This window comes from Vibrio sp. RE88 (genome assembly GCF_013113835.1).
Classification (GTDB): domain Bacteria; phylum Pseudomonadota; class Gammaproteobacteria; order Enterobacterales; family Vibrionaceae; genus Vibrio.
The window spans coordinates 1-114,618 of sequence record NZ_VTYQ01000005.1 but is presented as its reverse complement, the minus strand read 5'-3'; the positions used below and the strand labels follow the sequence as shown (position 1 = coordinate 114,618).

General features: G+C 46.3%; 121 protein-coding genes, 12 tRNA genes and 1 riboswitch (1 of these 134 only partly in view). Of the genes, 70 read left to right on the top strand and 63 right to left on the bottom strand.

Translation table 11 applies throughout. From position 1 onward, the window contains the following. Together F0265_RS13060 and F0265_RS13055 are read right to left on the bottom strand one after the other, a co-directional pair. Positions 1–1,796, bottom strand: the 5' portion of a protein-coding gene (locus F0265_RS13060; RefSeq protein WP_171749212.1) for a DNA topoisomerase III. It extends 169 nt beyond the left edge of the window; 1,796 of the gene's 1,965 nt are visible here — the first part of the coding sequence; it begins with the start codon at positions 1,794–1,796; its stop codon lies beyond the left edge, outside the window. Between the two features lie 94 nt (positions 1,797–1,890). Then, the gene (locus F0265_RS13055) at positions 1,891–2,226 is read right to left on the bottom strand and encodes a Grx4 family monothiol glutaredoxin (protein WP_006962978.1); all 336 of its coding nucleotides are present in this window, start codon (positions 2,224–2,226) and stop codon (positions 1,891–1,893) included. Between the two features lie 255 nt (positions 2,227–2,481). On the opposite strand from F0265_RS13055, the gene sodB reads away from it, so the two are divergent. The 3 genes from sodB to F0265_RS13040 all read left to right on the top strand — a co-directional run bounded on the left by sodB (position 2,482) and on the right by F0265_RS13040 (position 4,569). Further along, positions 2,482–3,066, top strand: coding sequence for a superoxide dismutase [Fe] (gene sodB, locus F0265_RS13050; RefSeq protein WP_171749211.1), 585 nt, complete (start codon positions 2,482–2,484; stop codon positions 3,064–3,066). Between the two features lie 132 nt (positions 3,067–3,198). Continuing rightward, positions 3,199–3,708, top strand: a complete 510-nt coding sequence (locus F0265_RS13045; protein WP_021454914.1) for a VC2046/SO_2500 family protein — start codon at positions 3,199–3,201, stop codon at positions 3,706–3,708. Positions 3,709–3,906: 198 nt separating this feature from the next. Continuing rightward, complete coding sequence (locus tag F0265_RS13040) at positions 3,907–4,569, top strand: SDR family oxidoreductase (RefSeq protein ID WP_006962981.1); 663 nt, start codon at positions 3,907–3,909, stop codon at positions 4,567–4,569. A gap of 1 nt (position 4,570) precedes the next feature. Here F0265_RS13040 and F0265_RS13035 read toward each other — a convergent pair whose 3' ends face one another. Next, a complete protein-coding gene (locus F0265_RS13035) occupies positions 4,571–5,023 on the bottom strand; it encodes a low molecular weight protein-tyrosine-phosphatase (RefSeq protein ID WP_171749210.1) in 453 nt (150 codons plus the stop codon). A gap of 98 nt (positions 5,024–5,121) precedes the next feature. Between F0265_RS13035 and cobO the strand changes: the two genes are divergently transcribed. After that, positions 5,122–5,727, top strand: coding sequence for a cob(I)yrinic acid a,c-diamide adenosyltransferase (gene cobO, locus F0265_RS13030; RefSeq protein ID WP_171749209.1), 606 nt, complete (start codon positions 5,122–5,124; stop codon positions 5,725–5,727). A 56-nt stretch (positions 5,728–5,783) separates the two neighbouring features. On the opposite strand, the gene F0265_RS13025 is transcribed toward cobO, so the two are convergent. From F0265_RS13025 to apbC, 4 genes are all read right to left on the bottom strand, one after another. Continuing rightward, positions 5,784–6,557 carry a hypothetical protein gene (locus tag F0265_RS13025; RefSeq protein ID WP_171749208.1) on the bottom strand — a complete coding sequence of 258 codons (774 nt, stop codon included), beginning with the start codon at positions 6,555–6,557 and terminating at the stop codon, positions 5,784–5,786. Positions 6,558–6,695: 138 nt separating this feature from the next. Then, entirely contained in the window at positions 6,696–8,861 is a 2,166-nt protein-coding gene (locus F0265_RS13020) for an AsmA family protein (protein WP_171749207.1), read from the bottom strand. 157 nt (positions 8,862–9,018) lie between these two features. Continuing rightward, entirely contained in the window at positions 9,019–9,660 is a 642-nt protein-coding gene (gene udk / locus F0265_RS13015) for a uridine kinase (RefSeq protein ID WP_006962998.1), read from the bottom strand. Between the two features lie 235 nt (positions 9,661–9,895). Then, a complete protein-coding gene (gene apbC / locus F0265_RS13010) occupies positions 9,896–10,969 on the bottom strand; it encodes an iron-sulfur cluster carrier protein ApbC (RefSeq protein WP_171749206.1) in 1,074 nt (357 codons plus the stop codon). Positions 10,970–11,124: 155 nt separating this feature from the next. Between apbC and metG the strand changes: the two genes are divergently transcribed. The 4 genes from metG to F0265_RS12990 all read left to right on the top strand — a co-directional run bounded on the left by metG (position 11,125) and on the right by F0265_RS12990 (position 15,512). Then, positions 11,125–13,185 (top strand): methionine--tRNA ligase, encoded by a 2,061-nt coding sequence (gene metG / locus F0265_RS13005; RefSeq protein ID WP_171749479.1) that lies wholly within the window; start codon positions 11,125–11,127, stop codon positions 13,183–13,185. Positions 13,186–13,388: 203 nt separating this feature from the next. Beyond that, entirely contained in the window at positions 13,389–14,201 is an 813-nt protein-coding gene (locus tag F0265_RS13000; RefSeq protein WP_171749205.1) for a hypothetical protein, read from the top strand. Between the two features lie 127 nt (positions 14,202–14,328). Next, positions 14,329–15,045, top strand: coding sequence for a winged helix-turn-helix domain-containing protein (locus F0265_RS12995; RefSeq protein ID WP_171749204.1), 717 nt, complete (start codon positions 14,329–14,331; stop codon positions 15,043–15,045). Beyond that, complete coding sequence (locus tag F0265_RS12990; protein ID WP_216607881.1) at positions 15,045–15,512, top strand: hypothetical protein; 468 nt, start codon at positions 15,045–15,047, stop codon at positions 15,510–15,512. The genes F0265_RS12995 and F0265_RS12990 overlap by 1 nt, the downstream gene beginning before the upstream one ends. A gap of 34 nt (positions 15,513–15,546) precedes the next feature. Here the strand turns inward: F0265_RS12990 and F0265_RS12985 are convergent, their stop codons facing one another. The 6 genes from F0265_RS12985 to nrtS all read right to left on the bottom strand — a co-directional run bounded on the left by F0265_RS12985 (position 15,547) and on the right by nrtS (position 22,174). Then, positions 15,547–16,275, bottom strand: coding sequence for an outer membrane beta-barrel protein (locus tag F0265_RS12985; protein WP_171749203.1), 729 nt, complete (start codon positions 16,273–16,275; stop codon positions 15,547–15,549). A gap of 221 nt (positions 16,276–16,496) precedes the next feature. Next, the gene (gene udp, locus F0265_RS12980; RefSeq protein WP_006963005.1) at positions 16,497–17,255 is read right to left on the bottom strand and encodes a uridine phosphorylase; all 759 of its coding nucleotides are present in this window, start codon (positions 17,253–17,255) and stop codon (positions 16,497–16,499) included. A gap of 268 nt (positions 17,256–17,523) precedes the next feature. Beyond that, entirely contained in the window at positions 17,524–19,830 is a 2,307-nt protein-coding gene (locus F0265_RS12975; protein ID WP_171749202.1) for a zinc/cadmium/mercury/lead-transporting ATPase, read from the bottom strand. 57 nt (positions 19,831–19,887) lie between these two features. Further along, entirely contained in the window at positions 19,888–21,354 is a 1,467-nt protein-coding gene (locus F0265_RS12970) for an MATE family efflux transporter (protein WP_171749201.1), read from the bottom strand. Between the two features lie 79 nt (positions 21,355–21,433). Beyond that, entirely contained in the window at positions 21,434–21,850 is a 417-nt protein-coding gene (locus tag F0265_RS12965) for a CBS domain-containing protein (protein ID WP_006963008.1), read from the bottom strand. 114 nt (positions 21,851–21,964) lie between these two features. After that, positions 21,965–22,174 (bottom strand): nitrate/nitrite transporter NrtS, encoded by a 210-nt coding sequence (gene nrtS / locus F0265_RS12960; protein WP_095571785.1) that lies wholly within the window; start codon positions 22,172–22,174, stop codon positions 21,965–21,967. 85 nt (positions 22,175–22,259) lie between these two features. Between nrtS and F0265_RS12955 the strand changes: the two genes are divergently transcribed. Next, on the top strand, positions 22,260–23,213 hold the full coding sequence (locus tag F0265_RS12955) for a GGDEF domain-containing protein (protein WP_171749200.1): 954 nt from the start codon (positions 22,260–22,262) through the stop codon (positions 23,211–23,213). 41 nt (positions 23,214–23,254) lie between these two features. Here the strand turns inward: F0265_RS12955 and moaE are convergent, their stop codons facing one another. From moaE to moaA, 5 genes are all read right to left on the bottom strand, one after another. Next, positions 23,255–23,710, bottom strand: a complete 456-nt coding sequence (gene moaE, locus F0265_RS12950) for a molybdopterin synthase catalytic subunit MoaE (RefSeq protein WP_006963011.1) — start codon at positions 23,708–23,710, stop codon at positions 23,255–23,257. Then, entirely contained in the window at positions 23,710–23,955 is a 246-nt protein-coding gene (gene moaD, locus F0265_RS12945) for a molybdopterin synthase sulfur carrier subunit (protein ID WP_171749199.1), read from the bottom strand. Before moaD ends, moaE begins: the two co-directional genes overlap by 1 nt. Beyond that, the gene (moaC, locus tag F0265_RS12940) at positions 23,952–24,431 is read right to left on the bottom strand and encodes a cyclic pyranopterin monophosphate synthase MoaC (protein ID WP_006963013.1); all 480 of its coding nucleotides are present in this window, start codon (positions 24,429–24,431) and stop codon (positions 23,952–23,954) included. The genes moaD and moaC overlap by 4 nt, the downstream gene beginning before the upstream one ends. Before the next feature lie 12 nt (positions 24,432–24,443). Beyond that, positions 24,444–24,956 carry a molybdenum cofactor biosynthesis protein B gene (gene moaB / locus F0265_RS12935; RefSeq protein ID WP_006963014.1) on the bottom strand — a complete coding sequence of 171 codons (513 nt, stop codon included), beginning with the start codon at positions 24,954–24,956 and terminating at the stop codon, positions 24,444–24,446. Positions 24,957–25,044: 88 nt separating this feature from the next. Further along, positions 25,045–26,034 (bottom strand): GTP 3',8-cyclase MoaA, encoded by a 990-nt coding sequence (gene moaA, locus F0265_RS12930; protein WP_038510252.1) that lies wholly within the window; start codon positions 26,032–26,034, stop codon positions 25,045–25,047. Then, positions 26,023–26,160: riboswitch (molybdenum cofactor riboswitch) on the bottom strand. It overlaps the preceding gene by 12 nt. A 179-nt stretch (positions 26,161–26,339) precedes the next feature. On the opposite strand from moaA, the gene F0265_RS12925 reads away from it, so the two are divergent. Beyond that, positions 26,340–27,227 (top strand): YvcK family protein, encoded by an 888-nt coding sequence (locus F0265_RS12925; protein ID WP_019275535.1) that lies wholly within the window; start codon positions 26,340–26,342, stop codon positions 27,225–27,227. Here the strand turns inward: F0265_RS12925 and luxU are convergent. The 3 genes from luxU to uvrB all read right to left on the bottom strand — a co-directional run bounded on the left by luxU (position 27,213) and on the right by uvrB (position 31,249). Then, positions 27,213–27,557, bottom strand: coding sequence for a quorum-sensing phosphorelay protein LuxU (luxU, locus tag F0265_RS12920; RefSeq protein WP_171749477.1), 345 nt, complete (start codon positions 27,555–27,557; stop codon positions 27,213–27,215). The two genes, F0265_RS12925 and luxU, sit on opposite strands and share 15 nt — an antisense overlap. Positions 27,558–27,560: 3 nt before the next feature. Continuing rightward, a complete protein-coding gene (luxO, locus tag F0265_RS12915; RefSeq protein WP_019275536.1) occupies positions 27,561–28,955 on the bottom strand; it encodes a quorum-sensing sigma-54 dependent transcriptional regulator LuxO in 1,395 nt (464 codons plus the stop codon). A 263-nt stretch (positions 28,956–29,218) separates the two neighbouring features. Beyond that, complete coding sequence (gene uvrB / locus F0265_RS12910; protein ID WP_171749198.1) at positions 29,219–31,249, bottom strand: excinuclease ABC subunit UvrB; 2,031 nt, start codon at positions 31,247–31,249, stop codon at positions 29,219–29,221. A 551-nt stretch (positions 31,250–31,800) separates the two neighbouring features. On the opposite strand from uvrB, the gene F0265_RS12905 reads away from it, so the two are divergent. Continuing rightward, positions 31,801–31,876 (top strand) — tRNA-Asn (locus F0265_RS12905). Between the two features lie 406 nt (positions 31,877–32,282). Beyond that, on the top strand, positions 32,283–32,876 hold the full coding sequence (locus F0265_RS12900; RefSeq protein WP_171749197.1) for an outer membrane beta-barrel protein: 594 nt from the start codon (positions 32,283–32,285) through the stop codon (positions 32,874–32,876). A 73-nt stretch (positions 32,877–32,949) separates the two neighbouring features. Here the strand turns inward: F0265_RS12900 and F0265_RS12895 are convergent, their stop codons facing one another. The 4 genes from F0265_RS12895 to F0265_RS12880 form a co-directional block, all read right to left on the bottom strand. Beyond that, complete coding sequence (locus F0265_RS12895; RefSeq protein ID WP_171749196.1) at positions 32,950–33,597, bottom strand: response regulator; 648 nt, start codon at positions 33,595–33,597, stop codon at positions 32,950–32,952. Between the two features lie 4 nt (positions 33,598–33,601). Then, positions 33,602–34,807: a HAMP domain-containing sensor histidine kinase gene (locus F0265_RS12890; protein WP_171749195.1), complete on the bottom strand. Its 1,206-nt coding sequence runs from the start codon at positions 34,805–34,807 to the stop codon at positions 33,602–33,604. A 381-nt stretch (positions 34,808–35,188) separates the two neighbouring features. Beyond that, positions 35,189–35,644, bottom strand: coding sequence for a hypothetical protein (locus F0265_RS12885; protein WP_171749194.1), 456 nt, complete (start codon positions 35,642–35,644; stop codon positions 35,189–35,191). A 488-nt stretch (positions 35,645–36,132) separates the two neighbouring features. Continuing rightward, positions 36,133–36,645 (bottom strand): prepilin-type N-terminal cleavage/methylation domain-containing protein, encoded by a 513-nt coding sequence (locus F0265_RS12880; RefSeq protein ID WP_345775868.1) that lies wholly within the window; start codon positions 36,643–36,645, stop codon positions 36,133–36,135. Between the two features lie 229 nt (positions 36,646–36,874). Between F0265_RS12880 and F0265_RS12875 the strand changes: the two genes are divergently transcribed. Together F0265_RS12875 and F0265_RS12870 are read left to right on the top strand one after the other, a co-directional pair. Continuing rightward, on the top strand, positions 36,875–37,201 hold the full coding sequence (locus F0265_RS12875) for a hypothetical protein (protein ID WP_171749192.1): 327 nt from the start codon (positions 36,875–36,877) through the stop codon (positions 37,199–37,201). A gap of 10 nt (positions 37,202–37,211) precedes the next feature. After that, positions 37,212–37,391 carry a hypothetical protein gene (locus F0265_RS12870; RefSeq protein ID WP_171749191.1) on the top strand — a complete coding sequence of 60 codons (180 nt, stop codon included), beginning with the start codon at positions 37,212–37,214 and terminating at the stop codon, positions 37,389–37,391. A gap of 270 nt (positions 37,392–37,661) precedes the next feature. On the opposite strand, the gene F0265_RS12865 is transcribed toward F0265_RS12870, so the two are convergent. From F0265_RS12865 to F0265_RS12815, 11 genes are all read right to left on the bottom strand, one after another. Further along, on the bottom strand, positions 37,662–38,102 hold the full coding sequence (locus tag F0265_RS12865; RefSeq protein WP_129542192.1) for a polymer-forming cytoskeletal protein: 441 nt from the start codon (positions 38,100–38,102) through the stop codon (positions 37,662–37,664). Then, a complete protein-coding gene (locus tag F0265_RS12860; protein ID WP_021458195.1) occupies positions 37,988–38,956 on the bottom strand; it encodes a M23 family metallopeptidase in 969 nt (322 codons plus the stop codon). The genes F0265_RS12865 and F0265_RS12860 overlap by 115 nt, the downstream gene beginning before the upstream one ends. Before the next feature lie 179 nt (positions 38,957–39,135). Beyond that, the gene (locus F0265_RS12855; RefSeq protein WP_171749190.1) at positions 39,136–40,506 is read right to left on the bottom strand and encodes a hypothetical protein; all 1,371 of its coding nucleotides are present in this window, start codon (positions 40,504–40,506) and stop codon (positions 39,136–39,138) included. A gap of 77 nt (positions 40,507–40,583) precedes the next feature. Next, positions 40,584–41,024: a flagellar export protein FliJ gene (locus tag F0265_RS12850; protein ID WP_171749189.1), complete on the bottom strand. Its 441-nt coding sequence runs from the start codon at positions 41,022–41,024 to the stop codon at positions 40,584–40,586. A 10-nt stretch (positions 41,025–41,034) separates the two neighbouring features. Then, positions 41,035–42,381: a FliI/YscN family ATPase gene (locus F0265_RS12845; protein ID WP_171749188.1), complete on the bottom strand. Its 1,347-nt coding sequence runs from the start codon at positions 42,379–42,381 to the stop codon at positions 41,035–41,037. Continuing rightward, entirely contained in the window at positions 42,374–43,123 is a 750-nt protein-coding gene (gene fliH / locus F0265_RS12840) for a flagellar assembly protein FliH (protein WP_171749187.1), read from the bottom strand. The genes F0265_RS12845 and fliH overlap by 8 nt, the downstream gene beginning before the upstream one ends. Positions 43,124–43,126: 3 nt before the next feature. Continuing rightward, on the bottom strand, positions 43,127–44,146 hold the full coding sequence (locus F0265_RS12835) for a flagellar motor switch protein FliG (RefSeq protein WP_019275543.1): 1,020 nt from the start codon (positions 44,144–44,146) through the stop codon (positions 43,127–43,129). Then, positions 44,109–45,857, bottom strand: coding sequence for a flagellar basal-body MS-ring/collar protein FliF (gene fliF / locus F0265_RS12830; RefSeq protein WP_038156246.1), 1,749 nt, complete (start codon positions 45,855–45,857; stop codon positions 44,109–44,111). The genes F0265_RS12835 and fliF overlap by 38 nt, the downstream gene beginning before the upstream one ends. A 3-nt stretch (positions 45,858–45,860) precedes the next feature. After that, entirely contained in the window at positions 45,861–46,217 is a 357-nt protein-coding gene (gene fliE / locus F0265_RS12825) for a flagellar hook-basal body complex protein FliE (protein WP_171749186.1), read from the bottom strand. Between the two features lie 12 nt (positions 46,218–46,229). Next, positions 46,230–47,561, bottom strand: a complete 1,332-nt coding sequence (locus tag F0265_RS12820; protein WP_006963030.1) for a sigma-54 dependent transcriptional regulator — start codon at positions 47,559–47,561, stop codon at positions 46,230–46,232. A gap of 2 nt (positions 47,562–47,563) precedes the next feature. Further along, positions 47,564–48,475, bottom strand: coding sequence for an OmpA family protein (locus F0265_RS12815; protein WP_171749185.1), 912 nt, complete (start codon positions 48,473–48,475; stop codon positions 47,564–47,566). A 415-nt stretch (positions 48,476–48,890) separates the two neighbouring features. Between F0265_RS12815 and F0265_RS12810 the strand changes: the two genes are divergently transcribed. From F0265_RS12810 to F0265_RS12725, 18 genes are all read left to right on the top strand, one after another. After that, complete coding sequence (locus F0265_RS12810) at positions 48,891–49,706, top strand: FliM/FliN family flagellar motor C-terminal domain-containing protein (protein WP_171749184.1); 816 nt, start codon at positions 48,891–48,893, stop codon at positions 49,704–49,706. After that, positions 49,706–50,074, top strand: a complete 369-nt coding sequence (fliN, locus tag F0265_RS12805; protein WP_064487850.1) for a flagellar motor switch protein FliN — start codon at positions 49,706–49,708, stop codon at positions 50,072–50,074. Before F0265_RS12810 ends, fliN begins: the two co-directional genes overlap by 1 nt. Before the next feature lie 14 nt (positions 50,075–50,088). After that, a complete protein-coding gene (fliP, locus tag F0265_RS12800; protein WP_006963034.1) occupies positions 50,089–50,847 on the top strand; it encodes a flagellar type III secretion system pore protein FliP in 759 nt (252 codons plus the stop codon). A gap of 11 nt (positions 50,848–50,858) precedes the next feature. Beyond that, entirely contained in the window at positions 50,859–51,128 is a 270-nt protein-coding gene (gene fliQ / locus F0265_RS12795) for a flagellar biosynthesis protein FliQ (RefSeq protein ID WP_006963035.1), read from the top strand. Continuing rightward, positions 51,128–51,904 (top strand): flagellar biosynthetic protein FliR, encoded by a 777-nt coding sequence (fliR, locus tag F0265_RS12790; protein WP_165579541.1) that lies wholly within the window; start codon positions 51,128–51,130, stop codon positions 51,902–51,904. The genes fliQ and fliR overlap by 1 nt, the downstream gene beginning before the upstream one ends. Next, on the top strand, positions 51,901–53,028 hold the full coding sequence (gene flhB / locus F0265_RS12785) for a flagellar biosynthesis protein FlhB (RefSeq protein ID WP_171749183.1): 1,128 nt from the start codon (positions 51,901–51,903) through the stop codon (positions 53,026–53,028). Before fliR ends, flhB begins: the two co-directional genes overlap by 4 nt. 30 nt (positions 53,029–53,058) lie before the next feature. After that, positions 53,059–55,149 (top strand): flagellar biosynthesis protein FlhA, encoded by a 2,091-nt coding sequence (gene flhA / locus F0265_RS12780; protein WP_171749182.1) that lies wholly within the window; start codon positions 53,059–53,061, stop codon positions 55,147–55,149. Then, complete coding sequence (locus F0265_RS12775) at positions 55,142–55,948, top strand: diguanylate phosphodiesterase (protein WP_038156260.1); 807 nt, start codon at positions 55,142–55,144, stop codon at positions 55,946–55,948. Before flhA ends, F0265_RS12775 begins: the two co-directional genes overlap by 8 nt. Positions 55,949–56,139: 191 nt before the next feature. Continuing rightward, positions 56,140–56,967 (top strand): lateral flagellin LafA, encoded by an 828-nt coding sequence (gene lafA / locus F0265_RS12770; protein WP_065741358.1) that lies wholly within the window; start codon positions 56,140–56,142, stop codon positions 56,965–56,967. Positions 56,968–57,307: 340 nt separating this feature from the next. Continuing rightward, complete coding sequence (fliD, locus tag F0265_RS12765) at positions 57,308–58,645, top strand: flagellar filament capping protein FliD (RefSeq protein ID WP_171749181.1); 1,338 nt, start codon at positions 57,308–57,310, stop codon at positions 58,643–58,645. 21 nt (positions 58,646–58,666) lie between these two features. Then, the gene (gene fliS, locus F0265_RS12760) at positions 58,667–59,053 is read left to right on the top strand and encodes a flagellar export chaperone FliS (RefSeq protein ID WP_006963042.1); all 387 of its coding nucleotides are present in this window, start codon (positions 58,667–58,669) and stop codon (positions 59,051–59,053) included. Next, entirely contained in the window at positions 59,037–59,351 is a 315-nt protein-coding gene (locus F0265_RS12755; protein WP_019277547.1) for a hypothetical protein, read from the top strand. Before fliS ends, F0265_RS12755 begins: the two co-directional genes overlap by 17 nt. A 2-nt stretch (positions 59,352–59,353) precedes the next feature. Next, positions 59,354–60,361, top strand: a complete 1,008-nt coding sequence (locus F0265_RS12750) for a flagellar hook-length control protein FliK (RefSeq protein WP_171749180.1) — start codon at positions 59,354–59,356, stop codon at positions 60,359–60,361. Between the two features lie 14 nt (positions 60,362–60,375). Beyond that, the gene (locus F0265_RS12745; protein ID WP_019277545.1) at positions 60,376–60,873 is read left to right on the top strand and encodes a flagellar basal body-associated FliL family protein; all 498 of its coding nucleotides are present in this window, start codon (positions 60,376–60,378) and stop codon (positions 60,871–60,873) included. A 12-nt stretch (positions 60,874–60,885) separates the two neighbouring features. Continuing rightward, positions 60,886–61,614: a FliA/WhiG family RNA polymerase sigma factor gene (locus F0265_RS12740; RefSeq protein ID WP_006963046.1), complete on the top strand. Its 729-nt coding sequence runs from the start codon at positions 60,886–60,888 to the stop codon at positions 61,612–61,614. 9 nt (positions 61,615–61,623) lie between these two features. Continuing rightward, a complete protein-coding gene (gene motA / locus F0265_RS12735; protein WP_006963047.1) occupies positions 61,624–62,481 on the top strand; it encodes a flagellar motor stator protein MotA in 858 nt (285 codons plus the stop codon). Continuing rightward, on the top strand, positions 62,481–63,473 hold the full coding sequence (locus F0265_RS12730; protein WP_006963048.1) for a flagellar motor protein MotB: 993 nt from the start codon (positions 62,481–62,483) through the stop codon (positions 63,471–63,473). The genes motA and F0265_RS12730 overlap by 1 nt, the downstream gene beginning before the upstream one ends. 48 nt (positions 63,474–63,521) lie before the next feature. After that, on the top strand, positions 63,522–63,809 hold the full coding sequence (locus tag F0265_RS12725; protein WP_019277544.1) for a hypothetical protein: 288 nt from the start codon (positions 63,522–63,524) through the stop codon (positions 63,807–63,809). Between the two features lie 94 nt (positions 63,810–63,903). Here F0265_RS12725 and F0265_RS12720 read toward each other — a convergent pair whose 3' ends face one another. The 12 genes from F0265_RS12720 to flgB form a co-directional block, all read right to left on the bottom strand. Beyond that, on the bottom strand, positions 63,904–64,947 hold the full coding sequence (locus F0265_RS12720; RefSeq protein WP_006963050.1) for a hypothetical protein: 1,044 nt from the start codon (positions 64,945–64,947) through the stop codon (positions 63,904–63,906). A gap of 17 nt (positions 64,948–64,964) precedes the next feature. Further along, positions 64,965–65,861, bottom strand: coding sequence for a flagellar hook-associated protein FlgL (gene flgL / locus F0265_RS12715; protein WP_043008855.1), 897 nt, complete (start codon positions 65,859–65,861; stop codon positions 64,965–64,967). A 15-nt stretch (positions 65,862–65,876) separates the two neighbouring features. Beyond that, positions 65,877–67,250 (bottom strand): flagellar hook-associated protein FlgK, encoded by a 1,374-nt coding sequence (flgK, locus tag F0265_RS12710; protein ID WP_171749179.1) that lies wholly within the window; start codon positions 67,248–67,250, stop codon positions 65,877–65,879. Continuing rightward, positions 67,251–67,796, bottom strand: a complete 546-nt coding sequence (locus F0265_RS12705; RefSeq protein WP_171749178.1) for a rod-binding protein — start codon at positions 67,794–67,796, stop codon at positions 67,251–67,253. Between the two features lie 9 nt (positions 67,797–67,805). Then, positions 67,806–68,903 (bottom strand): flagellar basal body P-ring protein FlgI, encoded by a 1,098-nt coding sequence (locus F0265_RS12700; protein WP_301338234.1) that lies wholly within the window; start codon positions 68,901–68,903, stop codon positions 67,806–67,808. A gap of 104 nt (positions 68,904–69,007) precedes the next feature. Then, positions 69,008–69,679 carry a flagellar basal body L-ring protein FlgH gene (gene flgH, locus F0265_RS12695; RefSeq protein WP_006963055.1) on the bottom strand — a complete coding sequence of 224 codons (672 nt, stop codon included), beginning with the start codon at positions 69,677–69,679 and terminating at the stop codon, positions 69,008–69,010. Between the two features lie 25 nt (positions 69,680–69,704). Then, positions 69,705–70,490 (bottom strand): flagellar basal-body rod protein FlgG, encoded by a 786-nt coding sequence (gene flgG / locus F0265_RS12690; protein WP_006963056.1) that lies wholly within the window; start codon positions 70,488–70,490, stop codon positions 69,705–69,707. A gap of 21 nt (positions 70,491–70,511) precedes the next feature. Continuing rightward, a complete protein-coding gene (locus tag F0265_RS12685; RefSeq protein ID WP_171749176.1) occupies positions 70,512–71,243 on the bottom strand; it encodes a flagellar basal body rod protein FlgF in 732 nt (243 codons plus the stop codon). An 11-nt stretch (positions 71,244–71,254) separates the two neighbouring features. Further along, on the bottom strand, positions 71,255–72,451 hold the full coding sequence (flgE, locus tag F0265_RS12680; RefSeq protein ID WP_171749175.1) for a flagellar hook protein FlgE: 1,197 nt from the start codon (positions 72,449–72,451) through the stop codon (positions 71,255–71,257). Between the two features lie 25 nt (positions 72,452–72,476). Beyond that, positions 72,477–73,157 carry a flagellar hook assembly protein FlgD gene (gene flgD / locus F0265_RS12675; RefSeq protein ID WP_171749174.1) on the bottom strand — a complete coding sequence of 227 codons (681 nt, stop codon included), beginning with the start codon at positions 73,155–73,157 and terminating at the stop codon, positions 72,477–72,479. Continuing rightward, complete coding sequence (gene flgC / locus F0265_RS12670; RefSeq protein ID WP_006963060.1) at positions 73,157–73,591, bottom strand: flagellar basal body rod protein FlgC; 435 nt, start codon at positions 73,589–73,591, stop codon at positions 73,157–73,159. Before flgC ends, flgD begins: the two co-directional genes overlap by 1 nt. 2 nt (positions 73,592–73,593) lie before the next feature. After that, entirely contained in the window at positions 73,594–73,956 is a 363-nt protein-coding gene (flgB, locus tag F0265_RS12665) for a flagellar basal body rod protein FlgB (RefSeq protein ID WP_006963061.1), read from the bottom strand. A 78-nt stretch (positions 73,957–74,034) separates the two neighbouring features. On the opposite strand from flgB, the gene flgA reads away from it, so the two are divergent. From flgA to F0265_RS12600, 13 genes are all read left to right on the top strand, one after another. After that, the gene (flgA, locus tag F0265_RS12660; RefSeq protein ID WP_171749173.1) at positions 74,035–74,832 is read left to right on the top strand and encodes a flagellar basal body P-ring formation chaperone FlgA; all 798 of its coding nucleotides are present in this window, start codon (positions 74,035–74,037) and stop codon (positions 74,830–74,832) included. A 150-nt stretch (positions 74,833–74,982) separates the two neighbouring features. Next, positions 74,983–75,264 carry a flagellar biosynthesis anti-sigma factor FlgM gene (flgM, locus tag F0265_RS12655; RefSeq protein ID WP_171749172.1) on the top strand — a complete coding sequence of 94 codons (282 nt, stop codon included), beginning with the start codon at positions 74,983–74,985 and terminating at the stop codon, positions 75,262–75,264. Positions 75,265–75,282: 18 nt separating this feature from the next. Beyond that, the gene (locus F0265_RS12650) at positions 75,283–75,726 is read left to right on the top strand and encodes a flagellar protein FlgN (RefSeq protein WP_171749171.1); all 444 of its coding nucleotides are present in this window, start codon (positions 75,283–75,285) and stop codon (positions 75,724–75,726) included. A 35-nt stretch (positions 75,727–75,761) separates the two neighbouring features. After that, the gene (locus tag F0265_RS12645) at positions 75,762–76,415 is read left to right on the top strand and encodes a lytic transglycosylase domain-containing protein (protein WP_171749170.1); all 654 of its coding nucleotides are present in this window, start codon (positions 75,762–75,764) and stop codon (positions 76,413–76,415) included. A gap of 267 nt (positions 76,416–76,682) precedes the next feature. Beyond that, the gene (gene rsxA / locus F0265_RS12640; protein WP_006963066.1) at positions 76,683–77,264 is read left to right on the top strand and encodes an electron transport complex subunit RsxA; all 582 of its coding nucleotides are present in this window, start codon (positions 76,683–76,685) and stop codon (positions 77,262–77,264) included. Next, complete coding sequence (gene rsxB / locus F0265_RS12635; protein ID WP_064487865.1) at positions 77,264–77,848, top strand: electron transport complex subunit RsxB; 585 nt, start codon at positions 77,264–77,266, stop codon at positions 77,846–77,848. Before rsxA ends, rsxB begins: the two co-directional genes overlap by 1 nt. Before the next feature lie 8 nt (positions 77,849–77,856). Beyond that, positions 77,857–80,616, top strand: a complete 2,760-nt coding sequence (rsxC, locus tag F0265_RS12630) for an electron transport complex subunit RsxC (protein WP_171749169.1) — start codon at positions 77,857–77,859, stop codon at positions 80,614–80,616. Continuing rightward, positions 80,616–81,662, top strand: a complete 1,047-nt coding sequence (rsxD, locus tag F0265_RS12625; RefSeq protein ID WP_171749168.1) for an electron transport complex subunit RsxD — start codon at positions 80,616–80,618, stop codon at positions 81,660–81,662. The genes rsxC and rsxD overlap by 1 nt, the downstream gene beginning before the upstream one ends. Positions 81,663–81,670: 8 nt before the next feature. Continuing rightward, a complete protein-coding gene (gene rsxG, locus F0265_RS12620) occupies positions 81,671–82,306 on the top strand; it encodes an electron transport complex subunit RsxG (RefSeq protein ID WP_171749167.1) in 636 nt (211 codons plus the stop codon). Continuing rightward, positions 82,299–82,991 (top strand): electron transport complex subunit E, encoded by a 693-nt coding sequence (locus tag F0265_RS12615; protein WP_019277143.1) that lies wholly within the window; start codon positions 82,299–82,301, stop codon positions 82,989–82,991. Before rsxG ends, F0265_RS12615 begins: the two co-directional genes overlap by 8 nt. A gap of 33 nt (positions 82,992–83,024) precedes the next feature. Beyond that, positions 83,025–83,666 (top strand): endonuclease III, encoded by a 642-nt coding sequence (nth, locus tag F0265_RS12610; RefSeq protein ID WP_006963075.1) that lies wholly within the window; start codon positions 83,025–83,027, stop codon positions 83,664–83,666. Between the two features lie 12 nt (positions 83,667–83,678). Further along, entirely contained in the window at positions 83,679–84,095 is a 417-nt protein-coding gene (gene gloA, locus F0265_RS12605) for a lactoylglutathione lyase (RefSeq protein ID WP_021456879.1), read from the top strand. A gap of 116 nt (positions 84,096–84,211) precedes the next feature. Further along, entirely contained in the window at positions 84,212–84,649 is a 438-nt protein-coding gene (locus tag F0265_RS12600) for a DUF2753 domain-containing protein (protein ID WP_171749166.1), read from the top strand. Positions 84,650–84,696: 47 nt separating this feature from the next. Here the strand turns inward: F0265_RS12600 and F0265_RS12595 are convergent, their stop codons facing one another. Continuing rightward, on the bottom strand, positions 84,697–85,578 hold the full coding sequence (locus F0265_RS12595; RefSeq protein ID WP_171749165.1) for an OmpA family protein: 882 nt from the start codon (positions 85,576–85,578) through the stop codon (positions 84,697–84,699). Positions 85,579–85,782: 204 nt separating this feature from the next. Between F0265_RS12595 and rnt the strand changes: the two genes are divergently transcribed. Beyond that, entirely contained in the window at positions 85,783–86,442 is a 660-nt protein-coding gene (gene rnt / locus F0265_RS12590) for a ribonuclease T (protein ID WP_006963080.1), read from the top strand. A 28-nt stretch (positions 86,443–86,470) separates the two neighbouring features. Next, positions 86,471–87,796: a Na+/H+ antiporter family protein gene (locus tag F0265_RS12585; RefSeq protein ID WP_171749164.1), complete on the top strand. Its 1,326-nt coding sequence runs from the start codon at positions 86,471–86,473 to the stop codon at positions 87,794–87,796. A gap of 74 nt (positions 87,797–87,870) precedes the next feature. On the opposite strand, the gene bamC is transcribed toward F0265_RS12585, so the two are convergent. Both bamC and dapA read right to left on the bottom strand, forming a co-directional pair. Further along, a complete protein-coding gene (bamC, locus tag F0265_RS12580; protein WP_171749163.1) occupies positions 87,871–88,896 on the bottom strand; it encodes an outer membrane protein assembly factor BamC in 1,026 nt (341 codons plus the stop codon). Positions 88,897–88,951: 55 nt separating this feature from the next. Beyond that, on the bottom strand, positions 88,952–89,830 hold the full coding sequence (gene dapA / locus F0265_RS12575; protein WP_171749162.1) for a 4-hydroxy-tetrahydrodipicolinate synthase: 879 nt from the start codon (positions 89,828–89,830) through the stop codon (positions 88,952–88,954). Between the two features lie 300 nt (positions 89,831–90,130). On the opposite strand from dapA, the gene F0265_RS12570 reads away from it, so the two are divergent. Both F0265_RS12570 and bcp read left to right on the top strand, forming a co-directional pair. Beyond that, a complete protein-coding gene (locus F0265_RS12570; protein WP_006963084.1) occupies positions 90,131–90,673 on the top strand; it encodes a glycine cleavage system protein R in 543 nt (180 codons plus the stop codon). Positions 90,674–90,685: 12 nt separating this feature from the next. Next, a complete protein-coding gene (gene bcp, locus F0265_RS12565; RefSeq protein ID WP_006963085.1) occupies positions 90,686–91,156 on the top strand; it encodes a thioredoxin-dependent thiol peroxidase in 471 nt (156 codons plus the stop codon). Between the two features lie 54 nt (positions 91,157–91,210). Here bcp and F0265_RS12560 read toward each other — a convergent pair whose 3' ends face one another. The 3 genes from F0265_RS12560 to F0265_RS12550 form a co-directional block, all read right to left on the bottom strand. Then, positions 91,211–93,082 (bottom strand): methyl-accepting chemotaxis protein, encoded by a 1,872-nt coding sequence (locus F0265_RS12560; RefSeq protein WP_171749161.1) that lies wholly within the window; start codon positions 93,080–93,082, stop codon positions 91,211–91,213. Between the two features lie 213 nt (positions 93,083–93,295). Beyond that, positions 93,296–94,372, bottom strand: a complete 1,077-nt coding sequence (locus F0265_RS12555; RefSeq protein ID WP_171749160.1) for an AI-2E family transporter — start codon at positions 94,370–94,372, stop codon at positions 93,296–93,298. Beyond that, a complete protein-coding gene (locus F0265_RS12550) occupies positions 94,365–94,601 on the bottom strand; it encodes a sulfurtransferase TusA family protein (RefSeq protein WP_171749159.1) in 237 nt (78 codons plus the stop codon). The genes F0265_RS12555 and F0265_RS12550 overlap by 8 nt, the downstream gene beginning before the upstream one ends. Before the next feature lie 301 nt (positions 94,602–94,902). Between F0265_RS12550 and F0265_RS12545 the strand changes: the two genes are divergently transcribed. The 4 genes from F0265_RS12545 to F0265_RS12530 are packed head-to-tail and all read left to right on the top strand — an operon-like array spanning position 94,903 to position 97,737. Next, entirely contained in the window at positions 94,903–96,357 is a 1,455-nt protein-coding gene (locus tag F0265_RS12545; RefSeq protein WP_171749158.1) for a M48 family metallopeptidase, read from the top strand. 48 nt (positions 96,358–96,405) lie between these two features. Continuing rightward, entirely contained in the window at positions 96,406–96,750 is a 345-nt protein-coding gene (gene arsC / locus F0265_RS12540) for an arsenate reductase (glutaredoxin) (protein WP_171749157.1), read from the top strand. Next, positions 96,747–97,313, top strand: coding sequence for an NAD(P)H:quinone oxidoreductase (wrbA, locus tag F0265_RS12535; RefSeq protein WP_082314267.1), 567 nt, complete (start codon positions 96,747–96,749; stop codon positions 97,311–97,313). Before arsC ends, wrbA begins: the two co-directional genes overlap by 4 nt. 4 nt (positions 97,314–97,317) lie before the next feature. After that, positions 97,318–97,737 (top strand): DUF2069 domain-containing protein, encoded by a 420-nt coding sequence (locus tag F0265_RS12530; RefSeq protein WP_043008892.1) that lies wholly within the window; start codon positions 97,318–97,320, stop codon positions 97,735–97,737. Between the two features lie 31 nt (positions 97,738–97,768). On the opposite strand, the gene F0265_RS12525 is transcribed toward F0265_RS12530, so the two are convergent. Then, positions 97,769–98,989 carry a DUF2066 domain-containing protein gene (locus tag F0265_RS12525; RefSeq protein WP_171749156.1) on the bottom strand — a complete coding sequence of 407 codons (1,221 nt, stop codon included), beginning with the start codon at positions 98,987–98,989 and terminating at the stop codon, positions 97,769–97,771. Positions 98,990–99,238: 249 nt separating this feature from the next. Here F0265_RS12525 and F0265_RS12520 point away from each other — a divergent pair, with 249 nt between their 5' ends. Beyond that, positions 99,239–100,483: a uracil-xanthine permease family protein gene (locus F0265_RS12520; protein ID WP_171749155.1), complete on the top strand. Its 1,245-nt coding sequence runs from the start codon at positions 99,239–99,241 to the stop codon at positions 100,481–100,483. A 71-nt stretch (positions 100,484–100,554) separates the two neighbouring features. On the opposite strand, the gene ybaK is transcribed toward F0265_RS12520, so the two are convergent. The 8 genes from ybaK to hemA form a co-directional block, all read right to left on the bottom strand. Continuing rightward, positions 100,555–101,028 carry a Cys-tRNA(Pro) deacylase gene (gene ybaK / locus F0265_RS12515; protein ID WP_171749154.1) on the bottom strand — a complete coding sequence of 158 codons (474 nt, stop codon included), beginning with the start codon at positions 101,026–101,028 and terminating at the stop codon, positions 100,555–100,557. 85 nt (positions 101,029–101,113) lie between these two features. Further along, the gene (ushA, locus tag F0265_RS12510) at positions 101,114–102,775 is read right to left on the bottom strand and encodes a bifunctional UDP-sugar hydrolase/5'-nucleotidase UshA (RefSeq protein WP_171749153.1); all 1,662 of its coding nucleotides are present in this window, start codon (positions 102,773–102,775) and stop codon (positions 101,114–101,116) included. Between the two features lie 400 nt (positions 102,776–103,175). Further along, a complete protein-coding gene (kdsA, locus tag F0265_RS12505) occupies positions 103,176–104,027 on the bottom strand; it encodes a 3-deoxy-8-phosphooctulonate synthase (protein WP_006963097.1) in 852 nt (283 codons plus the stop codon). 44 nt (positions 104,028–104,071) lie between these two features. Beyond that, positions 104,072–104,881 carry a SirB1 family protein gene (locus F0265_RS12500; RefSeq protein WP_038510120.1) on the bottom strand — a complete coding sequence of 270 codons (810 nt, stop codon included), beginning with the start codon at positions 104,879–104,881 and terminating at the stop codon, positions 104,072–104,074. A gap of 19 nt (positions 104,882–104,900) precedes the next feature. After that, on the bottom strand, positions 104,901–105,284 hold the full coding sequence (locus F0265_RS12495) for a SirB2 family protein (RefSeq protein WP_006963099.1): 384 nt from the start codon (positions 105,282–105,284) through the stop codon (positions 104,901–104,903). A gap of 2 nt (positions 105,285–105,286) precedes the next feature. Further along, entirely contained in the window at positions 105,287–106,156 is an 870-nt protein-coding gene (prmC, locus tag F0265_RS12490; RefSeq protein WP_171749152.1) for a peptide chain release factor N(5)-glutamine methyltransferase, read from the bottom strand. A gap of 3 nt (positions 106,157–106,159) precedes the next feature. Next, the gene (gene prfA / locus F0265_RS12485; RefSeq protein WP_006963101.1) at positions 106,160–107,248 is read right to left on the bottom strand and encodes a peptide chain release factor 1; all 1,089 of its coding nucleotides are present in this window, start codon (positions 107,246–107,248) and stop codon (positions 106,160–106,162) included. A 52-nt stretch (positions 107,249–107,300) separates the two neighbouring features. After that, complete coding sequence (gene hemA / locus F0265_RS12480) at positions 107,301–108,557, bottom strand: glutamyl-tRNA reductase (protein ID WP_006963102.1); 1,257 nt, start codon at positions 108,555–108,557, stop codon at positions 107,301–107,303. A 162-nt stretch (positions 108,558–108,719) separates the two neighbouring features. Here hemA and lolB point away from each other — a divergent pair, with 162 nt between their 5' ends. The 16 genes from lolB (at position 108,720) to F0265_RS12400 (ending at position 114,583) form a co-directional block, all read left to right on the top strand. After that, positions 108,720–109,337 (top strand): lipoprotein insertase outer membrane protein LolB, encoded by a 618-nt coding sequence (gene lolB / locus F0265_RS12475; protein ID WP_171749151.1) that lies wholly within the window; start codon positions 108,720–108,722, stop codon positions 109,335–109,337. Further along, complete coding sequence (gene ispE / locus F0265_RS12470) at positions 109,334–110,206, top strand: 4-(cytidine 5'-diphospho)-2-C-methyl-D-erythritol kinase (RefSeq protein WP_171749150.1); 873 nt, start codon at positions 109,334–109,336, stop codon at positions 110,204–110,206. The genes lolB and ispE overlap by 4 nt, the downstream gene beginning before the upstream one ends. Before the next feature lie 29 nt (positions 110,207–110,235). Then, a complete protein-coding gene (locus F0265_RS12465; protein WP_006963105.1) occupies positions 110,236–111,180 on the top strand; it encodes a ribose-phosphate pyrophosphokinase in 945 nt (314 codons plus the stop codon). A 149-nt stretch (positions 111,181–111,329) separates the two neighbouring features. Beyond that, positions 111,330–111,920 (top strand): aminoacyl-tRNA hydrolase, encoded by a 591-nt coding sequence (gene pth, locus F0265_RS12460; protein WP_008075196.1) that lies wholly within the window; start codon positions 111,330–111,332, stop codon positions 111,918–111,920. Positions 111,921–111,930: 10 nt separating this feature from the next. After that, positions 111,931–113,022, top strand: coding sequence for a redox-regulated ATPase YchF (ychF, locus tag F0265_RS12455; protein ID WP_006963107.1), 1,092 nt, complete (start codon positions 111,931–111,933; stop codon positions 113,020–113,022). A gap of 268 nt (positions 113,023–113,290) precedes the next feature. After that, positions 113,291–113,367, top strand: a tRNA-Met gene (locus F0265_RS12450). Between the two features lie 37 nt (positions 113,368–113,404). Next, positions 113,405–113,489: transfer RNA gene (locus F0265_RS12445), tRNA-Leu, on the top strand. A gap of 28 nt (positions 113,490–113,517) precedes the next feature. Then, positions 113,518–113,592, top strand: a tRNA-Gln gene (locus tag F0265_RS12440). A gap of 79 nt (positions 113,593–113,671) precedes the next feature. Further along, positions 113,672–113,762, top strand: a tRNA-Met gene (locus F0265_RS12435). Positions 113,763–113,809: 47 nt separating this feature from the next. Further along, a tRNA-Leu gene (locus F0265_RS12430) sits at positions 113,810–113,894 on the top strand. Between the two features lie 29 nt (positions 113,895–113,923). After that, positions 113,924–114,008: transfer RNA gene (locus tag F0265_RS12425), tRNA-Leu, on the top strand. A gap of 30 nt (positions 114,009–114,038) precedes the next feature. Then, a tRNA-Gln gene (locus tag F0265_RS12420) sits at positions 114,039–114,113 on the top strand. Positions 114,114–114,166: 53 nt separating this feature from the next. Next, a tRNA-Leu gene (locus F0265_RS12415) sits at positions 114,167–114,251 on the top strand. A 30-nt stretch (positions 114,252–114,281) separates the two neighbouring features. Further along, positions 114,282–114,356, top strand: a tRNA-Gln gene (locus F0265_RS12410). A 52-nt stretch (positions 114,357–114,408) separates the two neighbouring features. Beyond that, a tRNA-Leu gene (locus tag F0265_RS12405) sits at positions 114,409–114,493 on the top strand. 13 nt (positions 114,494–114,506) lie between these two features. Then, positions 114,507–114,583, top strand: a tRNA-Met gene (locus F0265_RS12400). Positions 114,584–114,618: the final 35 nt, after the last annotated feature.

Below are 114,618 nucleotides of genomic sequence, written 5' to 3'. Positions count from 1 at the left end.
GCCTGCATAAATGGGCTGTAGGCTTGATTACGTTCAGCCATTCCTTGAAGCTGATGCTCCCAGTGTGCCGTCATATCGGGATAAGTCGACTCGGAAGGCAATGCATGCACTAGCCCTCTTCCCGCTGGTGAACTGAGGATTGTTTTGCCCTGCCGTTGCAGCAGTTGGCGCTTAAACAGCGTGTCCAAAATCCCTGCGCGAGTCGCTTCGGTACCTAGCCCATCGGTTTCTTTGAGGATCTTTTTCAGCTCTTTGTCTTCAACAAAACGGGCAATGCCTGTCATCGCTTGCAGTAAAGTCGCTTCAGTAAAGTGCTTAGGTGGCTCAGTCTTACGGTCTTTGATCTCGCCTTCACGACAAGTCAGTACTGTGCCCTCATCAAGCGGGGGAACCGCGTCAACGCCCGTGTCGTCATCATCCACTTTTCCCATCAACGCTTTCCAGCCAGCCGAAACAAGCTGGCGACCTTTGGCAATAAAAGTCCCGCCAGCGATGTCAAATACCAGTTTCGCCTCTGCATAAACCGCGGCTGGATAAAACTGCATTAGATACTGGCGAGCAATTTGCTGATAGATTTTCATCTCATTGCCTGACAGTGCATTTACGGAAGCCTTTTTAGGCGTGGGAATGATCGCGTGGTGCGCGTCCACTTTTTTATCATTCCATGCTTTGGATTTGAGACTTAAATCAGCGCCATGAACAGCCTGACCTAACTCATTACAGTTATTCGATATCGCATCGCAAACACTTTTGGCCTGTCCATAATGTTCCATCGGCAGGTATCGGCAATCCGACCTAGGGTAAGTGATGAGCTTGTGCTTTTCATACAAAGATTGGCAGGTATCCAGAACCTGTTGAGCACTCATGCCAAAACGCTTGGCAGCGTCAATCTGTAACGCAGAGAGAGAATAAGGTAACGGAGCCGATTGCTTGGTTTGCTTTTGCTCCGACTCGACAACCTTGGCAGGCTGATTCGTAATGCGATTGGCAACGTTCTCGACCAGTTTACGATTGAGAACCCGCCCTTCTTCGTCTTGCCAAGGCTTACACGCGTCGCTCGGTTTCCAACGGGCACGGATATCAAACGCGCTATTTCCGTCCTGATAAGGAATCAATGCATGCAAGGTAAAATAGTCTCCAGGGACGAAGTTCTCAATCTCTTCATCACGACGAACCACCAGCCCAAGCACGGGTGTCTGAACCCTGCCGACTGACAGCACCCCTTGATAGCCCGCTTTTTGCCCCAGTAGCGTATAAGCACGAGACATATTCATGCCATACAACCAGTCAGCTCGGGAGCGAGCAAGAGCGGAAACCGAAAGAGGAATAAACTCGCGGTTACTGCGCATCTGATTTAGCGCGCGTTTGACCGCTGGTAAGTTGAGGTCGCTAATCAATAAGCGCTGCGTGGCTTCTTTTTTCGTCTTGCTGACTTTGCAGTAATCCAACACTTCATCCACCAATAACTGGCCTTCACGATCCGGGTCGCCAGCGTGAATGATTTCAGACGCTTCTTTGAGTAACTTCTTAACTACAGTCAGCTGTTTAGACGCCGACTTGCGAGGACGTAGTTGCCAGTGTTCGGGAACGATTGGTAAATCAGCCAGATTCCATTTTTTGTATCTATCGTCGTAAGCATCCGGTTCTACCTGCTCAAGCAAGTGACCAATGCACCACGTCACCACGTCGCCATTGCCACAACGAATAAAACCCTGATCTTTCTTTTGCGGATTAGGCAACGCCGCAGCGATAGCTCGACCTAAGCTCGGTTTTTCAGCAATGAACAGACGTGACATAAAACTTAATCAGGCAGATACAATAAGGGCCACATTATCGAATGTGGCCCTTAAAAATCAAGAAAAACTGTAAATTTAAACAGTAGTTTCTCTATTATTCTTCGTCTGCACCAGCGCGTTCAGCTGCTTCTTTAATCAGTGGCTGAAGTTCACCTTTCTGGAACATCTCAATAATAATGTCGCAACCGCCAATCAGCTCACCTTCAACCCAAAGTTGTGGGAATGTTGGCCACTGTGCGTATGCAGGTAGCTCAGCACGGATATCCGGGTTTTGTAGGATATCTACATAAGCGAATTTTTCACCACACGCCATTAGCGCTTGTGAAGCCTGAGATGAGAAGCCGCAGCTAGGTAGCTTTGGAGAACCTTTCATGTAAAGAAGGATAGCGTTCTCTTCGATTTGCTGTTTGATTTTGTCGATGGTTTCCATTACTTCCTCTTCATGGAGTTACTGCAAGTTATTGACACATTTTAAACCATTGGCTGAGAATAAAAAGCCTATAATATCTATGGTTTTATAGAAGAAAGAAATTTGTCGAGGCGCTTTTATTAAAGTAAAAACTTGTTAGACTATAACGCAAGTCAGCAGAATGACATGGTTGGCCTGTGGCGAGCCATGAATAATAAATAACACTGGAAGCAATCGAGAGAGTTTAACTCTTTCATATCAATGGAGAATCGAGCAATGGCATTTGAACTACCAGCTCTTCCTTACGCGAAAGACGCGCTAGAACCACATATCTCAGCAGAGACTCTAGATTTCCACCACGGTAAGCACCACAACACTTACGTAGTTAAGCTAAACGGTCTTATCCCAGGTACTGAGTTCGAAGGCAAAACGCTAGAAGAAATCATCAAAACGTCTACTGGCGGCGTATTCAACAACGCAGCACAGATCTGGAACCACACGTTCTACTGGCACTGTCTAGCTCCAAACGCGGGCGGTGAACCAACAGGCGCAGTTGCTGACGCAATCAACGCTGCATTCGGTTCTTTCGAAGAGTTCAAAGCGAAGTTCACTGATTCAGCAATCAACAACTTCGGTTCTTCTTGGACTTGGCTAGTTAAGAAAGCTGACGGTTCTCTAGACATCGTTAACACTTCTAACGCAGCGACTCCTCTAACAGAAGGAGGTACAACTCCACTTCTTACTGTTGACCTATGGGAACACGCTTACTACATCGATTACCGTAACGTTCGCCCAGACTACATGAATGGTTTCTGGGCGCTAGTTAACTGGGACTTCGTAGCAGAAAACCTAGCTAAATAATCCTCCCCTATAGGATTTAAAATTTAGTCGCTTAAAAAGCCAGCACTTAGCTGGCTTTTTTCTTTTCTAGTCAGTCATTTCCCCTAAAGTTCACCTCGATGTTGCCGCTACATAGGCATCAAGCGAGGTAACATGCAAACTCAGATTCACACCTTAGATAAAGCGGGTATTATTAACGAACTTCAGTTCGGCAAGGGGATTAACCATGCTGTTCACGAAGGGCGTCGTGCCGACTTCGCTTTGATTCTGTCGATGTTTTCTGATGACGTTCGCGATAATACCCCCATCGAGAAGGTAAACGAGCAGGACGCAACTGAAGAAGCTTTGAGGCGCCGATTCGAACTGCAACCTCCCCAGCAAATTCGTTCTGATCAGGACTCCTACCCTATCTCGGCGATGCAAGCCGATATGTTTCATCGCGCAGGCTTACCAAGTGCCAAACTGACTCACTACCTTCACCCCGAAGTTCTGACATACATGCCAGAAGATACACACGACCTTCCTGAAGAGATTTACAATAATTTATCTGGCCATCAACGCCGTCAGTTAGGCGAAAAAGACGCCAAGGAACTGATACCTATCGATCTCTACAATCAGCTGATCAAAGCCCAGCGAACCTTCCAGATCCAAACGCAGGTTTAAAGATCAATCAAGATCACACTATCCTGTCTTTGATTCTCTTTTATATTCAATCAATCACTTATAAATGTGAATGAGTGCAAATTATTTACCCTAAGCACAAGATATGCACAAGTTATTTGAGCTTATTCACACTTAAGCAACAACTAATCTACCATGCTATGTGGACAACCTTTTTAGCTATGGACGGAGGCTCACTATATGGATATAAAAAGTGCCGTGATTTTAATCACTTCGGCAGGCTCACAGCTTGGTAGTACGCTCGCTACGCACTTTGCTTCACTGGGTGCCACCGTTGTTCTTTGCGATAAAAGCGCGGCTCAATTGAATGAAACTTTTGTCCGTTGCAAAGCCATTTCACCAGATATATATCAATACGCTTTGCCGGATCATTCAGTGGACTCTATCCACTCTCTTTTCGGATTTATTGATCAATCGGTTCATCAATCACCGGATGTCTTGATCAATGCCTTGACTAGTCAGGCTATGCCCAAGTTTTTTGATGATCGCGCGGGAGATGTCTTTACGCAGCATTTATCATTAATGGCCGCGACATTATTTAGTTTTGGCCAGGCTACAGCAGAAAAAATGCGTCAGGATAAGAAAAACGGCGTGATTGTGAATGTGATTGCTCACGCGGATTACCATGATTTATCCGGATTTGAAAATGCGACCTCTATGGTTGCCGGATTTACCCAGAGCTGGGCGAAAGAACTGACGCCGTTTAACATTCGAGTCGGTGGCGTGGTCCCTTGCTACGAACAAGAAGAAACCCACTGGGCTAAAATCCACGATGAGTTGATCCGCAATACGGAATACATTGTTTCAAACGATTATTTCAGCGGCCGAGTGATGGCCGCCTAAGCTAAAGAGATCGAAGAAGTTTTTCTGATGCTTCTTCGATCAAATCCAGCACCAACTCAAACCCCTTATCACCGCCGTAGTAGGGATCCGGAATTTCATCTTCACCCGCTTCTCCAAAGCTAAGAAAAAGCCTAATTTTATCTTGATATTGTGAAGGGCATTGCGCTTTTAAATCGGCTAAGTTGTCTCTATCAGCCGCTAAAATCAGGTCAAAGTGCTCAAAATCGCTATCCACAACTTTGCGGGAACGAATCCCTTTGAATGAATAACCTCGCTGCTCACCCGCGGCTTTAGAGCGAGGATCTGGTGGGTTACCTTGGTGGTAACCAATCGTACCTGCGGAATCGACTTCAACATCCACGCCCATTTGCTCTGCTTTCGCGCGTAGAATCGCTTCTCCCGTGGGAGAACGGCAAATGTTTCCCATACAGACAACTAATAGTTTCTTTGTCATGTCTCTTCCTAGCCTTTCCCTTTAAAACCAATGGTTTTTTGCACTGCGTTAGATGAGCTATCATAGACACAGTTTTATTAAATTAAAAAGGATTTACCGTGACCTCTGAGAGCCACAAAGAAGAACGCCATAAAGCGCGTCAGCAAAAAGTAAAAGAGCAAATCGACGCTAAAGTTGCTGCTGCTCAGGAAGAAAAAGGCCTACTACTGGTCATCACGGGTAACGGTAAAGGTAAATCCACTTCAGGATTTGGCACTATTGCCCGCGCCGTTGGCCACGGCTTCAAATGTTCAGTTGCCCAGTTCATTAAAGGGACATGGGACAACGGTGAGCGTAACTTGCTAGAAAAACTCGGGGTGGAATTCCAAGTTATGGCGACGGGTTTTACTTGGGAAACTCAGAATAAGTCCACCGACACCGAAGCCGCACAGAAAGTTTGGCAAGAATGTAAGCGCATGCTGAGCGATGAGTCTATCGATGTGATTCTGTTTGATGAGTTAACCTACATGGTCAGCTACGGCTACATTGAACTTGATGAAGTCGTTGAAGCATTGAACAACCGACCAAAGATGCAATCTGTGGTCATCACAGGCCGCGGGGCGCATCGTACGTTGATCGAGATGGCCGATACGGTATCAGAAGTGAAAAACGTCAAGCATGCGTTTGAGTCCGGGGTGAAAGCACTCAAGGGTGTTGATTGGTAACGGTTTGCTGATCAGTGGCGTAGTCACTCTACGCCACGCTTTCTTGTACAGTATCGCTATTCAATATGGATGTTGTTTTGATGCTTATAATGTCCATCAGGCCATATGTGATTGGGGTAGTGATAACGATCTGATTCCATGATGGCGACTGTACCAGGCAATTTATCGCTCAATGCTTTTCTCGTCTTAAGTCTCATCTCATCAGAAAACAAATCCGCCTGAGAGCCTGAATACGCAGCGGTTGCCAGATAGAAGAACTCGGTAACTTTACACGCATCATCGCAGGTCGGGTCATCATAAAAGTAGTAACCTTTCTGTTCTGCCGTTTGCCATTGGCGATACAGCTCACTCTGCTGCGAACTTTGATCGCTGAATACATTCGGAAACAGCCCCTGCCACCCTGCATTCAGGATCAAATGATGAATCTCTTCTTGGGAGGCATCTCGATCCGCATCTGGATTGGTTTCTTCCGCGGACAAGTCCTGCCCAACAATGCCATCGATGTCCATTTGTTCAAACGCTTGATCACTAAACCCTCTGGCACTCATGACCAAAGTTGCTCGATTACCCTGAAGCTCATTAACCATACCCGTTTGGTCAACCTGACCATCTTGATCGTTGTCCAGCCACTGTGCGGCAACATTCGCAGCGTGGCGCAGTTTATCAATCGGCACCTGGTTCGTCGCACAAATGGTAACGGCATTAAACACCGTTGCTTTTTGTGTAAAGAAATCAGCCGGGCAGCCTTGTTTAGCGTAGGGGCTAGGATCGAATTCCCCAGCCTGCGCTGGCACAACCATAAATGGTAAAAGATAAGTCAGTCGTTTCATGTTCCCTCCTTAGTCAGAGCTCCACTCTACTCACATTCACAATATGAATCTGTAAGCACTTGTAATGACTTTGTAAGTGGACCAAAAACAAAAAAAAAGCGAACCCTGGGGTGCGCTTTCAATTGATATCCATGTGGGTTAGTTGAATAGACCTTTCAGTAAGCTATTCACTGCTTCTTTGGTCTTTTCATCTTTGATCTTGTCACCCAGTTTCTCATCAAGCTTCTTCAGGCCGCGATCAATTTCTTTCTGCGCTTTTTGCTTCAGAACATCATCGAAAACAAGCTTGAATTTAGGCTGCTGCCAAGAGCCAGAGATGTTGATTGGAATCGTTACATCACGCAACTCATCAATGTCTTTACCACCCTGCCCTTCTAGCGAGCCAACGATTGAAGTACTAACCGTGAAGTCGACGGTTTGATTCAGGTAATTCGCACTACCATTGCCACGAATGCGCAGCAGTGGCGATTGCATCGTTAAATCGTTGGTCGACACATTGCCCTTGTTCAGTTTCAGCGTCGCCTTCATCGCACTAAAGTCTGTCTTTTGCGTCTCATTGCTAGACTCAACTTTCTGGCCTTTTATTTTGGCGTAGTTTTCACGAATCAATTGTGCAACGTTGATGCCGTTAACGGCACCATCGGTGAAGTTAATTCCAATAGTACCGACCAAGTTTTTCTGAATACCCGTTGGGGTTAGACTGCTGCCTTTAACGTCAACATCAATATTACCCGTCCCTTCCAGCATGTCATTATTTGCCACGTCTTTCAGTAACGGCTGAACTTTAACGCCTTTGATTTTCTTCTTCGCTGTGTAAGAAGCTGGGCTCTTACGTGCATCCAATTTAGCGGTTGCAGTAATTGAACCTTGGTACAAGTTTGACGAGAACGAAGTCAACTTTGCAATACCGCGATTGACATAGAAGCTCGCTTTGACGTTCTGCATTCTGGCGTTGCTGGCTTTGAACTTATCAATGGTAATGTCACCTTTGACGTCCAACGTCTTCAACGCTGACAAATCAGGTTCTACTTCGGCCTGTGGCTTACTTGCAGATGCAGAAGCGCTACTAGAGCTTGTCGAGCCTGTATTCTGCGTACCTGCTGTACCTGATGCTGAAGCATTCTCTGCTGGCTTATTCAGACCAAGAAACTCATCCAAGTCAATATTTGGACTGTGCAGAGCAAAGCGCACTTTTGGAATATCACCTAGCGTCACATCTGCCTTACCATCAAAAGCAAGTGCGTTGGCGGTTAATTTCTCTAACACAAAGCTCAAGTGGCTTTTTGTCAGATCAAACGTCAGATCGGACGCCATATCCACTTTCATTGGCGATTGAGGCAATGAGTCACCTTTGAATGTCGCATCCAAAGTCAGTTTGTTCATCACCACTTTAGAAATCGCCTTGTCGACCGTCAGTGCACCAGCGCCTTTCATATTGATGTCAAGGCCAGCCGCTTGGCCTGCAACGCTGTAAGTCAAAGCATTTGCTTTATCAAACTCAAACGTTTCCAACCCTAGCTTGATTGAATCCATCTTGGTTGCCTGGTCGCTAAAGCTCGCATTGAGATCAATATTACGCAGCGCATACTCAACAAAGCCTTTTGCTAGCTTAAATTCGGCACTACCTTGCGCCGTGAACTTTTGCTGGTTGTTTTCGCCTTTGGCGGCAAAATCAGCTTTAGTCCAAGTATCTACTGCAAACTCAGACAAGTTGAGCGACACATCGTAGAGCTTAGTGTACGAACCAGCCTGCTTATCCTGAATTTCAACCGCAGCATTAGAGACTGTGACTCCAGCAAGATTGATCGTCCAAGCAGAAGCTGGGCTTGGGCTTGACTCTGTCGGAGCAGAATCCGCAGGCGCTTCTGTGTTTTGCGTATCCGTTGTCGCGGCTTCCGTCTGCGTATTTTGAGCCTGAGTCAAAGCATCGATGTTCTTACGGCCATCTTTGAGCGTTTCGAGGTAAAACTCTGCGCCATCAAGAGTGATGTTGCCAATTTCAAGCTGCTGACTGAATAAAGGCATAACGGAGACATCAACGCCCACTGTTTCAACTTTGAACATGTTTGGCTGGCTAAAACCCTGCGGGTTACGCAGTTCCGTTTTGCCTAGCTCAAAGCCGATAGATGGGAAGAATTGCCAGCTGATATCGCCTTCAATCACTAGCTCAAGGCCAGTTTGTTTCTGCGCTTGCTCAACAATAAGAGGTTTAAATTGGTTTGGGTTAACCAAAAGTACCAGTGCCAATAGAGCACCGATAATGATTACTAGAGGAATCGCTATAAATAGGAACAGTTTCTTCATCAGCATTATCCTTGCTATTCGGGTATTGCCAGACGTGAGTGGACAAATATCCCAAGTATAAGTCTTGTCGGAAAACTTTTATGAGACATAAAAAGAAAGTGGCACTTAAAGTGCCACTTCTTACATAAAAAATAAAGCGCCTGAATGAGATAAGGGCTTAAGCTTTCAAAAGTTTTGCAATGTGAGCTTTTAGTACATCGATAGCAATACGGTTTTTACCGCCACGAGGAACGATGATGTCCGCGTATTGCTTTGAAGGTTCGATAAATTGCATAAACATAGGACGCACTGTTTCTTGGTACTGCTTCAGTACTGATTCCATTGTACGGCCGCGCTCTTCCACGTCGCGCTTCACACGGCGCAGCAAACAAATGTCGAGAGGAGTGTCCATAAAGACGGTCGCGTGCATCAAATCACGCAAACGTGGATCAGTCAGAAGAAGAATACCTTCCAGAATGATCACCTTCTTTGGTGTCATAGATGAGGTATTTTCTGTACGTGTGTGGTCTGTATAGCTGTATTCTGGTACTTCGACTGCTTCGCCACGAGTCAGCATTTCAAGATGCTCACACAGAAGGTCATGATCCAGCGCGCTCGGGTGGTCGTAGTTGGTCTTAACACGCTCTTCCATGCTCAGGTGACCCTGATCGTTGTAGTAGCAATCTTCCGTAATCACACCAATTTGATGATCGCCCACTTTCTCACGAAGCTCGTTGTAGATAGTGCTGGCGATTAAACTTTTTCCAGAAGCAGACGCGCCAGCAATACCGACGATGACGCATTGATTATTATCAGACATTATTCTTGCACCCGATGAATTGAATTGGTGTCATGTTCTAATACTAGCATTGTGCATAAAAGCACACATTGTGTATTAGTGTGTAATAGATAAACCGCCTGATTATAGGGAGTTCGGCTTGCAGTTACTAGTGAGGATTTAGCCCAAACCTACAAATGGATTAAATAAGCGCAACGCAAACGATTACAAGCCATAAGATGACGAAACGAGTGCTTAAAAAGCACTCGTTTTATCGTTACTCGACCATTGTAAATTGGATAGATGCCGGCTTTTCTTTGCCATGCCAGTACATTCGGGCACATACGGATTCAGCCAGTTGAATATACTGAGCTGCATGTTCAGAATCTGGACGCGCTGCTACCGTCGGACAACCGTTATCAATGTCTTCACGCATAGAGATGTGCAGAGGAATTTGAGCCAATAAGTCGAGGCTATACTCACTCGACATCTTCTCGGCGCCACCCGCTCCAAAGATGTGTTCTTTACCACCACAATGGCTACAAATGTGGTAACTCATGTTCTCGACTAACCCCACAACTGGAACTTGCACCTTCTCAAACATTGCCGCACCTTTGCGCGCGTCTGCTAATGCGAGATCTTGTGGTGTTGTCACTATCACAGCTCCGGTCACAGGAATTTGCTGCGCGAGTGTCAGTTGGATGTCTCCCGTCCCCGGCGGCATATCGATCACCAGATAATCCAGCTCTGGCCACTCTGTCTCATTTAGCAATTGAGCCAGCGCTTTAGACGCCATCGGCCCACGCCAGATGGCTGCTTCATCCTTCGATACCAGATACCCAATCGAATGTGTGTAAATGCCATGCGCAGCAATAGGCTGCATCCACTTATCATCGCGAACAACCGGTGTCGCATTTTGCTGACCAAGCATCATTGGTACGGACGGCCCATAAATATCCGCATCAAGTAACCCGACTTTTGCCCCAGATTGCGCCATGGCGAGCGCTAGGTTGACTGAAGTTGTGGATTTACCGACACCGCCTTTCGCAGATGTCACTGCGATGACATTTTTCACCCCTTTAACTTCATGGCCAACATGAGTTTCTAATGGTTTAGGTACCACGGTAATCTCGCACTCAAAAGCGGCAACCTCACCACCTTGTTGCTGAGACTGAACCCATTCAGACAACTCGTTAACGAGCGCTTTAGCAGCAAATGGAATGGCAATCTGGATAGCATTTGCTCCGACCGTGACAATATTGGCCACAGATGCCCATTGCGGAGCTAAGCTCGGGTGCTCAAATTGGTTTAACCAAGCACAAAAATCTTGCTTTGAAGTGAACTGACGCATAGGTCCTCCTTATGCATCTAATCGTAGCACTGAGCAGCGCAGGACTGAACCCCGAAAAAACTAAGGTAATCGCGCTGATGACTCCTTGGAGTCACTGGTGGGATAATGTAGTATTACTCTCTATTTTTATACACCTTAAGAAGCGATTATTAAGTATGGCAAACGATCCAAGAAAACTACTGGTCACTTGTGCCCTCCCGTACGCTAACGGTTCGATTCACCTAGGTCACATGCTTGAGCACATTCAAGCTGACATCTGGGTTCGCTACCAACGCCTACGTGGCAACACTGTAAACTTCATCTGTGCTGACGATGCTCACGGCACGCCAATCATGCTAAAAGCACAACAGATGGGTATTACGCCAGAAGAGATGATCGCTGCAGTAAGTGAAGAGCACCAGAAAGACTTCGCTGGCTTCGATATTAGCTTTGATAACTACCACAGCACACACTCTGAAGAGAACCGTGAGCTGGCTTCACACATCTACCTAGAGCTGAAAAAGAACGGCTTTATCTCTAGCCGCACTATCTCTCAGCTTTTCGATCCTGAAAAAGAGATGTTCCTACCGGACCGTTTCGTAAAAGGTACTTGTCCTAAGTGTAAGTCAGAAGACCAATACGGTGATAACTGTGATAACTGTGGTGAAACGTACAGCCCTACTGAACTGATTGATCCTAAGTCAGCAGTATCTGGCGCAACTCCAGTAATGAAAGACTCTGAGCACTTCTTCTTCGATCTACCTCAGTTTGAAAGCATGCTGCAAGAGTGGACTCGCTCTGGTTCTCTTCAAGCTGAAACAGCAAACAAGATGCAAGAGTGGTTTGAGTCAGGCCTTCAACAGTGGGACATCTCTCGTGATGCACCGTATTTCGGCTTTGAAATCCCAGGTGAGAAAGACAAGTTCTTCTATGTATGGCTGGATGCCCCTATCGGCTACATGGGTTCATTCAAAAACCTATGTGACAAGCGCGATGACCTAGATTTCGATGAGTACTGGAAGAAAGACAGCACAACTGAGCTTTACCACTTCATCGGTAAAGACATCGTGTACTTCCACTCGCTATTCTGGCCTGCAATGCTTGAAGGCAGTGGTTTCCGTAAGCCAAACAACGTATTTGTGCACGGCTACGTTACGGTAAACGGCGCTAAGATGTCTAAGTCGAAAGGCACATTCATCAAAGCCGCTACTTACTTAAACCACCTAGATCCAGAATGTTTGCGTTACTACTACGCCGCTAAACTAAACAGCCGTATCGATGATCTCGATCTTAACCTTGAAGACTTCACTCAGCGCGTTAACGCTGACGTGGTCAACAAGATTGTTAACCTAGCGTCTCGTAACGCAGGCTTCATCAGTAAGCGTTTCGAAGGCAAGCTGTCTGACAACTTCGCTGAGCCTGAGCTATACAACGAATTCGTTGCAGCTGCTGATCGTATCGCAGAGCTTTTTGAGACTCGTGAGTTTGGCCGTGCTATCCGTGAAATCACAGCACTGGCAGACAAAGCAAACCAATACGTTGATGAAAAAGCACCGTGGGTTGTAGCGAAAGAAGAAGGTAAAGACCAAGAGCTGCAAGACATCTGTTCTGTGGGTATTAACCTATTCCGCGTTCTGATGACTTACCTGAAACCAGTTATGCCAGAGCTTGCTGCACGAACTGAAGGCTTCCTAAACGAAGAACTGACTTGGGAGGGCATCGCTGTACCACTAACGGGGCACGAAATCACTAAGTTCAAAGCACTTTTCAACCGCATCGATCCTAAGAAGGTTGAAGCGATGGTTGAAGCTTCAAAAGAAGACGCAGCAGCAGAAGTGGCAGCAAAAGAAGCGGCAGAAGCAGCAAAGAACCAAGCAAGCCAGACTGAACTAGCTAAAGAGCCAATTGCGGACGAAATCGAATTCGACGCTTTCGCAGCAGTTGATATGCGTATTGCTCGCATCATCTCTTGTGAAGAAGTGCCAAAAGCAAACAAATTGCTTAAGTTCCAATTAGACATCGGCGGTGAAACTCGTCAGGTATTCTCTGGTATTAAGTCAGCGTACAAACCTGAAGAGCTAGAAGGCAAGCTAACAGTAATGGTAGCAAACCTTAAGCCTCGTAAGATGAAATTTGGTATGTCTGAAGGCATGATCCTAGCTGCTGGCCCAGGTGGCAGCGATCTTTGGATCCTAGAACCGCACGAAGGTGCCCAGCCAGGCATGCGCGTCATGTAAGTCAGCTGACTTTTAGTTACTCAAGCCCCGCTTTTATAGTGGGGCTTTTTTGTGTCCTATTTCACACTTTTGGTGAGTTCGTGCACCTTCTAGGAGCACACCAATACGCCTAATTAAAATAAACCATTGAAATATAATGGATAAAAACTTGGCACCAAAGCTGCTCTACCCATTAAGAGGTATCAAGCAACAAGGAGTCGGTCATGTTTGTACTCATTTCTATCATTATATCCATAGGCATTTTGTTGGCGCTGTTTCACTTTTCAAAACATCGTCAAACGACACTACAGAGAAAATTCGACATTCTCGTATTACTTAGGCAAGTTTTGCTGCTCAGTCGGCAGCACAGATCGCTCACTCATCAAGCCCTGTCTCAGCAAAATCAATTTCAGAACTTTCCTGAGTTAGAACGAGTCTATGACCAAATGATGGAGAAATCGGGTGAGCTGATTTCAGTTGCACAGTTTGAAAACAAGCCCATGTATCGAATTTTGCAATTGAAGCTCAAAGGGTTACATAAAGAGTGGTCGCATCGTTCTATCGCTCGTAATCAGGTTGTACACGGGCACGCCATCCGCCACTGTATGTTCTTAATGGATGAAGTCGCCATCGCTTGGTTGATCGAATCTGGGCGAGGAGAATTGAGCGATGAATACCACCTTAACTGGCAGCAAGTCCTCGATAGCATGGAAGTGCTGACTCAATTACGTGTTTCCATTCAGGAAGCTCATTACCCAGAAGGCATGCTGCGTGTGAAGTATTATTGTGATAAATCAAGGCGTAAGCTTAACCAGTTGTCATTGATTTGCCCGATGTCGCTTGCCTCACCACTAAGCTCAAAGTCGATGCATACACTGTCTGAAATCGGAGCATCCGATGAAATGGTGCTGTCTGTGGAAGAGCTCTACCAGCTGACGACAGATATCTCCCTGATCATTTCTCAGGTTTACGACCAGATGCTGTCAAACATCACTGAAAGTTTGTATTTACCCCTGCCTAAAGTTGCTTTTAACTAATGAGTAGCAGCGTCACATGATTTGTGGCGCTCTTAATTTGTAAAAATTCTATTAAATATCTTAATTCAAACTTTACAACTTAGTCTAAAATTATAGAATTGACTTAAAATCTTAATTCTATTTTTCTATGAGTAAAAACGATAGTATCGTTTATTATTGTGATGACTTAATCTTAGACAGAAAAGAAATGTCTATTCAAATAGATAGTCATGAAAACAAATTAAACTACAATGAACTAATGATTATTATCCATTTTATGGAAAATAATAATCAGGTCATATCAAAGAACCATCTTATCTCTGTAGGTTGGCCAGACAGTATTGTTACCGACTCCTCACTACACAAAGCTGTTTTTAATCTACGCTCAGCAATTAGTTATTCCAAAAGCGTCGAAATAAAAACTATTCCTAATAAAGGCTATATGTGGGTGTGCCATCATTTTGAAGCAAAGCGTATTGAGCAAAAAAGCGAGAATACGGCAGGCGTTGGACAAGTACCGCAAAAACTCCTCAAGGTAGGCATGGCTTCCCTTTCAGTGGTGTTGCTTAGCGCTGCACTGTGGTCCGTCAGTAACAGTTACTTTTTTAATATGACCTTTATCGATGACCAATACCACATTATGAAAATACAAACGAAGACGGTATTAAAACGCAAAGATCAGTCTTTACCTCAGGAGCTCATCGATAAAATAAAGGACATGCCTTGTGAGTGTTCCTATTTTTATTATAAGAACAAAGACACTTATGAATTATCAATATTTAGTTCAAAAAATAAAACCAGTAACAATTACTTTATTGATAAAGACGAATGGGGTGTATTTATAAAAGAGTGGGACAATAAATAATGAAGCGATACTATATTTTACTTACTATTAGTGTTTTGGCTTTTTTGGGTTCTATTGTTTTCGATAGTGATATTAATTTTAGAGGTGGTGTATTCAACAGCAATATTATTACTCACCCATATAAAGAAGAAAAATGGCAAGAAAACATCAATATATTGATCAATGAAGACGGTAGCTATCACGCAACGCTCATCCTAGAAGGGAATGAGCTGCCAAGAACGGAGGTTTTCTCTGTGTTTGGTCAACTCAATAAAGACACCGAATACGCCTATCAGATCGTTTCCAAAACCAAATCAATGCAAGAGACTTCGCTACCGGAGCTGATTTCTGAACCCTACACACAACTGTACTTTTCTGAGGATTTGACCTTAGTCGATTCATTCAACATTATCTATCGTGACAAAGATAAGCTGATAGTCGAAGCAAAAGAAGGCGAATTGAAAACGCTGATGATCACCAGAGAGTAGAGGCTGCCTCTTACCGAGAGGCAGCTAAATAGGTCTAGAAGGAGTACGTCGCCCCAATCTGAAAGATTTTGTCATTCGCCTTTTTTTCCAAATCAAAATCTGAAAATTTGAGTTCTCGATAGACAAAATTTGTGTTCAGCGCCCAATGACTCGAAAAGTAATAGTCATTATTTAAATGGACTTCGTGCTTGTAGATGTCCATCCCCTCCTCTTCAAAGTAACTGAGGTTATAAAAAACATTCAGCCTATCATTGTCACTTAGGTTAACGACGCTTCCCAACTCCAACGACATACCATCTTCAAACCGACTCACCTCATCAATAACAGCGACATAGTCTTGTGGGTTCAGAGGATCATGTTCTTCGTTCTTGAATGACCTTCGGCTCGTTTTGAAATCACTCCAACCAACAGCGGCATATGGCTTAAATCTTCCCAATGACAGAAAGTAGCCCAGACCAATGTATTGATTCGCGCTCGCGAAATGCTCTTTACCTGAGTACTGCGCAGACGCGTTGCTGGTCTGACGTTCTGCTCCCTCTAAGCTTGACTCATTGTAACGAGCCTGAATAAAAAGCTGATCATAGAAGTTCCAAGAAGCATCCAAATAGGCTCCTAAACCTTCTCTTGCATCCTCGTCTCCATACAGTCCCTCACCCGCATTGCTAATGTGCAGGCCAGCTGAAACGTGATCGAATGGGTTTTCTAGGGCATAACACTGACTGGTTAGAATGAGTGTGCTGATAGCGAAGAATATTTTTGACACGGATTTTCCCTCATAAAACTTGTGTAATTCCTAACGACAGGCTGTCGTTCAAAGCTGGCACAAGGTAAAGAAGCCAGGCTGAGATAGGAACGGAAGGTTTCTTACTGGTTCTGAAAAAGCTAAAACCGTGTTTTTAGCTTTTTTGAGGGCATAGGTGTTTTGAGTAAAATAAAAAGCCCCGCTCAGTGAGCAGGGCTTTAGAAAGGGAAAAGTTTGTTTGATTAAAGCATCTTACGTGCAGCTTCAACCACAACTTTGATTGAACGCGCTTCTGTTTCTTTCAGCGTTGAATGATCTGGGATCTCTTTCTGAGTACGGTTGATGATAACACCCGCCACACAGCCAGCTTTCAGGCCCGAGCTCGCACACATAGTGAGTAGTGTCGCAGACTCCATCTCAAAGTTCAGCACACCCATATCTTGCCATTCTTTCATTGAGCCTTGGAAACGCTTCACTACACGGCCTGAGAAAGTATCGTAACGTTCCTGACCTGGGTAGAAGGTATCACTAGATGCGGTTACACCCATGTGTACATCTGCACCAGACTCTTCAACTGCGGCTTTCATCGCTGTTGCTACTTCAAAATCAGCAACTGCTGGGAATTCCATCGGAGCAAAGTGCAGACTTGCACCATCTAGACGAACAGAACCTGTTGAAACAATCATGTCGCCAACATTAACGTGTGGCTGAATTGCGCCTGTTGTACCCACTCGTAGGAAAGTACGAACACCCAGTTGCGCCAACTCTTCAACTGCGATTGAAGTAGAAGGGCCGCCGATACCAGTCGAACAAACAACAACTGGCTTACCATCTAGCTCAGCACGGTAAAGCGTGTATTCGCGGTGGCTTGCCAAAAATACCGGATTCTCCATTTCTTCTGCGATCTTTTGAACGCGTGCAGGGTCACCTGGAATAATCGCTAATGTTGCACCTGCAAGATCAGCTTCAGTAACACCTAAGTGAAATACGGCTTGAGACATAGGGGGCTCCTTAGTTTGACGAAACTTGGTTCAACACACGAACCTGTTCGTTCTATAAATTTCATCGGGTACAGGATTACTTTATCTAACTCACGCCCACCAAAGAGTGATAAAACTCACAATGATGAGCGCAAATAATATTAGCATTGCACATAAAATCGGTTGGTATCACACTTTTATACAAATTGGCTGCTTGTGTTGCATAAAAAACAGCCTCTGTCCCTTGGATACAGAGGCTGAGCGTTTAATCAGAAACGTCCTTTTTGAACTAATCCTGCTGAGATTTGAATTTCAACAGTCGAAGCGCATTCAGTGTCACAATCGCTGTTGCCCCACTATCTGCTAAAACTGCGACCCAGAGACCCGTGATACCCAATAAACTGGTGACTAAGAACACGCCCTTCAGACCCAGAGCTAAGAAGATATTCTGGCGAATATTGCTTAGTGTCGCACGTGACAGCTCAATCATACCTGCCAGCTCCACCAAACGGTTGTGAGTGATTGCAGCATCTGCGGTTTCAAGAGCAACGTCCGTACCGCCGCCCATAGCAATACCGATGCTTGATGCTTTCATCGCAGGAGCATCATTGATGCCGTCACCAACCATAGCGACATTCGCGTTTGAGGACAGCTTCTCAACATAGGTTACTTTATCCTGAGGCAGCAGGCTGGCTTTGAAATCAATGTCGATCATCGAGCTGATCGCTTGCGCGCTGCGCGGGTTATCCCCCGTTAACATAATCGAATTGATACCTAAGCCTTTCAACGCTTTCACTGCTTGAGCGGAGTCTTCACGCAAGGTGTCTTGCCAAGCAATCAGGCCCATTACTGTGTTTTCGTTCTGCACGGCCACGACTACCGTTTTGCCCTGATCTTCCATCTGCTGGATACGAGATTCGATATCGCCGCTCAACTCAAACCCAAGCTTACTTGGTGCAATTGCCTGATACACAACCCCATTCACCACACCGCGAACACCACTACCAATCAATGCCTGTTTGTCCAAAGCTTCTGGTAAGTGAATACCTGCTGATTTGGCTTTGTTCACCAGTGAGACGGCCAACGGATGGCTTGAGCCAACTTCAATAGCCGCAATGTTCTCGAGCAGTTCGGACTCTTGTACATCACCAAGGGTAATGATGTCCGTTACTTCCGGTTTACCTTTGGTCAAAGTACCCGTCTTGTCGAAGGCGATGGTTTCAATCTTTCCAAGCTGTTCTAGCGCCGCACCACCTTTGATTAGAGCACCACGTTTTGCTGCCGCAGCCAACCCTGATGTAATAGCTGCTGGTGTGGAGATCACCAGAGCACAAGGACATGCAATCAACAGCAATGCTAGACCGCGGTATACCCAAGTTTCCCATGGCTGAGCAAAAAACATTGGTGGCACGATAATCACAAACAGTGACACCAGCATCATAAGTGGCGTGTACCAACGGCTAAATTTGTCTAAGAAACGTTCCAGAGGCGCTTTACGTGATTCTGCTTCTTCAATCAGATGAAGAATCCGATCAATGGCGTTCTCACCTTGTTTAGAGGTAATGGTGAAGCGCACCACTTTGTCCACCACAACGGCACCAGCCATGACAGATTCATTTTGGTAACGCTCGACTGGGATGGATTCACCTGTCAATGCACTTTCATCAAAACTGGCTACATCACCGACCAATTTGCCATCTGCAGGCAATCTTGCTCCGGGAGAGACCTCGATGATATCACCAGGTTGTAACTCACTGGCTGACACTTCAACACGCTGACCGTCAATAATTTTGGTCGCGGTTTCCGGCACCAGTTCCATCAAGGCTTGAACGCCGCTGCGGGCACGAGAAGCGGCAAAAGCCTCTAACTGCTCACCAATCAAAAACAGCAGTAATACCATGGCCGCTTCGACAGTCTCCCCCAGATAAAGAGCACCCAGTGCAGCCACACTCATTAGTGTTTCAATGGCAAAGGGCGTACCTGATTTGGCTAATACAATGGCTTTCTTACCGATAGGATACAAGCCAGCCAAACACGTTAGGATAAACATCCATTCGCTAACTAGAGGAAGAGCGGGTTTGAGCACTGCCGCAACCGCCATCGCCGATGCAATGGCGATAATCTGCGCGTTTTGCTTAAAGATATGTTTCCAGCCAGAAGCCGTTTTTTGATTAGAAGAAGAGTTGGGGCTGGCAAAGCTAAAGCCAGTATCTAGAATGGTTTGTTCTACCAGTTGCGCCACACCAGAGTGGTCTACTTTTACAACCAATTTTTCTGTCGCAAACAGAACTTTGGCTTCAACAACACCATCAACTTTGTTAACGGCAGTTTCAATTTTTCGCGCGCAGGATGGGCAGTCCATACCACCGATTTTCCAGCTTTGCGTCATTCGAGGGGCTTGTGACAGACCGGAGTCACTTTCCTCATCGGCTGGATCAGTGCCACTGCCACAACTGTCTGAGCTGCAGCAGCCAGAATCCGCCGTTTCTACGCCTGCTATCTTAATGGTTGAAATTTTTGGGCTGGCACAAGAGCCTGTATTTGAAGGATTAACCGCCACTTTGTCTGAACGACATGCTTGATGTTTGGTGCACATAAACTTATCTCCATTGAATGTACACCTTAATCATAAACCTTGGAGTCAACTCCAAGGTCAACTATTTTTTGCTTCCTGAGGCAAAATTTCTTTCTGACTGGCCACTTCATCAATCAAGACAGCGTCATGAGTACAAAACGGCTGAGAGTTGATACTGGTAATCGAGGGATCTTCCTCCACCAGCTCAGTGGTTTCACCTTTCATTAAGTCGGCCAAGTGCATGCGTAAAACAAAGGTCGCCAGGATGCCAAATACAATCGAGCCAAGCGCTTGACCATAAAGCACGCCCAGTGCCCCAAACCAACTCGAACCTAAATAAACAAACGGCAACGTCCCTAACGTCGCTTTACCTAAGTTTAATGCTGTTGAATAAAGCGGTTTACCAAGATTATTGAAAGAGGTGTTGGCGACAAATTGCGCCCCATTGAAAATGAAGCTCACAGCCACATAGGTACAAAAGGCGGAGACGATAACGGCGGCATCACCTTTCAAGCTGAACCCAGAAATCACCAACGATTGTGCGAAGTAGAGAGTGAAGCAAACCAGAATCGTGTAGGTGGTGGTCACTATTAGTGAGTTGTTTAACGTATCACGCACCCGATCAAATCGCTCTGCTCCGAAGTTTTGGCCTATGATTGGCCCGACCGCGCCTGACAGAGCAAATATCACCGCGAAACACACTGGAATTAGACGTCCGATAACCGCATAACCTGCGACAAAATCTTCGCCATATTGTGCAATTGACGTTGTTACGATTGCGTTGCCAATCGGGGTCGCGATATTGGTGATAATGGCTGGAATCGCAATAGTCAGAATCGCTTTGAGATTGTTACTCCACGCAGGCAGCGACAAGCGCGCAACCAAGTTATGAACACGAATCAGAGGATAGATAGAGAAAAACAGCACGGTAAATCGGGCAAAGACGGTAGCAATCGCGGCGCCTTCCACATTCCAGCCAAAACCGAAGATGAAAATTGGATCGAGGATAGCGTTAGCAATACCCCCCGCCAATGTCGCCCACATTGAGCGTTTCGCATCGCCAGCTGCTCTTAAGCCCGCGCCCGCGGACATGGCAATAGCAATCACAGGGCCACTCGGAATAAGGATTCTCAGATAAGCTTCGGCGCGTTCTGCCACGTACCCTTTAGCACCTATCGCGTGCAGCAATTCGGGAATATAGAAAAACATGACCGCACTGACCACGCTGCTGATGACAAAAGCGGTAGCAATAATGCTGCTGCTCAGTTGTCTGGCATGATCGCGCTGCTTAGCCCCTATCGCCTTAGAAACCAAAGCCCCCATTGCGATGGATGTACCAATAGAAATTGAAGTAGAGAAGAACACCAGTGTGCCAGCGAAACCGACCGCAGCAGCCAGCTCCACTTGCCCCAACATACTGATAAACAGCATATCCAGTAAATCGACAACAAACAGGGCCATTAAACCAACAGAACCTGCGCCTGACATCACCAAGATATGGCGCATGGTTGAACCTTCAACAAATTTAGCGCTCTGATTCTGCATGCTTCTCCCCGAACTTTACTGGTATCAATAACAACAAGAGGCGCATATTTGCGCCTCTTTTACAATTTGTAACACGTCACTATACCGGATGCTTAAAGCAATCGTCCAGATTCTTCGCCACCGCTCTGAGCACATCCCGGCGCGTAATAATGCCGACGAGCTTGCCGTTATCAATCACCGGATACACCTTTGGTTTACCCACTTGCATCATATCTGCCAGTTCAATAATCGAGGTATCTGGGCCAACCGAAATAACATCAGGGTGCATGCAATCCGACACAATGTGAGTATCCTGACAGTAGTAACTGACCTTAACCAGTTTATCTAGTAAGTCATGCCCTGAAAGAAAACCAATCACTTCTTCTTTTTCATTAATAACCGGTCCACCGAGATAACTCGACTTCATCACTTTTTCCAGCGCAGCACTTAGTGACATTTCAGGTTTGAACGTCACGGCTTGCAGTGTCATGTAATCTCTTACTTTCAATGATTCCATTTGTGTCTCCTTAACGAGCAAGTCACGCTTGCCATATTGTAATTGTTGTCTAATTTCTTGATTTTACTAAATTGAAAACAACAATTTTTCCAATAGGCGTTGCCTATCACAAAACTACTCGCCGGGGCAGTTAGCCTGAGCGTCACGTGCCGCCAACCAACTACTGAACATCGAGACACAAAATGGCACACAGTAGGTCAAAGACGCTTTGGCCCAATTGACAGAGCCTTCCCCCAGAATCGCATCATACTGATTGATTAGATTGAGTAAGGTGCCCACCACCGCCGCAATGATCAGCGCTCTTTTCGTCATTTGCACATTCATCTTATTGAGCCTTATGTTTGTATAAGTACTTTGTTCTCTGACTAAACTATAGTTAGAAGATGGAAAGCAGTTAAGGATGAGGCTCGTGAATTCGACATTTTCAGCGGCAGTCGCCAGTAACCCAGACCTCATGCATGCTGTTTTTGAATCACTGCCTGAACCGACCTTTCTGATCAATAAATCCGGTATCTATATCGAAGCTTGGGGGGGTACAGACACCAAGCGCCATCACAATCCAGCATCACTGATCGGGCTCAATCAATATCAGGTGCTTCCCGCAGACAAAGCGGTGTGGTTTAGTCAGGTTATCGTCGATGTCATCGATAACCAAAAACCCGCTGAACTCAGTTACTCGCTTGACCCGAAAGAGCTGACTTGTTTTGAAGGCGTTCAGGGACCGGTAGAAATCCAGCACTTCAGCGCTCTGGTGATCCCCTTACCCAATACAGAATATGTGCTTTGGACCGTACGCAACATTTCTGAATATCAACGCGCACTCGATAAGCTGGCAGAGCAACAAAATGAACTCGAACGGCTGACCTTAATCGAGCACCTGACCCAAGTCTATAACCGCTATGCCATGGATGCATTACTGCCGGATTCCATTGAATTGACAAGATTAAAAGACATGGGAGCCGCCGTGTTTATGATCGATATTGACTGCTTTAAAGAGTTCAATGATCACTATGGGCACATCAAAGGAGATGAAGCGTTAAAGGCGGTCGGTAGTGCAATCAAACAATGGGCGCACAACAACGATCTGTGCTTTCGTTATGGCGGCGATGAGTTTCTGGTGTTTGTTCCTGGCATATCGGAACATATGTGTATTCAGCACGCACAAGACCTGCTCGATGCTATCGCTCAAATTGCGCTAGAGCATGCGGCATCGCATGTTTCCCAATACCTGACAATCACCATTGGGATTCGTCATTGCGATCCAATTCCCGCAGATATGACCGCGGAAAAGTTTGTTGGAATTGCAGATAAGGCCTTGTTCTTTGCTAAAAAAAGCCAACGAGGCACCATCCACAAAATGTAAATCAAATAAAAAAACAGGCCCATCATCAAGAGGGCCTGTTTTTATGATTTCCAACGTTCAGCGGCTTTCGCATCCGACTCTCGGGATTCAACCCAGCGAGTTTCTTCCGTTGTGCGTTCCTTTTTCCAGAACGGTGCTTTAGTCTTTAGATAATCCATGATGAATTCGCAGGCTTCAAACGCCGCACCGCGGTGCGCACTAGACACACCAACAAATACGATTTGATCACCAATATCCAAATCACCGACACGATGAATAACGCGAACATCAAGCAAAGGCCAGCGCTGCTCTGCCTGCTGACAAATCTCGCCGAGTGCTTTTTCTGTCATCCCCGGATAATGCTCCAGAGAGAGCCCTGTAACATTGTCGCCAAGGTTCATGTCTCGTACTTTGCCAACAAATGTAACAACCGCGCCAGAGGCTGTGCCCTGTGCGAGAGCTTCGTACTCAGCGCCAACAGAAAAGTCTTCGAACTGAACAGACACACGTTCCATCATCAACCTCCTGTCACAGGAGGGAAGAAAGCCACTTCATCACCATCGTTCAAAGGGTGTTCCAGAGACACAATGGACTGGTTCACCGCTGCCAGTAGTTTACCGGGTTCCAGCGCTAAGTCCCATTTACCTTCACGGGTGGCGAGGTCTGCGCGCAGTGCTTCAACGGTTTCAAAACGAGGTTCCAGTTCAAGTTCATCGGTATCAACCAATTCACGGGTCTGAGCAAAGAACAGTACTTTAATCATGCATCCACCTTAAAATGACCTGACTTACCGCCGGTTTTCTCCAGTAGGCGAACCTGACCAATCACCATGTCTTTCTGCACCGCTTTACACATGTCGTAGATGGTTAACGCCGCCACTGACGCCGCGGTTAGGGCTTCCATCTCAACCCCAGTCTTACCTGCAAGTTTGCACACAGACTCAATACGAACCATGTTTTCAGATTCAATCGCTTCCAACTGAACTTCAACTTTTGAAAGAAGAAGCGGATGGCAAAGCGGGATCAGATCCCAAGTTTTCTTCGCTGCCTGAATACCCGCAATACGAGCGGTCGCAAACACGTCCCCTTTATGATGTTGACCCGAAACAATCAACTGCAAGGTTTCCGGTGCCATATGAACGAAAGCTTCAGCTCGCGCTTCACGCACAGTGTCATTTTTTGCCGATACATCGACCATATTGGCTTCACCGGAGGCATTAATGTGAGTGAACTGACTCATAGTGCTACCTGCTTATACAGAAAGGTGTGGCATGAAGTTACAAGGACGATGGCTGGCATCCAACTGCTGCTTAATGATTTTTGTCCAGCCAGTACGACAAGCACCTGTCGAACCCGGCATTGCAAAGATGACAGTATGGTTCGCAAACCCCGCAATCGCGCGAGACTGAATGGTCGATGTACCAATTTCTTCGTACGACACCTGACGGAACAGCTCACCAAAACCTTCGACTTCTTTGTCAAACAGAGGCTTAAGTGCTTCAGGTGTGCTATCGCGAGAGGTAAAGCCCGTACCACCGGTAATCATCACAGCTTGCACGCTTTCATCCGCAATCCACTGAGAAACAATTGCACGGATTTTGTACATATCGTCAATCACGATCTGCTTGTCCACAACGTTGTGACCCGCTTCTTTTGCGTTCTCAACCAGATACGCGCCAGAAGTATCATTCTCTTCTGTGCGTGTGTCAGAGACAGTTAGTACGGCAATGTTTGCTGGTTGAAATTTGCTTTCTGCGTGACCCATTTGTTCACCTACCTATTTCGATTTGTTCAGATTGCGCCAAGCTGAGGCTTAGCCCAACATAGTATGTTTGAGAATTGAGTATCAGCGTTTAGCCGCCAATCGACGCTAGATGCGGCGTCATGCCCGCATTGCCATCGTGGAGGAAGTGGCTCACTGATTTAGTCTGTAATTGATCCTGAATACGCTGAATTAACGCGGTTTCTTGCGAGTCTTGCTGCAATAAATCACGCAGCTCAACACCATGCTCACCAAACAGACACAGATGTAATTTGCCTTTGGCCGAAACACGTAAGCGGTTGCAGCTCTCACAGAAGTCTTTTTCATAAGGCATGATAAGACCAATTTCACCTTGATAATCAGGGTGGATAAACACCTGAGCAGGTCCATCGTTGTTTGCACGCGCTTTAAGTAACCAACCATTAGCAATCAGCTGATTGCGAATCGCTACACCTGAAACATGATGATTGTGGAAGAGCTGATCCATCTCACCGGTTTGCATCAGTTCAATAAAACGCAGCTGAATTGGGCGGTCTTTAATCCAATGTAGGAACGCTGGCAGCTCATGAGAATTGAGGTCCTTCATCAACACCACGTTCACTTTGACCTGTTCGTAACCCACTTCAAAGGCGCGATCGATACCAGCCATCACTTCGGTAAATTTATTTTCACCTGTGATCTGATAGAACATGCGCGGATCAAGGCTATCAACACTAACGTTAATATGCGTCAGACCAGCCTGCTTCCAGTCAGCAACCTGCTTCTCCATTCGGTAGCCATTAGTGGTCGTTGCCACTTTACCGATGCCTTTGGTCTCGGCCACGGTATGAATGATATCAGTGAAGTCTTTACGCAAGCTCGGTTCACCACCAGTAATACGGACTTTCGACGTACCACAGTCAGCAAACGCTCTAACCACACGTTTGATCTCAGGAAGCGTTAAAAAAGACGAGTTTTTCTGTCCCGAAGGTTTATAACCATCAGGCAGACAATATGTGCATTTAAAGTTACAGACATCTGTAACGGAGAGACGCAAGTAATAAAACTTGCGATGAAATCTATCTTCGAATTGTTGCGCCACGGAACACCTTTCCAAACACGGGAGGCGATAATCATTTCCAATTATGCCCTTGTGACAATTTGTCACTGGCTCAGCACGCTTATTCACTATGAACTTAGCCCGATGAGCTCGGAGTTATGGCAACTGCCTATTAAGACCAATACTTAAAAACAGTAGCTGACGATAAAATACTTAATAATTGTGCGTGTTTCTACCCTCAAGATAAAAAAATCACACCCAGCGCCCAAAATACCCCGTATTGAGTACTTTCAGCGGTTCGATTATTCTAGATTGTAGATGAATATAATCAAATAAGAACAAAATTAATGACTCTGTACTGCACGAAAAAAGTGGTCGCCGTTGGTGGTGGTCACGGCCTTGGACGCATGCTGGCGGCTTTGAAAGACTTTGGTGAGAATGCGACAGGCATTGTTGCCACTACAGATAACGGCGGTTCAACTGGCAGGATACGCAACTGTCAGGGTGGTATTGCCTGGGGTGACACCCGCAACTGCATTAACCAGTTGATTACGGAACCCTCCATCAGTTCGATGATGTTTGAATATCGCTTCAAAGGATCTGGCGAATTGGATGGTCACAACTTGGGTAACCTAATGCTGACCGGCCTCGATAACCTGTCAGTTCGACCTTTGGATGCCATCAACCTTATCCGCAACATGCTTAAAGTCGATGTGAATATCATCCCAATGACGGAGCACCCTGCTGACCTTAAAGCACTTGCCCCTAACGGTCAGTGGGTAACAGGGGAAACCAGTGTCGATGAAATGCCTGAAAAACTGGTCCGTCTCGATTTAGAACCTGAAGTTCCGGCGACCAGTGAAGGTGTGCTTGCAATAGAGCAAGCGGATGCGATCATTCTTGGTCCAGGCAGCTTTCTAACCAGCATTATGCCGCCATTGCTGTTACCTGAAATTGGCCGAGCAATCGAAAACAACCAAAAGGCCCAGCTTGTCTTCGTCGAGAACCTCTCTCCAGAATACGGTCCTGCGGGTAAGATGACTCTGAAAGAGAAATTGGAATGGTGCGAACGCGCCTGCCGTGGTCGAAAGATTGATGTGGTATTGGGCGAGGAACCTCACCCTGAGTTAAGCGATTGGAATTGCATAACAACGCCTCTCGCTTCACCGAATCGAGACTGGCGACACGACAGAAGCAAATTGCAGTCTGCCGTTGAGTCACTATTGTGCGAGTAACGCTTTATAGCGCTGTTGGGTTTCGCTCAGCAGCGCAACCATTTGTTGCTGCGTCGCTGAGATATCGAGCGTCTGACCTGATTTGGCTTTCGCATCCACTTCAACCGCGTACGCACACAGAGATTCAGCCCCAAAACTTGCCGCACTGCTTTTCAAGGCATGGCTGATCTCTTTGAGGTAAATATCTTTATCTAACCCTTCATCGGTACTGAGCTTTTCGATGTACTGCGCCAGCTCCCCAAGAAAGATATCAAGTAAAATCGGCACATTGTCCGCACCAATTTCACTTGCCAGTCGGTCTATTTTGGTTTGATTTAACACTTCCATGATCGATTACTGTGTTTCCTTCGTATTCCAGTTTTGCAGCTTGCGATAAAGCGTCGATGGGCTGACATCTAGATAACCCGCAGCTTTAGGGATATTCCCTTCACAGGCCTGAATCGCTTGCTCAATGGCTTTCTTCTCTGTTAACCACAGAGGGAAAATGTCATGTACAGAAAAACTGTCTTTGTCCTGCAGGTCGACTCTGATCTGATTTTCAACCGGCTGATTCAGTGGAGGCGGCAACATATCCATGGAGATGTTTTCACCATTGTTGAGTACCACGACGTTCCTCAGTACGTTTTGCAACTGACGAACATTACCCGGCCATTCGTATTGAGCGAACCGGCTCACGACTTCTGGTGCCAGTCGGACAAAGTCTTTTCCTTCCTCTTTAGACATAAAGCCTAGCAGAGAATAAGCAATTTCTATGACATCATCCCCACGCTCCCTTAAAGGAGGTAGGTGTAACGGAATCACGTATAAGCGATAATATAAGTCTTCACGGAAGCGACCTTCTTGCACCTCTTTCCAAGGGTCTCGGTTGGTTGCACAGACGAAACGCACATCGACACTCTTCATTTTCGAAGAGCCAACTTTCTGGAAAGTACCCGTCTGAATAAAGCGTAGCAGCTTAGTTTGCAGATCCAGATCCATCTCACACAGCTCGTCAAGGAACAGTGTGCCTCCATCAGCTAACTCAGCTGCGCCTTGTCGATCAGTGGCTGCGCCGGTAAACGCACCTTTCACGTGACCAAACAATTCACTTTCAATCAGATCTTTAGGAATAGCCGCACAGTTGATCGCGATGAAGGGCTTGTCACCACGTTTGCTTGCCGCATGAATGGCCTCTGCACACACCTCTTTACCCGTACCACTTTCACCAGTGATGAAAATACTGGCTTTACTGGATGCGGCGGAGTCGATGGTACGATACACCGCCTGCATAGTGTGGCTACTACCGATAAAGCCTTGATAATTCTGGTTGCCCGGATTATCGGCTTCATTTTTCAACTTGGTCGCTTTGCGAATAGCGTTGTTAACCGTGACACGAAGTCGGTCTGCTTCACACGGTTTGATAAGGAAATCCTGAGCACCATGGCGCATCGCTTCTACAGCGGTATCAATCGAGCCGTGCGCCGTCATGAAGATCACTGGAACATCAGGCATTTTCTGTTTCACTGCATGCAAAACATCCATACCTGTCATGTCGGGAAGACGAAGGTCCAATAGGATTAAATCAGGAGTGCGAAAGTTGAGGCTTTCAATGGCATCACGCCCGGTACCAACGATGTTGATATCGATACCCAAAGGGGTGAGATAAGAACGGTACAACGCCGCGACCGACGCAGTATCTTCAACCATCAAAAGATATTTAGACTTTTGTGTTTGCGTATTATGTTGCATAACCTAGCCGAATTTTTCTTCGCAATTTGTATAAATGATTGCATTGCGCTTTGCATTTTGCAAATTTAATGCTCAAAAAACGAGAAACGCCCTAAAATTGGCGTAAAAAAATTGGCACGTTAAATGCTGTTATAAGATTGACCCTTACGGGTCACCTAGCCAACTGACGTTGTTAGTGAACTTAGTATTCACAAATTACAGCCAATAGAATTTATTTCTACTGGCTATTTTTTTATCTGTCAGTCAGAGGTCATAACAAAAAATCAGCTATTCACAATGAACTGCTGACGCAATTTTTCAATTTGATCTCGTTTCTCAGCCGCCGCTTCAAATTCCAGATCCTGAGCATGCTGATACATCTGTGCTTCCAACTTGCTAATCTCTTTTTCAAGCTGTTGCGGTGTCATCGCATTGTAAGACTGGGACGGCTCTGCGACCTTGGACAACGGAACCTGCTTATTAGTTCGTTGTTTTTTGCTCTTAGCAATATCGCCAAGTTCCATAATATCTTTAATATTACGTTTCAGTGCCTGCGGCTCAATGCCCATCTTATCATTATAGGCTTGTTGTTTCTCTCTACGACGGTTGGTTTCTCCCATCGCCTTGTGCATAGATTTCGTTACACTGTCAGCATAGAGAATGGCTTTACCACTAATATTACGCGCCGCACGACCAATAGTCTGGATCAGTGAACGTTCCGAACGTAGGAAGCCTTCTTTGTCAGCGTCCAAAATAGCGACCAACGACACTTCCGGCATATCCAAACCTTCTCGTAGCAAGTTGATACCGACCAGAACGTCAAACTCACCCAATCTCAAATCACGAATAATTTCGACACGTTCAACCGTGTCGATATCAGAGTGGAGATAACGAACACGTACATCATGCTCCGTCAGGTACTCTGTTAAATCTTCTGCCATACGTTTTGTTAGCGTGGTGACCAACACACGTTCATCTTTAGCAGAGCGAATACGGATTTCAGACAGCAGATCATCCACCTGAGTCGCCACGGGACGAACTTCCAATTCAGGATCAAGCAGACCTGTTGGACGAACGACCTGATCGGCCACTTCGCCATCTGATTTCTCCAGTTCGTAGTTACCCGGTGTTGCGGAGACAAAAATGGTTTGTGGTGCGAGAGATTCAAACTCTTCGAATTTAAGCGGTCGGTTATCCAAAGCAGAAGGCAAACGGAAGCCAAATTCCACCAGCGTTTCTTTACGGGAACGGTCACCTTTGAACATGGCGCCAATTTGCGGCACAGTCACGTGAGATTCGTCGATCACCAACAAACCATCGTGGGGCAAGTAATCAAATAGGGTCGGTGGTGGCTCACCTTCACTACGGCCACTGAGGTAACGAGAGTAGTTTTCGATACCAGAGCAGAAGCCAAGCTCTGTAATCATTTCAATATCAAATTGAGTCCGCTGAGAAATGCGTTGCTCTTCAAGCAACTTGTTGTTATCCAACAAATGCTTTTTGCGACTTTCCAGCTCAACCTTAATATTTTCAATCGCATCCAAGATCTTATCTCTTGGCGTAACATAGTGCGTTTTCGGATAGATGGTAAAACGAGGTAAATCGCGTTGCTTGACCACACCCGTCAGTGGATCGAAGATACTGATACAGTCGATTTCATCATCAAACATTTCAATACGTACCGCGTCTTGATCCGATTCCGCTGGGAAAACATCGATCACTTCACCACGGACACGGAACTGGCCTCGCTCAAACGCGACATCGTTGCGGCTATATTGCAATTCAGCTAGGCGGCGTAAGATATCTCGCTGGTCCATCACATCACCGCGACGCACGTGCAGCATCATTTGTAAGTAAGACTGAGGGTCACCAAGACCGTAAATCGCGGAAACAGAAGCCACAATAATGGCATCTTTGCGTTCAAGTAATGCTTTGGTCGCGGACAGACGCATTTGTTCAATGTGGGCGTTTACAGAGGCATCTTTTTCTATAAAAGTGTCGGTCGTCGGTACGTAGGCTTCAGGCTGGTAATAGTCGTAGTACGAGACGAAGTACTCAACAGCATTATTAGGGAAAAACGATTTCATCTCACCATAAAGCTGCGCAGCTAGAGTTTTATTCGGTGCGAGCAAAATCGCAGGGCGCTGGGCTTGTGCAATTACATTGGCAAGGGTGAAGGTTTTACCTGAGCCAGTAACCCCCAGTAGGGTTTGATGCGCGAGTCCCGAGTCTAATCCATCCAATAGCTGGCTAATCGCTGTTGGTTGGTCACCTGATGGTTGGTAATCCGACACCAAATCAAAAACTTTGCTCATTTGCACCTCACCCGTACATGGAGAATAAATCCGGTCTATTTTGACTGTATAAATATACAGAAACAATAGCCAGAGAGAAAATAACTCTCTGTTTTAGAAATTTTGCCTTGTTAACGCTAGATCCCAATATTCAATCCTGCTATTATCTCTCGCCCTACTCGGGAACCACTCTCATATCCTTCAAAAATTCGCTCACAGCTTATTCACATTTCTGGCCAATATTCCAACTTGTCCACATTGATCAAAAAATTTCCTAAATCACAAAAACTGAACTAGATTCCACCTGACGCTTTAATATACAACAAGTTAGCCTATGATCTTTTTTGATTATTTTTAGAGCTAAACACCTATTATTGCTCAGTTTATTCATTGCTCAAGATTCATCAACACAGTTATCCACAATTTTGGTGGATAAGTAAACCTAGCCTAGACACGCCAAGGGCTACAAAAAAGTAAAGCACTTTTTAGCAAAAAAATTTAGACCATTGAGGCGATTTTGAGGTTGACAGCGTTTCATCTCGCCGATAATATTCGCAGCGCTTAAACGCAATTCCCCCTTAGTTCAGTTGGTAGAACGGCGGACTGTTAATCCGTATGTCGCAGGTTCGAGTCCCGCAGGGGGAGCCAAATTCAGAAAAAAGACGTCCTAGGACGTCTTTTTTCGTTTCAAAAGCCTTAAAGCCTCACACAACTGTACTTCCTCTTCTAAGCAATCAAATCGATTTACCAAGCTTTTCCACCTACCTAGCCTTAAATCATAAATGCCAAATAACTACCTAGCGCGAGCTAACCGCCCCTTCATCGTTACATTCTTCTATCGCCTAAAAGCCCAATAAACAATGGGATACACCATTAAGTAAATTATCAATAATTGTAAAGAAAAAGCAATTTAGCTTTATTCCGAACCAATCCGTGCATTTCCTTTCGCTTTTGACGTTTCTACCTCTACCTTAGCGCCACTTTCACCGTGATGTGAAAGCGACAACAACAAAAGAGTTAGCGAGTCGCTAGCGTTAAATGTAGGAAACACACTATGCAAAACAAATCCTTAAAACTGGTTACTTTCGGTGTCTTGATGGCGACAACAGCATTCACTGCCAATGCTTCAGAGAACTATGATTATTTCATTGGCCTTGATGCAGGTGCCCGTATTAGCGGTAAAATCGAACAGGAAATTAGTGGCGTCAATCAAGACGAAGATATGTCATCATCAGCGGTGTTTGGTTTGCGTGGTGGTGTTATCTTCAATAATGCTCACCAACTAAGTCTAGGTTATGACTATCGCGGTACGAGTGAAGAAAACAGCTCAGATGATGATCTTGAAGTCGGCACACTCTATACAAGGTACGACTACCTTGTGCCAATCACAGAGAAACTGTCTTGGACTTTAGGTGGCAAACTGGGCTACGAAATGTTCAATGCGAGCTACGATACTGACGAACTGGATGGCGTGGTGTTGGGAGCACAAACAGGCCTTAGTTACCGATTTAATGATTGGAGTGTAGGGACAGAAGTCGATTACCTTTATCACACAACAGAAGTTACCCAAGGAACAGGAAGTAATAAAGCAACCTTTAAGCTAGGTGACGAGGTGCTATTGATGACGAATATCCAATATCACTTTTAAAGTCAGCCCAAATAAACTGTCCAAATATCTCCCGAATGTTCGGGAGATAACAAACGGCGTCATATACATATCTCTATAACAATGAGTCCTTCACTAGAGTATGGTTTAAAAATGACGTTGCTTCCGCCGTCAACGTGTATCTTTTTTGGTTATCTTGTTTTATCAAACCAGACTTTTTTAATGATTGAATGTGAAAATTCAGCTTGGTGTGATCATCTATCGAAATGACGTTAAAAAGCTCACTAAACTTCATTGAGCTTGCTTTGGTTAATGCATACAAAACTTGACGTCTAGTTTCATTGGATAACGCTGAAAATATTTTGTTTTTTTCCGCAGATGAAGGACAAATGGTAAATTTCTTCTTTTCCAAGTATTTTTCGACGGTCAGTAACACCTTGTTAGCCGTGAAGGGTTTTACAATCACATCATTCGCACCATGATGCATCGCACTAATCACAGTATCGACAGTTGCGTATGCAGTTATCAATATCACTACAATGTTTGGATTTGATTTTCTGAAGTGGGATATAGCTTCAATTCCGGATAGCCCAGGAAGCAAATAATCGATGATCACAACATCAATCTCGAATATCTCGGATATATCAATGCCTCGCTCGGAGTCACAAGCTGCATAAACGTCGAACTTACTACTAGGAAATATCCTTTTTATACTGCTTAGCAGTAGCTGATCATCTTCAACGATTAATATTGATTTCTTCATTAAATTACTTCTCGAAACTTGGGATGACGATAGTTACTTTTGTGCCAAAATTGGGGTCAGAGTTGATGATTATTTCTCCATTATGTTCATCTAATATTCTCTTACATATCGATAGCCCTAAACCAGTACCCTTACCTATAGGTTTGGTACTATAGAAAGGTTCAAATATCTTATTTAGATCAGATTCAATAAATCCGGAACCAAAATCAGTGACGCTAACTTTTACCTTATCCTGATAACCAACGGCATCGATTATAATTTCACTCCTCGGTCCTGATGCATCAATGGCATTGTTAACAATATTGATAAGAACTTCTTCCATTTTGGTAGGCATTACAAAAAACGTAAGTTCAGAAGGTATATTAATTTTAAGCGCATTATTTTTTACTTTATTTGCCAATATATTCAGCGCATTTTCTACTAAGAGATATACTTTGCATTCAAGTTTTTTTTCTGTCCTATTATTGGAATAATTGAGAAGTGACTGACAGATTTTACTCGCTCTATCAACACCTAACTCTGCCCGCTCCAACAGAAGCGTTCTCTCTTTAGGGCACTCCTCATGATGCAATGCTTCAATAGACAGTGCAGTGGCGGTAAGAGGATTGTTTATCTCATGAGCAACGCCCATAGCTAAACGTCCTATCGTTTTGTACTTGTCTGTCTCATAAGAAATTCGAACTTGATTGTCATATACTTGTTGTTTCATTCTGGCATATGCTTGAAAAGCCGAAATACATAGAAGGCTCACTATTAAAAAGTACAAAAGCTGCCAAATAGGAAAGTTGAACGTGAATATTGAATCAAGGAAATAGAATATCATTGGTAAACTACCAACCGAGATACCCAATCGAGTGAATCGCGCCTTTAATATTCCCGACTTAGACTTTGAGTAATAAATGATTGACAGCCCAATGAATAGCGCCCATAGCATCAACGTACTCACAATGGCCTCACTAAACGATTCACCAAATCTAAAGTCTTGATTGCTAAAAAATGTCATCATTGATGAATAAGAAACGATCACAAAACACATCGTTTGAAACGATTTAATTAGATTGGATATCGTCTTACTAGGTGTCACCGTCAGATTAAAGCAAAAATAGAAAAGCGATAATAATGATATTGCTATCAACGACCAATGCCACAGAGCAAAAATCTCAATTTTTCTTTCGTCATTAATTCTTTCACCAAACAAAATATCGTACATTTCTGTCCATACAACACAGGCGTATGAAAATGAAAATACTGCTGCACTGCATATTTTGCTGTTTATAGAATAATGGCTAAATCTAAATTGACTTAATATTAAAATAGAACCTAGAGAAAAAAGTGACACACCCAATAAAAGGTACGTTACGAACACACTATAGAACGTCAAGACAACCTACAAGATAATGATTAGATAAATAATAAAAAATTAGGAGTAGGTTACATCAAATACGGAATTATGTGTATATCGATTAACAACCACTAACAATAAACGTAATAATCAGAACCACTCGGTTACAATTAATTTTAATTAGTTGTATTTTAAGAACTATTTTTATATTCAAGATGAAATGTTGTTACATTTTATCTAGATCTAACATCATAATTTAGCTTTCGCAGTGATACTCAACCTATCGCCTATCCTACCATCAAAGTATGTGTTTACAGGTAATAAAAACTGGTCTTCTTTGTAGACAGAAAATTTCTTAACATTTCTCATTATATTATTCATAGTATCTTGATTAATATAGCTTTTATCTAAGTAAAACAACTCATCCCACACATCAATTGTCTTATGGGTAGGACGTTTTTCACTCCTAACCAATAACATACCAATACATTCATTCAACTCTTCGAAGATGTAAAGCTGCTTGGAGTCTTGCTCTATGAACATCAAGAAATAGTTGAAGCAGCCTTTATAATCGAATTTATGCTCAACATCACAACATATTTTTCTAATATAAACATCTATCAAAGTTGAAACATCAAGCAAATTAGCTCTTCTTATTTCCAAAGCAGTAAAACTCCATACTCTTATTATCTCATTGTTATCCATTCAAAGTGTTGGTTTTTATCGAGATCTTTTTTGTTAAAAACATCTGCTACACCATAATTCTTTCTCAACAGCATATATGAAAAATACACTATCTTACTGTCAATTTTCCCATTCTCACAATTAGATGAAAAATCAATCATTAGATGTTTAAGTTTATTCACAGTATCTAAGGTATGGTACTCAGAAGTAAGATGGAAGAATTCATCCCAGACTTCATATAAATGGTGTGTAGCTCTTACTCCAGAATTTATTAGTAACAATCCTATAATTTTCCCTTCTCTACGTATTAAGTAGATACATTTACTAGCTTCTGTAATAAATGACAGTATATAGTCGTAGCTACCTTTATAATTTATAGACGAATTTTTTAATGTGCTTCTGAATGAGAGCTGCGTAAAGTAGTCTACCGTCTCGACGACTTCATCATATTTACAAAGTTTTATTGACAACATGTGTTTGGATACCGGAAATTTAGATTAACTGTTCAATTAGCAACCTGAGTCAATAATTAGATACTCAGGGTCGGAGATGGACCCTAAGCTCTCTAGCGCTTCTGTGTACTCTAGTCGACAATCATCATTTACTGATTTTCCATTTGGGACAAAACGAATCATGGCTCCCGTAGACTGAATTCCCCAACTTCCTGTGGTTATTGCCTTGTTTCCCGACAATGGTTCAAACTCTACATTAAATACCTTTTCTAAGTTGGCTATAGTATCAGACTCGCTTGTGAAGCTTTTTATATATCCATAATCAACGGCAACCAATACCCCTTCGTTAAATTCTACTGTTTGATTTCTAGACATTTTTACATTTTGTATTACTGATTTCGAATGAATAAGTGCGTTCAAAGCTTTAAGGTCTGATTGTAAACTTTTTAATTTTGATCGATGAGCATGGTATTTAAAGTCGAGGTATCTTGGCATCGACATCGCTGCCAATACTCCAATAATGATGATAACAACAATCATCTCAACCAAAGTGAATCCTTTGTATCTCACAGCATATAAGCCTCTAATAAACAAGGGTGGCCATATACAAAAGCTTTTATTATTGGCTTACAAACACCAAATTCAGGCTCATATGTACTTATGTAAGCATGCTTTAATATAGTCTTTTAATCTTGATTAAAATCGCTCATATTTCTTTAGAAATATCACTAAAAGTTATCTAGAAGATTTTTCACTATTGTCTATGATGAGGCAGTAAATAATTCGTTGTACTGCATAAATGATAAAGAAATATTTGTTCAATTCTATAATTAGAGACTTTGCATTTTCTGAGGTGTATTTCGGATTTGATAAAGAAAGAGAAAAACAATCAAAACCTTATGATGCTCCAGAAGGAAAGATGATATGCATAATGTTTTTGGTAAAAGATAACGATGTAGTCATTAATAAAATAAGGTACAAAAAAGACAAATGGTACATATGTGAAATTGACGGTGAAACCATCCTGCATCAATATGGTCCATTTAAAACGAGAGATATCGTATTCAGCCGAAGTCGTAGAATATTAGGCGTAAAGGACATAAGAAGTACCATTATTCCTAAATAGGAAAACTCATATGAAAGAAATAAATATTAAGGTTAAAACCCTTCAAACTAAGACATGTGACAGCGATACAAAGTGGCTCGCTATATTTGGTCAAGTAGTAGGAGAAGGTCCTACAGAAAGCGAAGCGATGTACGACATTATTAAAGAGTTAGGTAAAAAGCATCCGAAAACTCTAGTCGGAAAATTCTAGGCTCATAACTCGTCCAATATTATTTTAACGACAGGCAAGAAAGTGGATCATTTCAAATGTGCGATTGATATCCTTGTCATCCATACAGGGAAGTCATATGAAGAGGCTTGCCATGAGCTCGGTTTGGATCACGACAGAGTAAAGGTTGATAACTTGGCTCGGAGGGCATCTCAGAGATCAACACCTAGGAGCGAAGCTGACAAAAAAGTTAAGTCAAAGTGATAGAAAAGAGTCATTACAGAGTTGTACTGACTCTTCTTGCTTTTAGTCTCAAGCACACTGCTCGACTTTACCTTGTTCTGTTTTTGCCTTTGGCTTGGATGTTTTTTTCGCAGCGTCTAGATTAACGACTTCCTCTGTGGAGACATTCTTTGAGTTACCTAGAAAGACCCCACCTTTCTGAATGGTAAACTCTGTGGCAGACACTTCCCCCTCAAGGTAGCCGTGTTCTAGAATCTCTAAGCTTTTGGTGTAAACCTTGCCAAGGAAGCGGCCATTGATAATCAGACGTTCAGCGCGAATCGAACCGTCAACAGATCCGGTCGCACTAATGGTGACACTACGATCGGTTTCAATGCTGCCCTTTATTTGACCATCTATCTGGATGTTACAAGTAAGCTTGAGTTGTCCTTCAATATAGCCTCCTTCCGCGATGACAGTTTGAGAGCAGTGGCTATTTGATTCTCGATTCTGTTTACCAAGTAATCCCATTTTACGTCCTTATTCGATTCGAAAATCGAGTCAAAGTTATTCATTTCCCATTTGGTAAAAGGCAATGGATCCAGAGAACGCCCCACCAAACGAACCTCATAATGCAGGTGATACCCAGTCGATAACCCAGAGTTACCCGACAGGCCAATCAAATCACCTTTCTTAACGTAATCTCCACGCTTCACCTTGAATGCACTCAGGTGAGAGTAAGAAGAAGTAAAACCGAATGAGTGCGCCAGTTTTAAGAAATTGCCTGAGCCTTTATTACTTTTTCTCGCCACTTCGATAATGCCATCAGCCGGAGCGTAAATTGGAGTTCCAGCATTAACCGCGTAATCAATACCATGATGCATGGCTTTCATTTTGGTGACTGGATGAACCCTGCGACCGTAATGGGAAGAAAGATAACCCGCTTTAACTGGCCGTCCATTGGGTATCAATTGCATCATCTGATGACGAACCGCAGTACTGAGCGCGGCACTATCAACTCTATCTCTTAAGTCTAAGGACTCGTTGGAAAGCTCCAGCGCAGACTCAATATCACGCAGTTTGTCCGTCACATAAGCGAGATCTTGCTTCTTTCTCGTCAGGTGGCTTTCTAAGTCACTCTGAAATTCGTGTGAGCGTATTAGCTCTTTTTCGAGAGAATAGGCTTTGCTCAACAGTTCACTTTTTTCCCGTTCGGAATCAGAGGCATCGCCCGCTAGAATCGACAAAAGTCCAAGCAGGGTAAAGAACACCACAGCAATAAATAACAGCGAGTACTTAATCCCTGTAATAGCCCGGAACGACAGATTAAAAAAGCGCGTCCCCTCAATGCCAGTGACCATAACGGTTAAGTGATTAGATTCCATACTTTCTCAATGACACACTCTTACAATCATTAAAGTGAGAGGAATTCTATCAGGGCAAAATGACGCGAGAAGAGTCAGGTTTCCAATTCGGAAACCTTATCCCAGAGATAAAAATTGGATTTAATTGCGGTTCAAAACAGGTCGCTTAGGCTATTTTGGTCCTGAAAACAGAGTCACAACTACTCAGCCACTTTCTCGCGATTAAAACGCTTCATGTCACTGGCAAATTGCTTAAAATCAATGCGTTTAACCAACGCAGCACAGACAGGAGGAAGTGGTTCAAACATAAACACACTGTCGTGATGAAGAAGATTGTCAAAAATGAGGGTAAGGTTGTCTTTGTTAGACAAACCCGTAGAAAGAAATAGTGCATGGATTTTCGCCACACTGCTCACTTTGTCGAGCTTACGGGTAAAGCTATCCAGCACAGACTCCGCGCTTTGTCGGGCCCCCGTGAGAAATTCAGCATGAAGCTGAATTAATGCCAGATGCTGACTTTCGCTATCCGTGAGCTTGTGGCGGGACATTTCTTTAACGACCTGATCAAATTTCTTCTCATACAAACCACTCCCCTCTTCACTTCGCATCCAAAGCATTAGCAATGCGAACAGATAGTTCAGAGTGTGCTGGGCAACATCCCGATTGATCAGTTTGGCGGTATTAAGACCAGAGGAGAAATGAACCAGAGCATCATCATATCGACCGGCGGCAATGCTCATCAACGCCAACGATGTCTGATGAGCCAAACTAAGCCCCCAACGTGAGCCTGAATGAGCTAACAGGCGATAAGCATCCTGTATGCTGCCATTTTGCAACATCAGCAACGTCCCTATCTCGTCAAATGGCTGACCGAGTTGAAACTTGGCAGAATTGAACTTGTTATAAAGCTCCAGCGCGTCGTCTGACTGAGCATTTAATACCAACGCATTGAGAAACAGGCTGATCTCTAGAGAATAATCTCGCTTGCCCGCCTCTTTTATCAACGCACCATATAGCTCCGTGGCTTGTTTTAGTTCACGTTTGACCAAGTGATGGTGGGCACGATTGAGTTTGAAATCATACTGATACTCAAAGTAGTGCTGCTCAAAGAATTGGTAGCGCTTTTCCATCTCGTCAGCACACTCAATATCGTTGCGCTGAAGCAGAGGCCAAACCTTATTCTTCTTCTCAAACACCTTGCGGATAAGAACACTAATATCCCGCTGATTATCTTCCGGCTTGAGGTGGACATCACCAAAGTAATAAGAGCTGTCACGGATACTGCTGTCCGCGCAATCCATAATGATTGTCGAGCGCTCATCTATAGTCTTCGACTTTCTCAACTCAAGAATCAGATCCTGTGACTTAACCGTGTTTTTGCGAAAGCTCTGATCACAAATCAGAATATCAAAACGGCCATGGAACGTCCGATTAAGCGCTTCATGTGGGGAATTCAGATGAATAATCTTATGTTGCTTGATTCCCAAAGAGAGCATAAGACTAGATATGCTAATGTTTTTGTTCGGAAATTCTTTGATGATAAGGACGTTTGCATCTCTTAACTTAAGCATACCAACCTTTCTCTCCTCCTTAGGGTAAATCAGGCTTGATGCAGTTTAAGGTGACGCAAAGCCTTGCGGGTGACGAATTATTGAGCTTTTTGCGCGAATCGGCTATTGATAATCTCTTCTAACGCGAGCTCTTCCTTGTGTCGAATGTCAGAATTGTGCTCTTCCTTCCAACGTTCGAGAGTATTTTCCAGACCTTTGACTCTGAGGTGCTTATTTTCAAGCTGTTTTTGCAACGACGTGCATTGCGCTTGCATCACCTCCTGCTCATGTTCCTGATGGACAATCAGCTTATGAAGCATCTGATCCACACGGCTACGATTGAGTAATGCCTCTCGATGTAAAGCCATAACATGACTCGATCTTGGTTGCGTCTGGCGCTTCAGTTCCATCAGTTGTTGCAAACGCTGCTGAACTACTGTGTGCTGTTGACGAAGCGATTCCAACTGCGCAGACATTCTATCTCGATGCTTTTGCTGAATTTTCTGAAACTTCTCCACAGCACGCAATTTCGCTTCCATACGTTAATTCCTAATTTGATTGAAAGAGCTGCGCCAGTTCGGTCAGGCTTTGAGGAAAATCCACCGAGCAGTCTGCCGCTTGCTGAAGGTATGCCGTCAGCTGTGGATACAAAGCCACCGAGCGATCCAGTTCTGGATCCTGTCCCGGTTGGTAACCTCCCAGTGGCAGTAGATCTTTAACTTGAAGGTAATTCGAATAAGTCTTGCGAAACTCGTTCGCCAAGGTCAGGTGGACAGGCTGTGAGCAAGCTGTCATACAGCGGCTCACCGAAGCATTAACGTCAATCGCCGGATAATGTCCTTGTTCTGCCAGTTTACGAGATAAAACAACATGACCATCAAGAATGGCCCGCGCAGAGTCAACCACTGGATCTTGCTGATCATCCCCTGCAGCAAGAATGGTATAGATGGCAGTTAGGCTACCATTTGGGTTTTCGCTGTTTCCGGCACGTTCAAGTAACTGCGGCAAGGCATTAAATACCGATGGTGGATAGCCTCGAGTGGCAGGCGGTTCACCTAGAGAAAGGGCAATTTCTCGCTGTGCCATCGCATAACGAGTCAACGAGTCCACCATTAGCAAGACATCTTTCCCCTTATCACGAAAATACTCTGCAACTCGGTGGCATAGCAGCATAGCTCTAAGACGCATCAGCGGCGATTCGTCTGCTGGCGCAGCAATGATAATCGCTTTCTCACGCGCTTCAGGAGTCAAGTTAGACTCAATGAATTCACGGACTTCACGACCACGTTCACCAATCAGGCCTACGACAATGACATCCGCTTCCGTATTTTGAGTAATCATTCCCATCAAAACACTTTTCCCCACTCCACTGCCCGCCATTAACCCAATACGTTGACCTTTACCTACCGTAAGTAGGCCATTGATCGCTCGTACCCCAACATTGAGCGGTGAATCAACGGGTCTACGCTTTAGAGGGTTGATTGGTTTAGGCTCTAGTGAAACGCGATCACCACCTTGCAAGACAGGTCCATCATCAAGAGCTTCACCTAGCCCATTCACCACGCGTCCCATCCAGTTTTCGCTGAGCTGAACTGTGCTGTCTCCATCCAGTGGGATCACTTTCGCTCCCGCAAATAATCCACCAAGGCGACGAATTGGCATCAGATAAGCGATGGTATGATCAAAGCCCACAACTTGTGCTTCAATCATGTCACCTTCCGCTGTCTCAACTAGGCAGCGTTGTTCAAGCTTAAAGCGACAACCTACCGCTTGCAGCATCAGCCCTGTGACTTTTACCAGTCGCCCTGTGACCCTAGCCACGGGAATGGAATCCAGCGAAGCAATGGCTTCACTGGTTCGTTCAGACAGAAGATCAAATGCGAGCGTATTACTCATTGTCAGCTTCAACCACAGGTGTCACTTCTTCGAGCAAGTGCTCTTTGACGTTGTCCATGCAAGCTTGTAAGCGCGAGTCACAGCTGGCGTCCGCCTCAGCATCATCGGTCACCAAATGACACCCGCCAGTCGGCAGTTCTGGGTTGGCGACCAGCTTCCACTCTTTCGGCAATTCCGCATTGATTTGAGTGATGCGGTCAAGATCCTGAGGGTTAAGATGAACAGTCACCTTCTCTGTTTTTCCGGGCATCGCTTCGAGTGTTTCATCAACGAGCGCTAGGATTTGTTGTGGCATCAAAGTCAGCTCTGCTCGAATCACCTGTTGTGCGACCTTTTGTACCAGTTCGCAAATGATGTGTCGCTGCTGTTGCTCACGCTCAGACTGCCAACGTGACAAGGTTTGATAAAGCTCATTTACTGGCTTAGTCGCTTCAAGAAATGTCTGCTTACCGGACTGTTCACCCGATACGAAGCCTTTCTGGAAACCTTCTTTCTGGCCTTCCAGTAAGCCTTGCTGTTTCCCCTGGCTCAACCCTTGACGGAGGCCTTCTTCATGTCCCTGTTCGAGACCTGTCTGGAACCCTTCTTCAAGCTTTTGTTGCAGGTCTATCTGGGATTCCTGCCAGGAATCATCGATGGCAAATTCATCGTCGCCTGCCATTGGCTGTGCCAGTGGTGGAAAGCGATGAATGCGATAACCTGATGCTGGAACTTGCAGTAAATTGGATTTCACTAGTGACATGCTTTACTCCACTGTAGGTTCGTCATAAAGCACGAGTTCGATTTCACCCGCCTCATCCAGCTCACGTACGATCTGCATGATTTCTTGTCTCGCGCGCTCCACTCGACTTAGTGGCACCGCTCCGCGAATTTCCATGTCGTCTTCCAGTGCTTTGACCATGCGCTGTGGCATTGCACTTTTAATGGTTTGCTGAAGAAGAATCTCTGCACCTTTCAGAGCCACACCCCAAAGTTCGAGTGGAACTTGCTGAACCAAGCGATCCATTGTTTCTTCTCTCTGTCGACCTAGCACCATGAAGTCGAACATGTTTTGCTCAATTTCACTCACCACTTCTTCATCGTGCAACTTGAGCATTTCCATCAATGAACCACGGTCACCTTCAAATCGGTTAATGATGTCCGCCACTTGTTTAACTCCAGAGAGCGGCGCACTCTGACTGACCGATACTTGTTCAATACAGCGTTCAATCAGGTCATTCAGATCGCTCGCAACCTGATGGTCAATATCCTGAAGCTGAGCAATCCGATACAGGAGTTCATCATGGTAGTCTTCAGGTAAATGCTTGAGCACTGTTGATGAGCTTTCCGGTGGCAGGTAGGCTAGAAATATCGCCTGCATCTGCGGGTGCTCATTAGATATGAATCGGGCTAAAACCTCAGCTTCCACCCACTGTAAGCGCTGCATATTATTCCGAATCTCATCACCGTATAGGTTGTTGAGCAGCCCTTTGGCTAAGTCATTACCTAGCGCTTTACGCAGTGTGTTCGACAGGTACTCTTTTGACGCCCCACGGATGCCACTGTGTTGACGAAAGTCCTCAAAGAAGTGCTGGATAACGCCGTTGGCACTATCACTTTTTATCCCACTCAATTTCGCCATTGCTTTTGTCACACGCTGGGTTTCATCTCGAGTGAAGTTACGCAGCACTTTGGCAGCGGCGTCTTCACCCATGCCGAGAAGAACCAGAGCGGTTTGCTCTACGTGACTAAGCGTTGCTTTCTGCTTTGACTCTGCTGTGTTCATTCACATTTACCCATTGTTTTAGTACTTCGGCGACTCGTTCAGGTTCTTCGTTGGCAATTAACTGCAAGTGTTTCAACTGAATCTCCAGTGGCGACCCGGCTGGCGGTAACATGTCATTCCCCACGTCCAGACCAGAGGAAGCGGCAATGCCTTTTTCAGATAACTTGCGATTCAGTGCTTCTTCACGTTCACGTTCTTCACGCGTTTGCAGATTATCGAAAATAGGCTCTTCCTGAGGTTCGGCGAACTCCAATTCTTGAGAGCGCATGTCTGCACCCGTCAGATGCATGATAAGTGGGCGGAGCACGAAGAAAATCATCGCCATACCCAGCATGCCTCCTATCACGTAACGCATCGGCTGCTGAATCGTTGGATCCTGCCACCAAGGAATGGTCGGTGGCGCCTCAATCGCTAGCGGTGTAAAACTAAAACTCATCAAACTCAAGCTGTCACCACGGTCAGCAGCAATACCCACAGCGTCAGTGACCATAGTAGAAATCTGAGCTTTTTCGTCCGCAGTCCAAGCTGTACCATTTGGCGCCGCGGCCTCATTGAGCAAGACAGAAACACTGAGCTTTTCGATCTGGCCCTGTTGATAGTGTGTGCGGCGTACACTGCTGCCCACAGCGTACTGACGGTTTACTTCAGAGCGAGCATTGGTGTTCTGACTATCCTGTGTCGGTACTTCCCCAGTTACCGGAGGCTGATTGCTCAAGGTTCCCGGAACGCCTAACGCAATCTGATCAATCGAGTTGTTGGAGATGGTGTGCTCATTACGAACAATTGGTGTGTTATCAAGAATTTCCTGAGTTTCTTCCACCTGACTAAAATCCAGATCCGCCGCTACCTGTACGCGGAAGTTACTCGGTCCGACAATCGGTGTCAGCATGTCGGAAGCGCGCTGAATAATTTGTTTCTCAACGTTCTTCTGATATTCAAGATACTTGGCATTTACCTTACCCGCTTCCGCTGAGGCAACATCAGCACTGAGTAAACGACCATACTGATCAATCACCGACACTTGTTCTGGCTTCATCCCAGTCACGCTGCCGACAATCAGATTAATAATCGCTTCGACCTGTTCCGGTTTCAGATCTTCACCAGGTTTGAGTTCAAGCATGACCGATGCTGAAGGCGCTTCGCTATTTTGTCGAACAAACAGTGTTTGACGCGGTATGGCTAGATGAACTCGGGCATTAGAAACCGCATTGAGCGAGATAATGGTACGTATCAGTTCACCTTCCAAACCATGACGATAGCGTGCGGTTTCCATGAACTGACTGGTTCCAAGAGAACTGTCTTCTTTGAGTGAATCTAAACCTGTTGGCAGTTTGGCTTTCACTCCCTTTGCCGCCAGCAACATACGGATTCTGGCGACTTCACCTTCTGGCACTAGTACTTGGCCATTTTGCTCTTGAAGTCGGTAATTTATGCCTTCAGATTCAAGGACAGAGACGATTTCACCGGTATCAAATCTTTCTTGCTGACTGTAAAGCGGTCGGTAGCTCTGTGTTGAGCTCCAAAGAGCCACCACAATGATTGCAGCCACAATCGCTGCCAAAACAGCAGACAGAACCAGATTTCTCTGACTGTTTGACCACAGCTGCTTCAATTTATGAGTGAAATCTTCCATTCCTCGCGAGGAGGAAGTTTGTGTGCTGGCAGCGCTAAATGTTCCGCCACCTGCAACTTGGGTAGTTAAATCTGACATGGGTTACACCGGCATCTTCATAATATCTTCAAACGAGGTCACGACCTTGTTGCGTACCTGCATCAAAGCGTTGAATGACAGGCTGGCTTTCTGGCTAGCAATCATTGCTCCGACTAAATCATCGCTCTGACCCGTTTCTACCGCGGTCATTTTTTGGCTGGCAGCCGATTGATGCTGATTGACCGTATCAAGCACATTGGTCATCGCTGTGGAAAATGAGAGAGGCTGATTCACCTGCTGCACATCAAGTGGATTAGCAGAAACCACGAACTCCGGTTGAATCTGAGCGCGCATTGCATCCATCTTGGATAGCATTAGCTGTTCTGCGGTCATCGAACTGTTTATTGGTTGACTTGCCATAACTTATCCTCCTTAAGCAGCCGAGCCTAGGGCCGACTGTAGATCAATACCTTGTTCGCGCATTGCCGCTAATTTGTAGCGCAAAGCGCGCGTAGTGACGCCAAGCGCGTTTGCTGTCTTGGTGCGATTGCCGCCATACTGGCGAAGTTGTTCGAGAATGTACTGGTACTCAGCTTGTTTCTTAGCCTCAACATGCCCCATGCTCTGAGAAGGCGTCGATGTCTGGACAGGGCTGATTAACTCAACTGGCAACATCAGATCATGCGCAGTAATGTAGTCACCGTGTCGCATGACTAATGCTCGTTGGATAACGTTTTCCAACTCTCGAATGTTTCCGGGCCAGTGATACTGACTGAGCGCCATCATGGCATCTTGAGATAGGTGGCACTGACTGCCATCTTGATATTTATTAATGAAGAACTGACTGATCGGCAGGATATCTTCGCTGCGCTCTCGCAGTGGAGGCCAATGCAAAGGTAAAACATCCAATCGGTAATAAAGATCCTCACGGAACGTGCCATTTTTCACTTCTTCGCGCAGATCTTTATTCGTGGCGGCAATGACCCGAATATCAAGCTGAATCGGCTTATGACTGCCCACTCGCTCAACTTCACGCTCCTGAAGCACGCGCAATAGTTTGGCCTGAACCGCTGGCGACATCTCACCAATTTCATCCAGCAGTATCGTTCCGTTGTTCGCTTCTTCAAACTTACCGCTTTGCGAGTGAGTGGCTCCAGTGAAAGCGCCTTTCACATGGCCAAACAAGACCGCTTCAAGCATAGATTCGGGGATGGCGGCACAGTTTACTGCGATAAAAGGGCCACTTGATCGTGGGGAATGCTCGTGGACATAACGCGCCAGCACTTCTTTACCAGTTCCAGATTCTCCGGTCACCAAAACACTGGCATTCGTGCAAGCTGCACGGTGAGCTAGCTGAAGCACCTGTTTGCTCCGCCATGATTCGGCAACAATGTTTGCCATTGGTTTGCCAATCACTTCAACACGCCGCAATAGGTTTACTAATTGGCTGTTTTCAAAAGGACGAAGCAGGTAATCCGTCGCACCAGCTTTCATTGTTTCAGCGGCTAAGATTCCCTGCTCTTGTTCAACAATTGCAATAGCAACGCCATTGCTTGATGTCTTTTGGTGACAACTGACGAACTCTCTGACACACATGTCAGGCAAATTTGAACTCACCAAAGTAATCGGCGCAGCACCCTCAAGCAGTGCACTTCGCCCAGTCCGAGAATGAGTCACACGGTAACCCGAATCCTCTAACACTCTAATGACTGGCTGAGCAAATTCATCCTTTGGCTCAACTAACAAGATATTTGTCTCTGCCATCTTTAAGCCTTTTCCCTATCGTTCATTTTTATATTTTGTTTTGGTACTACTGCTTCATCATTGCGCACCAGCCTTAAAGTCACACGGCGGTTCTTAGCCTGCCCTTCTGGTGTTGAATTACTAGCGATGGGGTATCGAGAACCATGAGACCGTACTTCTATTCTTGCGGCCTCTACGCCAGATTTTTTAAGTGCTTTCGCAACCAAATCTGCTCGTTGCTTAGAGATGGTTAGGTTAACGACGTTGGAACCGACGTTGTCGGTGTAGCCATCGATCAAAACTTTGCTGATGTTTTTGTCGGCGCGCAGATAAGTGTAAAGCGCACCCAGAGTATTCGTTTGTTGGGCGGTTAAGTGACGTTGGCCTAGGTCAAATGAGAGAGTGAGGTTTCGGGCTTGAGCATAGGACATGCCCGGTAAAGATGATTGGCAACGACGAAATTGGGCTAATGCTTTCTGAATGCGAATCGTCGGCAGAATATAAGTCATGCTATCGGAAGCGTCCCTTCCGCCAAAAGCAAACTTTATCCAATGTCCTGATTCAATATTGTTCAATAATTCATCAATATTATACTGAAACGTAGAACGCTGATTATTAATAGCGACATTCTGACTTATGAGTCTGAGTTCATTTACCGCACTCCATGGTGCAGGAGAACTATATAACTTAGCACTGTTCCAATTTTTATTGTTTTTTTCCACTTGAGAGTGGAAATATATTTTACTGACTTCTTCAGAGCGGAAATAAAACTTCCCATAGGAAGAATCTTCATACTTCAAATTACACGCTAAGCTACTTCCTTTATAACGCCAATTTACTTCATCCATAGGGACTTCAACCTCAGTGTCAGCGAGAGAAGAAGAACAATGAAAGAGTAAAGCTAATAAATATATTTTCGGAGCTTTCGTGTTCATGATGTTATATGAGTGCCATTAAATAAACAGAAGAATCATCCATTCGAATTAAATAATTTATCTCTTGGAAGTTCGATAAATTGGAACTTGTTTATATATTGACCGTTAGTTCATGACATCATCGCGATGTAATTAACATGTAACAAATCAATAAAAATCATTTAAAACCATAAAGATAAAACAGAACAAGAGACTGATAACGACAAAAAATCGTCATTCATCATTTGTATGTATCGCAAACTAACCTGTTTTATTTTTGATGAGAAGATATATATAACGACTTAAAATCAACATATGGAGTAAAGTCACAAATTTTATAAATCGGGGTTATTTAGAACAAAAAATTCTATGTAGACTTGCGCCAATTGAGTTAGAAAATTTAAAAATCGCTTTGTCAAGACACGGTAAAATATAAATGGAAAGTAGCAGCAAGATATCTATTCCAGATTATCAGCCTCTAAGCATAGAGTCGTTAGGGAAACCTATTCACGTTATTCGAGATAAATTGGATGATTTAATATCTACCTCGTGTAATGGCCTGACGTATGAGCTGCAAAACTGGTTAAAAACTCATCATGCAGAAGCTAATATAAATCTAGTTTCACTGCATACTTTTACACCAAGTGAAATGGATAAGTCTATTATCAGTACTTTCCGACATGATGGCGGCGGGCGAGTATTTATCCATACCGATAGCCAGACACTAATTAAATTAGCTGACAGCTTTTACGACGCTAAAATGGAAAGAAGCCACACTTCACTTAACAATAGTGACTTGCGGCTTCAGGAAAAAATCGGACGTCTGATCATCAACTGGCTGGCTCCTGAGGAAATGTGGTCTGACTGTGAATTCGAGCCAGCACAGGGAACCGGTCTTTACGCCACCATTGACGTCAACCTCAACGACCACCAAGGCACCATTCACGTTAAGCTAGATGAACTGCTTGTTGCCACATTGACAGAACAGCTGGACCTACAACCCAAAGAGTCAATGTACGAACCTTTCTGTCAATCTCTTGCTTCGACTCCCGTCAAGCTCAATGTCTTACTTAGTAAAAAAACCATGCCGCTCAGTGAATTGATTTCACTGCAGCCCAACGACGTATTACCCATCGAATTATTGTCTTCAGCTCCCGTCAGTATTGGCCAAGAACATCTTTTTTCTGGTCGAGTCGCGGAGAATGATGGGCAGCTAGTTTTAATTCTTAATCAAGATAAGGAATCTTTTTAATGAGCGAGACAACAGAGACCACCGCATTTAATGGTGAAGAACTGAACTTTGATGACTTTCAATTGGAAGATACGCACACCGACATTCTCGATGCTGCAATACCAACTCCAGAACGTGATCTGAGCTTTTTCAAGAATATTCCTGTTACCGTAACTTTAGAAGTTGCCAGTAAAGATATCGCCTTGGGCGATCTGATGAAAGCTGGAGAAGGCAGTGTCATAGAGCTCGACAAACTCAATGGCGAACCTCTGGACGTTAAAGTCAACGGCTCTCTGATGGGCCATGCGGAAGTGGTTGTCGTGAACGAAAAATATGGTCTGAGACTGATTGATATCGTCGATTCAGCTCTAACTTCTGCGGTTCAGTAAGGGTTCACCGAAACATGACTAAGTCACCTTCCTTTCAGGGATGGGGGATCCTAATCGGTTTGGTTAGCCTGCTCTTCGCTTTCCCTTCTGTTGCGAATGAGTCAGGCTTAACCATTTTGTCTGTCAGTGACGGAGCAACCCAACAAGAATACAGTGTAAAACTGCAGATTCTGTTATTGATGACAGCCCTGAGTTTTCTTCCTGCATTTATTCTGATGGCCACCAGCTTTACCCGCATTATTGTGGTTCTCGCGATCCTGCGTCAGGCGTTAGGGCTCCAACAAAGCCCACCTAACCGAGTGTTAGTCGGTATTGCACTCGCGCTGTCGCTACTGATCATGCGCCCTGTCTGGACAGACATTTACCAGAATGCTTTCCAGCCATACGACAATGGTGAAATTACTTTAATGCAGGCGTTTTCTGTTGCAGAAAAGCCCGTACGCAATTTCATGTTGGCACAAACTCAGCAGACGTCTCTGGAACAAATGCTGCGCATTGCTAATGAGCCACTCGATACCGCGCTGGAGGACATCTCATTTGCCGTGGTACTGCCCGCTTTTGTCATCAGTGAGCTCAAAACCGCTTTTCAAATCGGCTTCATGCTGTTTATTCCGTTTCTAATCATTGACCTTGTCGTCGCCAGTGTCCTCATGGCAATGGGTATGATGATGCTATCGCCGCTGATTATCTCACTTCCATTCAAGCTGGTGGTGTTTGTTCTGGTTGATGGCTGGGCCATGACGGTCGGCACATTATCCGCCAGTTTTGGGTAACAGGAGTTCACATGACACCAGAAATGACCGTCACCCTGTTTTCCAATGCGGTATGGCTGATTATCACCATGGTCGCAGTGCTGGTTGTGCCCGGTCTGATAGTCGGCCTTGGCATTGCAATTTTTCAGGCCGCCACGCAAATCAATGAGCAAACACTGAGCTTTCTACCAAGGCTTCTGGTCACGTTACTCATGGTAATTTTTGCTGGGCACTGGATGCTACGTAAAATCATGGAGCTGTTCGACTACCTGTTCCACAATATTCCAGGAATGATTGGCTGATGGAGGTCACTTTCGCAGAAATCTCTCGCGTCCTTGGTCAGCTATGGTGGCCTTTCTTCCGTATAGGCGCGGTATTTATCTCCATGCCTTTCTTTGGCGATTCATTGATACCCGTCTGGGTACGCAGCTTACTGGCGCTCTCGATTGTGATGATCTCTGCTCCTTTGATGCCGCCAATGCCAGCGGTCGAGTTTTTCTCGATGACCTCGCTGTTTCTCGCCTTCGAACAAGCCATTTGGGGATTATTCTTTGGCCTGATTTTGCACATGCTGTTTACCATTTTTACGACGCTGGGCCAGATAGTCTCAATGCAGATGGGCTTAGGCATGGCGATGATGAACGACCCTGTCAACGGCATGTCCGTGGCAATTCTTGGTCGTATCTTTCTGATTTTCTGCACCTTGCTGTTTTTATCTCTCGAAGGTCATTTAGTGGTACTCGATGTCCTTATCCAGAGTTTTGTTGTCTGGCCAGTCGGTTCCGGCCTAACTTCAGCTTCTCTGCAAGGCATCGTTAATTTATTCAGTTGGATGTTTGCATCTGCGCTGGCACTCGCCCTTCCTGCCATTGTCTCCATGTTGTTAGCAAACATCAGCTTTGGTGTGATGAACCGAGCAGCACCGTCACTGAATGTCTATGCATTAGGCTTTCCAATGACCATGCTACTAGGGTTATTCAGCGTGCTCATTTCTGTGTCTGGTGTGCCGAGCCGATATACTGTGCTGGTCAACGACACCCTACGTTTTCTGAATCAATTCATGGTGGGGGGCGGATGAGCGAACAATCCTCTCAGGACAAAACCGAAAAAGCCTCCCCGCAGAAAATCAAGAAAGCGCGTCAGGAAGGTCAGATTCCCAGAGCGAAAGAGTTCACGACAGCCGCTATTTTTCTCGCTGTTGCCGTGTATTTCTATAGTCAGCTTCCAGTAATTTGGGAAAGCATTTCGGGTATCTTTCGCTTTAACATGGCACTGACTAAACAGGATTTAGCGAATCCTAAGCAAATGGTCGAGCAGCTCGGCCACAGCCTCGGCATGATCATTACGCTGCTTTTGCCAATGTTTGTCGTGATTATTGCCGTTACGCTTGCCAGTACTATGGTGCTGGGTGGATGGATGTTCCGTTTAGCGAACGCTTTTCCAAAGCTGAGTAAACTTAACCCTCTCAGCGGAATAAAACGGATGTTTTCAACGCGTTCACTGGTTGAACTGCTGAAATCTACCCTCAAAGTACTGGTTATTTTTAGCGTGCTCTACGCTTATCTCGATAACCGCCTGCAACCGTTATTGGGCATGCAGCGACTTTCGCTGGAGCAAGGTGTGGTTAACGTCATGCAAATTCTATTCGATGGTCTGTTAATGATGGGATTTGCCTTACTACTATTCGGCGTTATTGACATCCCCTACCAACGCTGGGAGCACATGAAAGAGCTCAAAATGACCAAACAAGAGCTCAAAGAAGAATACAAAAACAACGAAGGACGCCCTGAGGTCAAGCAGCGTATTCGCCAGATTCAACAACAATTTGCTCGGCGTAAAATCGATAAGATGGTACCGACAGCAGATGTGGTCATCACCAACCCGACCCACTACGCCGTAGCAATGAAGTATGACCCTGCGTTATCAGACGCCCCATTTGTGGTTGCCAAAGGCGTGGACGAAACAGCGATGCATATTCAACGTATCGCCCGTGAAAATCAGGTTGAAATCATCAACTCGCCACCGCTAACCCGTTCCATTTACTACACCACTGCAATTGAACAAGCTGTTCCAAGCCAGCTCTATATCGCAGTGGCGCATATTCTGACGTATGTCATGCAACTCAAAGCATTCCGTACCGGAAATGGAGAGAAGCCAATGCCTTTACCTCACTTCGCCATTCCAAAGCATTTGCAACACTGATCATCCGTATTTACCCAAGGACACCAACCTATGCTCAATCGGTTAAAACAGATACAACATTCCACAAAAGGCTTTGTCGGTATTCCGCTGATCTTACTAATGGTGCTGGCTATGGTCATCTTGCCACTGCCGCCATTGCTATTGGATGCCTTGTTCACTTTTAATATCGTGCTCGCCATTTTGGTGCTGTTGGTCAGTACAACAGCTAAACGCCCACTCGACTTTTCCATTTTCCCAACCATTTTGTTGGTGGCGACATTATTACGACTGACGCTCAACGTCGCTTCAACTCGAGTCGTCTTACTCGAAGGTCACAATGGTGGTGATGCCGCAGGTAAGGTCATTCAGGCCTTTGGTGAGGTAGTGATAGGCGGCAACTATGTAGTCGGTATGGTGATTTTCGTCATATTGATGATCATCAACTTCGTGGTGATCACCAAAGGTGGTGAACGTATTTCAGAAGTATCAGCACGTTTTACGCTTGACGCTTTACCTGGCAAGCAAATGGCAATCGATGCGGATCTCAATGCGGGTTTGATCGATCAGGAAGCTGCCCGTCAGCGCAGACGTGAAGTGGCAAATGAAGCTGATTTCCACGGTTCTATGGATGGTGCGTCAAAGTTTGTTAGAGGTGATGCTATCGCCGGGTTGCTTATCCTGTTCATTAACATCACAGGTGGTATTAGCATCGGTGTATTTGAACACGGACTTGCTGCCTCCGAGGCGTTTAAAACCTATGCGCTACTGACTATTGGTGACGGCTTAGTAGCCCAAATACCGTCACTGCTTTTAGCAACCGCAGCAGCCATTATCGTTACTCGCATCAACGACAGCGACAACGATATGTCAGAAACCATGCAAAAGCAGTTATTGGCTTCGCCGGCTACTCTGTTTACTGTATCAGCGGTAATGCTAATCATCGGCATGGTACCTGGCATGCCTCACCTTGCCTTCTTTACTTTTGCTGCTGTGCTTGGATTTGCAGCCTGGAGACAACACAAAAGCCCCGTTCATGATGCTCAGATTGAAGACGTCGAAGTACTCACTCAGGCCATGCAACAGGAAGAAACTCCGCTAAGCTGGGAAGACATTCCACATGTACACACACTGTCTTTAGCACTCGGTTACCGACTGGTTCATCTGGTCAACAAAGAACAAGGCGCGCCACTCACCCAGCGAATCCGCGGTGTAAGGCGTAACCTGTCTGAGCAAGTCGGCTTCTTGCTACCGGAAGTGCGTATTCGTGACAACCTGAGCCTAAAACCCAACCAATACACCATTTCACTCAACGGAGAAACGATAGAGCAAGGCTTTATCGAGCCAGAGCGTTTGATGGCGATTGCTGTTGGCGAGACGTATGGCGAAGTCGATGGCATTCTTGGCAGCGACCCTGCCTATCAGTTGCCAGCAGTTTGGATTGAGCACACAGATAAAGCCAAAGCGCTCAATATGGGTTATCAGGTGGTAGATGATGCGACTGTCATCGCAACCCATATCAGTAAAGTGATCAAAACCCACCTTTCAGAGCTGTTTAATCACGATGATGTTGATGCCATGATGCAGAGGCTGACCCAGCAAGCGCCGAAGCTGGCAGAAGCTCTTGGCGCAGCACTCAATCCAGCACAGCAGCTGAAGGTGTATCGTCAACTTTTGCTTGATCAGGTGCCTTTGCAAGATATTCGTACTATCTCGAACACCATGCTTGAATCGTCTGAAAACACCAAAGATCCGATACTTCTGGCGGCTGATGTGCGATGCGCATTGCGCCGTACTCTGGTCAACTTGATCGCAGGTCAGAAAGTGGAACTGAAGGTGTATGCACTCTCCGATGAACTGGAACAAATGCTGATGACATCTCTTCAGCAGGCACAAGCAAGTGGCAGTGTGAACCTCGACAGTTTCCCTGTGGAACCTAACATTCTGGCTCAGTTTCAACAAAATTTACCTTTGATTAAACAGCAGCTAAAACAGCAAGGGCTGGCACCAATACTCCTGGTTATGCCGCAGCTTAGACCGCTGATTGCCCGCTATGCTCGCACGTTTTCTCAAGGATTGGCGGTATTGTCATACAACGAAATACCAGAAACAAAACAAATCAACGTGGTAGGAAACCTTGGCTAACCTCAACTCACATCAGGCGATGTACAGATACATCGCCAAGCTCATGGAAGAGCACCTTAAGACCGAAGATGATCAAATCATCCATGAAGCATTGGTCCACAACGACATCCGGCATGCGTGTCAGGCTATCCGCTCTGCCGACTCAGGCGAAGTCGAATTTCAGCACCTGACACTCAGGTTTGGCGGTGACGGAGAACAAAGTGTGTATCAATTCGACCTGTCTCAAAAGGTCAAGTACTGCCTAGATTTATTCAGCCTGTACCTAGCGCTGCGCCAGACCCGCTTTCAACTAGATACATTTCATCCGGACTTAATCAGCAACGTCGTCGTCCCCCTTCAGGTCGAAGCTCTTGTCTGGCCGCAGGGTGAACATTTTTTGCAGCAAGTTATTCTCTGCCATAAGAAAGCGTTCGCGCATGTTATTCCTTCACTGCAACTTAGTCATTCATTAGGGTTTGCCTCGTCGGTAGAAAACCTGATCGAGCTTGTCGGAGAATATGCTTATGCGCTGTGGTTTGAAGTTGCTCCACCCTGCCCTTTACTTGAGCAGTTGGCTTGCTATGAGCCTGCAATGCTGAAACTCTCGGTGTCACTGGAAGATAAAGAGGACCGAATGGCCTTTTTGCCCATCGTTCGTTTTCTGAAAAAGCATAAACTAAAGTGGGTCGCCAGTCGGGTTGCCAGCCAAAAAGAGCTGAACCAATACAAATTACTTGGCGCTAGTTACTATTTTGGTTACTTCAGTGATATCCCAACCTCACTCTCTTTTAAGACGTTTACCAACGAATACGAAGCCTAGTTAATCCACTAATTGGCGCTAACAGCACCAATTAGTGGAATCAACCTCACTAAATCAGCGCCAATTCTCTAAATATTCCAGTAATTTAAACTTTTTAGTTAATCTTCGATATTTATCGTCCGCCTCCTGTTAGTGACCAGGGAAATCCTGAAGCCAAAATCTGAGTATTGTGAAAAACGAAGGAGACCATAATGGCTTTATCAATGCACACTAACTACGCATCACTAGTTACACAGAACACACTAAGCAGCACAAACGATCTACTGACTACCGCTATGGAGCGTCTAAGTACTGGTATGCGTATCAACTCTGCAGCGGATGATGCCGCAGGTCTGACAATCGCTAACAAACTTGAAGCACAAACTCGTGGTATGTCTGTCGCAATGCGTAACTCTCAAGATGCAATCTCAATGCTGCAAACAGCAGACGGCGCACTAGAAGAGCTAACTAACATTGCTTACCGCATGAAAGACCTTGCTACTCAAGGTGCGAACGGCACAAACGGTACCACTGAGCTTTCAGCTCTAAACGCAGAATATCAAGAGCTTGAGAAAGAAGCGGTACGTATTATGGGTGAAACCACATACGGCGCAGGTCAAAAGCTACTGACTGGTGGCAAACTTGCTGCAGCAGTAGATTTTCAAATCGGCGCATCAGGTGCAGAGAAGCTCACTGTTGACGTGTCTACTGCACTAGGCGACGTAGACTTCACTACAACAGGTGACCTTGATACTAATGCTAACTCTAACGCTCAAATCGCTGTTGTTGATGGTTTATTTGATAAAATCAACACTGTGCGCTCATCACTAGGTGCAAACATTAACCGTCTTGAGCACACCATCAACAACCTTGCAAACGTATCTGAAAACACGGCTGCTGCGAAAGGCCGAATCACAGATGCTGACTTCGCAATTGAATCTTCAAACATGACGAAGAACCAAATGCTAATGCAAGCGGGTACAACAGTTCTTTCTCAAACAAACCAGCTGCCAGGCATGGCAATGTCTCTACTTCGCTAATTGGCAAGAGACACTCTTCTATTTATTTACTCCAGTGATTTTAGCCTCCCTTGCGGAGGCTTTTTTTGTTTTAAGACTCCTAGTCAAAACCTTTTTCATTTAACAAACCCTGCCATTTGGTCGCCTTAAAACATTGAGCAAAGCTGAGTTTCATTCAAGGAAGCAGCGGAACTCAGCAATGGGAAGTCGTACTTCCGCAAAACCAAGAATGAATGCATAAGTCATTGATATTTAAAAGCTAACTGCATGGCATTCATCTTGCTATTTCTCTAATTAAATCAGAAAGATGATGGTGGTATGAACCACAACGGTCATACACAAAAGACAAGGGAGCACTCTGATGAGTTCGATCGATCCAGCAACCATGGCACAGCAACTGGCAACCTTTGATGTCCAGTCGTTTAGACAACGCTACACCACTCAAGCTTCCCAGTATCAATCTCAACTGGATGCGCTTGGTAAAGTCGAATCTGCATTGCGTGAGTTCCGTACTGCTGTGAATGAAATGAACAACAGCACATCAGGGATCATCAAAAACAGCGCAACTGTGTCGAGTGAAGGGTTCTTCACTGCCAGTGCTGACTCCAAAGCACTGACGGGCAGTTACCAAATTTTTGTAGAACAAGTCGCCACAACGCATCAGGTATCAACTGGCATGCCTGCCGATCTGGAGCCTACAACGGAAGTGCCACTGACTGGCACGCTCGAGTTTAAAATCAACGGCGAGACAATGACGTTGGATCTTTCCACTCTGGACAGTGACGGAGGTGGTAAGGCAACCATGGCTGACTTAACTTCGGCCATCAACAATGACCCCGATAATCCGGGTGTTAACGCCACCTTGGTTCGCTCAGGCGGCAAAACCCACTTCATGCTCTCCAGTGAAGAAACTGGGGTAGCAAACAAGATTGAAGTTTCGGCGACAGGGACTGGACAGAGTTGGTTTGAAGATGCCTTCACCAACCTCAATCAAATCAGCGAAGCAAAAGACGCCATCATTTGGCTAGGAGCGAAAGACTCAGGCCTTAAACTCGAAGGCAGCAGCAATACGTTTAGTGATGCTATTGATGGCCTCGACATCACTGTCAGCAAAGCCCAAGAAACCGGCGAATCGCCGTTAACCCTCAGCGTAGGTGGTGACAATGACGCCACTAAAGAGCAGGTCAACAAATTTATCGACGCCTATAACAAGTTGATGTCGACCGTTGACGAATACACCAAAGTAGACACGGAAAACAACACTCGGGCTGTTCTAGCCAGTGACCCTACCCTACGAGCGATTGAAAGCCAGGTGAAGTCTGTTGTGCGTGGAGATTTCGGTGGCCTTCGCCTGAGTCAGGTCGGTATTGAGATCGATCGTGACGGAAAAATGAAGCTCGACTCAGAAAAGTTCGAGCAGGCTCAAATCGATAACAGTACAGGCCTTGAAGCAATGTTCAACGGTGACGGCAACCTGCTAGATAGCATCGACACCATTATCGAGCCTTACCTGCAGTTCTCTTCCGGTTTGTTTAAATCTCGAAAAGACGCACTAAAGCAGAACATTGATCGCATCAACGACAAACAGGTCGTGTTGGACCGTAAATACGATATGGCTTACGACCGCTACCTCAAACAATTTACCCAAATGAACACCATTATGCGCCAAATGAACCAAACCATGTCGATGTTTGGTTAATGGGCACCAGGAGACGTTTTTATGTTAATGGACTCAGGCTACAACTCTTATCAGCAAGTCGATCTTGATGCTCAGGCTGCTTCGGCGAACCCACATCAATTGGTAGTGATGTTAATAGACGGACTACTCAACGAAATTGAACGAGTTCGAGGCCACATGGCCTCAGGCCGCCTTGCAGAAAAAGGGGCTGGCATCAATAAGTGCATGAATATTTTGGTTGGCCTAGATAGCGCACTTGATGCAGAGAATGGCGGCGAAATCGCTGAGAACCTCCACCAGCTATACGACTTTTGTCAGGTTGAGCTTTATCAGGCAAGCGTACAAAACAATCTGGACAAACTCACCAGTGTGGAACATGTCATGAACAATATACGTGAGGGGTGGATGAGTTTTGGTCAGCAAGCATAAGGTGTCCCCTGAACGATTTCGCCATCTCGCGAAACTGATTCATATCGCGACAAAAACCCAGGACTGGCAAGGTCTGAAACGCTATGACCTTCAATTGAGAGAGCTGCTGGAAAGCCATCAGCCCTACCTCAAAGATCCTAGACTCGCGCCTGTCATTACCGAAGTGAAAGCTGTACACAAACAAGCTTTTGACGCACTGGATAAGGCCATTAACGAACTGGAAGCAGAGATTAATGTTGTCGACGCTCAGCATGAGCGTGCAAAAGCTTACCAGCTTGCGATGACCATGGAGTACTAGCAATGAACACACCTTCACTGCACACCATGACAGGTCAAAGACCAGAGCAGTTCTCCGCTGATGGTACGATCCAAAAAGCCCGTGGATTCGGTCAACCTGCCGAACAGAACACTGGCTTTACTCTCATGGGGCAACCAGCATCGACGCTTACTGGCAGTCAGCCAAATGCTGAACAAACTGTCGTGACCTTAACGGATGATAGCGAGGAGATGCTAGGGCAGGAAAATAGCTCAGATCATACAACTGCGCTACCGATTGAAAGCCCTCTTCTGCTGAAAGAACACTCCGCGACCACGGACGCTTTAGCTTTGCTACAGCTGAAACAAAAGCGAGTAGCAAGCGGTGCTCAAACGTTCGATGCTATGACAGGCTCAGTGGGCACAAATTCGTCAGACAGAATGACACCGCAGAGTATAAGCCATCAACTGATGAAGCAGACAAGCGGGCCTTTGAGTATCGACGCGCCTGTAAGCCAGAGCCCATCAGTTCAGAATGTTCTGCAAACCTTGGCCTCAACACAAGCGCAGCCACAGCCTCAAGCCTCTCACCAACAACCTATAGCAACGTCTGCACAAACAGCAGAGTGGGCAGCAGTTAAGGTCGATACGAGTGCAGCTAAGTGGGGCGAACAAATGATGCAGGTATTGCATGACAGAGTCTCACTTCAAGCACAACAAAGCATGCAAGAAGCCAAGATCCGTCTAGATCCGCCAGAGCTTGGAAAGCTGGACTTGCTGGTACGCGTTGATGGCGACCGCCTCAATGTGCAAATCAACGCTAATGCGGCAGCAACCCGCGAGGCCTTACTTCAGGTTTCTGACCGGCTGCGAGCTGAGTTGCAAGACCAGAACTTTGTCCATGTCGACGTCAACGTAGGCTCAGGAGAAAGTGAACGCGACCAGTCACCTCATCAAGGTGAACAGCAAACACACATTTTCGACAGTCGCGAGTTTGCCAATTCAGACAATCCCAATGATCCATCAGAGCATTGGCTCAGCACACACGCATAATTAGGAATAGGGTTATGACAAAAAAACAAATGATCGCGGTATTTTCAGCGATGATCCTCACCAGTGCCCTGGTTTCAGCCGCAACCGTAGTTGGTGGAATTTGGTTCTTAAAGCAATCGGGGAATAGTAACAATTCAGAATCATTTTTCGCAGACTCTCCCCTTGCCTTCCTTACCGAAGAACGCAACCCAGCTCAGACGCCTAGCTTCCACTCATTGGACAAAATTGTCCTCAGCGTTAAAGGAAAGCGCCAGACCCACTTCGTCATGCTGGAAGTCGCGATTGAAACTCGCCGCCCTGAACGCATTCAAAATATTGATGACTACATGCCAATTGTGCGCAATTCACTACTGAAGCTTTTCAGCGACAAAACCTACGAAGATCTGCATCAGGACGGCGCAGTTAACCTGCTCCAGAATCAGGTCAAACAAACGGTGCTGCTAGCCTTTGAGAAAACCGACATTCTTCGCGATATCGATGACGTCTTGCTGACGAAATACGTCGTGCAATAAGGAGCACGGCCTATGTTGGATATGAACTTTCAGGAAGAATACGGCGTCGAAGGTGAAATCAGTTCACCTTCCATTCCTATTGATGAGAACAAGTTGCTCAAACAGCACCAAGTGCTGGTCAACCGTATCGTCAATCAACTCAGAGCCCATGCTACACCGCATTGCAGCATCGAAGACATGCAGCAAATTGGCCTTATTGGTTTACTGGAAGCGGGCCGTCGATACGGAAACGTTGAGGACCCCAACTTCCCTGCCTTCGCGGTCTGTCGGATCCGTGGCTCAATACTGGATGAGTTGCGCCGGCTTGACTGGCGATCACGAAAAACGCGTCAACAAGCTCATGAGCTCAATGATGTCACTCGTGATCTGATGCGCTCTCTTGGCCGGCAACCGACCGATGCCGAAATCATCAAAGCATTGGGAACAGACGAACAAGATTATCTGACTCGCCAAAACGCGGCCCTCGCTGGGGAAATGCAAAGCCTAGATCAATTGATTGAAAACGGTATCGAAGCACAATCTGACGCTGTTTATGACGGAATGTCCCATGAGCAAACTCGTCGCAGTCTTGAATTTGCTCTGAATAAACTGCCCAAAAGAGATCAACTGCTGCTGACGCTGTTTTATCAACACGAACTCAACCTTCACGAAATCGCTTTAGTGCTTGATCTGACGCCTCCGAGAATTTGTCAGCTGCACAAACAAGCACTCAAACAACTCAACCACTACTTATCCTCCTAGGAGTCACAAATGCAAAAGTTTTTTGGAGCCATCACCGTCTTACTGTGTGTCTTTGGCGGATATATGTGGGCGGGCGGTAAGCTTGGCGCTATCTGGCAACCGGCTGAATTTCTGATCATCATTGGCGCCGCTGCTGGCTCGCTGATCATAGGTAACCCGCCACAAGTCCTGAAAGAGATGCGTCAGCAAGTTCGTGCCACCATCTCTGCACCACGCGAAGAATATGAATACTACATGGAGCTGATGGCTCTGCTTAACAACTTGCTTGAAACAGCGCGCAGCAGAGGCTTTAAATTTCTCGATTCTCATATCGAGGCTCCAGATCAGAGCTCGATCTTTCTCGCCTACCCGAAAGTTGGTTCAGATTACCGCCTGATTTCATTTATTACTGACAACTTGCGTTTAATGGCCATGGGTCAAATGTCGCCTCACGAATTAGAAGGTTTACTGGAACAGGAAATCGAAGCCATTCAAACAGAAATGCTACTCCCTTCTCGCTCAATGCAGAGAACGGCTGAAGCACTGCCGGGCTTTGGTATCTTGGCGGCAGTCGGCGGCATCATCATTACGATGCAGGCTATTGACGGCTCAATCGCTCTTGTGGGTTACCACGTCGCTGCGGCTCTGGTTGGAACATTCGTTGGTATCTTCGGTTGTTACTGCTGTCTTGATCCACTTAGCAATGCCATGGCACAGCGCGTGAAACGCAACATGACCGCATTCGAGTGCGTCAGAGCAACGCTTGTGGCTTATGTGGCGAAGAAGCCAACCTTACTTGCCATCGATGCTGGCCGTAAGCACATCCAGTTAGACATTAAACCGACATTCAATCAGATGGAGAAGTGGCTCGCTGAGCAGGAGGGGTAATGCAAAGACAAGAACAGGTGGTATTCAAACGAACAAAAACTGTCGATGACGATGAATTTCACGGAGGCGCCTGGAAGGTCGCTTTCGCTGATTTCATGATCGCCTTAATGGCACTCTTTCTGGTCTTATGGGTGATGCAAGTTGTTGACAAAGAGGAGCGTAAGGCGATTGTCGCTCACCTTCAGAGTGCAAGCGTGTTTGATAAGAGCTACGGTAATCCGTTTGATACCTCGCAAAGTATCTCTCCTATTGATTTGGCCGCCGACTCTTCCGTACCGAGCCGACATGATTCTACCCACATTGTCAGCTCATTCTTCCAAGGTGATGGTGAAGGTCCGGAAACAGACTCTCTGATTCCCGGAACATTCGACACACAGGAACGTCTGGCTGCACTGGCGAAAGTCATTAAGGAAGCGGTTCGACAAATCAGCGCTCAGGGGAATGTCAATGTCACCGTAACACCACAAGGTCTACGGATTGTTCTCCAAGACGATTACAAACAGCACATGTTTGGTCGTGGTGGTTCTGAATTGACGCCATTCTTTGAAGATTTGCTTCTTGCATTAGCGCCTGTATTTAAACGTGTCGAGAACCCACTGATCATCAGCGGTCATACTGACTCTACTCGCTTTAAAGGGCATGTTGAACGTCGCTCTAACTGGGAGCTGTCCGCGTCACGTGCGAATGCCGCTAGGCACACTCTGGTCGCGGGCGGGATGCCCGACGAACGAGTCTTGCAAGTCACAGGGATGTCAGATCGCGCCTTACTCAATGGTGATGAACCGGAATCGAGTGAGAATCGACGCATTGAGCTGTTTATCCTCACCACGCCAGCCGCCAAGGTATTGGAAACCTTCTTTGGTAATAATGCTGACAGCGAACTGCAAAAAGCCAAACAGAAGGCGGAATTTAATCAGCCGGTTATTCGCCAAGAAGTGATTAACTTTTCAGATACTCAAGCTCCTTCAAAGCCAAAGCTTCAGCAACTTTAACTCTCTCAGGCGCTCTTGCAGCGCCTGTTAACTCAAACGTAAAAGCACATGCCTCAATATACGGTCCGACACGCAAAAAAAGATGGATTACAAAAAGCCTTTATGTGGCTGATTGTCATCGACTACGTGTTGCTTTCTTTGTTTCTCAGTCAGCTGTATAACCTGACTCTAAACGGAGGCACGGCCATCAGCACTCTGTTGCTGCTCTACAATGTACTACTCACTTTTCTCTGCTTTCAGCGTACCGATAAACGCGACTCTTACATTATTTACCCAACGTTATCAGCAACGCTTCTGGCGTTCGTCTGCTTCCTGTACTTCTTTTTTCTAGTCTGACGCGGCTTTCCTTTAGGCAAAAAAATGCTCTTCAATTAATGAAGAGCCAAACGAGCAATAAAAATCGGTAAATTATTTTAGCTGGGCTTCCGCCTTAGCTTCTCATCAACGCCACCACAGAATGACGTTTTACGTTCGCCTGAGCATTGAGTGCCATAAAGGCTGTCGAGAATTGGCCAGAGTTCTCATCGAATAGTTTAAGTTTGTCTTCGACTTGATGAGCAGAAATAACCGAAGACTGCTTATGAAGTGTCTGCATTTGCATTGTCAATTCAGAGCCAATTACACTCGCCTGCTCTAGCCCTACCTGTACTTGACGGAAGTGCTGATTAACCTTAGCAATGGTCTGTTTAATGCCTTCTCGAGAGCTTAAATCGAAACTCAGCTCCGCAATGCCTTCTGGCTCTGCTTTAAGCGTCATAACATTGGATTGCCCTGCTGGAAAGCGATGCCCCTGACCAGTGACCATCACCTTCTGCTGCATTTGCTGATAAGCCTTCTCGGAGGATTCAAATAGAATGGTACCGTCCTCAGACAACGTGGCTCTGAGCCCAAGAGGAATCAGACTCCGGTCTAACATTTTGACGGTTTGCTTGCCCTCAGACTGACCATCAAACTGAACCATCACTGAGTTGCCTTGCGGGAAATCAAGGCGAATTTGCTCCGCTTTGTCACTCAAGCGGTGGATGTTAAGACCAGGGATTGAGAAACGGCGCATATCCGCTTTGTCGATCTTGAGCTTCAACTCGTTGTCGATCACTTTGTTACCGTCAAAACGTGCGCTGTCTAGAATGCGCTCTATGTTAGCTTTGGATCCTGTTAAGCCTTCTTTTAAACCAGCAACATTACCGGCACCAAGATTCATTGCCCGAGTGAGGCCTTGCTTGATCTTGGCCAATTCACCGCCAATGGCTTGCAAGGAGCGTGTCGCAATCTGAACTGAAGTCGCATTTTGCTGCCCCTGAGTAAGCAAAACACCAGACACCGAATACGATGCTGGTGTTTGGTTTTGGGCAGCTAGTTTACGCTGCCCTATGCCACCATGAGACTCCGAAGAACGAGGAGGAGAAATAGAAGCTCTATCGTGCCCAGTCAATCTGACATTGTGGGGGCGAACCTCAACTGTGCTCATTACCATATTTCAATTCCTGCTTATCAGATGCGGTCGAATAAGTTGAGATCGTTAATCTTAACGTAGCTGGCTTGAGTCGCTTGCAATGCGGCCATGTAGTTACTCAAACGAACTGAAGCTTCACCATAATCTAGTGCGGAGAGATCGCTGCTGACCTTATCGACAAACAACTTATTCTCACCATGAGCACTATCCATCAAATCCAGGTTGTTGTGACGACCACCCATTTCAGTCATCGCAGCTAACACGTTGCTGGATGTTGCTTCGATAGAGCTGAGCGTCGATTCAACCGTAGTTCGAAAAGCTGGTGTGGGTGATTGGAATTCTGCAATCAAAGCATCAAGATCGTTAAGAACGTTATTGCCACCTAGATCCAGAATTTCCTGTGCAGTCATATTGGATTCCATTGTGACACCTTTCGCTACTGTCACAACGCGTTTATCGCTGTTGCCTTGGATTACGTAACTACCACTCGCGTTAGACAAAGCTGCCGTGTCTGTTTTAGTTCCGGAGAACAAGTAACGGCCTTCTTCATCCTGAGCGTTAAACGATGAAACGACAGAAGAACGTAGACTTTCAAGTTCGCTGATAATGCCAGTACGATCGCTGTCGGTTAACGTACCATTCGCTCCCCATAGAACCAGTTCGTTCATCTTCTTCAGGCTTTCATTCACTGAGTCAAGTTGAACTTCCTGGTTGGATAATGCGGTCTTTACATTGGAAATATTGGTCTTGTACTGGGTAATGGCTGAGCCTTCACGCTCTAAGTTAAGCAATTGAACTGATGCCATTGGATCATCAGACAATTTGGTCAGACGTTCACCGGTAGACATTTGCTGCATAACTTGCCCAAGTCCGGCGTTATTAATCTGCAAGCTTTGCAGCATCATCTGACTGAATTGAGTATCGCTAATTCTCATCTGATTTCCCTGTAATTAGAATAACTGAAGAACGGAATCAAACAGCTGATTTGCTGTGCTGATCACTTTCATGTTGGCGTTGTGAGCGTTGGCAAACGTCATCAAGTTTGCCGCTTCTTCATCACTGTTTACTGCGCTGACGTTATCTCGGGCGGCCATTGCTTGTTCGCTCATCGACAGCTTCGCCTGATAATCCGCATCCGCCTGACGTGCTTTGATGGCTGTTTCTCCCACCATCGCAGCAAACGCATCGTTTAATGTTACTGAACCAAAACCACTGATTGACACGGCTTTATTGCTGACTGCAATTAAGCTGTCCAGCACATCGGCATTGCCAGGATTACCGTCACCAGACAAAGCAAGCTCCTCTGGTTTGAGGTCGGTAATCGTCAGGCTTGCCGCTGGGTTAGCAGGGTCGTAACTGAACAAGGGCTTACCAGCATTGCCATTGAGGTCTTGGCCGGTTACCAGTAATGCGTTGAATTCATCAGCAAGTGCCTTAGCCATATCGTCAATCGCAGAACGGTATGGTTTTAATACCTCCGTCTGATAGTCGGTCAGTGCGCCAACTTGCCCACCCGGTGTATCAGTAATCGCAAAACTCTGAGTACCAAACTCAACATGCAGATCGGCAAGATATGGATCGCTTGGATTAGGCACAGCCTTAAGCACAGCAGCATCTCCACCCATGACCAGTGGCTGTCCAGAAGAAAGCGTAACCTGCAAGCTGCCATCGGCCTGTGACGTCGTTTTCACTTCCACAACTTTAGACAACTCACCAATTAACGCATCACGAGTGTCCATTAACTGAGCAGGGTTCCCCCCTGTGCCTTCCATCTCAACAATCTGCTTGTTCACATCAGCGATGTTACTCATCAAGCTGTTGGCATGAGAAATAGCCGCATTGCGCTGGTCATTGACATCTTTATGCTGGTGAGAAAGCGATTCGGTGAGGGTATTAAAACGACGCGCGAGGGCTTCTGATTCATTAATGATTTGCTGGCGGTAAGGAACCGATTCTGGTTTTACCGTTGCATCATTAAGGGCTGAAAATAGCGTATCCAGACCAGCTGAAAGGCTGAAACCGTCAGCGCCGAGCGTATTTTCAAGCTGGCTCATCGTGCTGCTGTATCGTGTGGCGTAAGCAGAAAGACTGTTTGTCGCCCAAGTTTGCTTGACTAGAAATTCATCCGTTACTCGACGGATACTGGTCACTTCAACGCCCAGCCCTGGACTTAGCTTGTCGTGTTTCGTTCCACCAACAGAACCCATCAAGGCTTGTTGACGGCTGTATCCTGGTGTATTGATGTTGGAGACGTTCTGCGCCGTGACATCCAGTGCCACGCGATTCGCATTGAGGCCGGAAAGGGCGATATTGACGAGGTTCATTTACAGCTCCATTTTTCGAATCAATGGTTGGGCGAAGGCTGTGGTCACGCTGACTTCCCCCAACATTTGTCTAACTGAGGCGACCGTCTCCTGAGTGGAATGAAGCGCTTGGTCCGAATTAGACGTTACAGATGCTTCAGCGTGTGAACTTGCTTCCACCTCATTGAGGTTGTCATTCGCCGGTAAGGTTGACGCGCTGGTTTCAAATTCCACTTCCGAAATCGAAGGACTGAGCTGCTTAATCAACATCTCCGAGATGCCAGAATGCTGTTTCTTAGACATTTCAATCGCTAGCTGACCATCGTACATATCGCGAAAAACACCCTGTTGCTGGCTGGAAAACGGACTGTCTTCATCGGCCAACACATCACTGCTGCTGCGCATCTGGCGCAGCACCATCTGCAAAAACATCGCTTCAAACTGGCCCGCTACTGTCTCGAGTGCGGCTCCCTGTTCGTTGCTGTTCTTTATGTTCATCAGAGCGCTGTTATCGTGATAAAGCACCGAGTTCATTTGTGACTGTTCATTCAGTCCGTCAAACTTCATAAAAACTCCTTAAATCACTACCAGCTCTGCGTTCAATGCACCTGCTTCATGCAAGGCTTGCAGAATCGACATCAAATCCGTTGGCGTCGCCCCTAAACTGTTTACCGCACTGACGATCGTGTTGAGTTCTGTACCCGGAGGCCAGATCACCATTTGCGCTTGCTCCTCGCTGACGTCTAATAACGATTGGTCGACAACTTTTGTTTCACCGTCAGCAAACGCGTTTGGCTGGCTGACCTGTTGTGACTCTGCAATGGTGACCGTTAAGTTTCCATGGCTCACTGCCGCTTCACTGACCTTGACGCTTTTACCTATCACAACGGTACCGGTACGAGAGTTAAAAACGATACGCGCAGGCTTACGCCCTTCCGCCACACTGATTTCTTCCAGCATCGACATCATGACCACACGCTGCTGGCTGTCCTTGGGTGCTTTGACGCTGATACGAACATTGTTCTTTGCTACTGCGACCTTAGGTCCGAAAATGTTGTTGATTTCACGAGCAATATTCTTAGCTGTCGTAAAGCTTGGTTTTCTCAGGTTCAGTACCACGTTATCTTGCTCTGAAAAGTCATTGGGTACTTCTCGTTCCAGCGTCGCTCCACCGGGAATACGTCCTGAGGTAGGCGTATTAATGACGATTTTAGAACCGCTTTTTCCTTCAGCAGACACGCCGCCCACGACAACGTTGCCCTGTGCAACGGCATACACCTCACCATCGATGCCGCGCAATGGTGTCAGCAGTAAGGTACCGCCTCGCAAGCTCTTGGCATCACCGATGGAAGAGACCACCACATTCAATGTCTGGCCCGCACCTGCCATCGGCTCAACGGTTGCAGTAACGCTCACTGAAGCAACATTACGCAACTTAGGGTTGGTACTGTCGTCGATTTGAACCCCAAATTGTCGCAACATATTGGTGATGGATTGCGCGGTAAATTTCACCTGATTGCGGTCGCCCTGCCCATCTAGGCCAACCACTAGACCGTAACCAACCAGTTGGTTTTCACGAATGCCCTGAACATCAACTAAGTCCATGATAGGGATTTCAACTTCAGCATGAGCAGGTAACGCTGCCCCTAGTGACAACACCAGCAGCATCCCCATCAAGAATGAATCTCTTTGCTTAGCAACCCTCTTCTCTTGCGCCGAGCTAAATCGGAGAGAAAGAGAGCTAAGAACGGTGATAAACATTGTCATTTTCTGTTTCATTAAAACGGCATCCAAGGACTGTTGAAGAATTGGCTTAACCAGCCAGCAGCATTACTATCAGCTAAAGTGCCTCGACCTGAGTAAGTAATTCGCGCATCACCGATTCGTGCGGAAGAGACCTGATTGTTACGGCTGATATCATCAACACGTACGATGCCTGTTAGGCGAATGAACTCATCCCCTTGATTGAGACGAATCCATTTCTCTCCACTGATACGCAAGACACCATTAGGCAGTACTTCATGAACTGTTACTGTGATAGCGCCTTCGAGCTTGTTGCCCTGAGAGCTGGAAGCACTGCCATCAAAAGCGCGTTGAGCGTCGACGCTGGCGGCGAGCTCATCGATGGTTTTGCCTCCTAAACTCGGTGCAGCAAAACCGACGCTCGAGTTCTTGCCATACTTGGTATCGGCTTTTTTGCTCGATTCCGTTTCTTCGGAAAGGACGACCGTGAGCATATCGCCAACACGGTATGCTCGCCTGTCCTGAAACAGGGTCATGGAGTATTGATGACGATAGAGGCTGCCGTTTTGTGCAGCTGGAAGTGAATAATCCAGCGTAGGCGGTGCGTATTTTTCTTCATCAGGCTCAGGAGGCGTAAACTCCTGACGACCAGCGCACCCAGCAAGCAAAATGACGACCAGAGGCCACACTCTCAATAATGCCTTCATTCCCTGTTCCTTCATTACTTAACGGTTACACCGACTGAGCGACAAACTTCAGCATGTCATCCGCAGCCGAAACGACTTTGGCATTCATCTCGTAAGCGCGCTGAGTCGTGATCATGTCAACCATTTCCTCCACTACCTGCACGTTTGAGCCTTCTAAAGAGCCTTGCTTAATGCTGCCTACGCCGTCTTCTCCGGCGATCAGCTCATCCGCCTGACCACTCGCTTCCGTTTCACGGAATAAGTTTCCGCCCACGGCTTCAAGGCCTGCTGGGTTGATAAATTTCGCTAATGTGATTTGACCGAGTTCTTGTGGTGCAGTGCTGTCAGCTGTAGTCGCGGACACCGTGCCATCCACACCAACTGAAACCGATAACGCGTTCTCTGGGATCTGGATTTGCGGTTCTAACGGCAGGCCTTGGCTGTTAACCATCAAGCCTTCCGAATTGACATGAAATTGGCCGTTGCGGGTGTACATGATCTGACCATCGGAATTTTCGATCTGAAAAAAACCTTGCCCCATCACAGCAAGATCCAACTCCTGACTGGTGTTTTGTGTATTGCCCTGAGTGAACACCTTTTGTGTGCCCACCACTCGTACGCCACTACCTAACTGAACACCTGCTGGCAGCTCATTGACCTGATCCACCAGCGCACCCGGTTGGCGTTGAATACTGTAAAACAGATCTTCAAACACCACTCGGTCACGCTTAAAGCCAACGGTGTTCACGTTTGCCAAGTTATTGGAAATGGCGGTCATTTTGGTGTCTTGGGCTGCCATACCCGTTTTACTTACCCATAAAGCTGAGTGCATTTTCTACTCCTCGCGCCGCGCCTAGCGTGACGACATTAATTTGTTACCGGCCTGCGCCAAAGTCTCTGCGGTTTTCATCATCCGCACCTGCATTTCAAAGTTACGTGTCAGAGACATCACGTTCAGCAGTTCATCAATTGCTGACACGTTACTGCCTTCAATATGCTCAGGCGCAAGCTGAACGGTTTGGTCAACCTCAAATGGGTTGCCATCGACGCTGTGAAGCAAGCTATCGCTCTCTTTCTGCAGTTGAGTGGTTTCCGGCTTCACCAATTTCAACGTGCCTACTTCAAGCTCCGCTCCACCGCCCGGAGGGACGACAGAAATACGACCACGTTCGCTGATTTCAACTTTCTGATAATCTGGCAGAACCAAAGGGCCACCTTCACCAATAACCGCGAAGCCATTAATAGATAAAGCGCCAAATGGATCGACTTTGATGTTACCTGCGCGGGTATACGCTTCCTGGCCATCTGCAGTCTGAACGGTCAGATAGCCTTCCCCCATAACGGCAACATCCAATGCGCGGCCTGTTTTAACGATGTCACCTTCATCAAAACGAGTAGACGCAGAGTTGGTCACAACCATAGTACGGCCATCAAAACCTGAGCCCTGAAGCTGAATACTCGAGACACGCTCCATATCAGCACGAAAACCAGCGGTATCCGCATTGGATAAGTTGTTTGAGCGAACATGCTGAGCCTTGAGGACTCGACTCGCGCCAGATGTTGCAGTGAATAGCAAACTGTCCATATCAGGCTCCGTTAGATTGCGTTAAACAACGCCTGAGTCAGTTTGTCATTAGTCGAAATGGTTTTTGCATTCGCCTGATAGTTGCGCTGTGCTGTCATCAGGTTGACCAACTCGCTCGTCAGATCGACGTTTGAACCTTCTAGCGCTCCCGGTGTTAGATCACCCAAAGTGCCAGAACCTGGGACACCCATTACTGGCGCACCTGAGCTGAAACTTTGCGTCCAAGCAGTGCCGCTGACTTTTGAGAGGCCTTGAGGGTTAGCAAAATCTGCCAGCACGACTTGGCCCTGCAATTGGGACTGACCGTTAGTGTATGTGGCGTAGACCATGCCGTTATCCTCTACGCGAACACCCGCCAGTTCACCCGATGTGTAACCATTCGGGTTGTTAGTGCTAACACCAAAGCCTGTGCCAAATTGAGTGCTGCCTGACAGGTCAATGTCGATGCTCATTGGGTTTGCGCCCGCAGCCGGGAACGAAACGTTATAAGCGCCTGTCGGCGTCGCAATTGAACCATCTGGATTGAACGTCATCGCCACAGTGGAAACAGCGCCCGCACCGCCGTCAACTTGCACATTCACTTCCCATGCATTGTCAGCAGTTTTAGTGAAGTACTGCGTTACGGTATGTGGCTTGCCTTGTGAGTCGTAAACTTTTGTCGTGTAAGAAGAGTTGAATGAATCAGTATTGTTAGGGTCAAACGGATTCACTGTCTGATCGACAATCGAATTCGTTGCATCTAGGTTGGCAATGAACTCCATCTTATCAGTCGCTTTAGCCGCCAATGAGGATGTCGAGATCTTGATATCACCCGTTGCACCCGTGAGCAGGTTGTTGTTCCCATCAACGCTGTAACCTTGCAATTTGGCGCCCGTGTTACCGATGACGTAATTGTCTTTATCAGTGCCAAATACACCTGAACGGGTGTAAAACAATTGCCCCGCGCTGTCTTTGGTCACAAAGAAGCCATTGCCATTGATCGCCAGATCCATTGCACGACCCGTTCCGCTCACCGAACCATTTTTATCAAAGTTTTGGGAGATGGAAGCGACTTCCACGCCGCCTGGCTGCATTCCGTTGTAAACAGCCGCAAACTCAGTACGTGCTCCCTTGAATCCGTAAGTCGATGCGTTGGCAATATTGTGGCTGATGGTATTCAGCTCTGTGTTGGTCGCATCAAGACCGCTTAGGGCAATATTAAAACTCATAACTAACCTCTGTCTTCCTTATTGGTTAAGCACCAAACTGAGTGATTTGATAGAAAGGTACGCTGCCAACACCTTCGATGTTAACGAACGCTGCGCCGCCTGAGCTTGGGATACGAACTTGCTCAACCTGACCGGCTAAAAGAATGTTTGGAGCAGATTGCCCCTCCTGAACCTGAACAGATAACGTATATTTTCCTGGTTTAAGACCGAGCTCTTCAGGGTTGATACTAAAATCCACGTCACCCGCGGGATGAGCGCCTAAAGGCACTTTGGTTGACTGGCCGAACTCATCGGTAACAACCAGATTGACTTGGCTTGAAGGATGTTGAAGCTCAATTTTTCCACCTTGAACTGCGTCACCCATTTCAAACTCATTACCAGAAACAAAAACCGTCTGACCAACCAACCCGGCCGTAGACAGAACTTGCATGTTATCGAGCAAAACCATGCTGTTTTGCATCATTGACGCCATGTTCTCTGTACTTTGTACCTGAGAGAACTGTGCCAATTGACTAACATACTCAGTGCCATCAAGTGGGTTAAGCGGATCCTGGTTCTGAATCTGTGCCACCATCAAGCTGATGAATTCGTTTTCTAACGATGTAGCACTATTGGCATCTTGTGGGTTACCAGTCACCGAGGTGGTATTTGCCCCAGAGCCTACTGGAGTGTCAGAAGATAAAGCGTTGTAAGAAGCGATGCTCATTAGCTGCCCTGCCCTAATCTAAGCAGGCCTTGCTGCATACTTTTTACATTGCTAAGCACTTCAACATTGGTCTCGAAGCTACGGGTGGCTGACATCATATCTGCCATCTCAGACACTACGTCGATATCTGGGTAGTAAACATACCCCTCGTCGTTAGCCAGCGGGTTACTCGGCTCAAAGCGTTTTTCCGCCTGACCTGCGCTTTGGACAACATCGACAATTCTCACTTCAGCATTTGGGTAACTCTCTTTACTCGCTGACAACTGAGTTTTGCTGTACACCGTAGCAAACACAGGTTTTAGCGCCTTGTACGCGTCATCTGGATTGGCAGAGACAGCATCCGCGTTAGCGAGATTACTCGCGACAGTATTCAATCGTACTGTCTGAGCGTTCATTGCTGAGCCAGCAATGGAATAAATATCGGTAAATGACATAATTAACGCCCCTCTATCACTTTCGCCAGTCCCTGAAACTTCATATTCAGAAAGGTCAGGCTGGTCTGAAAATCCATGTTGTTTTGTGTGAATTTGCCCTGTTCAACCCCCAGCTCGACTGTGTTGCCATCTTTGCTGTTCTGATAAGGAATCGAGTACATAGAAGAGACCTGCAGTTTAGGTACTGGTTTGTTCACTCCATGAGGTGATAACTGATTCATTACAGTGGTAAAACTCAGGTCCTTAGCCAGATACCCAGGGGTATCAACATTTGCTAGGTTACTGGCAAGGACTTTGGTACGCTGAACCCGAAAATTCAGCGCATCAGGGTGAACACCCAACGCATTTTCAAATGAAATTGCCATGTCTCTTTCCTTTAAAGTCGGCTCGAATAAGGATGAATAAGACAAGATGCATGCCACAAAAATAACAAAATAAAATCAATGACTTACAAAAAAGAAAGGAAATGCAATTTCCGCATTACGGAAGTATTGAAAAGCCAGAGGAACCGAATTGCTTCCTCTCTAAACTGGGCTGTATTAGTCAGTACCATGCTGTCCAGTCAGGCCGTTTTAAGCAGTGAAAATATCGGCGCCAAGCAATCCATTATTCAAGCCGTAGAGGCCGACTTTAGACAACAGGTCCAAACTCAAGCCGACAACAGACAATGGGGAGACTATCAACTCGATTACGATATTCGCGTCCCTGCTGCTGCAGAGCATCTGCCCATTTGCCCCAAACCGCTGAATATTTCAGGTATCGACAACAAAGTGCTCCCTGTCGGCAACCTAAAACGTGCCGTCAGCTGCGATGTGCCTTCAGCGAACTGGCGTATCAATGTCGCCATCAAATCTGCGCTGACACTCAATGTGGTCGTCACCAAAACAGGCATCAATCGAGACCAAGCGATTTCACCGATGAACCTTAAGCTTGAAAAGAGAACCCTTAGTCGGGAGCAAGATTTCTTCACCCAGCTCTCTCAAGTTTCCGGCATGGTTGCCTCTAGGCGCATACGTTCGGGCCAGATATTAGATCCGAGAAAATTAGCGTCTACGCCTCTGGTCGCGAAAGGAAATCAAGTGGTGATTACCGCCTCCAAAGACGGATTTACTGCATCCACCAAAGGTGTCGCCCTTGAGCAGGGAACGCATGGTGAACAAATTGATGTGCAGAACAGTTCTTCAGGAAAAGTTATTAAAGCGGTGGTCACTGGACTCAATCAGGTACAGACCCAATTCTGATTTTTGGACTCCGGTTATCATTTTCGCTGTTTATGACTCGTAAAGAGATAATCATTTCAGGTAGATATAAAAAAGTGATTACTTTGACTTAATGTTTCGCGCATCATGGTCGCACTAAACCTGTAACCACGATGACTAAGGAACCTATTGATGAAAATCGACAAAGTTGCAGACGGCCACGTACCTCAAACCAGCCTGAACCAAGCTTCCAAGAAACCCGCAGAATCTTCGGCTGCTCAACCGATTTCAGAAGCCATGGTCAATACCAATACTGCTGCAATCGACAAAGCACAGGCAGAAATGCAATCACTGCCTAACGTAGATATGGAAAAGGTGGAACAAGTCCGTAATGCGCTGATAAAAGGTGAATTAGCACTGGATACCAAAGCACTATCTCAAGCGGTTCTTCAATTTCATACTGGTCACGAGTAACGCAGGCTGGAGTTCAATATGGCATCTGAAACCTCTCGTATGATTCAGCGTTTTCTCACCTCCATCGGCGATGACATCAAGTCGTATCGCCAATTAGTGACGCTGTTACAAGAGCAAAAATCGCTGTATTTGTCTTTTGATGCAGCGAAGCTCAATCAAAATCTTGCTGAGCAAAAACCATTGCTTAGAAAGCTTGATCAACATGCCAGTGAGCGTAGCCAGACCATGAAAGCTTTACGTCTGACCAGCGACCAAGCCGGTATTGGCAAACTTTTTTCTGTATTACCGCCGTCGTTGTTAAGCAAAGTTCATGCGCAATGGCGCGAACTAGAATCTCTGGTTAAACAGTGTCATGCACTCAATCAAGAGAACGGCCACAGCTCTGCCAGTTTTCATGAGCTGATGTGTCATATCACTCAACCAAGCCAACATACCTATGAAGAGCAGCCATCGTTGAGATGATCAATGTTCGCAGTGGTTGGAAAGGGGCATTGTGCATGCTCTTGTCGGTTTATCTTTGTGCTGTACACCCTCTCAACGCCTCACCTCTACCTACTGAATTTGAGCACGAGCTGGCTGTCCTGACGCCCTATAAAAAGCACATCGAACAACGTTTGGCGGTGAACCGACTTCTGATTGAGGACATCGCGAAGCGGCTATCATCTCAGTCCTTACCATCACAGCTCATATTGCTGCCCATGCTAGAGTCTTCCTATGATCCTAAAGCTGTCTCTCACGCCAACGCCGCCGGGTTGTGGCAACTTATGCCTGCAACGGCACAGCGCTTCGGCCTTAAAATCGATGCCAGCCAAGATCAACGATTTGACATTCAAGCCAGTACTGAGGCAGCCATCGCATACTTAGCGTTTTTGCATAATAAGTTTGATGATTTGGCCCTCACCATTGCCGCATACAACGCAGGAGAAGGCCGAGTTTCTCGTGCCATTAAAAAGTCTGGCAGCAGACAGTTTTCTACACTCGCGCTTCCTTCAGAAACGACACAATATGTGCATCGATTTTATGCCCTGCGTAACTTGATTGAGATAGAGGAGCTACTAGGAAAGCAGCCTAATACACTGTTTTTATTTGGCGAATTTAACCGGTCGCCGCTTGTCAATTTGTCTCCTCTGCCGCCACTCGTCACCTTATAAAGACTCACGGATAATCAGATACGTTAACAACTCGGCATGGTTACTTATGCTTCCAAGCTATTAGCACTTCATCCTTAATGCCCGACAGCTCTAAAGATATCCCTACTTAACGACGGTTTTTACAGGTTTAGCCACGAATTTACCCCCGAGAGCGGGAATATCCCGTATAATTTTTATTCAACAATACAAAACCCTAGCTTTCCTTGGTTGTTATTGACTCAGCAAAGCAGGATAATATCGGGATCGGATTCTCTTAAATATATAATTATGACCGAATATCTTTTGTTGCTGGTCGGCACTGTGCTGGTCAACAACTTTGTACTGGTGAAGTTTTTGGGCCTATGTCCATTTATGGGCGTTTCCAAGAAGCTGGAAACAGCAATCGGAATGGGGTTGGCAACCACGTTTGTCCTGACCTTAGCCTCAGTGTGCTCGTATCTTGTGGAAAGCTACATTCTTGAACCTTTAGGGTTGGAATATTTGCGTACTATGAGTTTTATTCTGGTGATCGCCGTTGTGGTTCAGTTCACCGAAATGGTGGTGCATAAAACCAGCCCAACGCTCTATCGCCTACTGGGGATTTTCCTACCGCTGATCACAACCAACTGTGCGGTTTTAGGTGTCGCCCTGCTTAACATCAACGAAAACCACAATTTCATCGAATCTATCATTTATGGATTTGGTGCAGCGGTCGGTTTCTCACTGGTTCTTATCCTCTTCGCCTCTATGCGTGAGCGTATCGCAGCGGCCGATGTACCTGCACCATTTAAAGGGGCGTCAATCGCCATGATCACCGCCGGACTGATGTCGCTAGCATTCATGGGCTTTACTGGACTGGTGAAATTGTAATGAGCGCTATTCTTATTGCTGTACTGGCCCTAGCAGCACTTGCTGCACTGTTTGGCGCCATATTAGGATTTGCCTCGATCCGCTTTAAAGTTGAAGCGGATCCGATCGTCGACCAAATTGATAATATTTTACCTCAAACCCAATGTGGTCAGTGCGGCTACCCGGGGTGTCGCCCTTATGCCGAAGCGATTGCGAATGGCGACGAGATCAACAAGTGCCCTCCTGGCGGTCAGGCAACCATCGAGAAACTGGCCGATCTTATGGGCGTCGAGGTCACAGACTCAGCACACGATCTGGATGACAACGTCAAAACCGTCGCATTTATTCATGAGGACATGTGCATTGGCTGCACTAAGTGTATTCAAGCTTGTCCGGTTGATGCGATAGTTGGCGGTACTAAAGCACTCCATACGGTGATCAAAGACGAATGTACTGGTTGTGACCTGTGCGTTGCACCTTGCCCAACGGACTGTATTGAAATGATTCCTGTAGAAACCACTACAGCGAGCTGGAAGTGGCAACTGGACGCCATTCCTGTTGTTGATATTACCGATTCTGCCAAGTCGCAGAATGGCGTGAATTAAGGACTGGTATGCTGTCACTCATCGAACAAATTAAGTCAGGCGCACTTTGGGATTTCCCAGGGGGTGTCCATCCACCAGAAAACAAAAAACAGTCGGTTAAAAGCGAGATTGCCAAAGCGAGTATTCCACAAGAAATCGTTCTGCCAGTGAAACAACACATTGGTAAACCGGGCACGATCACAGTGGAAGTTGGCGAGCAGGTGCTCAAAGGTCAGCCGCTGACTAAATACGACACCAGCTTCATGCTTCCGGTTCATGCGCCAACATCCGGTAAAATTATAGCGATAGAGTCTCGCACTACTGCCCACCCGTCCGGTCTGGCAGAAACTTGTATCGTCATTTCTCCAGATGGCGAAGATCGCTGGATTGAACGAAAAACAGATAACGATTTTACCCAACGCACCCCAGACGAGTTGATTGAGATCATTCGTCAGGCTGGCGTTTCAGGTATGGGCGGCGCAGGCTTCCCAACCGCGAAAAAGATCCAAGCTGGATTGGCTCGTACAGAGATTCTGATTGTTAATGCTGCAGAATGTGAGCCTTACATCACTGCCGATGACATGTTGATGCAAGAACATGCAGATGAAGTCATTAAAGGCATCGAGATTGTTGAACACATCTTAAAGCCTAAGCTGACCATTATTGGTATTGAGGACAACAAACCTCAAGCCATCAAAGCGTTAGAGCAAGCCGCAGAGCACAAAGACATCGTCATCCGCGTCATTCCCACCAAATACCCATCGGGTGGTGAGAAGCAGCTGATTAAGATACTGACCAACAAAGAAGTGCCGGTGAACAGTATTCCAGCAGATATTGGTTTACTGGTACAAAATGTCGGTTCACTGCAAGCCATTAAGCGTGCTGTTTGTGACGGCGAACCTCTGGTTGAGCGAATCGTTACTCTGACCGGAGATACCTTTAAGCAACCGCGTAATGTCAAAGCACTGATTGGTACACCCGTTCAATCACTGCTCGACGAGTTCGGCTATAAAGCGGATAAAAAGCTGCCTCGCCTAATCATGGGTGGTCCTATGATGGGCTTTACGCTTCCGCACGCCAACGTTCCAATTACCAAAACCGCAAACTGCATTCTGGCTCCAACTCGTAAAGAGATTTCACCCAATCAGTACGAAATGGCCTGTATCCGCTGTGGCCAATGTGCCGAGGCCTGTCCTGCTTCACTGCTCCCTCAGCAGCTTCAATGGCATGCGAAAGCAGAGGAATACGACAAATGCGAAGAGCTCAACCTTAAAGATTGTATCGAATGTGGTGCTTGTGCCTTTGTCTGCCCAAGTGAAATCCCGCTGGTGCAATACTACCGCCAAGCCAAAGCTGAGATGCGTACTCGCAAAGAAGAGTCCGAAGCAGCAGAACGCGCTAAAGTCCGCTTTGAAGAGAAGAAAGCGCGACTTGAGCGTGATAAAGCCGAGCGCGAGAATCGATTCAAGAAAGCGGCAGATGATCGTCGCAAAGATATGAAGAAAACCGGCGGCGATGATGCCATTGCTGCAGCCATTGCGCGCGTAAAAGCACAGAAATCTGAAGCGAAATCAGATGAATCCGCAGTTAAACCGGCGGTAGCGGCCGCAATCGCTAAAGCAAAAGCCAAGCAAGCGGCTGCAATGCAAGCAGGTGATGCGGAGCCAGACAACTCTGAAATGGCAAAACTGCGTGAAGAACGCAAACGTCAGGCAAGAGAGAAAAAAGCTCAGAAGACTCAAGAGGCTACGCCAGCCACTTCATCCGATGATAAGAAAGATGCGGTTGCAGCAGCTATTGCGCGCGCTAAAGCGAAAAAAGCCGCTCAGCAGGATAACGGTACTGATTCAGCAACTGAAGATAAAAAAGCTTCCGTTGCCGCGGCTATTGCTCGTGCTAAAGCACGTAAAGCGCAGCAAGAAGGTAAACCGGAACCCGTCACCGCTGAACCGGAAAACGCTGAAGCCGGAGAGGATCCGAAGAAAGCGGCGGTCGCTGCCGCTATCGCACGCGCTAAAGCACGCAAAGCGCAGCAAGAAGGTAAATCGGAACCAATCACCGCTGAGCCTGAAAGCGATGAAGTAGCCGAAGAGGATCCAAAGAAAGCAGCGGTTGCTGCCGCTATTGCTCGCGCTAAAGCACGTAAAGCGCAGCAAGAAGGTCAATCGGAACCAGTAACCGCTGAGCCTGAAAGCGATGAAGTTGCCGAAGAGGATCCGAAGAAAGCCGCGGTCGCTGCCGCTATTGCGCGTGCTAAAGCACGTAAAGCGCAGCAGGAAGGTCAATCGGAACCAATCACCGCTGCGCCTGAAAGCGATGAAGTTGCCGAAGAGGATCCGAAGAAAGCCGCAGTTGCTGCCGCCATTGCACGGGCCAAAGCACGTAAAGCGCAGCAGGAAGGCAAACCTGAAACTGTCACCGCTGAGCCTGAAAGCACTGAGGTAGCCGAAGAAGATCCGAAGAAAGCCGCGGTTGCTGCCGCTATTGCTCGTGCCAAAGCACGTAAAGCGCATCAGGAAGGCAAATTGGAACCCGTCACCGCTGAGCCTGAAAGCGCTGAGGTAGCCGAAGAGGATCCGAAGAAAGCCGCGGTCGCTGCCGCTATTGCGCGTGCTAAAGCCCGAAAAGCGCAACAGGAAGCACAATCTGAACCAGTCATTACTGAATCAGAAAGCGCTGAAGTAGTCGCAGAGGATCCGAAGAAAGCGGCTGTGGCTGCCGCTATCGCACGCGCCAAAGCACGCAAGGCTGAACGCGAACAGAATAATAAATTTGAGGAGAACGAGTAGTGGCCTTTTTCATTGCCAGCTCACCCCACGCTCATAGTCGCAGAAGCACCCCCGACCTGATGAAATGGGTAGCGCTGTGTGCTTTACCCGGCTTATTCGCCCAGACCTACTTTTTTGGGTGGGGTACATTAATTCAACTCGGCTTTGCCATCATTCTTGGGCTTTTGCTTGAGGCTGGTGTCATGTTGGCTCGTAAACGCCATCCGATGTCGGCATTGCGGGACAATAGCGCGATTGTAACGGCGTGGCTGCTTGCGGTTGCGATTCCGCCTCTGTCACCTTGGTGGCTCATCACCATTGGTCTGATTTTTGCGATTTTGATAGCAAAACACCTCTATGGCGGTATTGGTCAAAATCTATTTAACCCCGCAATGGTCGCTTACGTTGTACTGCTGATCTCCTTCCCAGTACAAATGACCAGTTGGATCTCACCAGCCGAGCTGCAACCGACAACGAGCTCTTTAGACGATGCGTTTTCACTGATTTTCACTGGTTTCAATCTTGATGGCTTGTCACTTCAGCAGATTCGAACAGGTGTAGATGGCATTACGATGGCAACGCCACTCGATGCCTTCAAGACCGCACTCCATACAGGTAATACCGCTGCAGAAGCCCTCCACCAGCCTCAGTTCAGTGGTCTGGCAGGTATCGGTTGGGAGTGGGTTAACTTAGCCTATCTAGTGGGTGGCCTACTGCTGATCAAATTAAGAGTCATCAACTGGCATATTCCGGTCAGCTTCGTTGTCAGCTTGACGGTGATGAGTGGCTTGTTTGCTATCCTGACTCCGGGAGAAACGGCGTCTCCGCTGATCCACTTACTCTCCGGAGCGACCATGCTTGGCGCTTTCTTTATTGCCACTGATCCAGTGTCTGCGTCTACCACAGTGAAAGGCCGACTGATTTTCGGTGCTTTCATTGGCGCTATGGTATTCATTATCCGCAGTTGGGGTGGCTTCCCTGACGGTGTCGCCTTCGCAGTACTGCTTGGCAACATGTGTGTACCTTTGATCGATTACTACACTAAGCCTCGAACGTACGGCCACTAAGGAGCAGCATGTTAAACGCTATTCGCAAGAACGGTGCAATACTCGCGATTTTCGCCTGTGCTTCAACAGGTGTCGTTGCGCTCACGCACTATTTGACTAAAGATCAGATCAGCCAGCAAGAGCAAGCTCAGCTGCTGTCTGTACTCAACCAAGTCATTCCTCCTGAGATGCATGACAACAGCTTGTACGAGTCCTGCACCTTGGTCACAGCCCCTGCTTTGGGTACCGATGCGCCAATGCCCGTCTATATGGCGAGCAAGAATGGGGAGCCAACAGCATTGGCAATTGAAGCCATCGCTCCAGATGGCTACAACGGCGCGATCAAAGTTATTGTTGGCATCGAGCAAGACGGTACGATTCTAGGTACTCGAGTTTTGAGTCACCAGGAAACACCGGGACTGGGGGATAAAATTGACTTACGTGTCGCCGATTGGATCCTAAGTTTCACTGGCAAAAAGGTCACGCCAGAAAACGAAGCCGATTGGAAGGTGCGTAAAGATGGCGGACAGTTCGATCAGTTTACTGGCGCAACGATTACCCCAAGAGCAGTCGTCAAAGCAGTGAAAAATACAGTACAATTTGTGAACAAAAATCGCACACAAATCCTAAACCAACCACTTAATTGTGGAGGCAACAATGAGTGATCACAAAACACTGATTAAAAACGGTATGTGGGACAACAACCCGGCACTGGTTCAGCTACTGGGTCTCTGTCCGTTGTTGGCTGTATCTTCAACCGTGACCAATGCTTTGGGTTTGGGTATCGCTACATTGCTAGTCTTGGTCGGCTCTAACGTCACCGTTTCTCTGGTACGTGATTACGTGCCAAAAGAAGTGCGTATCCCGGTCTTCGTGATGATCATTGCTGCTCTGGTAACCTGCGTTCAACTGCTGATGAATGCCTACGCCTATGGCCTTTACCTGTCTCTGGGTATCTTTATCCCTCTTATCGTAACTAACTGTATCATCATTGGTCGTGCCGAGGCGTTTGCTTCGAAGAACGATTTATTGCCTTCCGCGCAAGATGGTTTCTGGATGGGCCTAGGCATGACCAGCGTCCTCGTTGTCTTGGGCGCCATGCGTGAGGTGATTGGTAACGGCACCCTATTTGATGGCGCTGACCTGTTACTTGGCAGCTGGGCAAGTGCCCTGCGCATAGAAATATTCCAGTTTGATAACAGCTTCTTACTGGCGCTACTTCCGCCTGGTGCCTTTATTGGCGTTGGGTTACTCATTGCACTGAAAAACATCATAGATAAACAACTAGAAGCTCGTCAGCCAAAACAAGAAAAACCGACCATTGAACGAGCTCGCGTCACTAACCAGTAATATCTGGTTTACACACTGGAAAGCAGCTTCAAAATGAACAAAGAAAAACGAGTACAAATACTGGAACGTCTGAGGGAAAACAACCCAAACCCTCAGACTGAGCTCAACTGGAGTACACCTTTCGAACTCTTGATTGCCGTGCTCTTGTCCGCTCAGGCAACCGATGTCAGCGTCAACAAAGCGACCGACAAACTTTACCCTGTGGCAAACACACCTCAAGGGTTATTTGATTTGGGTGTCGATGGCGTCAAAGAGTACATCAAGACGATCGGCCTGTTTAACTCAAAAGCAGAGAACGTGATTAAAACCTGCCGTATCCTGCTCGACCAACACAATGGTGAAGTACCTGAAGACAGAGCGGCGCTGGAAGCTCTGCCGGGTGTTGGGCGCAAAACTGCCAACGTCGTGCTCAACACTGCGTTTGGCTGGCCGACGATTGCCGTTGATACTCACATTTACCGTGTCTCAAACCGTACTAAGTTTGCGATGGGGAAAAATGTCGATCAGGTTGAAGAAAAGCTACTCAAAGTCGTACCCAAAGAATTCAAACTCGATGTCCACCATTGGTTGATCCTTCATGGGCGTTATACCTGCGTTGCACGTAAACCTCGTTGTGGCAGTTGTATCATCGAAGATTTGTGCGAATTTAAAGAAAAAGTTTACCCAGAAAACTAGGAGAGCAAGGCAATGTCAAACGGGCGTATTTTACACACCATGCTACGTGTAGGTGATTTAGATAAATCGATCCAGTTTTATACTGAAGTCATGGGAATGCAGTTACTGCGTACCAATGAAAATAAAGAGTATGAATACACTCTCGCTTTCTTGGGTTACGGTGATGAATCTCAAGGTGCTGTGATTGAACTGACTTACAACTGGGGTACCACAGAGTACGATTTGGGTAGCGCATTCGGCCATATCGCGATTGGCGTTGAAGACATCTACCAAACTTGTGATGCCATCAAAGCCGCCGGTGGCAATGTCACTCGTGAGCCAGGGCCTGTAAAAGGTGGAACGACTCACATTGCTTTCGTAAAAGACCCTGATGGTTATATGCTGGAACTTATCCAAAACAAACAAGCGTCGGCAGGTCTTGAGGGGTAATCGCCTCCACCGTTGATTCTATAGGGCAGCATTCCGCTGCCCTATTATTTTTACTTTACATGATAATAATTATCATTTAATCTCCAGATATTGTGAATTCGGAGAGTTATAAGACAATGGGCATCGCCGAGTGGGAAAAACACACGCTACTGGCTGATCTGGCAATGAACGATGATGATCATCTGCGTAGCATCCTTCACTATCAACAAGCGCTGACACTAAGTGAGCGAATTGGTGATTCCAACGAGATTGATGTTGAAGACCGACTGATGATCTCCGTGATTTCCTGCCACAACATGGCCTCGTTTTGGCGCACTGTTGGCGATACTAAATACGAACTCAAATACCTTCAATTGGCGTCAGAAAAAGTACTCACCTTGGTACCTCAATGTCCAAATAGCGACTGTGATGCCTTTGTCGATTCAATGGGCTGCTGTAAGAAGGCGCTGATCGAGTTCATGAAGCGACACCCAAATCCAAAGATAGCGAAGTTGGTACAGGACATAGACACTGCCACTAACTGTAACCTGATCGCTAAGTTCCGACTTAACTAATCGGAATCAACAATAAAAAAGCCAGCATTACGCTGGCTTTTTTACTATCAAACTTGGGTCCGCCCCAGCGATATCACTACTCGGCGGTTTTTATCTTTACCAAGCGGCGAAGCATTGTCTGCAACCGGACGACGACGGCCATAGCCTTGAACCTGAATCCGGTCTTCTGGTAAACCGAGCGATTTAAAGTAGTCACGCAGTACGTCTGCCCGTTGCTCAGACAAATTCTGGCTGGCGCTCTTACTTTCTTCATTCGCGGTGTATGTCGACACTAAGACCAAATCAATATCCTGATTATGGCGAATGTATTCTGCTATCTGTGCTAACCGTTTCTGCGACGCTTTGTTTAACTGAACACTTGAGCGGTCATAATGCAGAATGGTGAACGCAATATCTTCGAAACTGTATGGCAACAGATTCGCGATGCAGTCGCTAAAGGCATTGTAGGAGCGCTGGAATAAGACGGAAGACAATGAGACTTCTATACGCTGATCGCGACTTTGCCATTCCTGATAACTAAAGGTTGGGTAACGCCCTTTTTCCAGCTCTGTGAGAATGCTCCATGCCGTTTGTCCACCCACGTAACCATCAAACTGCTGGAAGAAACGAATATTAGTAATACGCTCTGCGCTATCACCCGGTCGCCAAACCGGAGGCATTGAGACCAGTGACACATCTCGGGTTTTGCCCATAGGGCGCTTCATCTTCAGTTCAAAGTCGAGGTTGATTTTTTTGCTGGCGTGGGAAGAGAATACCGCGTCACCGTAATTTGGAATCGGGTGTACCATGCGACACTCTAGTGGCGTATTTGCAATCATCTGCCACTGTGACTGCTGGGGTTTAGCAGCATAGCGAACATCCATCGCCGAAACGGAGCTGGCAACAGAGGCAAGTGTTAATGTTAGGCTAGTGGCTAACAGTCTTTTCATGGGGTACGGATTCTCTTACTTAATACGGCGCGATGTTGCCGCTGATACTTCTACAACACCTACAATGCAAAAATCTCGCCAAGAACACAGTCATTGGCTGCATTTCTATCAATAACCACGGAACGTTATTAATTAGACAATCCGGTTTTTCTTGCCCTGAGAATCTGCAATAATGCTGCCCTTGTCACATAATACTAGGCCAACATGACTGTAGAAAACGAAGCATTGACGCTCAAAAAACGATTTCGTGGCTATTTTCCTGTCGTTATCGACGTTGAAACCGCAGGATTTAATGCCAAAACGGATGCACTGTTAGAAATCTGTGCCGTCACTCTTAAAATGGATGAAAATGGCGAGCTTCAGCCAGCTTCCACCATCCACTTCCATGTTGAGCCATTTGAAGGAGCAAACCTCGAGAAGGAAGCTCTGGATTTTAACGGCATTCATGATCCGTTTAGCCCATTGCGTGGTGCGGTGCCTGAATCCGAGGCCCTCAAAGAAATCTACAAGCTTGTACGCAAAGAACAAAAAGCGGCGGATTGCAGCCGAGCGATTATGGTTGCACACAACGCGACTTTTGATCACAACTTTGTGATGGCCGCTAGTGAGCGTAGCAAGCTAAAACGTGTCCCTTTTCATCCCTTCGCAACGTTTGATACGGCAACGCTAAGCGGGTTGGCTTATGGCCAGACGGTATTAGCCAAAGCATGTAAAACCGCTGGGATGGATTTTGACAACAAAGAAGCCCATTCTGCCCTTTACGATACGCTAAAGACGGCAGAGCTATTCTGCGGCATCGTCAACAAATGGAAAGCTCTCGGTGGCTGGCCATTAATCGACGAAGATGCAGAAAACAATAAATAAAAAAGTAAACACAACAATCGAGTAAACTATGAATCCTGTTGTAATTTCAGTATGTATCATGCTGCTTCTAGCACTGATGCGCGTGAATGTCGTGGTCGCCCTGACATTCAGTGCTATCGTCGGTGGCCTTGTTGCTGGCATGGACCTTAACGATGCTGTTGCTGCATTTGAAAGTGGCCTAGGTGGCGGTGCAACAATTGCACTTAGCTACGCTATGCTTGGGACATTTGCTGTCGCTATCTCTAAATCGGGGATCACCGATTTACTGGCAAACAGTGTCATCAAACGTATCCACGGTAAAGAAAACGGCTCTGCTTCGACAGGTCTTAAGTACGCAGTGTTAATCGCACTGATCTTAGTGACTATGTCTTCTCAGAACGTCGTACCTGTGCATATCGCCTTCATCCCTATTCTTATTCCACCTCTATTAGGCGTTTTTGCGAAGCTCAATCTAGACCGTCGTATGATTGCCTGTGTGCTGACATTTGGTCTAGTGACACCCTACATGGTGTTACCGGTTGGCTTTGGCGGTATCTTCCTCAACAACATCCTACTCAAAAACCTGCACGATAATGGTTTGGAGTCTGTAGTGGCGAGCCAAGTCCCTGTTGCTATGTTGCTGCCAGCAGCAGGTATGATCTTCGGTTTATTGACAGCCATTTTCTTTAGTTACCGTAAGCCTCGTCAATACAAGGAAACGGATCTGACACACGTTGAAGAAAACACACCGTCAATCAACAAAAAGAACATCCTAATTGCTTGTGCTGGTATCATCGCAGCACTTACCGTCCAGCTAACCACAGGTTCGATGATCATCGGTGCCCTAGCTGGTTTCATGGTCTTCACGTTTGGTGGTGTGATCGCATGGAAAGAAACCCATGACGTGTTCACTAAAGGCGTGCATATGATGGCGATGATTGGCTTCATCATGATTGCCGCCGCTGGTTTTGCTGCCGTAATGAAGCAAACAGGTGGAGTAGAATCTTTGGTAGAAGCACTATCGACTAGTATCGGTGACAACAAACCGCTAGCCGCTCTTCTGATGCTGATTGTTGGCCTCTTGGTCACTATGGGCATTGGTTCTTCGTTCTCAACCATCCCAATCATTGCAACGATCTACGTACCACTGGCAGCGGCCTTTGGTTTCTCACCAATGGCGACAATCGCTCTAGTCGGTACAGCGGCAGCATTGGGTGATGCGGGCTCTCCAGCGTCTGACTCAACACTTGGCCCTACGTCTGGCCTGAATGCGGATGGCCAACATGAACACATTTGGGAAACCGTGGTTCCGACCTTTGTTCACTACAACATCCCATTGATCGTGTTTGGTTGGATTGCGGCTATGGTTCTCTAATCGAGCCCAAAGCAAAACAACAGACAAAAAAAAAGCTGACTTTGATAGTCAGCTTTTTTATTACCTATTGGATGTTACTTAGCGTGCTTATCTGCAACAGCCGACAAGACTGGCACCATGTCTTTCAGCAATTCTTCTTCTACAGGCTTACCTGAAGAGTCAGTGACGTTGATAGAAGTACGGTTACCTAAATCACCAAATAGGAAAGTGTAAGTCCCTGATGATAGGCCAATCGGCTTCACGCCAATCTCAGTCCAGAATGCATCGTCCGGTGCAGCGTACTTAGCTTTCACTGTCCCTTGCGATTGGTTACGCTCTTCAATGGTAAAGCCCATCTCAGGAAGAAGCTTAGGCAGACGAGGCCACAACACGTTGTAAGGAGTACGTGCGATGATCACAGGGAAACCACTGCGGTCAGTGCCCATAGAGATCGGGATCTGCTTAACCAGCTCTTGAGCACGGCGTGCCGCTTCCTGACGAATATCTAGGTCGTAACGAGCAGTCACTAGGTTGGTCATCAAGGCGTTGTAGCGCTCTTTATTGGTCGCAGAGACTGGCATTTGTTTGCCTGCTTCGCGCCAATCGATCAGAGAGATCTTAAAGCCATAGCGATTATTCGCTTCAACACTGGTGATTTCATAGCGAGAACCGATTTCAGCGTCTTCGTCTTCAGACTTCCAGCTGACCCAATCCGTCTCGATACGGTTATCCGTTTGCTCACGAATAGCAATGTTCTGCTCTTGCAGCATCTTCAGCGCCGTTTGCCAAACTTTGTTCAGCTCGTCTTCACGCAATAGCCATAGTGTTACTTCGCCATTTTTGCGCTCCGCACGTGCGCCTGGAATCAACTCCAGAACCTGCTGCGGTGGGCGAATGTCCACATCACGACCGACACCGCCACTAAACTCTCCCTGAGGAATCTGGTAGTTGGTGTAGTTACGCGGATTCACACCTTCGATGTTATTCCACTCAGTCAGAGGTGGAGTATTGAGATACTCAAAATCGTCCTTCGCCTGACGACGCTGAGTTGCGTCACCAGAACAGGCACTTAAAACAAAAACAGCTAGCGAACTGACAACTAGCTGATGAGACAATTTCATTGAAACTCCTGATAAGTAAATGCCGAAGCTTTGTGCTTCGGCAATTCATTCTGATTTAGTAGATGCAAGCTTCCGTCATTGCCTGCGCCACAGTTGGGCGAGCATTTTCAGACAACTCTGTTAGCGGCAGTCTTAAGTCACCGTGAGCAATCAAGCCCATTTTGTGCGCAGCCCACTTAACTGGAATCGGGCTCGACTCAACAAACAGATTCTTATGAAGCGGCATCAAGCGTTGGTTGATAATCTCGGCTTCTTCGTACTTACCTTCAAGGGCAAGCTTCATCATTTTCGCCATATCTTCCGCCGCGATGTTATTCGTAACAGAAATCACACCTTGGCCACCTTGCTTAACAAAATCAAGGCCACTCGAATCATCACCACTTAGTAAGATAAAATCTTCGCCACAAAGTTCACGGTGAATTGCAATTCTGCTTAAATCGCCCGTTGCATCTTTTAGCGCCACGATATTATCGATTTCTGCCAGACGAGCAACTGTTTCTGGCAACAAATCTACCGCAGTGCGACCTGGCACGTTGTAGAGGATTTGTGGCACGTCGCTTTCTTCAGCAATCGCCTTATAGTGCTGGAACAAACCTTCCTGGGTTGGTTTGTTGTAATACGGTGTCACACTCAGACAACCGGCAATACCAGAGTTGTTTAACAAGCGACTGAAAGTGACTGATTCATGAGTAGCATTCGCTCCTGTCCCTGCAATCACAGGAATACGACCTTCAGCAAATTCTACCGCTTTGGTAACAACCTTGACATGCTCTTCAACGGTTAACGTTGCAGATTCACCTGTTGTGCCAACGGCCACAATTCCATCTGAGCCAGATTCGACGTGAAAATCCACAAGTTTTTTCAGGCTTACGTAATCTACTTCGCCATCATTATTAAACGGTGTAATTAACGCTACGATACTTCCTGAAAACATGTCTTTCTCCCTAATTTAGATACTTTCTGCATGGTACTGTAAGGCGATTGAAAAAGACAAGGGATTAAACCCGCTTAAATCACCTATTTGAGTGAATATTTATCAGATGTTAGAACTTTGGCAACTTACGCCTTTTTTACAGCCCGTTGTCAGCCTGAGGTTAGAAATACCAAGCCCTCAGACAGGGTCAGTAACGAGTGCAGAAAATTGCATCAGATTTCTCTAGAGCGGACATTTTTCTCCTCAGTAACTGTGCTAAGCTATCTCATTAATAATCATAACAATGCTCGAAGTGATATTATGACTCAACATCTGGTGATTACAGCGGTAGGAACGGACCGCCCCGGTGTCTGCAACCAAGTGGTTCACCTGGTCACACAATCTGGATGCAATATTGTTGATAGTCGCATTGCGCTTTTTGGCAATGAATTCACCCTCATTATGCTGCTTTCCGGCAACAATGCCGCGGTCACTCGCGTCGAAACTACGCTGCCTTTATTAGGTCAGGAACTTGACCTCATCACCATGATGAAACGTACATCACAACATGCTCATGCTGACAATTCTTACAGCTTAGAAGTCTTTGTTGAATCTGATGATGAAGTAGGACTGACAGAGAAATTTACTCAGTTCTTCGCTGATAAAAACATTGGCCTTGCATCGCTCAGCGCACAGACCATAGATAAAGCGAAGATTCAGTCGACGCAAAACCAGTTCCATATTGCGATCACGGCCACCGTTGACGCCGATTGTAATTTGATGCAGTTGCAGGAAGAATTCGAAGCATTGTGCTCAAGCCTTGGCGTTCAAGGCTCATTAAACTTCATAAAGAACAGTCAATAAAAAGGAAAATCAATGAACACGCTAACAGCTGGCACTCCGGCTCCGGCATTTTCCCTGCTGGATCAAGACGGCAACACAGTGTCACTCAGTGACTTTGCTGGTAAAAAGATTCTTTTCTACTTCTACCCAAAAGCCATGACTCCAGGCTGTACCGTTCAGGCACAAGGTCTGCGCGATACTAAAGCAGAACTGGATGCTCACAACGTTGTTGTACTTGGCGTAAGCATTGACCCAGTGAAACGCCTAGGTAAGTTTATCGAGCGTGACAACCTTAACTTCACTCTATTGTCTGATGAAGACCACGCAGCCGCTGACCAATTCGGTGTTTGGGGTGAGAAGAAGTTCATGGGTAAAGTTTATGACGGTCTGCACCGCATCAGCTTCCTTATCAATGAAGAAGGTGTGATTGAACACGTCTTTAATAAGTTCAAGACCAAAAATCACCATGAAGTGGTTTTGGATTACTTGAACGAGAATAAGTAATCGCTACTTATAAAAAAACGCCAGCTTGTCGCTGGCGTTTTTGTTTCATTGCACTTAAACAATAAACTTGTTCAGTATTGCATCTTGCTCTCGGACATTTTCCGTCTGTACCTGCATGGCAATATTGGCGTTTTCTGCAGAGTCAGCCACCTGTGTCGACAGGTCTTTGATCTTCACAGTATTGCTGTTGATCTCTTCCGCCACCAAACTCTGCTCTTCTGCCGCAGAAGCGATTTGCATGTTCATGTCAGTAATGCTCTGAATTGCATCACGAATGCGCTGTAAGGATTCATTGGCCGCTTGAGCTTTATCCACCGCGTCCACCGCGGTGTTCTTGCTTTCATGCATTGCTGCTGACACTGAGCTTGCGCCCGCTTGTAGCTGCTCAATCATGCTGCGAATTTCAGTTGTCGATTCCTGAGTACGCTGCGCTAGAGTTCGAACCTCATCCGCTACAACTGCGAAACCTCGACCCGATTCACCCGCACGTGCTGCCTCAATTGCCGCATTCAAGGCTAGTAGGTTCGTTTGATCGGCAATGTCATTAATCACTTTAAGGATGGTTTCTATGTTCGCGGTCGCAGACTCCAGACCTTGAACTTCTTCGACTGCTTGATCGATGCGCGCCGACAGTGCGTCAATCGATGCCGTGGTATCACTTACTACTGAAGAACCTTGCTGCGTCGCTTCATCGGCGTCCTTCGCTGCACCAGCGGCGCCTTGAGCGTTATTCGCGACTTCTGTTGCCGTCACTGCCATTTCGTTCATCGCGGTTGCAAGCTGCTCAAGCTCTTGCAACTGACTACGCATCGCTTCTGCAGACTCTTGTGAGCCCTGAACTGTCATCTCAGTACCACGTAGGATTTCAGCACCAATGGCTTTCGACTGCTGGATCTGCTTCTGCAAGGTCTCAGTAAAGGTATTAAAACCTTCTGCCAGCTCAGCAAACTCTTTATCTGTGTTTGTGTTCAGACGTTTGGTTAAGTCACCCTGACCGGAAGCAACATCTTTGATCGCTTCGTTAAGCGTACCCAGTGGGCGCATCAGGAATTTAATCAGGAAGCTCAGTACCACAACACTCAAGACAACACTGATCACAGCGTAAAGAATTGAACTGCTACGCATATCGTCGATAGCCGCGAACGCGATGCTTTCATCAACGATCGCACCGATATACCAGTTTTCACTTGGTACTTTGGTAAAGTGAACAAGGAATGACTCGCCATCTATTTCAATGTGCTGATTACCTTCCTGAATTTTTACGTCAGGCAGATAAGTCGTTAAGTTTTGACCATTGTTTTTGGCTTCAGGGTGCGCAATGGTAGTGCCGTCTGCTGTCACAATAAACAAGTAACCCGCATCAAGCAGGTTGGCACTGTTGACCAAGTCCGCCAAGCCAGTCAGCTCAAGGTCATAGAACATGCCAGCAGTAAACTGACCATTGTCGCGTACTGGTGTACCAATGGAGATAATAACTTTCTTCGAAGAAGCATCGACATACGGGTCAGTCACGACTAACTGACCTTGAGATTTAGCGTCAATATACCAAGGGCGCACACGTGGGTCGTAATCCGGCCCCGCATCCCAACCGTCATCATTCTCTATTACAAAGCCATCGGCTTCATAACCAAAACCTACGGCTAAAAAGCTGCCTTTCACCAAAGGCTTTTCCAATATTGCCTGAATACGGCTGCGATCTTGTGGATCAAGTTCAATGACTTCGGTCGTGGATTGAGCAAGCGACTTCTTGCTCTCCATTTCCGAAGTGACGGTGTTTTTTACCCCTTTGACCATCTCGGTCAGACTAGTATCGACAAGCGCTTCCACTTCTGTCTTTACCGTGCTCAATTGTTGCACTGAAAGTAACATCACAGTTACTAACAATAAGGCAGATGAAGCTGCAACGATCTTTTGACTGAATCTCATAGTGTCCCTCAAAGATTATTTCGTTTTTTAATTTATAGTTGTTATGTCGGTATCTATTATTATCGTCCTAAACGACGAAGACTTAAGAAATTTCTTACAGATTTGCCACAAAATACGTATCACTGTTGTAAAAAGTATATACGGTTTGCGCAAATAAAAAGCCTCAAAGCGAAGGCTTTGAGGCTTTTTAATCGATGAGATTGTAGGTTGAGCTTACCCGGGGTGTGAATAAACTTCGTCTTCGTCATTGCTTGGCAGTGCATTCCATACCGCTTTCACCAAAGTAGCTAACGGGATAGCAAAGAATACGCCCCAGAAGCCCCACAGACCACCAAACACCAATACGGCAACAATGATAGCAACTGGGTGTAAATTCACTGCTTCAGAGAACAGAACCGGAACCAGAACATTGCCGTCCAGCGCCTGAATGATGCCATAAGCAATCAGCAGCCAGTAAAACTGAGGCGTCAGCCCCCACTGGAACAGACCAACCATTGCCACTGGCACTGTCACCGCAGCCGCGCCAATATACGGAATCAACACAGAGAGACCGACCGCAACGGCAAGCAACACCGAATAACGCAAATCTAAAATTGCGAAGGTCACATAGCTCACGCCACCGACAATTAGGATTTCCACCACTTTGCCGCGAATGTAGTTCGAGATTTGCTCATTCATTTCATGCCAGACTTTGGTTGCCAGCTTACGGTTGCGTGGTAGTACACCACTCGCCATGGCAATCATCTCTTGCTTATCTTTGAGCAAGAAGAACACCAGTAGCGGCACCAAAATCAGATAGACCGCCAGTGTTGCAATGCTCACCAGCGAAGCGAGCGAGCCCTTAACGACTGTTTCACCCATCACAATCACTTGGTTCTTCGCGTTGGTCACCAGCGATTCGACAATCTGGAAATTATCCAACTCAGGATAACGCTGCGGAAGCTCCGCAATCACCTTCTGTAGCCCAGTGTACATCGAAGGAATATCGTTCATAAGATTGCCGACTTGCTGCCAGATAGTCGGGACGAGGCCAAATACCGCCACCAGCATCAAACTGGTAAAACCGAGAATAACTAAGATGACCGACAACGTTCTTGGAATGCCAAGGCGGGACAACTGAGAAACCGGCCATTCCAGCAAGTAAGCCAAAACAATCGCGACAAGCAAAGGCGCAATCAGATTGCCGAAGAAGTAAATCGTGATAAAGCCGAAGAGCAGAATCGCAACCAAGCTCACAGCATGTGGATCAGAAAAACGTCGCTTGTACCAACGACTCACCATCTCAAACATTCGACAAGGTTCCTTTAGTCACTTGCAAACAGTAATAACCATCCAACTCTTCGCAGACCAACTCGAAGGATTGCTTAAGAAGGAAATGTTTTATATCTGACATAGAACTGGGGTCTGAAACATAAATGGTTGCTTGTTGTCCTTCACACAGCCCTTTAGTGTGACGTTTGGCAAGTAATAGTGCCATAGGGCAGCGCTCTTGACGCAAATCCAAAAGATTCAGTTCCATTCTTCAGCCCGATGCTTATCATAGGAGGAATATTGTATAGTGTTTTTTTCCAAGCGTCAGTGCAAATACATCGATGCAACGAAAAGTTTCACTTTGACATAACTCAATTCAATGGAACACTTTACACTCGATAGATGAATGAAAGGCGCACAACTCACATAGCGGCAGCCAATCGACGGTGAAACCATCTCAGTAAAAGAGTGTCAAAAAGCTATACCTCCAGCCTGACACCGTTCATTATAACCAAATGACTCAGACTGAGTGGATAGACCAAATGATCATGGAGTATCACCAATAAAATATGTTTAGACGTACGCGCTCACTTGTCTGCTTATGCGTCGCAGCTTCGCTGGGTATACAGACACCAACCTACGCCAATACTCTCGATTTACCTGATATTGGTACGGCAGCCAGTAGCACTTTGACCATAGATCAAGAGCTACAATACGGTGACGCCTACATGCGCATGCTGCGTAACAACCAACCTATCGTCAATGACCCAGTTCTGAATGAATACATAGACAGCTTAGGCCACCAGTTGGTTGCCAGCGCCAGTGACGTAAAAACCCCGTTTACCTTCTTTATGATCCGTGACCGCAATATCAACGCTTTTGCGTTTTTTGGTGGTTACGTGGCTCTGCATACTGGGCTATTTCTTCATGCCAAAAGTGAAAGCGAGTTGGCTTCCGTTGTCGCACACGAAATAGCGCACGTTACTCAACGCCACCTCGCACGCAGTATGGAAGAACAGGCAAGACGATCTCCCGCGACAATGGCGGCATTGGCAGGCTCACTGCTTCTCGCTATCGCTGCGCCTGAAGCGGGTATCGCAGCGATTACCGCAACCACTGCTGGTAATATTCAGGGCCAGATCAACTACACACGTAGCAACGAGAAAGAAGCTGATCGCTTTGGTATCGACACGCTGGCCAAAGCCGGTTTTGACGTCAACGCGATGCCGCGCTTTTTCAGTCGCCTAGCCGATGAATACCGATACGCCAGTAAGCCACCACCAATGCTGCTGACGCACCCGCTACCGGAAGATCGTATTACTGACAGCCGAGCCAGAGCACAAAATTACCCAGCAAGAAGAGTTGACCCATCACTAAATTACAACCTTGCCCGCGCTCGTATTGTCGCCCGCTATGCTGGCATCAGTGCCAAAGCCGCTATGGATTGGTTGGCTCGAACAGAGAAAAAGGCCCCGGCAAGCCTGAAATCTTCATACCAATATGGCCGAGCTCTGGTTCATTTAGACAACAATGAGCTGGATGAAGCCAACACGATTTTACAATCCTTGATCCAGCAGCAACCGAACAACAACTTCTACCTCGACGCTATGTCCGATTTGTACATTGCGCAGAAGAAGGCTGGTGAAGCAGAGAAAATGCTGCAAAAAGCGTTGAAAAGTAAACCAAACAACGCCGTGTTAACCATCAATTACGCTAACGTTTTGATGAAGCAAGATAAAAACGAAGAAGCGGTGCGTGTTCTTCAGCGCTACACCCACGATAACCCTAACGATGTGAATGGTTGGCACTTACTGTCTGAAGCCAGTATTCATCTAGGCCGCAGTGACGAAGACCTCGCTGCTCGTGCGGAAATTTTAGCTCTGAAAGCCAATTGGAATAAGGCGATTCAGTATTACACTCAAGCCAGCCAACTTGCCGAACTTGGCAGCCTAAAGCAAGCACGCTACGATGCGCGAATCGATCAGCTTATGGTTCAGCGTGATCGTTTTATGGCTCTACAATAATGATGGAACGGATGACACGCCGTTCCCAATAACTCGGAGACTCAACTTATGTCAGTCGTGATTTATCACAACCCTCGTTGCTCAAAAAGCCGCCAGACTTTGGCGCTTCTCGAAGAAAAAAATATCCAGCCAGAAATCATTAAATACCTCGACACACCACCAAGCGTGGCTGAATTGAAGTCACTTTTCGCACAGCTCAAGCTAGATAACGTTCGCGCTATGATGCGCACCAAAGAAGATATCTATAAAGAGCTCAACCTAGCAGATGCGACAGACGAACAGTTATTCGAAGCCATGGCTGCCAATCCAAAACTGATTGAACGTCCAATTGTCGTCAGCAATGGTCAAGCAAAACACGGTCGTCCACCAGAGCAGGTTCTCGATATTCTATGAGTTGCCAGATTGTCGTCCTTTATTACAGCCGACATGGTTCTACCCGCGCATTAGCGCGGCAAATTGCCCGAGGGATAGAATCTATCCCTCACTGCGAAGCCTTGATTCGTACGGTTGAAGACATAGATGAAAGGCAACAAGCTCAAGATCCTGTAGTGACTTTAAATGAACTAAAAGCCTGTGATGGCCTAGCGATGGGTAGCCCGGTCTGGTTTGGCAACATGTCCGCCTCACTCAAACACTTCTGGGACCAGACGACGTCTTTGTGGGTCTCTGGCGATTTGATCGATAAGCCGGCATGTGTCTTTAGCTCCTCTTCCAGTTTACATGGCGGGCAGGAAACAACATTGCAAACCATGATGTTACCTCTGCTACACCACGGAATGATGATCTTAGGGATTCCTTATTCTGAGCCGACACTGCACACCACGCAAACAGGCGGTACACCTTACGGCGCCACGTCTGTAACTCATGACGGGGCTTCACTCAGTCAAGATGAAATCGAACTGGCACAACAACTCGGTAAACGCTTGGCAACCACCGCGTTAAAAATGAAGGACTGATGGCATGCAGGAAATGCAATCTCAAACCAAATTATTCCGGCTTCTAGCGTTATGTGGAAACCTCGGTCTGCTTGCTTGGGTGGCCCTGTGGCAACTTAGCTTGTCTCCTCACCCTCACATCAGCAACATTACGCTCGCCATTGCCTGGAGCATTCCGCTGCTGTTGCCGTTACCTGGCATTCTGGCGGGCAAACCGTACACACACGCTTGGGCCAACTTCGTGCTGATGCTGTACTTTCTGCATGCGTTAACCATTCTTTATATCGATGGTGGTGAACGCTGGCTAGCAGGTATAGAGCTGATTCTTACTGCTGCGGCCTTCGCCGGTAACATTCTTTATGCACGCTCCCGTGGTAAAGAATTAGGGCTTAAGCTCAAACGGTTATCGAAAGTCGAAAAAGAAGAAAAGGAACGATTCGAATAAAAAAGGTCTGGCATTTGCCAGACCTTTTTCGTTATTCAATTGCGTCTTCGAGCGCTTCTTGAGCCTCTTCTGAATCTATCGATTCAGCTTCATGCTCCATTTCTGTCGCGGGTGCCCCTAACCATTCAAATGTCAGAATTTGCTCCGATGGAATGACAGCTGGAACCTCAACAGGAGTGCCAATATTCGCTTGCGCTCCACTGACCGAATCATCAGGCGATTCAATTTGTGGCTCGTCAATAACAACGGGTTGAGACTCAGTGCTGTTTTCCAGTTGAGTCACCTGCCCCATGCGGCTGACTTCCTGCTCAAATTCCGCTTGAGAAGCCAATAGATGCACATTGAACGTTACCTGATTACCCTGAATCTTTAGAATATCCGTTGCGGCTACTGAGCTGAGTTTTTTCAGCTGTTTCTCTAACGTGAAAAAATCCACCGCATTATTTAACGAAGTAAAACGAACTTTTACAGTTTCAGAAGACTCACTTGCAACGACTACTGCGCTCTTCTTCGCATAGTAGTCACTGATCTGGTTCACCATCTTAGTCGCAGAATCCGCTCCACTGTTTGAACCAGATACTGGCGCTTGGCGCGTTATACCAATCGTCGCAGGTTTTTGATCGTACAAAGTCCAACGTAGCGAGTTACCCTGCACTCGCACGACCAATACAGCATCAACTGGGTAACGTTGGCTAGCTTCACCAACAGGGCGCGCAAAACCGCCCCAAAGATCAGAGGCAGCTACACCTGTAATATCATCAAAATCTCCAACTGGAACAGTCAGCGGTAGGCCGCGCTTTTCGGCTTCCACTCTCATCTGACCAAGCACTGGTGAATCAGAATGTTCCCAGTTGATATTACGATCGTACTGAGTCTCTTCCACCAACCAAACTAACAGATTGGCACGAGCAGCAGGCCAAATCGGTAATTGAGCCTGACTTAACAGAGAACGGATATGAGGCGCACTGAAGCCCAGTCGCAGTGTTTGCTGGCCATCAAGTTGCCCATAACTGATTTGCGAAAGGTACTGAGAGTTTTGTTTCAGAGCCTTTTGCACGACCTGATTTGATACCGCACTTTGATCGCCAGAAGCACGAACGATGATCTCTTTCATTCCATCTACACGAGCTTGGGCATCCGCATTTTCAACGCTTTGATCAAGCACAATCTCAGTCTGATATAAATCTACATTGGTCAAAGCAGCGGCAGGGAACCCCACCAGCCCTAAAGCCAACAAAACTAAATGGCGCATAGCTTTCCTAAGGTCAATTCTTCATTGCAGCTTCGGATGATAAGCAACTATCCAATCTTGAGCAACTAAAGGTCGGATTTATGTGTTTTGGCACCCTTAAACCATCACGCTTACTGATTGGTTAATTATTGTTTATTTGATCCACTTCAGATTGCAAACGATTGCCAAGGTGATAAAATCCCGCGAATTTTATTTTTCTGTTGAGTATTTAGCTAATGCTCTTCGATTTACCACATTAAGGAATAAGCCATGAAAAACGCCATTCAAGGTGCACAGATGCTATTTGTCGCATTTGGGGCTCTCGTGTTGGTCCCATTGCTGACAGGATTAGATCCTAGTGTCGCTCTATTTGGTGCAGGCGTCGGAACCCTTCTTTTCCAACTTGTCACTCGCCGCTCTGTTCCTATCTTCCTTGCTTCATCTTTTGCTTTTATTGCCCCTATTCTTTACGGAGTTCAAACTTGGGGTGTGCCTGCAACTATGGGTGGCCTAATGGCGGCCGGTTGTGTGTACGTTGCAATGGGGGCACTCATTAAAGTACGTGGTGTCGAAATTATTCATAAGCTACTTCCACCGGTTGTAGTCGGCCCGGTCATCATGGTGATCGGTTTAGGTCTCGCCCCCGTCGCCGTTAATATGGCGTTGGGTAAGGTAGATGGTTCACAGGTCATTGACGCAAATGCCTCACTGGTTATCTCTGTCGCCTCATTACTAACAACCATCATTCTCAGTGTTTTCGCCAAAGGCTTCCTGAAGTTAACACCAATTCTGGGCGGCATCGTTGTCGGATATGCGCTAAGCCTCAGCTACGGCATCGTTGACTTCACACCAGTCCATGAAGCAGCTTGGTTTGCATTACCAAACTTCACTACTCCTGAATTTAACATCAACGCCATCTTATTTATGATTCCCGTCGCTATTGCGCCTGCGGTTGAGCACGTAGGGGATATGCTCGCGATCTCGAACGTAACAGGTAAAAACTACATCAAAAAGCCAGGGCTGCATCGCACCATCGCAGGTGACGGGGTGGCAACCATTGCCGCTTCTATGGTTGGCGCTCCGCCGAATACCACCTACTCCGAAGTAACGGGAGCGGTCATGCTGACTAAAGCGTTTAACCCTGTGATCATGACGTGGGCTGCGGTGAGCGCGATTGTATTAGCACTGGTAGGTAAGCTTGGTGCGGTTTTACAAACCATTCCTATGCCTGTCATGGGCGGCATTATGATTCTGCTGTTTGGTTCAATTGCAACTGTCGGCTTAAACACACTTATCAAGAATAATGTCGACCTGCACAAATCTCGCAACCTAGTTATCGTTGCGATCACTCTAGTATTTGGTATCGGTGGTATGGCCTTTGGTATTGGCGAATTCAGCCTGCAAGGCGTCAGCTTATGTGGCATCGTTGCCATACTGCTTAATCTAGTCCTTCCAAAAGATTTGGGCGAAAACCACGTCGTGGATAACGCGCAAATGGAAGACGAAGCCAAGTAGAATCGAAAAAGGGTTGATGTCCACACATCAACCCTTTTTAAAGTAACCCATCAGACGATTCAAATTGCTCGTTACAAACACAGCTCTGCAAATTGCCCACGCGTCAAGGCAGCCAAATCTTTCGGCGCTAATTCGATTTCCAAACCACGCTTACCAGCACTGACACAAATAGTCTCTCTGTTTTCCGCGCTCTGATGAATAAAAGTAGGCAACGCTTTTTTCTGACCAAGCGGGCTAATTCCCCCCACCACGTACCCTGTCGTTTTTTGCGCGATTTCAGGATTCGCCATTTCTGCCTTCTTGGCTTTAGCGGCTTTAGCAGCCAGCTTAAGGTTCAGTTTTTGGTCGACCGGAATGACAGCAACCGCCAAGTTTTTAGGCTCTCCATTCATACAGAACAACAAAGTCTTAAACACTTGCTCCGGATCTTGTCCCAACGCTTCAACCGCCTCCAAACCATAGCTATCTGCACGAGGGTCATGATCATACTGATGAATAGTGTGGGTGACTTTTTTCTTCTTAGCGAGATTGATTGCCGGGGTCATGCTGATTCCATTAAGTAAATAACAAAAAAGCACTGCAGAATGTGCAGCGCTTTTAAGTTAATGAGATTTCGAAGTTTTAGTCAACTTACTTGTAAACAATCTCGCCAGCAGGTGCGTACTTGTTAACATCAACTGGGCTGTTCGCTTCTAGGTACTCTTTTAGAACCTCAGCGTCTACGAAACCAGTATTAACGTAACCAGGGTGACCTGTCAGTTTAGGGTAACCATCACCGCCCGCGGCGTTAAAGCTTGGGATTGTGAAACGGTAAGTCTCATCTAAACGAAGCTGTTCGCCACCGATAACAACATTAGATACCTGACCGTTTGCTACTGTCATAGAGATACCAGCAAACTGTGCGTACGCGCCAGAGTCAACAGGTTTAGTTGCAACTACGTTTAGGTAGTCCAGAACTTCTTTACCCGTCATGTCAGTGTAAGTCAGGATGTTAGCGAACGGTTGTACAGTCAGTACGTCTTTATACGTTACATCGCCGCCTTCAATAGAGTCACGAACACCACCGGAGTTCATTACTGCGAAGTCCGCTTTTGCACGCTCCATGTGAGCAGTTGCAATCAGACGACCTAGGTTAGTTTGCTTAAAGCGAACGACGTTACGGTCACCTTCAAGCTTGCCGTTCGTTTCTGCAATCTTCACATCCAGCCGCGCTTTACCTTTTTCTTGGTAAGGGCGTAGGAATTCAAGCAGCTCTTCATCTTGCTTGATTTCATCTTCGATAAGAACACGTTGCTTCTTACCATCGATCTTAACTTTCTTCTTCAAGTTAACTGGGATCAGGTCGTAGCTCACCATTTCTAGCTCACCGTTACGGAATTCGTAATCAGCACGACCTACATATTTACCCCACTCGTGAGCCTGAACAATGTAAGTACCATTTTGCAGGTCTGGCTTACACTCGTCAGAAGGCTTGAAGTTCTTCTTAACGACGTTTGGCGCTTCCATACATACTGGCTCTTGAGAGTGACCACCGACGATCATGTCCAGAGAGCCTTCGTCTAGGTAGCGTGCAAGAGCCACGTCACCCGGAGCATTAACACCACGCTTACCATCTTCGTAGTGGCCCATGTGAGTCACAGCAAAGATCAGATCAGGTTTTTCAGTTTCTTCGATCTCAGCGATAAGCTTCTTCGCTTCTTCTTTAGGGTCGCGGAAGTCGATACCACCAATAAATTCTGGGTTACCGATCTTAGCCGTATCTTCAGTAGTAAGACCGATTACCGCAATTTTAATACCCTGCTTATCAAACATCTGGTAAGCCTGGAACATACGCTCGCCAGTTTCTTTGTCGTAGATGTTTGCAGATAGCATTGGGAAGTTTGCCCACTCTTTCTGCTTAAACAGAACGTCAAGTGGGTTATCAAATTCGTGGTTACCTAATGCCATTGCATCGTAACCAATCTTGTTCATGCCTTTGAAATCTGGCTCAGCATCTTGCAGGTCAGACTCTGGAACACCTGTGTTGATGTCACCGCCAGATAGCAGTAGTACGCTACCACCGTCGGCTTCTACTTCTGCACGCAGCTCGTCAACCAACGTTTTACGAGCAGCCATGCCGTACTCACCATATTTGTTCTGCCAGAAACGACCGTGATGGTCATTGGTGTGTAGAACTGTCAGCTTATAAGTTTTATCCGCTTCCCACTCTTGCTGAGGTGCTGTTGCACAACCAGCTAGAGTTGCAAGAATCGCTGCGCTTAGTGCGGTTTTTACAATCAGGCGTTGCTTCATTGTCATACCTTTGAATTTTTGGGGATTTCCACTGCTTGATACTGAGTTTATTGAACAGACGCGCTCAGCAACCAATAGCTGAGAACTCAGTAAAACTTGAACTAGTTTAAATTAAGCCCTTGGGGGTGACATCTTGATTTCATATTTATGCCGATTAGATCACCCTAATTGACATTTAAGTGTGTAACAAAGCAGCACAATTGCATCTGTTCTACCAAATGATCACAAGCAAACGTTTTACTGTGAGTTAACATCACTGAACAGCAAATGTGAGATTGAGCGTTTACTCAACAAAGAAAGGAAACATAACCTCCCCTTGTTGGAGTGTTAACGCATTTTGGGAGGACACAGAAACAAAAAAGGTTAGCCAATTGGCTAACCTTCTTCTCAACAATAAATACTATTTAATGTCGATGTGGTCGAAACCTTTGATCAGATCATCCAGCGCTTTCATTTGCGCCAGGAAAGGTTCCAGCTTGTCTAAAGGCAACGCAGATGGACCATCACATTTTGCTTGGTCAGGATTCGGATGCGCTTCAATAAACAGACCCGCAATACCAGTTGCCAGACCCGCTTTTGCCAATTCAACAGTCTGCTCACGACGACCGCCAGATGCAGCACCTGAAGGGTCACGCATTTGCAGTGAATGGGTCACATCAAAGATGATTGGGCTGCCTTTTGATGCTTTCTTCATCACACCAAAACCCAGCATATCAACCACTAGGTTATCGTAACCATGACAAGAGCCACGCTCACATAGAATGATGTTGTCATTGCCACACTCGCTGAATTTATCAACGATGTTACCCACTTGACCTGGGCTCATGAACTGCGGTTTCTTAACGTTAATCACAGCGCCTGTTTTTGCCATCGCTTCAACAAGGTCAGTTTGACGAGCCAAAAATGCAGGTAGCTGAATCACGTCAACCACGTCAGCAACAGGCTGTGCCTGAGCTTCTGTGTGTACATCAGTGATAATTTTTACACCAAACGTATCTTTCAGCTCTTGGAAGATTTTCATACCTTCTTCTAGACCTGGGCCACGGTATGAGTGAACAGAACTGCGGTTCGCTTTATCGAATGACGCTTTGAACACGTAAGGGATGCCAAGCTTTTCCGTCACTTTGACATAGTGCTCACAGATCTGCATAGCCAGATCACGAGATTCAAGAACATTCATACCCGCAAACAACGTAAACGGTTTGTCGTTAGCTACAGGGATATCACCAACGTGAACGATTTTCTGTTCCATTTTTTTCTCTCTATTTCTTTATGTATGCCAACCTGTAGCTGGACTTAGTGAAGTGTCACCTGAGTTTCACTCATGGCGTTTACTTGATTCTTTAATAACTCAGCGGCCGGATCATCAGGGCACTGGTCAATAAAATATTGATAGTCGCTCAACGCTACCTGATGGCAGTCTAGCTGCTGGTAGATAAAACCACGATCGCGAATTTCATACGGATCGTCAGGCACAAACGTAAGCGCCAAATCGGTACATTTCAAAGCCAAAGTATAGCGCTCTTCACGAAGTAAAGCGCTCTTGAGCAATGCAAGCCAGCGACCGATAACCGTTGGATTATCGACAGACTTAAGATGTTCAGGTTCCAAAGTCGCAAGAGGGCCGCTGTGCCCAATTAGCCACGCACCCAGTACATGCTTGGAAACATACTCACCATTGAATGGATTAATAAACTGTGGACTCTCACCATACCATTCCAGCTTCAGCAAAAACTGGCTTGGAAAGGTCACACCACTGATTGGAAAACCTAACTTGCGCCCAAGGTACAGCAACAGTGCCCCCAAGCTCACCGGAATGCCTTTGCGACGCTCCAAGACTTTATCAATGAAAGCATTGGACGAATCGTAGTAGGCTTCCTGATCACCAGTGAATCCCCACTCGTGATAAAAGAGGCGCAGCAAAGCGTCGAAACGCTGCTTTTCGTCGATCTCTTGGCTTAATCTCAACTCAGCTTCTTTTAGTAATCGATGCAGTTCTTTCTCTGCCCACTGGTCATTGGTCGACGGGTTGATCGCTTTGTTTAAGATCAGCGCCCCTTCTGCCAGTTCAATAGCATCAAAATCTTCATCAAATAACTCAAGCATGAATATTACCTAGTACGCCTTAACCTAAAAATAATGGTGCTTTACTTACAGCTACCTTACCTGCCATCGCTAACCAACCTAGCGCGCCAAAGAAGGAGAATGTACGTAGTAGCTTGTTTTTACCCAACTTAAGAGCAAAGAAGCCCAGTGCGATGTACGCCAGCACACAGGTAATTTTTTCTGTCAGCCAAGGGGCTGCAGCAGTAAAAGGAATAAAGCCAGTGATAAAAATCAGACCAATACCCGACAACAGTAAACATGTGTCATTGATGTGAGGGAAAACTTTGAAAAACTTCTTCTCTAGCAGTTTGGAATTGGCCATCATCATCGCATAGCGCACAGACAATAAAGTGGCACTGATTGCTATCGTTAACAGATGAAAGTGCTTTAAACCTTCGTACATAATTATCTCTCTTGCTTCTCTGGAGAAAATTGACCTATGGTTACGCGGTCGTTTTCGCCGTAGTCTTTATAAGTTGTAATGTTTTGGTATCCCAGTGAGCCCAGAATCTCTCTCACTGCCACACCTTGATCGTAACCGTGCTCAAACATCAACCAGCCATCACACTGCAGAAAGCTCAGTGCCTGACTCGAAATGTGCTTGATATCAGCCAACCCGTTGTCTTTCGCCACTAAAGCGCTCAACGGTTCAAATCGCACATCTCCTTGCGTCAGATGCGGGTCATGCTCTTCAATATAAGGAGGGTTTGATACTATCAGAGCAAACTTTGTACCAGTTCCTACCGGTTCAAACCAGCTGCCCGATAAAAATTGTGCATTGCGAATACCCAGATGCTCGGCATTAGACTCAGCGAGCTGTTTGGCTTCTTGCTTGAGATCGATACCCCAAACTTGACGGTTTGGTAGCTCTGAAGCAATGGCGAGTGCAATCGCGCCAGTTCCAGTGCCTAAATCTAGAATATCACCCTGATTTTCAACCGCTTTCTCTAAAGCAATTTCAACCAAACGCTCTGTATCTGGACGTGGAATAAGTGTGCTTGGTGCCACTTTCAATGGCAGTGACCAGAACTCACGTTCACCGGTAATGTAAGCGACAGGTTCACCATTGATGCGACGCTGTAAGTTCGCTTCAAAGGCCAAGATTGCTTCTGAATCTATGATTTTGTCAGGCCACGTCAGCAGAAAGGAGCGAGGCTTGTTGAGGGTGTGGCAAAGCAATACCGCGGCATCAAGAGAGGGCGAATCACTGCCACTCTCTTGAAGCTTGTTTACGGCACTCTTTAGTGTGTATTCGACACTGTGTGGTGCAGTCATTGATTAGTTGTTCTCAGCCAGCGCCGCTAATTGGTCAGCTTGATGCTCTTGGATAACAGGATCAACTAGACTTGCTAAATCCCCTTCCATCACTTCATTGAGACGATAGATAGTCAGGTTGATACGGTGGTCGGAGACACGGCCTTGCGGGTAGTTGTAGGTACGGATACGGTCACTACGATCACCTGAACCTAACAGGTTACGACGAGTATCTGACTCTTCCGCAGCACGTTTAGCTTCTTCGGCCTGAATAATACGTGCCGCCAGTACTGACATCGCTTTCGCTTTGTTTTTGTGCTGAGAACGCTCATCCTGACACTCAACAACCGTACCTGTTGGTAAGTGAGTAATACGAATTGCAGAATCCGTGGTGTTAACGTGCTGACCACCAGCACCCGACGCACGGAAGGTATCAATTTTCAGGTCTGCCGCTTTGATTTCTGGGATTTCCGCTTCTGGGATCTCAGCCATAATAGCGACAGTACATGCAGAAGTATGTACACGACCTTGTGATTCGGTCGCTGGGACACGCTGAACACGGTGACCACCTGATTCAAACTTGAGCACACCATAAGCGCCATCACCAGAAACTTTTGCGATCATTTCTTTGTAACCGCCATGTTCTGCTTCATTAGAAGACATGACTTCAACACGCCAACCTTTCTTCTCAGCAAACTTGCTGTACATGCGGAATAAGTCGCCAGCAAAAATACCAGCTTCATCACCACCCGCACCCGCGCGAATTTCTAGGAAACAGTTGCGATCATCGTTAGGATCTTTTGGTAGCAGCAGAATCTGTAGCTCGTCGTTAAGACGCTCGATGGTTTCCTGCGCTTCTTTGATCTCTTCCTGAGCCATCTCACGCATTTCAGCGTCATCTTCCTTAGCCATTTCTTCAGCCGCGACTAGGTCTTCCTGTGCTTGCTGGTAAGCTTGGAAACACTTTGTCACTTCCTCTAGCTGAGAGTACTCTTTTGACAAGGCGCGGAATTTATCTTGGTCGCCGATCACGTCAGGATCGCCAAGCAGGTGTTGAACTTCTTCGTATCGTTCAACCAGTGTTTCTAGCTTAGTTAGAATCGAGGCTTTCATAGTTTTCTTAACTCAGGGTTCGATAGATTGGCCGTTTTCACGTCCAATAAAATTAGGAGTCTTCTAGACCCAAACTTTGTCTTAATGTGGCGAGCTTAGCCGGCTCACCTTGTTCTGCAGCACTTTGCAATGCTCGGGTCGGTGCATGAATCAGCTTGTTAGTGAGCTTATTACTTAGCTCCAGCAATACTTTTTCCGGGTCAGTCCCCGCAGCCAGAGACTGCAGACTTTTATTCAGTAGATCTTCTCTGATGTCATTGGCCGATTTTCGATAATCTCGAATACTGTCGACGGCTTGAAGAGAACGTAGCCATGACATGAATGTGGCACTTTCTTCACTGACGATCGCTTCCGCTTGTATGGCTTCAACTTTTCGCTGCTCCATATTGCTTTCGACAATCGACTGCAGGTCATCTACAGAGTAGAGATACGCATCATCAAGCTCAGCCACTTGCGATTCAATATCACGAGGTACTGCAATATCCACCAACAAAATAGGTTGATGACGGCGGGCTTTCAGCGCACTTTCCACCATCCCTTTACCAATGATTGGCAGTGGGCTGGCCGTGGAGCTTATCACAATATCAGCGCGAGGAAGATGATCAGGTATTTCTGGCAAGCCAATGATTTGGGCACCAAACTGCTCAGCGAGTGGCAATGCACGCTCTCTGGTGCGGTTGGCAACAATCATTTTGCTGCAACCATTGCTTGCTAGGTGTTTCGCCACTAGCTCAATCGTCTCACCAGCACCAACCAAAAGCACCGTAGAATCTTCAAGTGACTCAAAAATGTGCTTGGCCAATGTACAGGCCGCGTAAGCAACAGAAACGGCGTTGCCACCAATATCCGTTTCGGTACGGACACGTTTTGCAACAGAAAAAGTCTTCTGAAATAGCTTTTCCATCGCGGTATCGACCGACTTATGTTCACGAGAGTCTGAATAAGCCTGCTTAACCTGCCCTAAAATCTGCGGTTCACCAAGCACCAGAGAATCCAAGCCGCAGGATACACGCATCAGGTGACGTATAGCCGCCTGCTCTTCGTGTACATACAAACTGGGTTTCAGGTCTTCAGGGCTCACCTGATGAAACTGAGCGAGCCAATCCACCACTTTGCTTTTACCGGAAGATTTGACGTCACAGTAGATTTCAGTGCGGTTGCAGGTTGAAATGATCACACTGCCATTGACATGAGGGTTATCGCCCAGTTGCTTAAGTGCTTGAGGTAACTTCTCCGGTCCGAATGCGACTTTCTCTCGCAACTCTACCGAAGCCGTATTGTGGTTAATACCTATAGCAAGCAAAGACATGTAATCAGGGTTCTCGTTTTCAGCGAATGAACAAATAAGGACGGAATTTTACTTGATGGCCCGATTTAATTAAAGGGTATTCGGGATATGTTTTCATGACTTCGTGATTTCAATGATATAGTGTAGCGCAAGACAAGGACTCAAATGGATAAATAACCAACAATGACGACCTATTTTCGTCCCTTCTTTATCTTTCTGTTCAGTAGTTTAATTCTTTCGGGATGTGCAACTCTTGACATCAGCACCACCAATGTCGAGTGGCAAACACACCAACAACGCCTGAACAGTATCAGCCAATACCAAGCCAACGGAAAACTGGGCTACATTTCACCACAGCAGCGCCAGTCACTCAATTTTCAGTGGAAACACAGCCCAGATTTCCGCCAGCTTAGGCTCACCACTTTTATTGGTCAAACGGCACTGAACCTGAAAATTACGCCAAGTGGTGCTTCAGTAGAAACGTATGAAGACGAAACCTACACTTCGCACGATGCCCAATCACTGATTTATCGCCTCACAGGGCTCACCCTACCTGTCGAGCAACTTAATAACTGGTTCTTAGGCAGTCCAATAGACGCTGATACGTACCGACTCAATGACACCAACACCCTGGCCTCATTGACTAAGCAGGTAAATGGACAAATATGGCAACTCGATTATCTTAACTATCAAGATATCCAGTATCAGGGCAGCGCTTTACCATTGCCACAGAAGCTCAAGCTGAAACAAGGCGACATTTCAATCAACATCGTTATATCCAAATGGAATCTTGATCAATGATCAGCGAAACAACGCATTGGCCTTCACCGGCAAAATTGAACCTTTTCTTATACATCACAGGTCGCCGCGACAACGGTTATCACGAATTACAAACCTTATTCCAGTTTGTAGACCATGGTGACACTCTCACCATTACCGCCAATCAGAGTGGTGAAATTCACTTAACACCCGATCTGCCGGGCGTAACTGTTGAAGATAACCTGATTTGGCAAGCCGCGATGGCACTGAAAGCGAAAACAGGCTGTTCATACGGTGCCCATATAGAATTAAACAAAATATTGCCAATGGGCGGAGGCATCGGTGGTGGTTCATCAAACGCTGCCACAGTATTAGTCGCCTTGAATCACCTTTGGCAGACTAAACTGACTGAGCAACAGCTTGCCGAGATTGGATTGAAGCTTGGTGCAGACGTACCTGTCTTCGCACAAGGTTTTGCCGCGTTTGCTGAAGGTGTCGGTGAAGAGCTCACCAAAGCAGAGCCGGAAGAAAAGTGGTATTTGGTCGTTAGACCGGATGTAGCCATCGCAACGGCAGATATTTTCACACATCCAGACTTAACCCGAAACACACCAAAACGTGACCTGGCAACACTTCTTGACAGCCATTACGTAAACGATTGCGAAAAAATTGTTCGAATGCTGTACCCAGAGGTTGATAAGCAACTTTCATGGCTGCTACAATACGCGCCGTCAAGACTGACAGGGACCGGATCCTGCGTTTTTGCTGAGTTTTCGAGCCAAAATGAGGCCAACAAGGTTCTTGAACAATTACCTGACAATGTCTCTGCTTTTGTGGCTAAAGGGAAAAATATTTCTCCTTTATACGAGACACTGGCTAAGTATCGCTTAGCCCACAATATATCTATCTAAATACTGGACGCAACCCCGAGGTTTCCACCGTGCCTGATATGAAGCTATTTGCTGGTAACGCTACACCTGAACTAGCCCAACGTATTGCTGATCGTCTATACATCTCTCTTGGTGATGCTACTGTTTCTCGTTTTTCTGATGGCGAAGTCGCTGTACAAATCAACGAAAACGTACGTGGTAGTGATGTTTTCATCATCCAATCTACCTGCGCACCAACTAACGACAACCTAATGGAACTTGTAGTGATGATTGACGCAATGCGCCGCGCTTCAGCGGGCCGTATTACAGCAGTTATCCCTTACTTTGGTTACGCTCGCCAAGACCGTCGTGTACGTTCAGCGCGTGTGCCAATCACAGCAAAAGTTGTTGCTGACTTCCTTTCTAACGTTGGCGTTGACCGCGTCCTAACCATTGACCTACACGCAGAGCAAATCCAGGGTTTCTTCGACGTCCCTGTAGATAACATCTTCGGTACACCAGTTCTTCTGGATGATATGGAAGCGCGTGGTCTTGAAAATCCAGTTGTTGTTTCTCCAGATCTTGGCGGTGTTGTACGTGCTCGTGCAACGGCTAAGGCACTAGGTGACATCGACATCGCTATCGTTGATAAGCGTCGCCCACGTGCGAACGTTTCCGAAGTGATGAACTTGATTGGTGATGTAGAAGGCCGTGATTGTGTGATCGTTGATGACATGATCGATACTGGCGGTACTCTGTGTAAAGCAGCTGAAGCGCTTAAAGAGCGCGGCGCTAAGCGAGTCTTTGCTTACGCAACTCACGCTGTATTCTCTGGCAACGCTGCGCATAACATCAAGAACTCAGTACTGGACCAAGTCATCGTGACAGACTCCATCACTCAGTCAAAAGAAATGCAGGCAACGGGTAAAGTGACTACGCTAAGCTTGTCTCGTATGCTGGCTGAAGCAATTCGTCGTATTAGCAACGAAGAGTCTATCTCAGCAATGTTCAACTAATCTTGGATTAGATAAGAATGACTTAAAAACACCCCACTTTGGGGTGTTTTTTTATGGTAACAAACTGGCAGTCAATCCACACCTCGCCCGAGGTAAGAATTCTGTGCTATCATACTGCGCTTTTTGAGATTCCAAGAGAGATCCTAACCTTGAGTCAACAGATCAAACTTCTTGTCGGCCTTGCCAATCCTGGGCCTGAATATGCCAGAACCCGCCATAACGCGGGGGCTTGGGTAGTAGAAGAACTGGCACGCGTTCATAACATCACACTGAAAAACGAAGCGAAGTTTTTTGGCCTGACTGGACGCATCATGATGAACGGTCAAGATCTCCGCTTGCTTATCCCAACGACCTTTATGAATCTCTCTGGTAAATCCATTGCCGCACTGGCGAAGTTTTACCAGATTAAACCAGAAGAGATCATGGTCGCACACGATGAGCTAGACTTACCTCCCGGTGTCGCCAAATTTAAGAAAGGCGGCGGCCACGGCGGGCACAATGGTCTACGTGACACAATTAGTAAGCTTGGTAATTGCAAAGATTTCTATCGTCTGAGGATCGGTATTGGCCATCCGGGACACAAAGATAAAGTAGCGGGATTTGTTCTAGGTAAAGCGCCTGCCAAAGAGCAAGAGTTACTTGATGCAGCGGCTGATGAATCCGTACGCTGCCTAGACATCCTAATAAAGGATGGCTTATCGAAAGCGCAAAACCGTCTACACACGTTCAAAGCAGAATAAGGTTAATATCATGGGTTTTAAATGTGGCATCGTTGGTCTACCAAACGTAGGTAAGTCAACTCTGTTTAACGCACTAACTAAAGCAGGTATCGAAGCGGCCAACTTCCCGTTCTGTACTATCGAGCCAAATACTGGTGTTGTACCTGTACCCGATCTGCGCTTAGACGCACTGGCGAAGATCGTTAACCCACAGAAAGTCCTGCCAACAACGATGGAATTCGTTGACATTGCAGGTCTGGTTGCAGGTGCATCGAAAGGTGAAGGTCTAGGTAACAAATTCCTAGCGAACATCCGCGAAACTGATGCGATTGGCCACGTAGTGCGCTGTTTTGAGAACGAAAACATTGTTCACGTAGCTGGTAAAGTGTCTCCTATTGAAGACATTGAAGTTATCAACCTTGAGCTTGCCATGGCGGATTTAGATTCTTGTGAACGTGCAATTCAACGTAACAATAAGAAGGCCAAAGGTGGTGATAAAGACGCTAAATTTGAGCTGACTGTTCTTGAGAAGCTGCTTCCTGTTCTGACTGAAGGTGGCATGGCTCGCACTGTTGAACTGGCAAAAGAAGAGCTGGCAGCGATTGGTTACCTGAACTTCTTAACCCTCAAACCAACAATGTACATTGCCAACGTCAACGAAGATGGCTTTGAAAATAACCCATACCTAGACGCAGTACGTGAGTTTGCAGCCAAAGAAAACAACGTTGTTGTACCAGTCTGTGCTGCCATTGAATCTGAGCTATCTGAACTGGATGATGAAGATCGTGAAGAGTTCCTAGCAGACATGGGGATTGAAGAACCAGGTCTGAACCGCGTGATCCGCTCAGGTTACGAACTTCTGACGCTACACACTTACTTCACTGCAGGTGTTAAAGAAGTTCGAGCATGGACAATTCCAGTTGGAGCAACAGCGCCACAAGCAGCAGGTAAGATCCACACTGACTTTGAAAAAGGTTTTATCCGAGCTGAAGTCGTTGGTTACGATGATTTCATCGAATTCAACGGTGAAAGTGGTGCAAAAGATGCAGGTAAGTGGCGTTTAGAAGGTAAAGAATACATCGTGAAAGATGGTGATGTTGTTCACTTCCGCTTTAACGTATAATTTCTTCGCAAGTCATTGACTTTCAAAGCCAGCATTCGTGCTGGCTTTGTTGTTTTTGGATCTTTGGCGATTAAATTAAGTTGGCTAATGGATAACATTTTGTTGTCACTTTTCGATGATTAACACGCCTCTTTGTTTAAAAAGAAACCGAACAGTTGATTTATCCCGATTTATTCAAAAAAACTATTGACGGCTTTGCTGCAACTTCGCATAATGCGCGCCGTTCCCGACGATAAGGTCAATTATCTGAAAGAACAAAACATGGTATGGCTACGTAGCTCAGCTGGTTAGAGCACATCACTCATAATGATGGGGTCACAGGTTCGAATCCCGTCGTAGCCACCATTCCTAAAGACTTTTACGAAAGTATTTAGGAATAGATGCGGAAGTGGCGGAATTGGTAGACGCACCAGATTTAGGTTCTGGCGCCGCAAGGTGTGAGAGTTCAAGTCTCTCCTTCCGCACCATGTTTTGATAGCTTTTGCTATCACCTGCAGGTCTATCGCCAAGCGGTAAGGCAGCGGCTTTTGATGCCGCCATTCCCTGGTTCGAATCCAGGTAGACCTGCCATTTATTTAAAGTGTTAGGCCTTTTGGAAAAAGGGCTTGTCACTAAGAGCGCGAAGGTTTATATTGTCTCGCTCACGAGTGGCTACGTAGCTCAGCTGGTTAGAGCACATCACTCATAATGATGGGGTCACAGGTTCAAATCCCGTCGTAGCAATCCCGTCGTAGCCACCATTAATTTAGATTGCTAGCTCAGGCTAACAGTCCTGTAGATTCAAGACGCGGAAGTGGCGGAATTGGTAGACGCACCAGATTTAGGTTCTGGCGCCGCAAGGTGTGAGAGTTCAAGTCTCTCCTTCCGCACCATCTTGATATAATCTACACAAACAATTTATGCGGAAGTGGCGGAATTGGTAGACGCACCAGATTTAGGTTCTGGCGCCGCAAGGTGTGAGAGTTCAAGTCTCTCCTTCCGCACCATAAATTGAATAGTCTTTTGACTATGCCTGCAGGTCTATCGCCAAGCGGTAAGGCAGCGGCTTTTGATGCCGCCATTCCCTGGTTCGAATCCAGGTAGACCTGCCATATTCAACGTTATTGAGACTTTACCAATTGTCTTGGTAACTACAGATTAAGTTGCGGAAGTGGCGGAATTGGTAGACGCACCAGATTTAGGTTCTGGCGCCGCAAGGTGTGAGAGTTCAAGTCTCTCCTTCCGCACCATTATCTAGATAGCTTTTGCTATCACCCCGTAGGTCTATCGCCAAGCGGTAAGGCAGCGGCTTTTGATGCCGCCATTCCCTGGTTCGAATCCAGGTAGACCTGCCATATTCAATGTTATTGAGACTTTACCAATTGTCTTGGTAACTACGATTAAGTTGCGGAAGTGGCGGAATTGGTAGACGCACCAGATTTAGGTTCTGGCGCCGCAAGGTGTGAGAGTTCAAGTCTCTCCTTCCGCACCATACTTAATCACTTGGCTACGTAGCTCAGCTGGTTAGAGCACATCACTCATAATGATGGGGTCACAGGTTCGAATCCCGTCGTAGCCACCATTAATTTAGATTGCTAGCTCAGGCTAACAGTCCTG

Bases quoted from the DNA above. Each gene is read 5' to 3' on its own strand.
- F0265_RS12495 (WP_006963099.1), bottom strand. From the start codon at position 105,284: ATGTACGAAGGTTTAAAGCACTTTCATCTGTTAACGATAGCAATCAGT.
- arsC (WP_171749157.1), top strand. From the start codon at position 96,406: ATGTCAGTCGTGATTTATCACAACCCTCGTTGCTCAAAAAGCCGCCAG.
- fliR (WP_165579541.1), top strand. From the start codon at position 51,128: ATGGAGGTCACTTTCGCAGAAATCTCTCGCGTCCTTGGTCAGCTATGG.
- prmC (WP_171749152.1), bottom strand. From the start codon at position 106,156: ATGACTGCACCACACAGTGTCGAATACACACTAAAGAGTGCCGTAAAC.
- fliQ (WP_006963035.1), top strand. From the start codon at position 50,859: ATGACACCAGAAATGACCGTCACCCTGTTTTCCAATGCGGTATGGCTG.
- F0265_RS12845 (WP_171749188.1), bottom strand. From the start codon at position 42,381: ATGAGTAATACGCTCGCATTTGATCTTCTGTCTGAACGAACCAGTGAA.
- udk (WP_006962998.1), bottom strand. From the start codon at position 9,660: ATGTCTGATAATAATCAATGCGTCATCGTCGGTATTGCTGGCGCGTCT.
- F0265_RS12560 (WP_171749161.1), bottom strand. From the start codon at position 93,082: ATGAGATTCAGTCAAAAGATCGTTGCAGCTTCATCTGCCTTATTGTTA.
- ybaK (WP_171749154.1), bottom strand. From the start codon at position 101,028: ATGACCCCGGCAATCAATCTCGCTAAGAAGAAAAAAGTCACCCACACT.
- F0265_RS12835 (WP_019275543.1), bottom strand. From the start codon at position 44,146: ATGAACACAGCAGAGTCAAAGCAGAAAGCAACGCTTAGTCACGTAGAG.
- ispE (WP_171749150.1), top strand. From the start codon at position 109,334: ATGATCAGCGAAACAACGCATTGGCCTTCACCGGCAAAATTGAACCTT.
- rsxG (WP_171749167.1), top strand. From the start codon at position 81,671: ATGTTAAACGCTATTCGCAAGAACGGTGCAATACTCGCGATTTTCGCC.
- luxO (WP_019275536.1), bottom strand. From the start codon at position 28,955: ATGCAACATAATACGCAAACACAAAAGTCTAAATATCTTTTGATGGTT.
- ychF (WP_006963107.1), top strand. From the start codon at position 111,931: ATGGGTTTTAAATGTGGCATCGTTGGTCTACCAAACGTAGGTAAGTCA.
- F0265_RS12975 (WP_171749202.1), bottom strand. From the start codon at position 19,830: ATGTGCACCAAACATCAAGCATGTCGTTCAGACAAAGTGGCGGTTAAT.
- F0265_RS12585 (WP_171749164.1), top strand. From the start codon at position 86,471: ATGAATCCTGTTGTAATTTCAGTATGTATCATGCTGCTTCTAGCACTG.
- apbC (WP_171749206.1), bottom strand. From the start codon at position 10,969: ATGCGTCAGTTCACTTCAAAGCAAGATTTTTGTGCTTGGTTAAACCAA.
- F0265_RS13040 (WP_006962981.1), top strand. From the start codon at position 3,907: ATGGATATAAAAAGTGCCGTGATTTTAATCACTTCGGCAGGCTCACAG.
- F0265_RS12705 (WP_171749178.1), bottom strand. From the start codon at position 67,796: ATGAAGTTTGACGGACTGAATGAACAGTCACAAATGAACTCGGTGCTT.
- flgH (WP_006963055.1), bottom strand. From the start codon at position 69,679: ATGAAGGCATTATTGAGAGTGTGGCCTCTGGTCGTCATTTTGCTTGCT.
- F0265_RS12550 (WP_171749159.1), bottom strand. From the start codon at position 94,601: ATGGAACTGAATCTTTTGGATTTGCGTCAAGAGCGCTGCCCTATGGCA.
- sodB (WP_171749211.1), top strand. From the start codon at position 2,482: ATGGCATTTGAACTACCAGCTCTTCCTTACGCGAAAGACGCGCTAGAA.
- F0265_RS12745 (WP_019277545.1), top strand. From the start codon at position 60,376: ATGACAAAAAAACAAATGATCGCGGTATTTTCAGCGATGATCCTCACC.
- flgL (WP_043008855.1), bottom strand. From the start codon at position 65,861: ATGAGAATTAGCGATACTCAATTCAGTCAGATGATGCTGCAAAGCTTG.
- F0265_RS12520 (WP_171749155.1), top strand. From the start codon at position 99,239: ATGAAAAACGCCATTCAAGGTGCACAGATGCTATTTGTCGCATTTGGG.
- F0265_RS12995 (WP_171749204.1), top strand. From the start codon at position 14,329: ATGAGTAAAAACGATAGTATCGTTTATTATTGTGATGACTTAATCTTA.
- udp (WP_006963005.1), bottom strand. From the start codon at position 17,255: ATGTCTCAAGCCGTATTTCACTTAGGTGTTACTGAAGCTGATCTTGCA.
- F0265_RS13025 (WP_171749208.1), bottom strand. From the start codon at position 6,557: ATGAAACGACTGACTTATCTTTTACCATTTATGGTTGTGCCAGCGCAG.
- F0265_RS12990 (WP_216607881.1), top strand. From the start codon at position 15,045: ATGAAGCGATACTATATTTTACTTACTATTAGTGTTTTGGCTTTTTTG.
- ushA (WP_171749153.1), bottom strand. From the start codon at position 102,775: ATGAAGCAACGCCTGATTGTAAAAACCGCACTAAGCGCAGCGATTCTT.
- flhB (WP_171749183.1), top strand. From the start codon at position 51,901: ATGAGCGAACAATCCTCTCAGGACAAAACCGAAAAAGCCTCCCCGCAG.
- rsxC (WP_171749169.1), top strand. From the start codon at position 77,857: ATGCTGTCACTCATCGAACAAATTAAGTCAGGCGCACTTTGGGATTTC.
- F0265_RS12570 (WP_006963084.1), top strand. From the start codon at position 90,131: ATGACTCAACATCTGGTGATTACAGCGGTAGGAACGGACCGCCCCGGT.
- fliH (WP_171749187.1), bottom strand. From the start codon at position 43,123: ATGTCACTAGTGAAATCCAATTTACTGCAAGTTCCAGCATCAGGTTAT.
- lolB (WP_171749151.1), top strand. From the start codon at position 108,720: ATGACGACCTATTTTCGTCCCTTCTTTATCTTTCTGTTCAGTAGTTTA.
- F0265_RS12900 (WP_171749197.1), top strand. From the start codon at position 32,283: ATGCAAAACAAATCCTTAAAACTGGTTACTTTCGGTGTCTTGATGGCG.
- dapA (WP_171749162.1), bottom strand. From the start codon at position 89,830: ATGTTTTCAGGAAGTATCGTAGCGTTAATTACACCGTTTAATAATGAT.
- fliF (WP_038156246.1), bottom strand. From the start codon at position 45,857: ATGTCAGATTTAACTACCCAAGTTGCAGGTGGCGGAACATTTAGCGCT.
- flgM (WP_171749172.1), top strand. From the start codon at position 74,983: ATGAAAATCGACAAAGTTGCAGACGGCCACGTACCTCAAACCAGCCTG.
- metG (WP_171749479.1), top strand. From the start codon at position 11,125: ATGGCAAACGATCCAAGAAAACTACTGGTCACTTGTGCCCTCCCGTAC.
- F0265_RS12725 (WP_019277544.1), top strand. From the start codon at position 63,522: ATGCCTCAATATACGGTCCGACACGCAAAAAAAGATGGATTACAAAAA.
- F0265_RS12595 (WP_171749165.1), bottom strand. From the start codon at position 85,578: ATGAAAAGACTGTTAGCCACTAGCCTAACATTAACACTTGCCTCTGTT.
- motA (WP_006963047.1), top strand. From the start codon at position 61,624: ATGCAAAAGTTTTTTGGAGCCATCACCGTCTTACTGTGTGTCTTTGGC.
- moaD (WP_171749199.1), bottom strand. From the start codon at position 23,955: ATGATTAAAGTACTGTTCTTTGCTCAGACCCGTGAATTGGTTGATACC.
- flgG (WP_006963056.1), bottom strand. From the start codon at position 70,490: ATGCACTCAGCTTTATGGGTAAGTAAAACGGGTATGGCAGCCCAAGAC.
- F0265_RS12615 (WP_019277143.1), top strand. From the start codon at position 82,299: ATGAGTGATCACAAAACACTGATTAAAAACGGTATGTGGGACAACAAC.
- rnt (WP_006963080.1), top strand. From the start codon at position 85,783: ATGACTGTAGAAAACGAAGCATTGACGCTCAAAAAACGATTTCGTGGC.
- F0265_RS12965 (WP_006963008.1), bottom strand. From the start codon at position 21,850: ATGGAATCATTGAAAGTAAGAGATTACATGACACTGCAAGCCGTGACG.
- F0265_RS12865 (WP_129542192.1), bottom strand. From the start codon at position 38,102: ATGGGATTACTTGGTAAACAGAATCGAGAATCAAATAGCCACTGCTCT.
- F0265_RS12530 (WP_043008892.1), top strand. From the start codon at position 97,318: ATGCAGGAAATGCAATCTCAAACCAAATTATTCCGGCTTCTAGCGTTA.
- bamC (WP_171749163.1), bottom strand. From the start codon at position 88,896: ATGAAATTGTCTCATCAGCTAGTTGTCAGTTCGCTAGCTGTTTTTGTT.
- F0265_RS13045 (WP_021454914.1), top strand. From the start codon at position 3,199: ATGCAAACTCAGATTCACACCTTAGATAAAGCGGGTATTATTAACGAA.
- moaE (WP_006963011.1), bottom strand. From the start codon at position 23,710: ATGATGGAACGTGTGTCTGTTCAGTTCGAAGACTTTTCTGTTGGCGCT.
- F0265_RS12750 (WP_171749180.1), top strand. From the start codon at position 59,354: ATGAACACACCTTCACTGCACACCATGACAGGTCAAAGACCAGAGCAG.
- F0265_RS12600 (WP_171749166.1), top strand. From the start codon at position 84,212: ATGGGCATCGCCGAGTGGGAAAAACACACGCTACTGGCTGATCTGGCA.
- rsxA (WP_006963066.1), top strand. From the start codon at position 76,683: ATGACCGAATATCTTTTGTTGCTGGTCGGCACTGTGCTGGTCAACAAC.
- F0265_RS12970 (WP_171749201.1), bottom strand. From the start codon at position 21,354: ATGCAGAATCAGAGCGCTAAATTTGTTGAAGGTTCAACCATGCGCCAT.
- moaC (WP_006963013.1), bottom strand. From the start codon at position 24,431: ATGAGTCAGTTCACTCACATTAATGCCTCCGGTGAAGCCAATATGGTC.
- fliP (WP_006963034.1), top strand. From the start codon at position 50,089: ATGACTAAGTCACCTTCCTTTCAGGGATGGGGGATCCTAATCGGTTTG.
- hemA (WP_006963102.1), bottom strand. From the start codon at position 108,557: ATGTCTTTGCTTGCTATAGGTATTAACCACAATACGGCTTCGGTAGAG.
- F0265_RS12925 (WP_019275535.1), top strand. From the start codon at position 26,340: ATGACTCTGTACTGCACGAAAAAAGTGGTCGCCGTTGGTGGTGGTCAC.
- F0265_RS12525 (WP_171749156.1), bottom strand. From the start codon at position 98,989: ATGCGCCATTTAGTTTTGTTGGCTTTAGGGCTGGTGGGGTTCCCTGCC.
- flgC (WP_006963060.1), bottom strand. From the start codon at position 73,591: ATGTCATTTACCGATATTTATTCCATTGCTGGCTCAGCAATGAACGCT.
- F0265_RS12650 (WP_171749171.1), top strand. From the start codon at position 75,283: ATGGCATCTGAAACCTCTCGTATGATTCAGCGTTTTCTCACCTCCATC.
- F0265_RS12810 (WP_171749184.1), top strand. From the start codon at position 48,891: ATGGAAAGTAGCAGCAAGATATCTATTCCAGATTATCAGCCTCTAAGC.
- nth (WP_006963075.1), top strand. From the start codon at position 83,025: ATGAACAAAGAAAAACGAGTACAAATACTGGAACGTCTGAGGGAAAAC.
- F0265_RS12895 (WP_171749196.1), bottom strand. From the start codon at position 33,597: ATGAAGAAATCAATATTAATCGTTGAAGATGATCAGCTACTGCTAAGC.
- F0265_RS12555 (WP_171749160.1), bottom strand. From the start codon at position 94,372: ATGTTTGAGATGGTGAGTCGTTGGTACAAGCGACGTTTTTCTGATCCA.
- fliS (WP_006963042.1), top strand. From the start codon at position 58,667: ATGTTAATGGACTCAGGCTACAACTCTTATCAGCAAGTCGATCTTGAT.
- F0265_RS12855 (WP_171749190.1), bottom strand. From the start codon at position 40,506: ATGCTTAAGTTAAGAGATGCAAACGTCCTTATCATCAAAGAATTTCCG.
- bcp (WP_006963085.1), top strand. From the start codon at position 90,686: ATGAACACGCTAACAGCTGGCACTCCGGCTCCGGCATTTTCCCTGCTG.
- prfA (WP_006963101.1), bottom strand. From the start codon at position 107,248: ATGAAAGCCTCGATTCTAACTAAGCTAGAAACACTGGTTGAACGATAC.
- flgA (WP_171749173.1), top strand. From the start codon at position 74,035: ATGACTTACAAAAAAGAAAGGAAATGCAATTTCCGCATTACGGAAGTA.
- F0265_RS12685 (WP_171749176.1), bottom strand. From the start codon at position 71,243: ATGGACAGTTTGCTATTCACTGCAACATCTGGCGCGAGTCGAGTCCTC.
- F0265_RS12730 (WP_006963048.1), top strand. From the start codon at position 62,481: ATGCAAAGACAAGAACAGGTGGTATTCAAACGAACAAAAACTGTCGAT.
- F0265_RS13000 (WP_171749205.1), top strand. From the start codon at position 13,389: ATGTTTGTACTCATTTCTATCATTATATCCATAGGCATTTTGTTGGCG.
- lafA (WP_065741358.1), top strand. From the start codon at position 56,140: ATGGCTTTATCAATGCACACTAACTACGCATCACTAGTTACACAGAAC.
- F0265_RS12860 (WP_021458195.1), bottom strand. From the start codon at position 38,956: ATGGAATCTAATCACTTAACCGTTATGGTCACTGGCATTGAGGGGACG.
- F0265_RS12700 (WP_301338234.1), bottom strand. From the start codon at position 68,903: ATGGGGATGCTGCTGGTGTTGTCACTAGGGGCAGCGTTACCTGCTCAT.
- flhA (WP_171749182.1), top strand. From the start codon at position 53,059: ATGCTCAATCGGTTAAAACAGATACAACATTCCACAAAAGGCTTTGTC.
- nrtS (WP_095571785.1), bottom strand. From the start codon at position 22,174: ATGAATGTGCAAATGACGAAAAGAGCGCTGATCATTGCGGCGGTGGTG.
- F0265_RS12720 (WP_006963050.1), bottom strand. From the start codon at position 64,947: ATGGTAATGAGCACAGTTGAGGTTCGCCCCCACAATGTCAGATTGACT.
- F0265_RS12500 (WP_038510120.1), bottom strand. From the start codon at position 104,881: ATGCTTGAGTTATTTGATGAAGATTTTGATGCTATTGAACTGGCAGAA.
- fliE (WP_171749186.1), bottom strand. From the start codon at position 46,217: ATGGCAAGTCAACCAATAAACAGTTCGATGACCGCAGAACAGCTAATG.
- F0265_RS12645 (WP_171749170.1), top strand. From the start codon at position 75,762: ATGCTCTTGTCGGTTTATCTTTGTGCTGTACACCCTCTCAACGCCTCA.
- F0265_RS12850 (WP_171749189.1), bottom strand. From the start codon at position 41,024: ATGGAAGCGAAATTGCGTGCTGTGGAGAAGTTTCAGAAAATTCAGCAA.
- fliD (WP_171749181.1), top strand. From the start codon at position 57,308: ATGAGTTCGATCGATCCAGCAACCATGGCACAGCAACTGGCAACCTTT.
- kdsA (WP_006963097.1), bottom strand. From the start codon at position 104,027: ATGGAACAGAAAATCGTTCACGTTGGTGATATCCCTGTAGCTAACGAC.
- wrbA (WP_082314267.1), top strand. From the start codon at position 96,747: ATGAGTTGCCAGATTGTCGTCCTTTATTACAGCCGACATGGTTCTACC.
- flgK (WP_171749179.1), bottom strand. From the start codon at position 67,250: ATGAACCTCGTCAATATCGCCCTTTCCGGCCTCAATGCGAATCGCGTG.
- F0265_RS12885 (WP_171749194.1), bottom strand. From the start codon at position 35,644: ATGGATAACAATGAGATAATAAGAGTATGGAGTTTTACTGCTTTGGAA.
- rsxB (WP_064487865.1), top strand. From the start codon at position 77,264: ATGAGCGCTATTCTTATTGCTGTACTGGCCCTAGCAGCACTTGCTGCA.
- F0265_RS13035 (WP_171749210.1), bottom strand. From the start codon at position 5,023: ATGACAAAGAAACTATTAGTTGTCTGTATGGGAAACATTTGCCGTTCT.
- F0265_RS12545 (WP_171749158.1), top strand. From the start codon at position 94,903: ATGTTTAGACGTACGCGCTCACTTGTCTGCTTATGCGTCGCAGCTTCG.
- F0265_RS12820 (WP_006963030.1), bottom strand. From the start codon at position 47,561: ATGGCAGAGACAAATATCTTGTTAGTTGAGCCAAAGGATGAATTTGCT.
- F0265_RS13055 (WP_006962978.1), bottom strand. From the start codon at position 2,226: ATGGAAACCATCGACAAAATCAAACAGCAAATCGAAGAGAACGCTATC.
- F0265_RS12815 (WP_171749185.1), bottom strand. From the start codon at position 48,475: ATGAACACGAAAGCTCCGAAAATATATTTATTAGCTTTACTCTTTCAT.
- flgD (WP_171749174.1), bottom strand. From the start codon at position 73,157: ATGAGCATCGCTTCTTACAACGCTTTATCTTCTGACACTCCAGTAGGC.
- F0265_RS13020 (WP_171749207.1), bottom strand. From the start codon at position 8,861: ATGAAGAAACTGTTCCTATTTATAGCGATTCCTCTAGTAATCATTATC.
- F0265_RS12870 (WP_171749191.1), top strand. From the start codon at position 37,212: ATGAAAGAAATAAATATTAAGGTTAAAACCCTTCAAACTAAGACATGT.
- moaB (WP_006963014.1), bottom strand. From the start codon at position 24,956: ATGGGTCACGCAGAAAGCAAATTTCAACCAGCAAACATTGCCGTACTA.
- F0265_RS12890 (WP_171749195.1), bottom strand. From the start codon at position 34,807: ATGTACGATATTTTGTTTGGTGAAAGAATTAATGACGAAAGAAAAATT.
- fliN (WP_064487850.1), top strand. From the start codon at position 49,706: ATGAGCGAGACAACAGAGACCACCGCATTTAATGGTGAAGAACTGAAC.
- F0265_RS12740 (WP_006963046.1), top strand. From the start codon at position 60,886: ATGTTGGATATGAACTTTCAGGAAGAATACGGCGTCGAAGGTGAAATC.
- uvrB (WP_171749198.1), bottom strand. From the start codon at position 31,249: ATGAGCAAAGTTTTTGATTTGGTGTCGGATTACCAACCATCAGGTGAC.
- flgB (WP_006963061.1), bottom strand. From the start codon at position 73,956: ATGGCAATTTCATTTGAAAATGCGTTGGGTGTTCACCCTGATGCGCTG.
- F0265_RS12875 (WP_171749192.1), top strand. From the start codon at position 36,875: ATGATAAAGAAATATTTGTTCAATTCTATAATTAGAGACTTTGCATTT.
- gloA (WP_021456879.1), top strand. From the start codon at position 83,679: ATGTCAAACGGGCGTATTTTACACACCATGCTACGTGTAGGTGATTTA.
- flgE (WP_171749175.1), bottom strand. From the start codon at position 72,451: ATGAGTTTTAATATTGCCCTAAGCGGTCTTGATGCGACCAACACAGAG.